This window comes from Streptomyces sp. NPDC104106 (assembly GCF_055584345.1).
This window is the reverse complement of record NZ_JBVJMF010000006.1, coordinates 56111-168960: the sequence shown is the minus strand read 5'-3', so window position 1 is coordinate 168960 and position 112850 is coordinate 56111. Positions and strand designations below refer to the sequence as shown.

Annotated in this window: 99 protein-coding genes, 1 tRNA gene and 5 pseudogenes (2 of these 105 running past the window's edge); 46 read left to right on the top strand and 59 right to left on the bottom strand. The window is 73.5% G+C overall.

Annotated features, from left to right (window positions below):
- The 3 genes from ACZ60X_RS16620 to ACZ60X_RS16610 form a co-directional block, all read right to left on the bottom strand.
- Positions 1–940 carry the start of a glycoside hydrolase family 31 protein gene (locus ACZ60X_RS16620; protein ID WP_469599224.1) on the bottom strand. The gene continues 1232 nt to the left of window position 1, outside the view, so the window shows 940 of its 2172 coding nt (coding positions 1–940); the start codon lies at positions 938–940; its stop codon lies off the left edge, out of view.
- A 604-nt stretch (positions 941–1544) separates the two neighbouring features.
- Positions 1545–1772, bottom strand: coding sequence for a tautomerase family protein (locus ACZ60X_RS16615; RefSeq protein WP_469598760.1), 228 nt, complete (start codon positions 1770–1772; stop codon positions 1545–1547).
- 50 nt (positions 1773–1822) lie between these two features.
- On the bottom strand, positions 1823–2638 hold the full coding sequence (locus ACZ60X_RS16610) for an SDR family oxidoreductase (protein ID WP_469598758.1): 816 nt from the start codon (positions 2636–2638) through the stop codon (positions 1823–1825).
- Positions 2639–2802: 164 nt separating this feature from the next.
- Between ACZ60X_RS16610 and ACZ60X_RS16605 the strand changes: the two genes are divergently transcribed.
- From ACZ60X_RS16605 to ACZ60X_RS16595, 3 genes are all read left to right on the top strand, one after another.
- Positions 2803–3657 (top strand): helix-turn-helix transcriptional regulator, encoded by an 855-nt coding sequence (locus tag ACZ60X_RS16605; protein WP_469598756.1) that lies wholly within the window; start codon positions 2803–2805, stop codon positions 3655–3657.
- A 175-nt stretch (positions 3658–3832) separates the two neighbouring features.
- Positions 3833–4996: a GNAT family N-acetyltransferase gene (locus ACZ60X_RS16600; RefSeq protein ID WP_469598753.1), complete on the top strand. Its 1164-nt coding sequence runs from the start codon at positions 3833–3835 to the stop codon at positions 4994–4996.
- Between the two features lie 107 nt (positions 4997–5103).
- Positions 5104–7743, top strand: coding sequence for a beta propeller repeat protein (locus ACZ60X_RS16595; RefSeq protein ID WP_469598751.1), 2640 nt, complete (start codon positions 5104–5106; stop codon positions 7741–7743).
- A gap of 61 nt (positions 7744–7804) precedes the next feature.
- Here the strand turns inward: ACZ60X_RS16595 and ACZ60X_RS16590 are convergent, their stop codons facing one another.
- The 5 genes from ACZ60X_RS16590 to ACZ60X_RS16570 all read right to left on the bottom strand — a co-directional run bounded on the left by ACZ60X_RS16590 (position 7805) and on the right by ACZ60X_RS16570 (position 13825).
- A complete protein-coding gene (locus ACZ60X_RS16590; RefSeq protein WP_469598749.1) occupies positions 7805–8566 on the bottom strand; it encodes an ABC transporter ATP-binding protein in 762 nt (253 codons plus the stop codon).
- Positions 8567–8570: 4 nt separating this feature from the next.
- Positions 8571–10181 carry a benzoylformate decarboxylase gene (gene mdlC / locus ACZ60X_RS16585; RefSeq protein WP_469598747.1) on the bottom strand — a complete coding sequence of 537 codons (1611 nt, stop codon included), beginning with the start codon at positions 10179–10181 and terminating at the stop codon, positions 8571–8573.
- A complete protein-coding gene (locus ACZ60X_RS16580; protein WP_469598745.1) occupies positions 10178–11758 on the bottom strand; it encodes an ABC transporter permease in 1581 nt (526 codons plus the stop codon). The genes mdlC and ACZ60X_RS16580 overlap by 4 nt, the downstream gene beginning before the upstream one ends.
- Positions 11755–12723: an ABC transporter substrate-binding protein gene (locus tag ACZ60X_RS16575; protein WP_469598743.1), complete on the bottom strand. Its 969-nt coding sequence runs from the start codon at positions 12721–12723 to the stop codon at positions 11755–11757. Before ACZ60X_RS16575 ends, ACZ60X_RS16580 begins: the two co-directional genes overlap by 4 nt.
- Before the next feature lie 94 nt (positions 12724–12817).
- Entirely contained in the window at positions 12818–13825 is a 1008-nt protein-coding gene (locus ACZ60X_RS16570; protein ID WP_469598741.1) for a Ppx/GppA family phosphatase, read from the bottom strand.
- 269 nt (positions 13826–14094) lie between these two features.
- On the opposite strand from ACZ60X_RS16570, the gene ACZ60X_RS16565 reads away from it, so the two are divergent.
- The 4 genes from ACZ60X_RS16565 to ACZ60X_RS16550 all read left to right on the top strand — a co-directional run bounded on the left by ACZ60X_RS16565 (position 14095) and on the right by ACZ60X_RS16550 (position 19508).
- Entirely contained in the window at positions 14095–15279 is a 1185-nt protein-coding gene (locus ACZ60X_RS16565; protein WP_469598738.1) for an FAD-dependent oxidoreductase, read from the top strand.
- Positions 15280–15411: 132 nt separating this feature from the next.
- Positions 15412–17205: an RICIN domain-containing protein gene (locus tag ACZ60X_RS16560; RefSeq protein WP_469598736.1), complete on the top strand. Its 1794-nt coding sequence runs from the start codon at positions 15412–15414 to the stop codon at positions 17203–17205.
- A gap of 54 nt (positions 17206–17259) precedes the next feature.
- Positions 17260–18075, top strand: a complete 816-nt coding sequence (locus ACZ60X_RS16555; RefSeq protein WP_469598734.1) for an inositol monophosphatase family protein — start codon at positions 17260–17262, stop codon at positions 18073–18075.
- 44 nt (positions 18076–18119) lie between these two features.
- Positions 18120–19508 carry an FAD-binding protein gene (locus ACZ60X_RS16550; RefSeq protein ID WP_469598732.1) on the top strand — a complete coding sequence of 463 codons (1389 nt, stop codon included), beginning with the start codon at positions 18120–18122 and terminating at the stop codon, positions 19506–19508.
- Positions 19509–19626: 118 nt separating this feature from the next.
- Here the strand turns inward: ACZ60X_RS16550 and ACZ60X_RS16545 are convergent, their stop codons facing one another.
- The 3 genes and pseudogenes from ACZ60X_RS16545 to ACZ60X_RS16535 all read right to left on the bottom strand — a co-directional run bounded on the left by ACZ60X_RS16545 (position 19627) and on the right by ACZ60X_RS16535 (position 23483).
- On the bottom strand, positions 19627–20796 hold the full coding sequence (locus ACZ60X_RS16545; RefSeq protein ID WP_469598730.1) for an acyltransferase family protein: 1170 nt from the start codon (positions 20794–20796) through the stop codon (positions 19627–19629).
- Between the two features lie 266 nt (positions 20797–21062).
- A pseudogene (locus ACZ60X_RS16540) lies at positions 21063–21732 on the bottom strand (sugar phosphate isomerase/epimerase family protein).
- Between the two features lie 110 nt (positions 21733–21842).
- A complete protein-coding gene (locus ACZ60X_RS16535; RefSeq protein ID WP_469598728.1) occupies positions 21843–23483 on the bottom strand; it encodes an aldehyde dehydrogenase family protein in 1641 nt (546 codons plus the stop codon).
- 396 nt (positions 23484–23879) lie between these two features.
- Between ACZ60X_RS16535 and ACZ60X_RS16530 the strand changes: the two genes are divergently transcribed.
- The gene (locus ACZ60X_RS16530; protein ID WP_469598725.1) at positions 23880–24317 is read left to right on the top strand and encodes a Fur family transcriptional regulator; all 438 of its coding nucleotides are present in this window, start codon (positions 23880–23882) and stop codon (positions 24315–24317) included.
- A gap of 33 nt (positions 24318–24350) precedes the next feature.
- Entirely contained in the window at positions 24351–26558 is a 2208-nt protein-coding gene (gene katG / locus ACZ60X_RS16525; RefSeq protein ID WP_469598723.1) for a catalase/peroxidase HPI, read from the top strand.
- 93 nt (positions 26559–26651) lie between these two features.
- Here katG and ACZ60X_RS16520 read toward each other — a convergent pair.
- Together ACZ60X_RS16520 and ACZ60X_RS16515 are read right to left on the bottom strand one after the other, a co-directional pair.
- Positions 26652–26892: pseudogene (locus ACZ60X_RS16520) on the bottom strand (heme-binding protein); the annotation flags it as partial.
- A 24-nt stretch (positions 26893–26916) separates the two neighbouring features.
- The gene (locus tag ACZ60X_RS16515) at positions 26917–28794 is read right to left on the bottom strand and encodes a serine hydrolase (protein WP_469598721.1); all 1878 of its coding nucleotides are present in this window, start codon (positions 28792–28794) and stop codon (positions 26917–26919) included.
- Between the two features lie 130 nt (positions 28795–28924).
- On the opposite strand from ACZ60X_RS16515, the gene bla reads away from it, so the two are divergent.
- Complete coding sequence (bla, locus tag ACZ60X_RS16510; RefSeq protein ID WP_469598719.1) at positions 28925–29872, top strand: class A beta-lactamase; 948 nt, start codon at positions 28925–28927, stop codon at positions 29870–29872.
- A gap of 347 nt (positions 29873–30219) precedes the next feature.
- On the opposite strand, the gene ACZ60X_RS16505 is transcribed toward bla, so the two are convergent.
- The 3 genes from ACZ60X_RS16505 to ACZ60X_RS16495 form a co-directional block, all read right to left on the bottom strand.
- Complete coding sequence (locus tag ACZ60X_RS16505) at positions 30220–30609, bottom strand: VOC family protein (RefSeq protein WP_469598717.1); 390 nt, start codon at positions 30607–30609, stop codon at positions 30220–30222.
- A gap of 256 nt (positions 30610–30865) precedes the next feature.
- On the bottom strand, positions 30866–32437 hold the full coding sequence (locus tag ACZ60X_RS16500) for an amidohydrolase (RefSeq protein WP_469598715.1): 1572 nt from the start codon (positions 32435–32437) through the stop codon (positions 30866–30868).
- Positions 32438–32471: 34 nt separating this feature from the next.
- Positions 32472–33944 carry an APC family permease gene (locus ACZ60X_RS16495; protein ID WP_469598713.1) on the bottom strand — a complete coding sequence of 491 codons (1473 nt, stop codon included), beginning with the start codon at positions 33942–33944 and terminating at the stop codon, positions 32472–32474.
- A 239-nt stretch (positions 33945–34183) separates the two neighbouring features.
- Between ACZ60X_RS16495 and ACZ60X_RS16490 the strand changes: the two genes are divergently transcribed.
- Together ACZ60X_RS16490 and ACZ60X_RS16485 are read left to right on the top strand one after the other, a co-directional pair.
- Positions 34184–34792 (top strand): TetR/AcrR family transcriptional regulator, encoded by a 609-nt coding sequence (locus tag ACZ60X_RS16490; protein WP_469598710.1) that lies wholly within the window; start codon positions 34184–34186, stop codon positions 34790–34792.
- Positions 34793–34901: 109 nt separating this feature from the next.
- A complete protein-coding gene (locus ACZ60X_RS16485) occupies positions 34902–35090 on the top strand; it encodes a hypothetical protein (protein WP_469598708.1) in 189 nt (62 codons plus the stop codon).
- Between the two features lie 22 nt (positions 35091–35112).
- On the opposite strand, the gene ACZ60X_RS16480 is transcribed toward ACZ60X_RS16485, so the two are convergent.
- The 7 genes from ACZ60X_RS16480 to ACZ60X_RS16450 all read right to left on the bottom strand — a co-directional run bounded on the left by ACZ60X_RS16480 (position 35113) and on the right by ACZ60X_RS16450 (position 44482).
- Positions 35113–36675 carry a N,N-dimethylformamidase beta subunit family domain-containing protein gene (locus ACZ60X_RS16480; RefSeq protein WP_469598706.1) on the bottom strand — a complete coding sequence of 521 codons (1563 nt, stop codon included), beginning with the start codon at positions 36673–36675 and terminating at the stop codon, positions 35113–35115.
- A 96-nt stretch (positions 36676–36771) separates the two neighbouring features.
- On the bottom strand, positions 36772–37785 hold the full coding sequence (locus tag ACZ60X_RS16475) for a hypothetical protein (RefSeq protein WP_469598704.1): 1014 nt from the start codon (positions 37783–37785) through the stop codon (positions 36772–36774).
- A 190-nt stretch (positions 37786–37975) separates the two neighbouring features.
- Positions 37976–38977, bottom strand: coding sequence for an aminoglycoside phosphotransferase family protein (locus ACZ60X_RS16470; protein ID WP_469599222.1), 1002 nt, complete (start codon positions 38975–38977; stop codon positions 37976–37978).
- A gap of 123 nt (positions 38978–39100) precedes the next feature.
- Complete coding sequence (locus ACZ60X_RS16465) at positions 39101–40900, bottom strand: phospholipase C (RefSeq protein WP_469598701.1); 1800 nt, start codon at positions 40898–40900, stop codon at positions 39101–39103.
- A 226-nt stretch (positions 40901–41126) separates the two neighbouring features.
- Complete coding sequence (gene efeB, locus ACZ60X_RS16460; RefSeq protein ID WP_469598699.1) at positions 41127–42350, bottom strand: iron uptake transporter deferrochelatase/peroxidase subunit; 1224 nt, start codon at positions 42348–42350, stop codon at positions 41127–41129.
- Positions 42347–43561, bottom strand: coding sequence for an EfeM/EfeO family lipoprotein (locus ACZ60X_RS16455; protein ID WP_469598697.1), 1215 nt, complete (start codon positions 43559–43561; stop codon positions 42347–42349). Before ACZ60X_RS16455 ends, efeB begins: the two co-directional genes overlap by 4 nt.
- Before the next feature lie 147 nt (positions 43562–43708).
- The gene (locus ACZ60X_RS16450; protein WP_469598695.1) at positions 43709–44482 is read right to left on the bottom strand and encodes a polysaccharide deacetylase family protein; all 774 of its coding nucleotides are present in this window, start codon (positions 44480–44482) and stop codon (positions 43709–43711) included.
- Between the two features lie 150 nt (positions 44483–44632).
- Between ACZ60X_RS16450 and ACZ60X_RS16445 the strand changes: the two are divergent.
- Positions 44633–45535, top strand: a pseudogene (locus ACZ60X_RS16445) (alpha/beta fold hydrolase); the annotation flags it as partial.
- Positions 45536–45788: 253 nt separating this feature from the next.
- Positions 45789–46415, top strand: a complete 627-nt coding sequence (locus tag ACZ60X_RS16440) for a DinB family protein (protein ID WP_469598693.1) — start codon at positions 45789–45791, stop codon at positions 46413–46415.
- Positions 46416–46437: 22 nt separating this feature from the next.
- Here the strand turns inward: ACZ60X_RS16440 and ACZ60X_RS16435 are convergent.
- Positions 46438–46806 (bottom strand): annotated as a pseudogene (locus tag ACZ60X_RS16435) (GNAT family N-acetyltransferase); the annotation flags it as partial.
- 899 nt (positions 46807–47705) lie between these two features.
- On the opposite strand from ACZ60X_RS16435, the gene ACZ60X_RS16430 reads away from it, so the two are divergent.
- Entirely contained in the window at positions 47706–50210 is a 2505-nt protein-coding gene (locus ACZ60X_RS16430) for a SpoIIE family protein phosphatase (protein WP_469598691.1), read from the top strand.
- 43 nt (positions 50211–50253) lie between these two features.
- Positions 50254–51063 carry a maleylpyruvate isomerase family mycothiol-dependent enzyme gene (locus tag ACZ60X_RS16425; protein WP_469598689.1) on the top strand — a complete coding sequence of 270 codons (810 nt, stop codon included), beginning with the start codon at positions 50254–50256 and terminating at the stop codon, positions 51061–51063.
- Positions 51064–51066: 3 nt separating this feature from the next.
- On the opposite strand, the gene ACZ60X_RS16420 is transcribed toward ACZ60X_RS16425, so the two are convergent.
- Together ACZ60X_RS16420 and ACZ60X_RS16415 are read right to left on the bottom strand one after the other, a co-directional pair.
- Entirely contained in the window at positions 51067–52161 is a 1095-nt protein-coding gene (locus ACZ60X_RS16420; RefSeq protein WP_469599220.1) for a PP2C family protein-serine/threonine phosphatase, read from the bottom strand.
- A 288-nt stretch (positions 52162–52449) separates the two neighbouring features.
- Positions 52450–55326: a lectin gene (locus ACZ60X_RS16415; RefSeq protein WP_469598686.1), complete on the bottom strand. Its 2877-nt coding sequence runs from the start codon at positions 55324–55326 to the stop codon at positions 52450–52452.
- Positions 55327–55712: 386 nt separating this feature from the next.
- Between ACZ60X_RS16415 and ACZ60X_RS16410 the strand changes: the two are divergent.
- A pseudogene (locus tag ACZ60X_RS16410) lies at positions 55713–56018 on the top strand (arabinofuranosidase catalytic domain-containing protein); the annotation flags it as partial.
- Positions 55927–56343, top strand: coding sequence for a ricin-type beta-trefoil lectin domain protein (locus tag ACZ60X_RS16405; RefSeq protein ID WP_469598684.1), 417 nt, complete (start codon positions 55927–55929; stop codon positions 56341–56343). The pseudogene ACZ60X_RS16410 and the gene ACZ60X_RS16405, both read left to right, overlap by 92 nt.
- Here the strand turns inward: ACZ60X_RS16405 and ACZ60X_RS16400 are convergent.
- The 5 genes from ACZ60X_RS16400 to ACZ60X_RS16380 form a co-directional block, all read right to left on the bottom strand.
- Positions 56237–57883, bottom strand: coding sequence for an APC family permease (locus ACZ60X_RS16400; protein ID WP_469598682.1), 1647 nt, complete (start codon positions 57881–57883; stop codon positions 56237–56239). The genes ACZ60X_RS16405 and ACZ60X_RS16400 overlap by 107 nt on opposite strands.
- Before the next feature lie 175 nt (positions 57884–58058).
- A complete protein-coding gene (locus ACZ60X_RS16395; RefSeq protein ID WP_469598680.1) occupies positions 58059–59048 on the bottom strand; it encodes a trypsin-like serine peptidase in 990 nt (329 codons plus the stop codon).
- A 157-nt stretch (positions 59049–59205) separates the two neighbouring features.
- Positions 59206–59454: a non-oxidative hydroxyarylic acid decarboxylases subunit D gene (locus tag ACZ60X_RS16390; protein ID WP_469598677.1), complete on the bottom strand. Its 249-nt coding sequence runs from the start codon at positions 59452–59454 to the stop codon at positions 59206–59208.
- Between the two features lie 24 nt (positions 59455–59478).
- Positions 59479–60903 (bottom strand): non-oxidative hydroxyarylic acid decarboxylases subunit C, encoded by a 1425-nt coding sequence (locus ACZ60X_RS16385; protein ID WP_469598675.1) that lies wholly within the window; start codon positions 60901–60903, stop codon positions 59479–59481.
- 40 nt (positions 60904–60943) lie between these two features.
- Positions 60944–61534 (bottom strand): non-oxidative hydroxyarylic acid decarboxylases subunit B, encoded by a 591-nt coding sequence (locus tag ACZ60X_RS16380; RefSeq protein WP_469598673.1) that lies wholly within the window; start codon positions 61532–61534, stop codon positions 60944–60946.
- Positions 61535–61645: 111 nt separating this feature from the next.
- On the opposite strand from ACZ60X_RS16380, the gene ACZ60X_RS16375 reads away from it, so the two are divergent.
- On the top strand, positions 61646–62611 hold the full coding sequence (locus tag ACZ60X_RS16375) for a helix-turn-helix domain-containing protein (protein WP_469598671.1): 966 nt from the start codon (positions 61646–61648) through the stop codon (positions 62609–62611).
- On the opposite strand, the gene ACZ60X_RS16370 is transcribed toward ACZ60X_RS16375, so the two are convergent.
- A complete protein-coding gene (locus tag ACZ60X_RS16370; RefSeq protein ID WP_469598669.1) occupies positions 62562–63035 on the bottom strand; it encodes a MarR family winged helix-turn-helix transcriptional regulator in 474 nt (157 codons plus the stop codon). The two genes, ACZ60X_RS16375 and ACZ60X_RS16370, sit on opposite strands and share 50 nt — an antisense overlap.
- Before the next feature lie 98 nt (positions 63036–63133).
- On the opposite strand from ACZ60X_RS16370, the gene ACZ60X_RS16365 reads away from it, so the two are divergent.
- Genes ACZ60X_RS16365 through ACZ60X_RS16350 form a run of 4 tightly spaced genes read left to right on the top strand, consistent with a single transcriptional unit; the run spans position 63134 to position 66983 of the window.
- Positions 63134–64045, top strand: coding sequence for an SDR family oxidoreductase (locus ACZ60X_RS16365; RefSeq protein ID WP_469598667.1), 912 nt, complete (start codon positions 63134–63136; stop codon positions 64043–64045).
- Between the two features lies 1 nt (position 64046).
- The gene (locus ACZ60X_RS16360) at positions 64047–64943 is read left to right on the top strand and encodes an amidohydrolase family protein (RefSeq protein ID WP_469598665.1); all 897 of its coding nucleotides are present in this window, start codon (positions 64047–64049) and stop codon (positions 64941–64943) included.
- Between the two features lie 10 nt (positions 64944–64953).
- Entirely contained in the window at positions 64954–66477 is a 1524-nt protein-coding gene (locus tag ACZ60X_RS16355) for an acyl-CoA synthetase (protein WP_469598663.1), read from the top strand.
- A 47-nt stretch (positions 66478–66524) separates the two neighbouring features.
- Positions 66525–66983: a MaoC family dehydratase gene (locus ACZ60X_RS16350; RefSeq protein WP_469598660.1), complete on the top strand. Its 459-nt coding sequence runs from the start codon at positions 66525–66527 to the stop codon at positions 66981–66983.
- Here ACZ60X_RS16350 and ACZ60X_RS16345 read toward each other — a convergent pair.
- Complete coding sequence (locus tag ACZ60X_RS16345; protein ID WP_469598658.1) at positions 66974–67564, bottom strand: TetR/AcrR family transcriptional regulator; 591 nt, start codon at positions 67562–67564, stop codon at positions 66974–66976. The genes ACZ60X_RS16350 and ACZ60X_RS16345 overlap by 10 nt on opposite strands.
- Positions 67565–67769: 205 nt before the next feature.
- Between ACZ60X_RS16345 and ACZ60X_RS16340 the strand changes: the two genes are divergently transcribed.
- The 3 genes from ACZ60X_RS16340 (at position 67770) to ACZ60X_RS16330 (ending at position 69780) form a co-directional block, all read left to right on the top strand.
- A complete protein-coding gene (locus tag ACZ60X_RS16340; RefSeq protein ID WP_469598656.1) occupies positions 67770–68792 on the top strand; it encodes an aldo/keto reductase in 1023 nt (340 codons plus the stop codon).
- Between the two features lie 26 nt (positions 68793–68818).
- Positions 68819–69694, top strand: coding sequence for an LLM class flavin-dependent oxidoreductase (locus tag ACZ60X_RS16335; RefSeq protein WP_469598654.1), 876 nt, complete (start codon positions 68819–68821; stop codon positions 69692–69694).
- A gap of 11 nt (positions 69695–69705) precedes the next feature.
- Positions 69706–69780: transfer RNA gene (locus ACZ60X_RS16330), tRNA-Leu, on the top strand.
- A gap of 22 nt (positions 69781–69802) precedes the next feature.
- On the opposite strand, the gene ACZ60X_RS16325 is transcribed toward ACZ60X_RS16330, so the two are convergent.
- A complete protein-coding gene (locus tag ACZ60X_RS16325; RefSeq protein WP_469598652.1) occupies positions 69803–71008 on the bottom strand; it encodes an NAD(P)/FAD-dependent oxidoreductase in 1206 nt (401 codons plus the stop codon).
- Between the two features lie 55 nt (positions 71009–71063).
- Here ACZ60X_RS16325 and ACZ60X_RS16320 point away from each other — a divergent pair, with 55 nt between their 5' ends.
- Genes ACZ60X_RS16320 through ACZ60X_RS16305 form a run of 4 tightly spaced genes read left to right on the top strand, consistent with a single transcriptional unit; the run spans position 71064 to position 74439 of the window.
- Positions 71064–71897: a GntR family transcriptional regulator gene (locus ACZ60X_RS16320; protein ID WP_469598649.1), complete on the top strand. Its 834-nt coding sequence runs from the start codon at positions 71064–71066 to the stop codon at positions 71895–71897.
- 1 nt (position 71898) lies between these two features.
- Positions 71899–73263 (top strand): MBL fold metallo-hydrolase, encoded by a 1365-nt coding sequence (locus tag ACZ60X_RS16315; RefSeq protein ID WP_469598647.1) that lies wholly within the window; start codon positions 71899–71901, stop codon positions 73261–73263.
- A 43-nt stretch (positions 73264–73306) separates the two neighbouring features.
- Complete coding sequence (locus ACZ60X_RS16310) at positions 73307–73696, top strand: rhodanese-like domain-containing protein (protein ID WP_469598645.1); 390 nt, start codon at positions 73307–73309, stop codon at positions 73694–73696.
- On the top strand, positions 73693–74439 hold the full coding sequence (locus ACZ60X_RS16305) for a sulfite exporter TauE/SafE family protein (protein ID WP_469598643.1): 747 nt from the start codon (positions 73693–73695) through the stop codon (positions 74437–74439). Before ACZ60X_RS16310 ends, ACZ60X_RS16305 begins: the two co-directional genes overlap by 4 nt.
- A gap of 269 nt (positions 74440–74708) precedes the next feature.
- Here ACZ60X_RS16305 and ACZ60X_RS16300 read toward each other — a convergent pair whose 3' ends face one another.
- Positions 74709–75386: a transglycosylase family protein gene (locus tag ACZ60X_RS16300; RefSeq protein WP_469598640.1), complete on the bottom strand. Its 678-nt coding sequence runs from the start codon at positions 75384–75386 to the stop codon at positions 74709–74711.
- Between the two features lie 762 nt (positions 75387–76148).
- On the opposite strand from ACZ60X_RS16300, the gene ACZ60X_RS16295 reads away from it, so the two are divergent.
- Positions 76149–77072 (top strand): GNAT family N-acetyltransferase, encoded by a 924-nt coding sequence (locus ACZ60X_RS16295; RefSeq protein WP_469598638.1) that lies wholly within the window; start codon positions 76149–76151, stop codon positions 77070–77072.
- A gap of 51 nt (positions 77073–77123) precedes the next feature.
- Here ACZ60X_RS16295 and ACZ60X_RS16290 read toward each other — a convergent pair whose 3' ends face one another.
- The 6 genes from ACZ60X_RS16290 to ACZ60X_RS16265 all read right to left on the bottom strand — a co-directional run bounded on the left by ACZ60X_RS16290 (position 77124) and on the right by ACZ60X_RS16265 (position 80765).
- Positions 77124–77321: a hypothetical protein gene (locus ACZ60X_RS16290; protein ID WP_469598636.1), complete on the bottom strand. Its 198-nt coding sequence runs from the start codon at positions 77319–77321 to the stop codon at positions 77124–77126.
- A 49-nt stretch (positions 77322–77370) separates the two neighbouring features.
- Complete coding sequence (locus tag ACZ60X_RS16285) at positions 77371–77844, bottom strand: DUF6233 domain-containing protein (protein ID WP_469598634.1); 474 nt, start codon at positions 77842–77844, stop codon at positions 77371–77373.
- Positions 77825–78031: a hypothetical protein gene (locus ACZ60X_RS16280; RefSeq protein WP_469598631.1), complete on the bottom strand. Its 207-nt coding sequence runs from the start codon at positions 78029–78031 to the stop codon at positions 77825–77827. Before ACZ60X_RS16280 ends, ACZ60X_RS16285 begins: the two co-directional genes overlap by 20 nt.
- A 131-nt stretch (positions 78032–78162) precedes the next feature.
- Positions 78163–79245 carry an alpha/beta hydrolase gene (locus ACZ60X_RS16275; RefSeq protein ID WP_469598629.1) on the bottom strand — a complete coding sequence of 361 codons (1083 nt, stop codon included), beginning with the start codon at positions 79243–79245 and terminating at the stop codon, positions 78163–78165.
- Positions 79246–79360: 115 nt separating this feature from the next.
- The gene (locus ACZ60X_RS16270; RefSeq protein ID WP_469598627.1) at positions 79361–79960 is read right to left on the bottom strand and encodes a DinB family protein; all 600 of its coding nucleotides are present in this window, start codon (positions 79958–79960) and stop codon (positions 79361–79363) included.
- A 238-nt stretch (positions 79961–80198) separates the two neighbouring features.
- Complete coding sequence (locus ACZ60X_RS16265) at positions 80199–80765, bottom strand: SMI1/KNR4 family protein (protein WP_469598625.1); 567 nt, start codon at positions 80763–80765, stop codon at positions 80199–80201.
- A gap of 121 nt (positions 80766–80886) precedes the next feature.
- Here ACZ60X_RS16265 and ACZ60X_RS16260 point away from each other — a divergent pair, with 121 nt between their 5' ends.
- A complete protein-coding gene (locus tag ACZ60X_RS16260) occupies positions 80887–81369 on the top strand; it encodes a carboxymuconolactone decarboxylase family protein (protein ID WP_469598622.1) in 483 nt (160 codons plus the stop codon).
- On the opposite strand, the gene ACZ60X_RS16255 is transcribed toward ACZ60X_RS16260, so the two are convergent.
- Positions 81335–82285, bottom strand: coding sequence for a LysR family transcriptional regulator (locus tag ACZ60X_RS16255; RefSeq protein WP_469598620.1), 951 nt, complete (start codon positions 82283–82285; stop codon positions 81335–81337). The two genes, ACZ60X_RS16260 and ACZ60X_RS16255, sit on opposite strands and share 35 nt — an antisense overlap.
- Before the next feature lie 72 nt (positions 82286–82357).
- On the opposite strand from ACZ60X_RS16255, the gene ACZ60X_RS16250 reads away from it, so the two are divergent.
- Entirely contained in the window at positions 82358–82759 is a 402-nt protein-coding gene (locus ACZ60X_RS16250) for a RidA family protein (RefSeq protein ID WP_469598618.1), read from the top strand.
- Between the two features lie 20 nt (positions 82760–82779).
- Here the strand turns inward: ACZ60X_RS16250 and ACZ60X_RS16245 are convergent, their stop codons facing one another.
- From ACZ60X_RS16245 to ACZ60X_RS16235, 3 genes are all read right to left on the bottom strand, one after another.
- Positions 82780–83331 carry a universal stress protein gene (locus ACZ60X_RS16245; RefSeq protein WP_469598616.1) on the bottom strand — a complete coding sequence of 184 codons (552 nt, stop codon included), beginning with the start codon at positions 83329–83331 and terminating at the stop codon, positions 82780–82782.
- Between the two features lie 133 nt (positions 83332–83464).
- Positions 83465–84697, bottom strand: coding sequence for a polysaccharide deacetylase family protein (locus ACZ60X_RS16240; RefSeq protein WP_469598614.1), 1233 nt, complete (start codon positions 84695–84697; stop codon positions 83465–83467).
- A gap of 627 nt (positions 84698–85324) precedes the next feature.
- Positions 85325–86146 carry an NAD(P)H-binding protein gene (locus tag ACZ60X_RS16235; protein WP_469598612.1) on the bottom strand — a complete coding sequence of 274 codons (822 nt, stop codon included), beginning with the start codon at positions 86144–86146 and terminating at the stop codon, positions 85325–85327.
- Between the two features lie 81 nt (positions 86147–86227).
- On the opposite strand from ACZ60X_RS16235, the gene ACZ60X_RS16230 reads away from it, so the two are divergent.
- Positions 86228–86836 (top strand): TetR/AcrR family transcriptional regulator, encoded by a 609-nt coding sequence (locus ACZ60X_RS16230; protein WP_469598610.1) that lies wholly within the window; start codon positions 86228–86230, stop codon positions 86834–86836.
- Positions 86837–86895: 59 nt separating this feature from the next.
- Here the strand turns inward: ACZ60X_RS16230 and ACZ60X_RS16225 are convergent, their stop codons facing one another.
- The 7 genes from ACZ60X_RS16225 to ACZ60X_RS16195 form a co-directional block, all read right to left on the bottom strand.
- On the bottom strand, positions 86896–87372 hold the full coding sequence (locus ACZ60X_RS16225; RefSeq protein WP_469598608.1) for a hypothetical protein: 477 nt from the start codon (positions 87370–87372) through the stop codon (positions 86896–86898).
- 145 nt (positions 87373–87517) lie between these two features.
- Positions 87518–88399, bottom strand: coding sequence for a DMT family transporter (locus ACZ60X_RS16220; protein WP_469599218.1), 882 nt, complete (start codon positions 88397–88399; stop codon positions 87518–87520).
- A gap of 232 nt (positions 88400–88631) precedes the next feature.
- Positions 88632–90383 (bottom strand): glycosyl hydrolase family 18 protein, encoded by a 1752-nt coding sequence (locus ACZ60X_RS16215; protein ID WP_469598606.1) that lies wholly within the window; start codon positions 90381–90383, stop codon positions 88632–88634.
- Positions 90384–90557: 174 nt separating this feature from the next.
- Positions 90558–90839 (bottom strand): hypothetical protein, encoded by a 282-nt coding sequence (locus ACZ60X_RS16210; RefSeq protein ID WP_469598604.1) that lies wholly within the window; start codon positions 90837–90839, stop codon positions 90558–90560.
- A gap of 75 nt (positions 90840–90914) precedes the next feature.
- A complete protein-coding gene (locus ACZ60X_RS16205; protein WP_469598602.1) occupies positions 90915–91580 on the bottom strand; it encodes a maleylpyruvate isomerase N-terminal domain-containing protein in 666 nt (221 codons plus the stop codon).
- A gap of 766 nt (positions 91581–92346) precedes the next feature.
- Positions 92347–93201 carry a thioesterase family protein gene (locus ACZ60X_RS16200; protein ID WP_469598600.1) on the bottom strand — a complete coding sequence of 285 codons (855 nt, stop codon included), beginning with the start codon at positions 93199–93201 and terminating at the stop codon, positions 92347–92349.
- Between the two features lie 16 nt (positions 93202–93217).
- The gene (locus ACZ60X_RS16195; RefSeq protein ID WP_469598598.1) at positions 93218–93676 is read right to left on the bottom strand and encodes an Lrp/AsnC family transcriptional regulator; all 459 of its coding nucleotides are present in this window, start codon (positions 93674–93676) and stop codon (positions 93218–93220) included.
- 62 nt (positions 93677–93738) lie between these two features.
- Here ACZ60X_RS16195 and ACZ60X_RS16190 point away from each other — a divergent pair, with 62 nt between their 5' ends.
- Both ACZ60X_RS16190 and ACZ60X_RS16185 read left to right on the top strand, forming a co-directional pair.
- Complete coding sequence (locus tag ACZ60X_RS16190; protein WP_469598596.1) at positions 93739–94491, top strand: AzlC family ABC transporter permease; 753 nt, start codon at positions 93739–93741, stop codon at positions 94489–94491.
- A complete protein-coding gene (locus ACZ60X_RS16185) occupies positions 94484–94813 on the top strand; it encodes a branched-chain amino acid transporter permease (RefSeq protein ID WP_469598594.1) in 330 nt (109 codons plus the stop codon). Before ACZ60X_RS16190 ends, ACZ60X_RS16185 begins: the two co-directional genes overlap by 8 nt.
- A gap of 57 nt (positions 94814–94870) precedes the next feature.
- On the opposite strand, the gene ACZ60X_RS16180 is transcribed toward ACZ60X_RS16185, so the two are convergent.
- Positions 94871–95521, bottom strand: coding sequence for an FMN-dependent NADH-azoreductase (locus ACZ60X_RS16180; protein WP_469598592.1), 651 nt, complete (start codon positions 95519–95521; stop codon positions 94871–94873).
- A 127-nt stretch (positions 95522–95648) separates the two neighbouring features.
- On the opposite strand from ACZ60X_RS16180, the gene ACZ60X_RS16175 reads away from it, so the two are divergent.
- Together ACZ60X_RS16175 and ACZ60X_RS16170 are read left to right on the top strand one after the other, a co-directional pair.
- Entirely contained in the window at positions 95649–96035 is a 387-nt protein-coding gene (locus ACZ60X_RS16175; RefSeq protein WP_469598590.1) for a winged helix-turn-helix transcriptional regulator, read from the top strand.
- 28 nt (positions 96036–96063) lie between these two features.
- Positions 96064–96351 (top strand): S41 family peptidase, encoded by a 288-nt coding sequence (locus tag ACZ60X_RS16170; RefSeq protein ID WP_469598588.1) that lies wholly within the window; start codon positions 96064–96066, stop codon positions 96349–96351.
- Positions 96352–96380: 29 nt separating this feature from the next.
- Here the strand turns inward: ACZ60X_RS16170 and ACZ60X_RS16165 are convergent, their stop codons facing one another.
- From ACZ60X_RS16165 to ACZ60X_RS16155, 3 genes are all read right to left on the bottom strand, one after another.
- Positions 96381–97859, bottom strand: a complete 1479-nt coding sequence (locus ACZ60X_RS16165) for a glutamate-cysteine ligase family protein (RefSeq protein ID WP_469598586.1) — start codon at positions 97857–97859, stop codon at positions 96381–96383.
- 328 nt (positions 97860–98187) lie between these two features.
- Positions 98188–98310 (bottom strand): hypothetical protein, encoded by a 123-nt coding sequence (locus ACZ60X_RS16160; RefSeq protein ID WP_469598584.1) that lies wholly within the window; start codon positions 98308–98310, stop codon positions 98188–98190.
- A gap of 672 nt (positions 98311–98982) precedes the next feature.
- Positions 98983–99783, bottom strand: coding sequence for an SAM-dependent methyltransferase (locus ACZ60X_RS16155; protein WP_469598582.1), 801 nt, complete (start codon positions 99781–99783; stop codon positions 98983–98985).
- 434 nt (positions 99784–100217) lie between these two features.
- Between ACZ60X_RS16155 and ACZ60X_RS16150 the strand changes: the two genes are divergently transcribed.
- The 4 genes from ACZ60X_RS16150 to ACZ60X_RS16135 all read left to right on the top strand — a co-directional run bounded on the left by ACZ60X_RS16150 (position 100218) and on the right by ACZ60X_RS16135 (position 105133).
- Positions 100218–100487: a hypothetical protein gene (locus ACZ60X_RS16150; protein WP_469598580.1), complete on the top strand. Its 270-nt coding sequence runs from the start codon at positions 100218–100220 to the stop codon at positions 100485–100487.
- Positions 100488–100933: 446 nt separating this feature from the next.
- The gene (locus tag ACZ60X_RS16145) at positions 100934–101920 is read left to right on the top strand and encodes an aldo/keto reductase (RefSeq protein WP_469598578.1); all 987 of its coding nucleotides are present in this window, start codon (positions 100934–100936) and stop codon (positions 101918–101920) included.
- Between the two features lie 480 nt (positions 101921–102400).
- Positions 102401–103372 (top strand): threo-3-hydroxy-L-aspartate ammonia-lyase, encoded by a 972-nt coding sequence (locus tag ACZ60X_RS16140; RefSeq protein ID WP_469598576.1) that lies wholly within the window; start codon positions 102401–102403, stop codon positions 103370–103372.
- Positions 103373–103528: 156 nt separating this feature from the next.
- The gene (locus ACZ60X_RS16135; protein WP_469598574.1) at positions 103529–105133 is read left to right on the top strand and encodes an ABC-F family ATP-binding cassette domain-containing protein; all 1605 of its coding nucleotides are present in this window, start codon (positions 103529–103531) and stop codon (positions 105131–105133) included.
- A 16-nt stretch (positions 105134–105149) separates the two neighbouring features.
- Here the strand turns inward: ACZ60X_RS16135 and ACZ60X_RS16130 are convergent, their stop codons facing one another.
- Positions 105150–105935, bottom strand: coding sequence for an SDR family NAD(P)-dependent oxidoreductase (locus tag ACZ60X_RS16130; protein ID WP_469598571.1), 786 nt, complete (start codon positions 105933–105935; stop codon positions 105150–105152).
- 167 nt (positions 105936–106102) lie between these two features.
- Here ACZ60X_RS16130 and ACZ60X_RS16125 point away from each other — a divergent pair, with 167 nt between their 5' ends.
- Both ACZ60X_RS16125 and ACZ60X_RS16120 read left to right on the top strand, forming a co-directional pair.
- Positions 106103–106774, top strand: a complete 672-nt coding sequence (locus tag ACZ60X_RS16125) for a TetR/AcrR family transcriptional regulator (protein WP_469598569.1) — start codon at positions 106103–106105, stop codon at positions 106772–106774.
- 101 nt (positions 106775–106875) lie between these two features.
- Positions 106876–108327, top strand: coding sequence for a WGR domain-containing protein (locus ACZ60X_RS16120; RefSeq protein WP_469598567.1), 1452 nt, complete (start codon positions 106876–106878; stop codon positions 108325–108327).
- Between the two features lie 200 nt (positions 108328–108527).
- Here the strand turns inward: ACZ60X_RS16120 and ACZ60X_RS16115 are convergent, their stop codons facing one another.
- Together ACZ60X_RS16115 and ACZ60X_RS16110 are read right to left on the bottom strand one after the other, a co-directional pair.
- Positions 108528–110120, bottom strand: a complete 1593-nt coding sequence (locus ACZ60X_RS16115) for a glycerol-3-phosphate dehydrogenase/oxidase (protein WP_469598565.1) — start codon at positions 110118–110120, stop codon at positions 108528–108530.
- Positions 110117–110716, bottom strand: a complete 600-nt coding sequence (locus ACZ60X_RS16110; RefSeq protein WP_469598562.1) for a TetR/AcrR family transcriptional regulator — start codon at positions 110714–110716, stop codon at positions 110117–110119. Before ACZ60X_RS16110 ends, ACZ60X_RS16115 begins: the two co-directional genes overlap by 4 nt.
- A gap of 128 nt (positions 110717–110844) precedes the next feature.
- Between ACZ60X_RS16110 and ACZ60X_RS16105 the strand changes: the two genes are divergently transcribed.
- Together ACZ60X_RS16105 and ACZ60X_RS16100 are read left to right on the top strand one after the other, a co-directional pair.
- Entirely contained in the window at positions 110845–112449 is a 1605-nt protein-coding gene (locus ACZ60X_RS16105; protein ID WP_469598560.1) for an FAD-binding oxidoreductase, read from the top strand.
- Positions 112450–112728: 279 nt separating this feature from the next.
- On the top strand, positions 112729–112850 hold the 5' end (the start) of the coding sequence (locus ACZ60X_RS16100) for a diacylglycerol kinase family protein (protein WP_469598558.1). 760 nt of this gene lie beyond the right edge of the window; 122 of the gene's 882 nt are visible here — the first part of the coding sequence; it begins with the start codon at positions 112729–112731; the stop codon falls past the right edge of the window.

Here is a 112850-nt window from a genome sequence, read left to right as displayed (position 1 = left end):
TCCACAGGCCGAGCTGGGCGTGGTGGTCCTGGAGGCCCTTCGCCGTCTGCTCCAGGTTCTCGTAGCCGCAGCCGTAGCCGTCGTTGACCAGCATCCAGCCGAGCGGCATGCGGTGCGCGGTGTAGCCGTCGGCGACCTTCAGCGCGTCCAGGGTGTGCCGCTCGCCCCGGTTGGCGTTGTGCAGATAGCAGTCGGAGTCGCCCGGCTCCAGGCCGTACACCGGAGGCATGAACGGCCTGCCGACCAACGCCGTGTACTTTCCGATCACTTGCCTCGCGTCACCGAGGAAGTAGTAGGCGTCCAGGCGCCGCTCCTGCTGGCCGGTGGTGACCGGCTGCCCGAAGGTGTAGACGCCGGGCGCGAAGGTGTTGCGGAAGGCGCCGTAGCCCGCGCTGGAGAGGTAGAACGGCTGGGAGTTGTTGTAGCCGCCCTCGTTCCAGTCGAAGCTGTTGGCCACGTACATCGTCTGTCCGCGGTGCGAGAAGCTGCCGTTCTGCTCACCGCCGCCGAAGAACTGCTCGTCCGCGCCCCGCGCCAGGCTCTGCCGCATCCCGCCGGTCGACCAGCGCAGCGGCTTGTCCTCCTGCCAGATCCGGGTGCGGTTGTCGGGCCGGTACAGGCCGAAGCGCAGCGGCTTCTTGTACACGCGCAGCACGGCCTGCGGAGAGCGCACGCCGTAGTAGTCGCCCGCGTCGAACGACGACGTGCGCCGCTCCGGGGCGGGCTCCTCGCGCACGATCGCCGTGCCGGCGGGATCGCTCAGCGATCCGGACGGATCGGCCCGGAGCCGGAGCTCTCCGCCCGCCAGGAAGTCGGCCCGCGCCGTCAGCTGCCCGGCCCGCACGGTGTAGCCGCCGTCGTCGCCCGAGAAGGACGTGAGGTCGCCGGCGTCCGTGGTCGCGGGCAGGTACGCGGTGCCCGTGAAGGAGGCGGCGTGCACGTCGTACGGCACGACCAGCACGTGGTACGTCCCCGACGCCCGCGGGATCACCGTGGCCTCGGGGTCGGCGGTGCCCGCGCTGGACGCCACCTGCTTGCCCTGGTCGTCGTAGACGTACAGGTCGAAGTCGTCGGAGGGCCGGTCCCACCGGATCGACAGCGGGACACCGCCCTCGGGGTTGTCGTCCCAGTAGCCCGCCGGCACCGAGACGGTCAGGTCGAAGCGGTCGCAGACCGTGTCGCCGGGGTCGGTGCCGGCGGCCGGGCAGCTCTCGGTGCCGCCGCCGGTGCCCTTGGCGTAGACCGGGCTCTGCCAGCTGACACTGCGGTGGGCGGGGTCGAGCACGGCGCCGGAGGCGGTGGCGGCGGCCCGGGCGGGTGCCGGGCCGCCGAGCACGGTCGCCGCCAGGGCGCCCGCCAGCCCCAGCGGCACCCAGGCCGGCCAGGGCACCCGATGGCGCGATCGTCGCGGTCTTTGCACGCGGAACAGCTCCTCTCGCAGCACTGCGGACTGACTGTTCTTGCTCGGATGCTCGTAAGCGATTGAAATGAGCTTCAATCGAGCACTTTCACGCACGAAGACTCAGGGTTGTCACAGGTTCATGTCAAGAGGTGGGCGGCCTGTCGGACGGCTCCTGCAGCATCGCCAGGGTCAGGACCCCGCCGCCGATGCCCCAGCCGCCGTCGGTCACCTCCTCCACCAGCACCAAGGTGGCGGCGCGGGCCCGCTCGCCGTAGATCTCGGCGTACAGCTCGGTGGTGCGGGTGACGATCAGCTCCTTCTGCTTGTCGTCCAGGCTTCCGGCGGGGACCTTGAAATTCGCGAACGGCATGGTTGCTCTCCTCGGGGGGTGGGATGTCGGTGGACGGTGTGTCGGGGACGTCAGACGATGCCGCCGTTGGCGCGCACCACCTGGCCGTTGATCCAGTGGCCGGCGGGCGAGGCGAGGAAGGCGACGGCCTCGGCGATGTCGACGGGCGTGCCGAGGCGCTCCAGCGGGGACTGCGCGGCGAGCCGGGCGATGCTCTCCTCGTCCTTGCCGTCCAGGAACAGGTCGGTGGCCGTGGGGCCCGGGGCGACGGTGTTCGCGGTGACGTCCCGGCCGCGCAGTTCGCGGGCCAGGACCAGGGTCAGCGCCTCCACCGCGCCCTTGCTCGCGCTGTAGCCGCCGTAGGAGGGGAAGGCCAGGCCCACCACGGAGCTGGAGAAGGCGATGAACGCCCCGCCCCGGCGCAGCCTGCGGGCCGCCTCCCGGGCGACGGTGAACGTGCCGCGGACGTTCGTGCGGTGCATCGCGTCCAACTCCGTGAGATCCGTGTCCGCTACGGGCGCGAGGTACATCCGGCCCGCCGCGTGGACCACGACGTCGATCCCGCCGAACTCCGCGGTGGCGGTCTCGAACAGCGCGGCGACCTGCTGCTCGTCGGCGACATCGGCGCGGACGGCGACCGCACGGCCGCCCGCCGCGGTGATCTCCTCGACAGCGGCCTCGGCCGGATCGCGGTTGCGCGCGTAACCGACCACCACGGCATGGCCGTCGGCGGCGAGCCGGGCCACCGTCGCCCGGCCGATGCCGCGCGAGCCCCCGGTGACGATCGCGACCCGGGGCGCCGACGGGCCGGCCGACGAGACGGCGCCCGCCGGGGCGGTGGCCGTCGGGGCGGTGGCGGTCGAGGGGGTGGTCGCTTCGGTGGGCATGGGAACTTCCCTTGCTGTGTGGTGTGACGTCCGGTGCCGCGGGGCGAGCGGCCCCGCCGGGTGGCTCCACCCTCGGCCGCCGCGGCCCGGGCAGCCACGGCTCGGCTCACCCTGGGGTCGGCAACCCCTGGATACGGGCGTGCCGAGGCGCGACCATGGACCGCGTGAACCACGCAGAGCTGGCCGCCTTCCTCAAGTCCCGGCGCGACCGGGTCCGCCCCGCCGACGCCGGCCTGCCCGCGGGACCCCGCCGCCGGGTTCCGGGCCTGCGCCGCGAGGAGGTCGCGCAACTGGCCGGACTGTCGGCCGACTACTACACGGAGCTGGAGCGCGGCCGGGGCGCCCAGCCCTCCGCCCAGGTCCTGGCCGCCCTCGCCCGCGCCCTGCGGCTGAGCGGCGACGAACGCGACCACCTCTTCCACCTCGCCGAGCGCCCGCTGCCGCCCGCCGCGAGCGGCCCCAGCACCCTCGCCCAGCCCGCCCTGCTGGGCCTGCTCGACCGGCTCGGCACGACCCCCGCCCAGGTCATCACCGATCTGCACGAGCCGCTCGCGCAGAACGCGCTCGCCGTGGCACTGCTCGGCGCGATGCCGGCCGGGCGCGGCCCCGAGCGCAGTTTCGTCCACCGCTGGTTCACCGACCCCGCCGCCCGCCGCCTCTACCCCGCCGAGGACCACCCGCACCACTCGCGCGTCTTCACCGCAGACCTCCAGGCCGTGGCCGCCCGGCGCGCGCAGGACACCGACGTGACGAGGATGGTGTCCGCGCTGCGCCGGCACAGCGCGGAGTTCGCCGAACTGTGGGAGCGGCGGGAGGTGGCCCTGCGCCGCACCGACCACAAGCGGATCGTCCATCCCACGCTCGGCGTCATCGAGTTGGACTGCCACAACCTCTTCAGCGAGGACGGCCGGCAGCGGCTGCTGTGGTTCAGCGCCCCGCCCGGCACCGCGGGAGCCGCCCAGCTGGAACTGCTCTCGGTGATCGGCACCCAGGACCTGGGCGCCGCGGTGGACTCCTGACCGATGTCCGCAGACCCATGGCGGACCCTCCGTCGCCTGAGGCACCCTTGAGGGCGTGCGTACTGTTTCGCGCCGTTTGGGCAGTCGCACACGGTGGGGACGCAGTCATCGGTACGCATGACATCGGTACGAATGGCAGGACGCGCCCGGCGCGTCATGGGGGGAGCGGTCGCGCATGCGATCCACGAGCCGTGCTTCACGATCCGACGGGAAGATCACCATCCACAGACCCGGCGAGCTGACACCCGACCTGCGTGCCGCCTGGCACAGCGCGATGGACGAGTCGCCGGAGTACGCCAATCCCTTTCTGGCGCCGGAGTTCGCCGCCGGCGTCGGGCTCTTCCGGGGCGGGGCGCGCGTGGCGGTCCTGCGCGAGCACGGGGAGCCGGTCGGCTTCCTCCCGTACGAGCGCGGGCCGTTGGGCACCGGCCGGGCCATCGGACTCGGCCTGTCCGACTGCCAGGCACTCGTGCACCGGCCCGGGGTCACCTGGGACGCGGAGGACCTGCTGCGCGCCTGCGGGCTCAGCATCTTCGAGTTCGACCATCTCGTGGCGGAGCAGCGGCCGTTCGCGCCGCACGTCACCGGCACCTTCGCTTCGCCGGTGATCGATGTGAAGCCCGGCGACGGCGGCTACCCGGAGTGGCTGCGGGCCACCTATCCGGGGCTGGCCAAGACGACCCTGAAGAAGGAGCGGCGGCTCGGCCGGGACATCGGGGAGGTGCGGTTCCGGTTCGACGAGCGCGACCCGGAGGTCCTGCGCACCCTGATGCGCTGGAAGTCCGCGCAGTACCGCAGGACCGGTCGCATGGACCGCTTCTCCCGGCCGTGGATCGTGGGCCTGGCCGACCATCTCTTCCGCGTCCGCGAGGAGCACTTCACCGGGGTGCTGTCCGTGCTCTACGCGGGCGACCGGCCGGTGGCGGCCCATTTCGGGCCCCGGTCGAGCACCGTACTGGCGGCCTGGTTCACCGCCTACGATCCCGAACTGCACTACTATTCCCCGGGGTTGATGATGCACCTGCGCACCGCCGAGGCGGCCGCGCGGGCCGGGGTCACCCTGGTCGACCTGGGCCGGGGCGACAAGGAGTACAAGGACTGGCTCAAGACCCGGGAGCTGCGGGTCGGTGAGGGCTTCGCCGCCCGGGCCCATCCGGTGGCCCTGGCCCAGCGGCTGTGGCGCAGGCCGGTGCGGGGTCTGCGCAACACGGTGCTGGCCCATCCCCGGCTGCGCGATCCGGCGGACCGGCTGCTCAGGACCGTGGGCCGGCTGCGCGCCCAGGGCGTTCAGGGCGCGGCCGTCCCGGCCGTCCGGAAGAATCGCGCCCCGGAACGGTAGGTACTGACAGGTTCTCGTCAAAATTTGGCCAAGCGGCGGACGTTTTCGCGCGCGCGTGGTCAGGTCTCCTGCGTCGGCAGTGTCGATGCCATTCAAGGAGGCCCCTGGTGTCCGTGCCAACCCGCAGAAGACGGTGGCTCACCCTCTGCGCGCTCACCGCGTCCGCCGCCCTGGTCGCGATCCCCCCGTCCGCTGCCTCCGGGCGCTCGCCGAGCCCCTTCGGAGTGCGCGTCCTCGGTCAACTGGCCAAGGAGCGCGAGCAGTCGGTGGGCGCCATGTCCCCGCATGTCGCGGGCGACGACCGCGGCGGCAACGAGGCGGGCGAGATCGCCGAAGGCGCGGACCAGTACGCCGAGGCCCGCACCTCGCCGGGCGTCGTCGCGCCCGGCGCGTACGGCGCCGCCTGGCGGGACCTCACGAACCTGCGCAGCGCGGGCGGGCATTGGCACAACATCACGAACCTGCCGTACAACTCCGACGACCCGCGCTACCGCGACGTCGACTCCAACTCCAGCGGCGGCTCGGGGAACGTGACCGGCCGCATGGCCGCGGTGGCCGCCGACGACGACGGCTTCGTCTACGCGGGCAGCGCCGGCGGCGGCGTGTGGCGTTCGCGCACCGGTGGCGGCCACTGGCAGCCCATCAGCGACCGGCTGCCCGCCCAGTCCACCGGCGCCCTCGCGCTCGACGGCCGGGGCCGGCTGTGGCTGGGCACCGGCGAGGCCACCACCAACTCCGACGCCTACCTCGGCAGCGGGGTCTACGTCCTGGACGACGCCCACCACGGCACTTTCTCGCCGCGCCGCCGGGTCGGCGGCGACGAGCTGGAGAGCACCACCATCCACGAGCTGCGCTTCGGCGGGGACACGGTCTGGGCGGCCACCAGCAAGGGCGTGTGGAGCCACTCCACGAAGCACCTGAACGGCCCCTGGCAGCTCCAGTACGCGCCCAACCCCGACTACCTGCCGGGTGGTCCGAAGGCCACGGACCCGTCCGCGCCGTACAAGAACATCGCCAACGACATCGCCATCGACCCCAGGGACCCGTCCAGGGTGGTCCTGGCCGTCGGCTGGCGCAGCGGTGACGACTACAACGGCTTCTACACCCGGGTGAACGGCACCTGGACCCGGATCACCAGCGGGCTCGGCGACCTGCCGGCCGACGCGCAGAACGTCGGCGACGTCACCTTCGCCCGCTCCGCCGACGGCTCCCGCTACTACGCCATCGACCAGTCCCCGCAAGCGCTCGCCACCAACCCGGACAGCGGCCTGGAGGGCATCTACGCCTCCACGTCCGGCTCCCCGACCGGGCCCTGGACGAAGATCGCCGACTACAAGGGCCTGGCCGCGGACAACTCCGCGCTGACGACGGCCGGCTACATGCCCGGCGTCCAGGCCTGGTACAACCAGTTCCTCGCCGTCGACCCCGCCGACCCGCAGCACGTCTACGCCGGGCTCGAAGAGGTCTACGAGACCAAGGACGGGGGCAGCACCTGGTCGACCGTCGGGCCGTACTGGAACTTCCCCTTCACCTGCTGGAGCGTCGACCCATCCCGGCAGACCGGCTCCTGTCACCAGACCACCCACTCCGACCAGCACGGCGTCGCCATCGGCAGCTACCACGGTAAGTCCTACGTCTACGTCGGCAACGACGGCGGCATCTACAAGCGCCCGGTCGACGGCACCCAGGACGCCTCCGGCCACGCCACCGACTGGACCTCGCTCAACGACGGCACCATCGACACCCTCCAGTACTACTCGGTCGGCATCGGCAAGGACCTCGACCACGGCGGGCTGTCCGTCACCGGCGGTCTGCAGGACAACGGCCAGTCCATCCTCCGCGGCGGTGACACGGTGATGGGCTCCAACTTCGGCGGCGACGGCGGCGACACGCTGACCGACCCCGCCAACGGCTGCGACATCGCGCAGGAGTACGTGTACCTCGCCGTCCAGGTCACCCAGGACTGCGCCGTGAACGACGGAAGTTGGTCCACCGACCCGACCAAGGCCACCTCGTACTCCGTCGCCCCGCCCGACAACGCGACCAGGGAGGCCCGCTTCATCGCCCCGCTCACCACGGACCTGAGGAACGGCGACACCTGGGTCGCGGGCGGACGCCACATCTGGGTCCAGACACACGGCTACGCCATCCGCAGCGGTTCCGAGTGGACCAGCGTCCACGACCTCGGCAAGGGCCGCACCGCGACCGCCGTCGCCGCGTCCGGCGGGAAGATCTACGCCGCCTGGTGCGGGCCCTGCAACAACCAGGGCTTCGCCCGCGGCATCGCCGTCGGCAACGCGGACGGCACCGGCTGGCACGACATCAGCCTGCCCGTCGACGGAACCGTGCCGAACCGCTACCTGAGCGGCTTCGCCGTCGACCCGCACGACGCCGACCACGTCTTCCTCACCGTCAGCGGCTTCTCGCGGGCCTGGACCGAGGGCCCCGGGGCGGGCGTCGGCCATGCCTTCGAGTCCACGGACGGCGGCACGACCTGGAAGGACGTCTCCGCCAACCTGCCCGACGTGCCGGCCGACTCCGCGCTGCTGACGGCCGACGGCGGCCTCGCCGTCGCCACCGACCTGGGCGTCGTCTACCGCGCCCCGGGCCGCACCACCTGGCGGCGCGTCGGCACCCTGCCGGCCGTCGCCGTCCTCCAGCTCAAGGCGAGCCCGGACGGCGGCACGCTGTACGCCGCGACGCACGGACGCGGGATCTACACGGTGCAGCTGTGCGACCTGCGCTGAGCCTTCCGGTGACGGGGAAGGGGTGACCGTCGTGCCTCCCGGGAACCTCGGGGGCCGGGGGTCACCCCTCGCGGTCGTCGCCGCGTACCGCTCGCCCCACCTCCGCGCGCAGCGCCACGAAGGCGGGCAGGCTCCGGGTGGTGATCTGGTCGCGGCAGGCGGGCAGGCCGACCGTCAGGTCCCGCACGACGCGGGAGCCGGGGCCGGCGGAGAGCACGACGACCCGGTCGCCGACGTACACGCTCTCGTCGATGTCGTGGGTGACGAACACGATCGTCGTGCCGTCGGCCCGGTGGACCTCCAGCAGCAGGTCCTCCAGATCCTCGCGGGTACGGGCGTCCAGGGAGCCGAACGGCTCGTCCATGAGCAGCAGGGAGGGCCGGCAGACCAGCGCGCGGGCGATGGCGACGCGCTGCTGCATCCCGCCCGACAGCTCCGGCGGACGGCGCCGCCCGGCCCCGGCCAGGCCGACGCGGTCCAGGATCGCCTCGGCCTCGGCCCGGCGCGCGGCCCGGCCGAGGCCCAGGCGGCGCAGCGGCAGCGCCACGTTGTCGCGGACGGTGAGCCAGGGCAGCAGCGAGCGGCCGTACTCCTGGAAGACGACCGCGAGCCGGTCGGGCACGCCGGTCACCGGTGTGCCGTCCACCGCGACCGTGCCCTCCTGGACGGGCAGCAGCCCGGCGATGGTCCGCAGCAGCGTGGACTTGCCGCAGCCGGACGGCCCGACGACGCACAGGAGCTGCCCGTCCGGCACCGTGAGGGAGATGCCGTCGAGGACGAGCTGGTCGCCGAAGCGCCGGCGCACGGAGTCGAGGCGCAGCATCCCCTCACCCGGCCCACGGCTCGTACAGGGTGCCCGCGCTGCCGGTGACCCGCAGGTGCAGCAGGAAGGGGCCCGCGTCGTCGCCCCGGCCCAGGGCGTGGTCCAGGGCGGCCGGCAGTTCACCGGGGTCCTCGGCGCGGGCCGCCGGGCAGCCGAAGGACTGCGCGAGGGCCGCGAAGTCGATCCCGCCGATGTCCGTACCGGGCACGGGGGCGACGCCGATCCGCCGGCCGAGCGCGCGGACGGCCGCGTAACCGCCGTTGTCCACCAGGACGTACGTGACCGGGGCGGCGTGCCGGGCCGCGCTCCACAGGGCCTGTACCGCGTACAGGGCCGAGCCGTCGCCCGCCACGCACACCACCCGGCGCCGGTCGGCGAGGGCGCGGCCCACCGCGAGCGGCAGGCCCCAGCCGAGCGCCCCGCTGCCCGTGGTGAGGAAGCCGCCGCTCGTATCGACGGGCACGCGCGCGTGCAGCGCGTCCCGGTGGCTCGGCGCCTCCTCGACGAGCACCCGGTCGCGCGGCAGCCGGGCGCGCAGGAGGTCGAAGAAGAACTCGGGGGTGATGTGCCCACCGGGGGCCTCGGCGGGGGCGGGGGCCGCCCGGGGCGGCGGGGGCTCCCGGTCCGAGGCCCCCACCAGCTCCGCGAGCCGGATCAGGGCGGGCCGCAGGGTGGTGACGATGCTGGTGCCGACGGGCAGCCAGGCGGCCTGGGCGGCGTCGCAGTCCAGGTGGAACAGCTCGGTGCCGGGCGCGAGCGGGGGACCGTCGTCCGGCACGTGGTAGGTGAACACCGGCGTGCCGAGGGCGACCACCACGTCGTACGGCGCGAGGCGGGCGGCCAGGTGGCGGGCGACCGGCGGCAGGAAGCCCTGGAACAGCGGATGAGACTCGGGGAACCCGGAGCGGCCGGACAGCGGGCTGATCCACACCCCGGCCCGGATCCGCTCGGCCAGCGCCCGGACCGGCTCCAGCGCGTCCTCGTCGTCCACGCCGGGGCCGACCACGAGCGCCGGACGGGCGCAGGACTCCAGCCGGGCGGCGAGCGCGGGCAGGGCGTCCGGGGCGGCCGTGAACCCCGCGTGCACGGACCGGGGCGGCACGGGCGCGGCGGGACGGTCCCAGTCGTCCTCGGGCACGGACACGAACACCGGCCCGCGCGGCGGGGTCATCGCGGTCCGGTACGCCTCGGCCAGCACGGCGGGCACGTCCTCCGCCCGCTCGGGCTGGCGGGCGGACTTCACGTACGGGCGCGGGAACAGGGCCGGTTCGTCGGCGCCGAGGAACGGCCGCAACTGGATCAGCGAGCGTGCCTGCTGGCCCGCGACGATCACCAGCGGCACCCGGTCGCGGTAGGCGTTGAACACCGCGCCCAGGGCGTGCCCCACCCCGCCGGCCGAGTGCAGGCTCACGAACGCCGCGCGCCGGGTGCCCAGCGCGTGTCCGGCCGCCATACCGACGGCGACGGACTCCTGGAGGCCGAGCACATAGGTGAAGTCGTCCGGCCAGTCGCGGAACATCCGCAGTTCCGTGGAGCCGGGATTGCCGAAGACGGTGGTCATCGCGGTGTCGCGCAGGAACCGTACGACCGCCTCGCGCACGGTGGCCGTCGTCATGCTGTCCTCCCTGGGCCGACGAGCCGTCGCTCGACCGCCAGCAGACCGGTGTTGAGGAGAAAGCCGAGCGCGCCGAGCAGCACCAGCGCCGCCCACACGGTGAGCAGGTCGGAGCGGGTCTGCGCGTCGGTGAGGGTGAAGCCGATGCCGTTGTCGCTGCCCGGCAGCAGCTCCGAGAAGACCATCAGGATCAGGGACAGCGACAGACTGAGCCGCAGCCCCGCGAAGATCCGGGGCAGCGCCGAGGGAAGGATCAGGAACCACAGGCGCTCCGGCACCGTCAGCCGCAGCACCGACGCCGTCTGGAGCCGCAGCGGATCGGTGGCACGGGCGCCCTCGGCCGCGTTGACCAGCACCGGCCACACGGCACTGAAGGCGATCGAGGCCACCTGCATCGGCGTGCCGAAGTCGAGGACCACGACGAACACCGGCACCAGCGCGGGCGGCGGCACGGCCCGCGCGAACTGCAGCACCGGGTCGCACAGGGCGTACGCCCGCCGTGACCGGCCGACCGCGATCCCGAGGGCGATCCCGACGGCGGCCGCGAGCGCGAACCCGGCCGCCATCCGGCCGAGGCTCGGCAGGATCGTGCCGGTGGCGTCCGGGGTGAGGAACAGATGCCGGGCCGGGCCGGAGAACCACAGGTCATGGACGTGCCGGACGATCCGCAGCGGGGGCGGGAAGTACACGCTGCCCCGCGCGCGGGCGGCCAGTTCCCAGCAGGCGGCGGCGACGAGGAGCACCGACCAGCGCAGCAGGAAGGGGACGGCGGCGCCGCGGGGCCGCTCCCCGGTGAACCGCCCTTCCGGGCCCCGCCGCTGCGCCGTCCAGGCGAACGACCGCCGTTCCGCGGCCACCAGTACGCCGTTGGCGACCAGCCCGAGACAGCCCGCCCACACCACCCCGGCCAGGACGTCCCGGGTGCCGTCCGGCGCGGTCTGGGCCTGGGCGATGAAGATGCCGAGGCCCTGCCCGAAGCCGGAGAGCAGCTCGCCGGCGACGGCCAGGATCAGGGCGACGGCGGCGGAGATCCGCAACCCGGCGGCGATGAACGGGGCGGTGCCCGGCAGCTCCACCCGCCACAGCACCGCGAGCCGCCCGAAGCCGAAGGCGCGCAGCGTGTCCCTGGCGACCGGGTCGGTCTCGCCGAGGCCGTAGACGGTGTTGAACAGCACCGGCCACAGCGAGGCGTACGCGATCAGTGTCACCTCGGTCCGCGTGCCCGACCCGAGCAGCAGCGACACCAGCGGGATCAACGCGACCGAGGGCAGCGGCCGCAGGAACTCGACCACCGCGCGCACGGCGGCCTCCGCCACCGGCACCGTCCCGAGCAGCAGGCCGAGCGGTACGGCGATCGCGCAGGCGAGTGCCAGGCCCAGCGCCCAGGCCCGCAGGGTCGCCCCGACGCCGTCGAGGAAGGTCCGGTCACCGGCCAGCTCCACGGCGCGGGCGAGGACGTCGGAGGCGGGCGGCAGATAGGCGCGCCGTACGATCCCGGCCCGGGAGACGGCCTCGCACGCCCCGAGGGCGAGCGCCGTGCCGAGCAGGCCGAGGGCGAGGTCCTGACGTCGCGTCATGTCGTCAGCAGCGGCGCCGGGTCGACGTCCTTCGTCAGCAGTCCCTGTGCGCGCATGAGCCGGACCAGCCGGCGCAACTGGGCCGCGTCGGCGGTCGCGGGATAGACGGGCAGCTGGATCGCCTTGGCCTCGTCCGCCGTCACCTTGGCGTACTTCGGCAGTTCCGCGCGCACCGCGCCCGGATCGCCGGCGGCGAGCTTCGAGGCCGCCTCGATCGCCCGTCGGAAGCCCGCGGCCGCCTTCGGGTGCTCGTGGACGAAGGCGCCCGTGGTGACGTAACCGCTGGCGGGCAGGCCCCGCGCCGGTCCCGAACCCCCGTCCAGCAGGACCCGCGCGCCCGTCTGGTCCCGGATCGCGGAGTCGAAGGGCTCGACCGCGTGGACGGCGTCCACCTGTCCCCTCTCCAGGGCGGGGCCCATCTGCGGGAACAGGATCTGCCGGTAGACGGGCCGCCCCGCGCCCCGGGCGTCGAGGATCGCGTTCAGGGTGAGGGACTGGATGTTGTTGAGGACGGCGACGGCGACCTTCCGGCCCGCCAGGTCCTCGGGCGACTTCAGGTGCGAGTCCCCGGGCACGAGGACGTCCATCATGTGCGGGGCGATGCGCACGCCCTCGGCGAGGATGCGCAGGTCCAGGGTGCCCTTCTCGTACGCCTGGAGGTAGGTGACGTAGTTCGCGCTCGCGATCACGTCGACCTGTCCCTTGAGCAGCGCGGGCAGCGCCTGGATGCTCTGCTGCACGGGCTGGATCCGCACGTCCAGCCCCTCCTTGGCGAACAGGCCGCGGTCCCGCGCGAGATAGAGCGCGGCCGAGTCGGTGAGCGGCAGCGCCGCCACGGTCAGCCGCTGCCGCCCGTCCGTGGCGGACGACGAGCCGCCGCCGCCGCAACCCGTCAGGAGCAGCGCGGCCGCGGCGACCAGGGCGGCGAGGCGTGTGGTGAGCGATCGTGATCGACGTAATGCCATACGGGCATGCGTACCCATGCTTTGTCATGATCGCTACACGTCGGGGCGTGTTTCGTTGCCGTCGGGTGACCCTGCCGGCGCGGGGGGCCCGCGGCTACGCCGACGGACCCGCGATGCGCAGCGTCGCCGCCGGGGACGGGCCCGCCAGGTCCGTGGCCCCGGTGACCTCCGTCCACCAGTCGGCACCGTCCTCGACATAGCGCAGCAGGACGCCCTCGCGGATCGCCCACGGCAGCACGACGACCCGGCGCAGCCCCATCAGCTTGAGCGCCGTGTGTCCCACGACCGCCCCGGCCAGGCTCTGCTCGGCGCGCGGCGCGGAGATGCCGGGCAGCCCGGCCCGCTCGGCCGCGGGCAGCGCGGCGAGCCTGCGCACCGCCGCGCCCAGGTCCCGGCAGCGCATCTCCCGCCGCTCGAACGGGCCGTGCCGCCCCGGCGCCGCCCCACACAGCCGGGCCAGCTGCTGGAACGTGCGCGAGCTGACGGCGGCCGTGCGCGGCGCCTCCCAGCGGACCCGCGCGGCCACGTCCCGCAGATCGTGGCGGATCCGGCGCCGCAGCTCCTTCAACTCGGCCGGGTCCGGCGGGTCCTGGACCGCGAGGTGTTCCCGGGTGAGCCGGGCGGCGCCCAGCGGGAGGGAGGCGGCGAAGTCCGGCAGCCTGCCCCTGCCGAAGGCCACCTCCAACGAGCCGCCGCCGATGTCGAGCAGGGCCAGGGGGCCCGCGTGCCAGCCCAGCCAGCGCCGGGCCGCCAGGAAGGTCAGCTCGGCCTCCGTCTCGCCCGGCAGGGTGCACATCCGGATCCCGGTTCCGGCCGCCACCCGCCGCAGCACCTCCTGCCGGTTGGGCGCGCCGCGCACCACCGCCGTCGCGAAGGCCAGCGGACCCGTCGCATGCCAGCGCCGGGCCGTGGCTCCCGCCGCGGCCACCGCCTGCACCAGACTCTCCACCGCCTCGTCGGCGATGGTGCCGTCCGGGCCGACGTGTTCGGACAGGCGCAGCTTCCACTTGACCGTGTGCACCGGCAGCGGAACACCTCCCTCCACATCCGCGATCACCAGTCGGACCGTGTTCGAACCCGCATCCACCACGCTCAACCGCATGGCCTGGGCGTACCCAGTTCCCCGTCGAAAACCCGTCGCCGCAGGGGGCGCACCCGAGTGCCGCCTGTGCACAGCGCCCCACCGTGTACCGCCCGGGTACGGCGCGCGGGGACGCAGGCGCGTCGTGCACACGCGGCCGCCGCGGACCTCGCGCGCCGCCCGGCGCACGCTGTCCGGATCCGGCCCGTCGGACCGCGCGGCCCCGGCCCCCTGCGGACCTCCGTTACTGTCGGGGCGACGACCACCACCGTCGGCACGGGGAGCGGCACTTGAGCGGGACGGACACGACGAAGGTACTGGTGATCGGCGGCGGCATCGCGGGGAGCGCCGCCGCGCTCGGGCTGCACAAGGCCGGGCACGACGTCACCGTGTACGAGACACACCCCGACACGGCCGCGGACATCGGGGCGTTCCTGACCCTGGCGAGCAACGGCATGCGCGCCCTGGCCCAGCTCGACGCCACGCACGCCGTCACGGCCCTCGGCTTTCCGCTCACCTCGCTCCGGCTGCTCGACAGCCAGGGCACCGAGCGGATGCACGGGCCGCTCGGCGAGGTGGGCGACCCGGCCCTGCACTACCGCTGCCTGCGCCGCGGCGAGCTGAACACGGCCCTCCAGCGCGAGGCGGCCCGGCGCGGCATCCTGGTGCGGCACGGCGCGCGCCTGACCGACCTGACCGACGGCCCGGACGGCGTCACGGCGCGCTTCGCCGACGGCGGCACCGCCCACGCCGACCTCCTCGTCGGCGCCGACGGACTCAACTCCACGGTGCGCCGGATCCTCACCCCGGCGGTGCGGCCCCGATACACGGGCCAGCGGGTCTTCTACGGCTACACCGGCACCGCTTCGGGCGGGGAGGCGAGCGGCGGCATCACCTTCGTCCGGGGCAGCGAGACCACCGTCGGCTACGCGGTGTCGCCGACGGGGCAGACGTACTGGTTCGCCCGCGTGAACACGCCTGCGCTGCCCTCGGACGGCACGGCCCACGAGGCCGCCTGGCGCGAGGAGTTGCTGCCGCTGCTGAACAAGGACACCTCGCCGGCCGCCGGTGTCGTGGCCGCCTCCGCCGGCCCCGTCCTGGCCACCAACGCCACCGAACTGCCCCTCGGCGCCGTGTGGCACACCGGACGCGTGCTGCTCATCGGGGACGCGGCGCACGCCGCGTCCCCGGCGAGCGGCCAGGGCGCCTCGATGGCCCTGGAGGACGCCGTCGTCCTCGCCAAGGCGCTGCGCGACCTGCCCGACGCGCCCACGGCGTTCGCCGCCTACGAGGCGCACCGCCGCCCGCGCGTGGAGCGCAACATCACCGTCAGCGGCGGCATCTCCCGGGCCGGACACAGTCCGGCGGCCCGACCGGGCGCCGTCATGGCCCGCCCGGCCGACCCGGACGCGGCTCTCGTCCGCCAACTCGACTGGGACACCCCGTTGCCCGCCACCGCCCCCGAGGAGCCGTAGGGGCGCACCCGAGCCGGGGTATGCGCGCCCGCTCGCGAAAGTGCAAGAGGCGGCGCACGGGAGTCCATTGCCGGGCGGAGGCCGGAGCCGGATCGTTCCGTGCAACCGGACCTTCGGCAACAAGGAGCACAGGTGCGACTCTTGAACAGAGCGGGCGGCGCCGTCGCCACGGCCGTGGCCCTGGCCCTGGTCCTGGGCGGCGGCCCGCCGTCCCCGGCAGCGGCCGCGGCCCCCGACGCCGCCGCCTACCGTGTGACCGTGGGCAGCCCGGTGCCGTTCACCCACCCCACGGACACCCCCGCCACCCCCTACCTGGACCGCGACGGCACCTTCCACTACCAGCAGTCCGCCGCGCTGTACGGCGCCAGGGACCCGCGGACCTGGGACTTCTACACCGGCAGGGACTTCGACACGGCCACCTTCGACAAGACCCTCAGCAAGGCGGTGAACCCCGCCGACCCGGCCGACCGCAACGACGACACCACATGGCGCTGCAACAACAGCCCCACCGGGCGCGAGGCGACGTACGCGCCCAGCGGCTCGGGCTACGCCCAGAGGAACTACTGCGACCTGTCCGGTGTGTGGGTCGACCCCGACACCGGCGACTGGTACGGCCTGGTGCACAACGAGTTCGCCCCGCAGCCCTTCGGCGACGGACTGCACTACGACGCCGTCGACTACGCCGTCTCCACCGACCACGGCCGCACCTGGACCATCAAGGACCACGTGATCACCTCGCCGTACAGCACCGAGCGCGGCGACACGAAGGCCTTCCCGCACCAGACGTACTCGTACGGCGACGGCGACCAGCGCCTCTTCGCCGACACCGCCTCCGGCTACTTCTACGTCTATTACGGCTCCCGGATCATCGACAAGAGCGGCGGCTGGAAGGCGTTCTACGAGCACGTCGCCCGCGCCCCGATCTCCGCCAAGATGGCACCGGGCTCCTGGCGCAAGTGGTACGACGGCTCCTGGTCCCAGCCGGGCACCGGCGGCAAGGAGAGCGACATCGTCCCCGTCGACTCCGCCCACCCCGCCGGCTACCCGCCCGCCTCCGCCGAGTACGACCCGGCCGACACCGGCACCGCCGCCCAGCAGATCGCCGCCGGGACGATGCCCCCGACCTCCGCGCTGTTCGTCATGAACATCACCTACGACGCCTACCTCGGCCTCTACCTCGGCGAACCGCAGGCCGTCGACCAGAGCGGCGGCTCACCGCAGTACCTCTACGCCACCGACGACCTGGCCACCCAGAAGTGGCGCCTCATCGGGGACACCGGCGGTTACACCAACGCCTCCTGGTACCGCTGGTTCCTCGACAGCGCCAACCGCACCAGTTCGGCGGTCGTCGGCAGGACCTTCCGCTCCTACTGCGCCTTCGGCTGCTCCCACGACGCCTCCGGCGAGTACGTGGACGTCACCGTCGACCCCGCAGGCCCCGTGGCCGCGCCCGTGGACACGAGCCGCCGCTACCGCATCGCCGGCGCCGGGGGCCGCGTCCTCGCCCAGGTGGCCGGCGGCTCCGCGACCACCTCCCTGGCCCGGCCCACCGGAACCGGCCGGGACACCTGGGTCTTCACCCCGACCGGCGACGGCGCCTTCACCGTCGCCAACACCGCGAGCGGCCGGCTGCTCGGCGTGGACTCCGCCTCCACCGCGGGCCGCGCCTGGGGCGCCCGGCCCACCGTGACCAGGGCACCGGCCGGCGGTCCTGCCGTCGGACAGCAGTGGTTCGTGATCGCCGGCGCCGACGGACGGACCTACCGTCTGGTCAACCGCTACAGCGGCCTCGTGCTGGGCCTGTCCGGCAGGGCCGGGCGACTCGCCGAGACAACGCCGGTGCGCACGTGGACGGACGGGAGCGGCAGCGCCGTCGGCGGCGGCCGCAGCGCGGCCGAACAGACCCTGAGCCTCACGGCGAGCTGACCACCGCACCCCAACGCCACCGGTCGCAAGGGCTCTTCCGGCTATCCTGCGCGCATGTCGATCATCAACGGGGAATCCGACGCCCGCCTGGCCCTGACCGCGGCCCAGGCGGGCGCCGCCGTGGTCCGGGACCTCTACGGCGGCCGGCTCGCGCGCTACGACAAGTCCGCCGGCGACTTCGCGACCGAGGCCGACCTGGCCGCCGAGCGCGCCATCGTGGACATCCTGCGCGCCGCCCGCCCCGACGACGCCGTGACCGGCGAGGAGAGCGGCCGCTCCGGCGCCGCCGACGCCCGCCGCCGCTGGCTCGTCGACCCGCTGTGCGGCACCCTCAACTACGCCGTGCGCACCATGCTCGTCGGGGTCAACGTCGCGCTGCGCGAGGGGGAGCGGGTCACGGCCGCCGCGTCCGCCGACCCGTTCAGCGGCGAGGTGTTCTGGACCGACGGCGCCGCCGCCTGGATCCGGCAGGACGGCGGGGACCAGCGGCTGACGCCCGACGCCGGCTCCGCGCTGGTGGACGTCAACCTCGACCCGCCGTTCCCCGGCGCCCCCGGCTTCCAGACGGCCCGCCTCCTGGCCGACCCGGGCTTCGCCGAGCGGTTCCGGCCACGCGTGATCTCCAGCACCCTCGCGGTCGCCTGGGTCGCCGCCGGCCGCCGGGCCGCCTACGTCACCGACGGCGACCTGCGCGACAGCGTGCACTTCGCGGCCGGTATCGCGCTGTGCCGGGCGGCCGGCTGCACGGTGACCGGCCTGCACGGCGAACCCGTGCTCACCGGCGCCGACGGGCTGATCGCGGCGGCCGACCCGCAGACCCACGCCGCACTGCTCACCCTCGTCAAGGGCCAGCTCCTCCAGGGCAGTTGACGGCAACCTCGACGCCCACCGGCCGCGTCTGGTGTGATTCCCGCATGACGCAGGTCCCTGATCTCGCCGCCCGCTTCGGCCCGGCCCTGGACACCCGCCCCGAGGCATTGCGTACCTGCGCCGAGGACTTCGGCCGCATCGTGCGTGAGACACCGCTCGGCGTGCTGCGCCCGGGGTCCGCGGCCGAGATCGCGGACCTGCTGCGGTTCGCCGGCCCCCGGAGCCTGCCGGTGAGCGTGCGCGGCGGCGGCCACTCGATGTACGGCCAAGGGCAGGCGGCCGGCGGGATCGTGCTCGACCTGCGCTCCATGAACGGGATCGGCCCGGCGGCGGGAGGCCGGATCACCGTGGGAGCGGGAGCGTCGTGGCGGGAGGTGCTGGCCGCCACCCTGCCGCACGGGCTCACGCCCCCGGTCCTCACGGACTATCTGGGCGCGAGCGTCGGCGGGGTGCTCTCGGCGGGCGGACTCGGCGGCGCCAGCCACCGGCACGGCCTGGTCGCGGACCAGGTCCTGGAACTGGAGGTGGTGACCGGCGCCGGGCAGCACCGCGTCTGCTCACCGGACCGGGACCCGGCGCTCTTCCACGCCGTGCTCGCGGGCCTCGGCCAGTGCGCCGTCATCGTCACCGCCACCCTGCGCCTGGTCCCCGCGCCCGCCCGGGTGCGCCGCTACTGCCTGTACTACACCGACCTCACCCGCTACCTCGCCGACCAGCGCCACCTCGCCGGGGAACGGCGCTTCGGCTATCTGGAGGGCCAGGCACACCCGGCCGAGGAGGGGTGGCGGTACATGATCGAGGCGGTGGCCCCGCACCGGGACGGCCGCGCGCCGGACGACGGCGCCCTGCTCGGCGGCCTCGCCCACGACGCCGGCACGGTCGAGGCGACCGACCTCGGCTACGCCGAGTTCGCCCACCGCGTGGACACGGACGAGGCGGTCCTCACGGAGACCGGGGAGTGGCTGCATCCGCACCCGTGGCTGAATCTGCTGCTCCCGCACGAGCGGGCCGAGTCCGTCGTACGCACCGTCCTCGCCGACCCGGCCTTCCACGACCTGCGCGGCACCGGCCTCGTCCTGCTCTACCCGCTGCTCTCCGGCCCGCTGCGCGCACCCCTCTTCCGCCGTCCGCCCGGTGAACCGCTGCATCTGTTCGCCCTGTTGCGCACGGGGCCGCCCGGCAGCCCGGAGGCGGTCGCGACGATGGTGGCCGCCAACCGCACCGCCTACCACCTCGCCCGCTCCGCGGGCGCGGTCGCCTATCCCGTCAACGCGCTGCCCCTGTCGGACACCGACTGGCGGGACCACTACGGCAGCCGCTGGCAGGCCTTCGCGCAGGCCAAGCGGCGCCACGACCCGCACCTGGTGCTGGCACGCGGACACGGTCTGCGGTTCCGACCCGGCCGCCCGGGCCGCGCAGGCGTCCTTGCGTGAGGTCCGGCGACGTCGTCCAGATCCCGGTCGACGAGGACGTCAACGTGTGCGGAAAACAGCATGGTGCGCCGGCTCCGCCGAAGCGGGAGCCGGCGCACCATGCTGTCGCGGCGAGGCCTCAGTCCCGCGTCGCCGGTTCGGGCTCGCGGTTGACCGGCACCGGGGCCGGGAAGCGGCGCCGGCGCAGCAGCAGACGTCGGGCCGGTACCTCCACCGCCTCGTACAGCAGCCAGGACAGGCCGAGCGAGAGCGCGAACACGGTGGCGGTGACGGCGATCCCCGCGAGCGCGCCGAAGTGCGGCTTGACGCCCAGCAGGTGGGTCCCCGCCCGGAGAACCAGCAGATGCACCATGTAGAAGGCGAAGGACAGTTCCCCCAGCCGGACCATCCGCCGGCTGCGCCACATCGAGGGCAGCCCCTTCAGGTCCGCGTTCGCCGCCGCCGGGATCAGCAGGGTGAAGCCGATGATCGTGCACATGGTCGCGGAGTAGCCGAGCGGGGCCTGCGGGACCAGGAAGTACCCGATGATGGCCAGGGCGAGCGAGGCCTCCAGACCGGGGCCGCGCCAGCGGCCGAGCAGGACCAGCCGCGCGGTGACCGCGCCGAGGACGAACTCGGGCAGCCGGGCGGCCGGGAACGAGTACAGCGCGTACGACCACCAGTGCTGGGAATCAGCCCGTGAGATCACCACGATCGCCACCAGCGACAGTCCGCCCAGCGCGACCGATCCGCGCACGCCGAGCCGGCGCAGCAGCAGGATCAGCAACGGGAAGGAGGCGTAGAAGAAGGCCTCGCAGGCGAGCGACCAGCTCACCGGGTTGAGCGTCTGCCACCAGGGCCGCCACCAGGAGTGCAGCAGGAGCACATTGGCGACCGCCTGCTTCGGCGTCGGCTGCGCGCCGCGCTCCAGCGTGAGCGCCAGTACGAACGCGAGGCCGACGGTGACCAGGTGCACCGGATAGATCCTGGCGATGCGGCGCCGCCAGAAGCCGAGTACCCGGTCGTGGGGTCTGGCCGACCAGGTCAGCACGAACCCGGACAGCACGAAGAAGAACGACACTCCGGTGGCACCGGAGCTGAAGCCCCAGTACATGAGCCGGCCACCGGTGTCGCCGAAATATCCGAAGTTGTTCACGTGCAGTCCGAACACGAGCAGCGCCGCCATCCATCGCAGTCCCGTCAGGGACGGCAACGAGGGATTGGCGGCGCGCGGGGAGTCCCTGGCGGCCGTCTCGCCGTCAGAGGAGGGCGGCGTCGTCCGGGGCGCCCGGGTCGTCGCCGTGGTCATCGAATCACCTGCCGCAGAGGATTGGCGTGGAGCATGAAGGGGAACGTTGCCCATTCATCTCAGATCATTGCGCCAAATGGCAAACATCACACTGCTGCCGAACGATGCACCCTTCTGTATGCCACGGACAGGCGGACCGGTGCACCCTTTCGAGTGACGACACGCCGTCTGATCTTGATCAGCCTTCGTCCGTGCTCGGACGAATCGGTAGATACCGTCCCCTGTCGGCGCGTGGGCCGCCCCGTACGCACCGTGTGCCCGGATACCTACGCGGCGAGTTCCTTGGTGATCCGTTCCAGCATGAACGCCGAGGACTCGCGGGCGCGCTCCTCCCAGGCGAAGACACAGGCCGTGGCCACGCCGTCGAACCTCAGCTCACGCAGTGTGCCGAAGAACACGTCCCAGTCCACCTCGCCCTGCCCGATGTCCAGGTGCTGCTGGATACGGGCCGGGGTGCCGGGCGGGTTGAGGATGTACCGCAGGCCGGAGGACCCCTTCGCCGGGTCCGCGCCCGGCAGGTGGAAGGAGTGCGGGGCGCAGTACAGGTAGTTCACCCAGGGCATGTTGATCGCGCGGACGAGGTCGACCGCGGGGGTGTTCTCCTCGCAGAAGTCGTCCGGGTGCGCCTCCAGGTTCAGCGCGATGCCCTCCCGCTCGAACAGCGGCAGCAACTCCATAAGCGAGCGCCAGAACGCCGCCTCGCTCTGCGCGGCCCGCTCGGGACGGCCGTTGAACTCCGAGTTCATCAGCGGGCACTCCAGGTCGGCGGTGATCTCGATCATCCGCTTCCAGTAGCGGACCCCGCTCGGTCTCGTCCGGCGAGGACCACGTGTACAGCGGCAGCACGGAGGAGAGCTCGACCCCGTGGTCGCGCAGCGACTTCTTCAGCTCCGCGATCCGCGCGTCGTCCGCCCGCGGGTGCAGGAAGAACGGCATGAAGTCGTCCCGCGGCAACAGCTCGATGTACTCGTAGCCGAGTTCGGCCACTGTGCGCACCATGTCGTCGATCGCCAGGGCGCGGAACATGTACGGGTCGATGGCGATCTTCACGCGGCACCTCCGTAGAAGGCGGGGGGCTTGAGGTCCGTGGCGACGACGCGGCCCGACCGGAGGGCCTCGACGGTCGCGGCGGTGATGACGGTGGCGGCGTAGCCGTCCCACGCCGAGGGGCCGGTGGGCTCCTCGCCGGCGGCCGTGCCCGCGACCCACTCGCGGAACTCGGTGTCGAAGGCGTCCCGGAACCGGCCCACCCGGTCCGTCAGCACCTCGGTGCTGTGCGCCGCGGCGGTGCGCACGCCGACGGCGGCCGGGTCGGGCAGCCGCACCAGGCCCTCCTCGCCGACGGTCTCGCACTGGATGTCGTAGCCGTACTGGCAGTTCACGAAGACCTCCGGATCGATACGGACGCCCTTCGCGGTCTCGAACAGCATGATCTGCGGGTCCCTGAGGTGCGCGAAGGGCAGGGCACCGTTGATGACACCGGTGTCGTAGCCGAACAGCAGCCCGCCGAAGGTGGCGATGACCGTGATCAGCCGCAGCGCGGTGCCGTTGCCGTAGGGGTTGGCGTTGATGACGTCGATGGCTTCGTCGAGGGTGTCGACACGGACGACGGCGAGGACGGGGCCGAAGAGTTCCTCCTGGTACGCGGCCATGTCGGTGGTGACGTGGTCGAGGAGGGAGGGCCCGGTGAAGAAGCCGTTCTCGTGGCCGTCGATCTTCAGGCCGCGGCCGTCGACGATGACGGTGGCACCTTGGGCGTGGGCGGTGGCGACGGCGTTCTCGACGCGTTCCTGGGCGGCCTTGGTGACCAGCCGGCCCATCTCGGTGCCGGGCCGGTCTCCGGGGCCGACCTTGATCTCGCGGGCCTTGCGTGCCAGCACGTGAACGAGGCCGGCGGCGGCCTCGCCCACGGCGACGGCGACGGCGAGGGCCATGCAACGCTCACCCGCAGAGCCGTAGGCACCCGCCGGGATGTGGTTGGCGGCGAATCCGAGGTCGGCGTCGGGCAGGACGACGGCGTGGTTCCTGGCGCCGCCGAGGGCCTGGACGCGCTTGCCCGCCGAAGGCGCCTGCGCGTGCACGTACTTGGCGCTCGGCGTGGAACCGACGAAGGACACCGCTTCGATGCCCGGGTGGGTGAGGACGGCGCCGACGGCGTCCCTGCCGCCGTGGACGCCGTTGAAGACGCCGTCGGGCAGGCCGGCCTTCTGGTAGAGCTCGGCGACGATGTTCGCGGCGGAGGGGCCGCGTTCGCTGGGCTTGAGGATGAAGGTGTTGCCGGCGGCGACGGCGATGGGGTGCGTCCACAGGGGGACCACCGCGGGGAAGTTGAAGGGGGTGATGCCGGCGACGACGCCGAGGGGCTGACGGAAGTCGTGGACGTCGACGCCGCGGGAGACCTGGTCGGAGAAGGAGACCTTGAGGACGTCGCCGAGGCCGCAGGCGAACTCGACGACCTCGCGGCCGCGGACGATCTCGCCGCGGGCGTCGTCGACGGTCTTGCCGTGTTCGGCGGAGAGACCCGGCCCAGCTCGCCCCCGCCCCGCGCCGCCCGCGCGAGCCGCGGCACGATCTCGACATGGCCGGCCACGCCCCCGCCAAGGCCATCGAGGACCGCCCGGACGATCCCGGCGCCGGCTGGTACCGGGAGCCGGAGGGGGAGACCTCGCACCCCGGCTCCGCGTCACCGGTGCGCGGCGGCAGGCCGTGGCTGACCTGTCACCGCGAACGCGCCCGGCCACCCGCCGGCCCCGCGCACGGCCGTCCGCGCGTGGCGCCGCCCGTGGCTCACCCGTTCGGGCGATGTCCCGGCTTGCCGCGCGGCCGGGGGGCGAGCCGGGGCCGGAAGATGCGGACATGCCCTCGACCGGCCCCCGGACCGCCCCCGCCCGCCGCGGCGACGCGAGGCGATGCGAAGGCAAACACGAGGGCATGAAGACCGCAAGGCGAGACTGGGCCGCGCAGGGGCGCGGGCGCGGGTGCGGCGGCCGTCGCGCGGGTGGACGGCGGGCGTCGGCGGACGGCCAAAATTGCATCCCTCGTTTTCTTGAACCACTCGTGTTTTTGAGGGTAGGTTCGGCCCCATGACCGCCTCCCCGACCCCGACCACCGCCGAGGAGCTGCGCGGTGCCGGCCTGCGCGTGACGGCGGCCCGCGTCGCGCTGCTGGAGACCGTCCGGGACGGCGACCACCTCGGCGTCGAGGCGATCGCCTCCGGGGTCCGTGCCCGCGTGGGCCACATCTCCCTGCAAGCCGTCTACGAGGCCCTTCACGCCCTGACCGCGGCGGGTCTGGTCCGCCGTATCGAGCCGGCCGGCCACCCGGCCCGGTTCGAGGGACGCGTGGGGGACAACCACCACCACATCGTGTGCCGGTCATGCGGTGCCGTCGTCGACGTCGACTGCGCCGTCGGCGAGGCGCCCTGCCTGACCGCGTCCGACGACCGCGGCTTCTCCATCGACGAGGCCGAGGTCGTCTACTGGGGCCTGTGCCCCGACTGTTCCACCGGCCGCAGTTCCTGAGCACCGAGTTCCGCACAGTTCGGAAGGATTGCCATGACTGAGAACCACGACGCGATCGTCGCAGACGCGAAGACGGAGGGCTGCCCCGTCGCCCACGGCCGCGCTCCGCACCCGACCCAGGGCGGCGGCAACCGCCAGTGGTGGCCGGAGCGGCTCAACCTGAAGATCCTTGCCAAGAACCCGGCCGTGGCCAACCCGCTCGGCGAGGACTTCGACTACCGTGAGGCGTTCAACTCCCTGGACCTCGCGGCCGTGAAGCGTGACATCGCCGAGGTGCTCACCACCTCGCAGGACTGGTGGCCCGCCGACTTCGGCAACTACGGCCCGCTCATGATCCGTATGGCCTGGCACAGCGCGGGCACGTACCGCATCAGCGACGGCCGCGGCGGCGCGGGCGGCGGCCAGCAGCGCTTCGCCCCGCTCAACAGCTGGCCGGACAACGCGAGCCTGGACAAGGCCCGCCGTCTGCTGTGGCCGGTCAAGAAGAAGTACGGAAAGTCCATCTCCTGGGCCGACCTGTTCGTCCTCACGGGCAATGTGGCGCTGGAGACGATGGGCTTCAAGACCTTCGGCTTCGCCGGCGGCCGCGTCGACGAGTGGGAGCCCGACGAGGACGTCTACTGGGGCCCCGAGACCGAGTGGCTGGGCGACGCCCGCTACACCGGTGACCGCGAGCTGGAGAACCCGCTCGCCGCCGTTCAGATGGGCCTCATCTACGTCAACCCCGAGGGCCCGAACGGGAACCCGGACCCGGTCGCCGCGGCCCGTGACATCCGCGAGACCTTCCGCCGTATGGCGATGAACGACGAGGAGACCGTCGCCCTCATCGCCGGCGGGCACACCTTCGGCAAGACCCACGGCGCCGGCCCGGCCGACAACGTCGGTCCGGACCCCGAGGCCGCCCCGCTGGAGCAGATGGGCCTCGGCTGGAAGAGCACCCACGGCACGGGCGTCGGCAAGGACGCCATCACCTCCGGCCTCGAGGTCACCTGGACCGAGACGCCGACCCAGTGGAGCAACAACTTCTTCAAGAACCTCTTCGAGTACGAGTACGAGCTGACGAAGAGCCCGGCCGGGGCCCACCAGTGGGTCGCCAAGGACGCCCCGGCGATCATCCCGGACGCGTTCGACCCGGAGAAGAAGCACCGCCCGACGATGCTCACCACCGACCTGTCGCTGCGCTTCGACCCGATCTACGAGCCGATCTCGCGCCGCTTCCACGAGCACCCCGAGGAGTTCGCGGACGCCTTCGCCCGCGCCTGGTTCAAGCTGACGCACCGCGACATGGGCCCGGTCGTCCGCTACCTCGGCCCGGAGGTCCCCGCCGAGGAGCTGGTGTGGCAGGACCCGCTGCCGCAGCGCACCGGTGAGCTGATCGACGCCGCGGACATCGCCTCCCTCAAGGAGCGGATCCTCGGCTCCGGCCTCACGGTCTCGCAGCTGGTCTCCACCGCCTGGGCCGCGGCCTCCTCCTACCGCAACAGCGACAAGCGCGGCGGCGCCAACGGCGGCCGTATCCGGCTGGAGCCGCAGCGCAACTGGGAGGTCAACAACCCGGACGAGCTGGCCCACGTGCTGCGCGTCCTGGAGGGCATCCAGGAGTCGTTCAACGCCGAGGGCGCCAAGCAGGTCTCGCTGGCCGACCTGGTCGTGCTCGCGGGCTCCGCGGCCGTCGAGAAGGCGGCCGAGGACGGCGGCGTCCAGATCGAGGTGCCCTTCGCCGCGGGGCGGGTCGACGCCTCGCAGGAGCAGACGGACGTCGAGTCGTTCGCCGCGATGGAGCCGGTCGCCGACGGCTTCCGCAACTACGTCGGCAAGGGCAACCGCCTGCCGGCCGAGTACCTGCTGCTCGACAAGGCGAACCTGCTCAACCTGAGCGCGCCCGAGACGACCGTCCTCGTCGGCGGTCTGCGCGTCCTCGGCGCCAACCACAACGGCTCCAAGCACGGCGTCTTCACCGACCGGCCGGGCACGCTGACGAACGACTTCTTCGTCAACCTGCTCGACCTGGACACGCAGTGGAAGTCGACCTCCTCCGCACAGGACGAGTTCGAGGGCCGCGACGCCTCCGGCGCCGTCAAGTGGACCGGCACCCGTGCCGACCTGGTCTTCGGCGCGAACTCCGAGCTGCGGGCCGTCGCCGAGGTGTACGCCAGTGACGACGCCAAGGAGAAGTTCGTGAAGGACTTCGTCGCCGCCTGGGTCAAGGTCATGAACGCGGACCGGTTCGACCTGATCTGATCAGGCCCGGCCTGAGGCGTCGGCGATCCGCTGAGACAGGACGTCCGGGTCCGCCCAGCAGGGCGGGCCCGGACGTCCGCGTCTCCGGGGCCGTCAGCGGCCGAGGACCGCCGCACCCGCCTGCGCGCAGCGCTCGTCCGGATCGCCGGACGGTGCGCCCGCCGGTGGCGATGGCCTGCCCGGTGAACGTAGCCCCGGTGCCCGCGAGAAGGAGCGTGTCCAAGATCTCCTTCAGAGCCGGCGCCTGCTCCAGCCGCCCGGCCGGTTCCGAGGCGGGCGCGTTCCAGGACGCGGCGGTGAAGGCCTTGCGCTCGGCGGACTCGTACGACTGGGGGCGCCGGCGCGGACGCCGGTCGCGCTAGCGCCGCAATGCCTCGAAGGCGTCCCTCCCCGCGAGTCCGATGGCCAGATCGACATCCGCGGCGACCCCCGCCCGCCGCCCCGTTCGGGACAGTGCCGCGATGGCCACCCGGTCGCCGGACTCCGCCTCGACCACCCCGATCTCGTGCCGCAGGTGCAGAAACGTCCCGGTCTTCCCGCTCCACCGCAGGGTGTCCGCCCGCAGCTCGCTCGCCAGTCGCTGGGTGAAGACCTGCGCCCCCATCAGCCGGCGCAGCTCCGCCGTCGCCGGGGGAGTGGAGATCTCGTCGCACCACACCCGCCGCAGCAGTTCGACGAGCGCCGTCGCCGAGCCTGCGTTGGCGCGGGCCGGGTCCAGGGTCTCGATGGTGTGCCGGTCCGTGCCCTCGTCGCGGATCGCCAGGTCCAGAGCCAGGGAGAAGTCGTTGCCCGCCGCGCCCGCCGCACACTCGTACATGTGGTTCATCCGGTGCCGCATCCGCAGTTCCCCGCACCCCCACGCGCGCAACCGCGCGTCCACGTCCGCCACCGGCACCAGATCGAGCAGGGCGTCCGCGGCGGCGTTGTCGCTCACCGAGAGCATCGACAGGAGCAGATCGCCGACGGCGACGGTGGCCGGGTGACGGAACGCCGCGAGCCCGGTGGGGCCGACGCTGGCACGTGCCGGGTCGAGGGTCACCGGCTGGGCGGGGTCGAGGTCCCCGGCCGCGATCCGGTCCAGTACGACGAGCGCGAGCGGGACCTTCACCACGGACGCGAGCGGCGTCACCTCCTCGGGGTCGAATCCGAGGCGCGCACCCGTGTCGAGATTCCGGGCGAGGAAGGAACCGCGTACCCCGAGCGCCGCCCAGTCCGCCGCGATCGCCTCGGCGACGTCCAGGAGGGCGCCGTCGTCCCCGACGTACACCGGTGCCGCGCTCATCCGCGGGCCGCCAGTCGCGCCGCGAGGTCCTCGGCCGCCGCCCCGGGCCTCGGCAGGGCCGCCCCGTCGCCGGCGGCGCCCACGGCCGCCGCCAGCGGCCCGGTCAGCCAGCCCGGCACCTCCGCGGTACCGGACCGGGCGGGAGCGGCGCTCACCTCGTAACCCCGGTGCAGCGACCGGTCGCCCAGCGGAGCCCAGCGCGCCCCGTGCTGCCGGGCGAACGGCTCGGCGCACAGCAGCAGCGCCCGTCCCGCCAGGGTCTCGGCGAGCGCGGTGGCCGCGGGTCCGGCGGGCCGGAACCGGCCCGGTGGCAGCCCCGCCCGCGCGACGGCGCGCTCCAGCCGGTCCGTGTGGTACGGCACCTGGTCCTCCGGCAACGTCAGCACCGGCGGTGCGGCGGCGGCGCGGCCGCAGCTCCTCCAGATGGACGGCCCGCCGGGACACGCCGAAGGGAAGGTCCACCGCGTCGGGGGCCGAGGCCAGTCCCAGCGGCACGCGCAGCGCCCCCTGTTCCGGCGGCAGGCGCACCAGCGCGTAGGCGAGCGAGCCGTCGGCCAGTCCCGACATCCGCTCCTGGGGCGGGAGTTCCCGCACGCCGAGGGTGACGCCGTGCTCGGTGCCGGCCCGGATCGCGTGGGCCAGGGCCGCCGGCGCACAGTGCGCGGGCACTGCGACCGTGCGCGTCCGGCCCCGCTCGGCGGTCTCCGCGACCTGCCGCAGCCGCTGGGCCCGGTCCAGTACGTCGCGCGCGTAGGGCAGCAGCAGCACGCCCAGCTCGGTCGTGGTGATCTGGCGCCGGGAGCGGTCGAAGAGCAGGCCGCCGAAATGGTCCTCCAGTGTCTTGACGCGGCGGCTGAGCAGTGGCTGGGCGATGCCCAGCCGGTCGGCCGCGCGGGAGAAGCTCTCCTCGTCGGCCGTCGTGACGTACGCGTCGAGGTGTGCCAGGAGATCCATCCCGCACTCATATCAATAATGCATGGAGTGTTCAAAGTTCACTCTTGGACATGAGTGGCGCCGGACTGTTTGGCTGTCCTCGTCGAAGATCCAGGAAGCCGGCGACGGCTCGACCGGGAGGACCCTGCCCATGACCAGCCCAGACCACCTCGACCACCTCGAGCGGCCCAACTCCCTCGGCCGACGGGGCCTGTTCAAGGCGGGCCTCGCTCTCGCCGGCGTCACCGCGACGGCCGGCGCGCTCTCCGCGCCCGCCGCGTCGGCGGCGCCGCTCGGCCAAGAAAGCGCCGCCGAAGCCGAGTTGAGCGAACTTGAGCGGCGGCACGGTGCCCGGCTCGGAGTGTTCGCGCGCAATCTCCGCACGGGTCGGACCGTGGTCCACCGGGTGGGGGAGCGGTTCGCGATGTGTTCGACGTTCAAGGCGTTCGCCGCCGCCGCCGTGCTGCGCGACCATGGCGACTGCGCACCGCTGGACAAGGTGATCCACTACCCGCCGCACGACATCCTCTCCAACTCCCCGCGCACGGCGGAGCATGTCGACACCGGCATGACGGTCGAGGACCTGTGCGCGGCGGCGATCCAGTACAGCGACAACGCGGCGGGCAACCTGCTGCTGCGCCAGATCGGCGGCCCGGCGGGGCTCACCCGCTTCTTCCGCTCGCTCGGCGACGAGGTGAGCCGTCTCGACCGGTGGGAGACGGACCTGGGCAGCGCGATCCCCGGCGACCCGCGCGACACCACGACCCCCGAGGCCGTCGGCGGCACCTTCGAGCGGCTGACCCTGGGCCGGGCGCTGGCCGGTGCCGACCGGGAACGCCTCGTCGGCTGGCTGAAGGGCAACACCACCAGCGCCAAGCGGTTCGGCGCCGGGCTGCCGCGGGGATGGGTGCTCGCCGACAAGACCGGCACCGGTGACTACGGCACCGCCAACGACATCGGCGTGGCCTGGACGACCCGTGGTACGCCGCTGCTGCTGACGGTGCTCTCCACCAAGGGCGCCCAGGACGCGCCGGCGGACGACACGCTCGTCGCCGAGGCGGCGCGGATCCTGGCCCGCACGCTCGCCCCCGCCGAGTAACCCCTGCCCCACCGGCGCCGGCCCCGTCCTCCCCGAACGGACCCGTTCCGGGCGGCCGGCCACCCGGGCCCGCTTCCGTGCGCCTGCCGGCCCCGCCCCCAACGTCGCTGCGCCTGCCGCACCGCCGCCCCCCTGCCACATCCGCACGGGGATGGCAGTCCGGTTCGGGGTTCGAGGCGCCGGGTGCCCGTTCCGCCGGGCACCGGGAGGTACGGCCACCTCGTCGTGACCTTCGGCGGCAAGGTCGTCACGCCGTAACCGGGCCACGGCCCCGCGCACGACGCTCCGACCGCGGGACGCCGCTCCAGGGCGGCGTCCCGCTCCGTGTGCTCCGCCGTCATGGTCGGTTACGCGGGCCAGCCCCCGTAGGGGACGGTGATCAGCTCCATGGCGTGACCGACCGGGTCCATGAAGTACACGCCGCGACCGCCGTCGTTGTGGTTGATCTCGTTCGGCTGCTTGCGGTGCGGATCGGCGTAGTGCTCGATGCCGCGCTCCTTGATCTTGGTGTACGCGGCGTCGAACTCCTCCTCCGAGACCAGGAACGCGTAGTGCTGTGTGGCGATCCGGTCCTCGGGGACGCTGGCGAAGTCCAGCGTGACTCCGTTGCTCAGGGCGACCGCGACGAACGGGCCCCACTCTCCGGCGATCTCCAGGCCGAGCAGCTCGGCGAAGAACTCGGCGGACTCCCGGTTGTCCCGGGCGTGGACGATGGTGTGGTTCAGCTCAACCGACAAGGAATGCCTCCGGGGCATCTCCTGGCACCTCCATGCCTCACCCGGTCGGTGACCGGCACGCGATGCCACAGCCGATCTTAGGAGGGGCATCGCGGCATGTCGACACGGACCGGGCGGATCACGCCGACAGCACCCATGGCCGGGGCGAGCGCGCCGGCGCGGACACGCGGGCGTCCGGATGCCGCCGTACGGGGCCGGGTGCACCCCTCGGGACGCCGTCCGTCCGACCGGTGTGCCGCTTCGCCGCCGAACCCCGTCACACCCCCCGGTGCACCACGTGTCCGCCGGTCACCGTCAACGCCACGGGCGCAGCGGCCAGTTCGTCGCCCGGTGCCGCCACCGGGTCCACGGTCAGCGCGGTGAGGTCGGCGCGGCAGCCGGGTGCGACGCGGCCGGCGACGGCGGACTCCCCGGCCGCCGCTGCCGCATGGCTGGTGCACCCCTCCAGGGCCTGCAGCGGTGTCAGGCCCGGCCGGTGCGCCGCGGCGCCCTTCGGCCGGCGGGCCGTCGCGAGCACGGCCCGGACGTCGTAGGGCGCGATGGGCCAGTCCGAGCCGAGCGCGAGCGTGGCGCCCGCCTCCCGCAGGTCGCGCAGCCGCCAGGCACGCGCGGCCCGGTCGCCGCCCAGCCGGCGGGACCACTCGTCGCCGCCGTCGTCGCGCGTGTACCCCGTGTGCGGCGGCTGGAGCGAGGCCGCGACACCCAACTGGGCGAAACGGGGCAGGAGTACGTCGGGTGCCGTCTCGATGTGCTCGATCCGGTGGGCGCCGTGCCCGCTCGGCCCGAGGGAGGCGACGGTGTCCAGGACGTGCCGTACGGCCGCGTCCCCGATGGCGTGCGTGGCCGTACGCACACCGGCCGCGTGCAGAGTGCGGACGGCCTCGGTGTAGGCGCGCGGGTCCGGCCAGAACGCCGCGGTGCCCTGCCCGTGGCAGTCGGGGTGCTCCAGCCACGCCGTACCGCCCTCCACGGTGCCGTCCATGAAGAACTTGACCCCGCCGACCAGCCAGTGCCGCCCGCCCCGGCCCTGGAGCCGCACCAGCTCCCGCAGCTCCTCGGCGCCGGCGCCCGGCATGCACCAGGGCGCGAACCGCAGCCGCAGCGGCAGCACCGTCTCCCGGGCCACCGCCGCCACCAGCTCGAGGTCGCCGCCGTCCATCACATGGGCGCCGGTGAGCCCGGTCGCCGCCATGGCCGACAGCAACTCCAGCAGCCGGGCCCGCCGCTGCCGGTACGACGGCCGGGGCGCGATGTCCGCCACCAGGTCCATCGCGGCGTGCTCGACCAGGTGGCCGGTGGGCCGGCCCGCCGCGTCGCACACCACCCGCGCGTGCTGGGCGAAGGTGCGCGGACCGCTCACCCCGGCGGCGGCCAGCGCGGCGGCACTGGCGAGGGCGGAGTGGCCGTCGTAGAGCCGCAGGAAGGCCGGAGCGCCGTCGAGGACGTCGGCGATCAGGTCCTGGTGCACGGGCCGGCCCTGGAACGCGTTGTGGTCCAGGCCGTAGCCGAGGACCCAGCCCTCGATCCGCTCGGCCCGCGCGAGCGCCGCGCGCAGGCCGGTCAGATCGGTCACGCCCGACAGGTCCGTGCCCGTCGCCATGTCCAGTCCCCACACCGGATGGCTGTGGGCGTCGACCAGCCCCGGCACGAGGTGCGCGCCGCGCAGGTCGATCACGTCGGTGCCGGGTCCGCGCCAATCGTGCACCTCGGCGGCCTCACCGACCGCGGTGATCACGCCGCTTCGGACGGCGACGGCCGACGCGGTGGGACGGGCGGGGTCGAGGGTGCGGACCCGGGCGCCGGTGAGGACGAGGTCGGCAGGGGGCATGACGGCAACTCCGGTGGGGACGACGGGTGTCGGATCAGTCGGCGGGTTCGGTGGCGAACCGGGCGTAGACGTCGGGGCGGGAGCGGCGCAGCCACCAGGCCAGCGGCAGGCCGAGCGCGAAGACGGCCGGGGCCACGGCGACGAGGAGGGTGTTCACGGCCGGGGACGCGCCGGTGAACAGGCCGATGTGCGTCACCACCAGCGCGATCGCCGTCGTCAGCAAGGCGGCGGCGAGCACCGGGGCCACCACGGTGCGCACCCTGCCCTCCGCGTGGCGCACCCGGCGGAAATAGCACGGCACCGCCACCGCCGCGAGCAGCTGGAGCAGCAACAGCCCGATCATTCCGGGGGTGTTCACCCACAGCAGAAGCTGCTGGTAGGGATCGGCGTGCGCGGCCCGGAACGCGAGGACGACCACCGCGCCGAGCGCGGTCTGGGCGAGGCCGGCGAGGTAGGGGGAGCGGTGCCGGGGGTGGATCCGGCCGAGCCCGCGCGGCAGGACGCCCTCCTCGGCCAGGGCGAGGGCGTAGCGGTTGATGGCGTTGTGGAAGGCGAGGAGCGAGGCGATGACACTGGTGACGATGAAGACGTGCATCAGGTCGGCGGCCCAGCCGCCCACGTACGTGGTGATCGCGGTGAAGAACAGCCCGGCGGGATCCTTGCCGGCGGCCCCCACGACCTGGTCGGCGCCGAACGCCTGGACGGCGATCCAGACGACGAAGGCGTAGAACAGGCCGAGGAATCCGACGGCGAGGTACGTGGCGCGCGGGACGGTGCGCTCGGGGTCGCGGGCCTCGCGGCGGTAGATGACGGTCGACTCGAAACCGGTGAACGCGGCGAAGGCGAAGGCGAGCACGGCCGCCATCCCGGGCACCAGCACGTGCGACGGCGCCAGCGAGGCCAGGGACAGCCCGTGCGCGCCGCCCTTGACCAGCACCCCGCCCGCGAGCAGGAGGAGTATCCCGGTCTCGGCGACGAGCAGCACGCCGAGCACCTTCGCCCCGAAGTCGATCGAGCGGTAGCCGCCGTAGCCGATCAGCAGCAGCCCGGCCAGCGAGATCGGCAGCCAGGGCACGTCGGTGCCGGCGAGGGTGCGCAGGGTGTCGCGGGCGGTGGTGGCGAGCAGGCCGTAGACGCCGATCTCCATGCCGTTGTAGCCGACGAGGGCCAGCAGGGCGGCGCCGATGCCGACCGGCCGGCCGAGGCCCCGGGTGATGTAGGCGTAGAAGGCGCCGCCGCTGGTCACATGGCGGCTCATGGTGGTGAAGCCGACGGCGAAGACGGCGAGGGTCAGCCCGGCGAGCAGATAGCCGACGGGCGCGCCGATGCCGCCGAGCAGGATCGCGAGGGGTGCGACTCCGGCCATCACGGTGAGCGGTGCGGCGGCGGAGACGACGAAGAAGGCGATGTCCGCGGTGCCGAGCGAGCCGGACCGCAGGCCGGGCGCGCCGGACGGCGCCCGCTCGCCGGGGAGGTCCCCGGGGAGTTCGGAGGTGGACACGGACATGCGGGGAGCCCTTCTGGCGGGGGAGGGGAGGGGGTCCCGGTAGTGAGGCGGCCGGGTTCGCGGGCCGGCGGCCGGGCGGGGATGAGTCGGGCAGGCCGGCGTCCTCCGGGCACCGGGAGGGATGGCGGGGGCCGGAGGCGTAAACCTAAAGGATTTCGGTTTTCGCAATGTAACCTGCCGGTGGGCATCCGGGAAGACCCCGGGCGGACCTCGGGCAGACTCAGGGAGACACGACGACCATGGGACGGCCGCGCACACCGCTCCTCGACCGCGAGCGCATCACCACGACCGCGCTGCAACTGATCGACGAGACCGGTGACTTCAGCGTCCCGCAGATCGCCCGCCGACTGGGCGCGCAGACCGGCTCCGTGTACCACCATGTGGACGGCCGTGACGGCATAGTGGAACTGCTGCGTGAGCGCGTCGCCTCGGCGATCGACCCCGCCGCCCTGGAGCTGACCCCGTGGGACACGGCCCTGGAGGCCTGGGCGCGCTCCTACCGCGCGGCCTTCGCCGCGCACCCCCGGGCCATCCCGCTGCTGATGACCTCACCCGTGCGCGCGCCCCGGGTGCTGGAGCAGTACGAGCGCGCCGTGAGCCTGCTGCTCGGCGCCGGCTTCGGCCGCGCCGAGGTCATGCCGCTGCTCATCGCCCTGGAGAACCTGGTGCTGGGCTCCGCCCTGGACCTCACCGCGCCGGAGGCCATGTGGGAGCTGACGGACCGCGCGCCGACCCCGCGTCTGGCCGAGGTGCTTGCCGCCGTCGGCGAGGGTCGCGCCGACCGCGCCTTCGAGGTGGGGCTGACGGCGTTCATGGCCCACGCCCGGGCGCTGCGCGGGCACGGCTGAGCACGGGTTTCCCAGTACCGCCAGTAACATGATCATCTTGTCTCTGGGTATACCAGTCAGTCAACTTGACGCCGTCCCGGTGACGGCGCCCTGCCCGGAGATGTTCCAGATGTCCATGTCTTCTCCCAGCGAAGCGCTGGAAAACGCGCGCCTCACCTACGAGCAGCACGTGCGGACCTGCCGCCAGTGCCGTGCCGACGGCGCGGCCTGCGCCGTGGCCAAGCATCTCCTGCGGGCCTACAACAACGCCCGCAGGGACCACATGCGGTCGCAGGGCCGGGGGAACGCGACGACCTGACCCCCCCGGCGGTGACGTACCGTCAACTGCGGTATATCTCCCGCGCATTGGGGCGCGGCGGCGGCGCGTGCCGGGCGGCCGGGCCGCGCGCGAACGTCCGCAGGAGGTTCTCGGTGGTGCGGGTCACGAAGGCCCGGGTACGGCCGTCCATGCCGTGGTCGCGGCCCAGCTCGCCCGTCCCGGCCACCAGGCCCTCCACCCAGCGCATGGTCCCGGTGGCGAACACACCCGCCCCCGCGGGGGTCGTGTAGTACGCCGAGTCGCTGTGGCTGGGCCGCCCGGCGCACACCAGCGGCGAGTGCGCGGTGATCTCCAGCGCGGCGGGCGTGGGGGCACCGGGCGTCACCCGGTCGTACTCCACGCCGACCAGGTGCGCGAAACCGTCGCCGGAGCGCACGCCGGTGCCCTCGTACAGCCAGTGATCGGCGGCCCGGACCACATAGGGCGCGTCCACCGGATAGCCCTCGTAGAGCACACCCGTCAGGGAGGACTCGGGATCGGGCGCGGGCGGCAGCCGGTAGTCGGTGGTGACCAGCGCGGGCCGTGAGCCGTACAGGGGGTCGGCGCGGCAGTCCGACTTGTAGCAGACCACCGTACGGTCGTCCGCGCCCTCCCCGGCCTCCAGCCGGACCCGCCGAAAGCACGTGTTGGCCCCGAGGAAGGCGAGGTTCGTCCCCGCGTCCCGGGCCGCGGTCACATGGGCCCGCTGCTGGGGCGTCCAGTACTCGTCGTGGCCCAGGCAGACGATCGCGTGCGCACGCCGCAGCACGGCCGGATCCCGGTGCACGTCGACACCCGTCGTGTAGGCGAGCGGGATGCCCAGCCGCTCGGCCAGCACCACCAGTGCCCGCTCGTAGACCAGGAACTTCTCCGCGCCCTCCGCGTCGTAGGGCCGGTCGAAGCTCACCGCGAGGGAGCGGGTGGCGTACGCGCCCGACGCACCGGAGTACAGACTGCTGCCGCCCCAGCGGTTGTACGCCTGCCAGGTCGCCGGTGCGTGCAGCAGCACGGTACGGCCGGCGCCCTCGACGGAGCGGACGATCAGCGGCACGTACCGCTGGTGGCCGGTGTCCGCCTCCAGCCGCAGCAGATACGCGCCCTCCGGCCAGCCGCCGGTGTCGACGGTCAGCGTCGCCGGCCAGTCCGCGCGGACGGTGCGGGTGGCGCCGAGGACGCGCGGGGCCGGCCGGGCGCGGCCGGGTACACGCTCCGACGCCCAGATCCGGCGGGCCTGCCGGCCGCCGTACCAGCCGACCCGGAACGCCGACACCCGGAACGACGCCGCGGTGGTCGACACATGCAGTGCGAACCTCTCGCCGGGGACCACGCTGACCCGGTCCGCGTACCCGGCGACCGCGTCCGGCGGGCCCGCGGAGCCCAGGCGCCAGTCCGCCGTGCCCGGCGCGTCCCGCTCCGACTCCGGTCGTAGCCGTCCGGCCGAGGCGGGGGCCGAGCGCGTGCGCGGCGGCGGGCCCGTGCAGGCGGCGGCCGCGCCGAGGCCCACCCCGGCGCATACGGTGAGAAAACGCCGGCGGCCGGGGCCGGAGCCGTCGTGCGACGGCGTGGGATCGTGTGCCGTGGCCACTGCACCTCCCGGTTGGGTCCGTCCTCCAGCGTTCCGACGCTCACCCGCCCGGCGCAACCGGACACGGCCGTGCGGGTGACGGCGAAGGCGGTGTGCTCAGATGCGGAAGCCGAGGTGCACGTGGTCGTGGTGGGTGGCGTCGCTGAAGAACTGCCCGGCGCCGCCGCCCGGCAGCGGGACCGGACCGCCCACGTTGTACGACCCGGCGGCGGCCGCGTCCCGCATGAACCGCTCGATCAGGCCGCGCGGGGTCGCCGGGTCGACGACCGCGTGGCCGTCGATCCGCCACACGTCGAAGGCGCGGCCGCGTGGATGGTCGCTGGGCCTGCTGGTGCCGAACACGTCCAGCGGGTGCCCGGAGCGGACGACGCTCACCTCCAGCCGGTACGTCCGCGCCAGCGCGAGCATGGCCCGCGCCACGCCGGCGTGCACCTGCCCGCTGCGCAGGTCCGCCGCGGCGGCGGGCGGCAGGACGATCCGGTCGTCGGCCAGCGCCGCACGTACGTCGGACGCCAGTGACGTCGCGGCCGGGCCCGGCCGCGCGGGATGCAGGGCGTCGACCGTCCAGTCCCCGCCCGGTTCGGTCAGCCGCACGTCGACCGTCGTCCCGCCGGCCGTGACCGTGCCGCCCCGCCGGGTCCACTGCCGGCAGACCACCAGCACACTGGCCGACCGCGACAGGATCCCGCCGTACTGCGCGTCCACGACCTGGAGCGCCGCCTGGTCGGCCGTCGGCAGCAGGGGCCCGGCCTGCGCGACGAGATCCGACGGCAGCCCAAGGGCCGCGACCCGTGCCCGCGCCGCCGCCGCTCCGCCCTGCCCCGCGCCCCACGCGCCGATCGCCTCGACCAGCCGCACGGCCCGCAGTTTGGCCGCCGGCTGCACCTCGGCGGAGGTCGGACGCCAGAAGGTGGTGTGCGGCAGACCGGAGGAGGACGGCGTGATCCCGGATCCCGACGGGGCCGGTGTGTCCGGCCGGCCGGCCGTGCGCGCCGCGGGATGCACCGGGCGGCCCGAGCAGCCCGCCGCGCCGAGCGCGATCCCGGCCAGGGACACGAGCACGGCCCGGCGGCCGGGCGGGGGAGCCGCGGGCGCGGAGGTGCGGTTCATACGGTCAGTGTCCGCCGCGGGACACCCGGCGGGCGAGTGAAGGCCGGCGGCCGCTGCCGGAACCTCCCGCACCGTCCCGCGCCGCGCTCGCGTGCGACCGGCGGGCGAGGCCGAGGACGGCGCCGTGAGCCCGGCTGCCGGGACGCCGGGAAAGCAGGGGTGCGCCGGGACCAGCTCCTGCTCGACGCCCTCAGAACGGCGGTGCGTTGAGCAGCCCCAGCAGCGATCCGGCGCTCTGTGCGGCGACCGGGCTCGTGCCCGACGGGTCGGGGAAGACCCGGCCCCAGGCCGCGGCACGGCTCAACGCGGCCAGCCGCCAGGCGTGTCGGGCTCCGCGCCGCAGGTCCGCCAGGGTCCGGCCGGCCCCCGTCCACGGCTCCAGATAGGCGTCGAGCAGCCGCGGCAGGACCGTGGGACCGTACCGCTCGAGCGCCTTGTCGGCGGGAACGCGCAGGCTGCAGAAGGGGTGCGAGACGGCGGCGTCGCCCCAGTCGAAGAAGGTGAACCGGTCCGGCGCGGCACGGAACAGCTGGCCGTCGTGCAGGTCCGCGTGGTCGAGGGTGTCCTCGATGCCGAGGGAGGCGAGTTCGGCACACGCGTCCGCGAGGCGGGGCCGCAACCGCTCCAGCCGGGTGCGGTCCTCGGCCCCCAGCGCGGTGGCCGCGCCCAGCAGCGTGTCGAAGAACCCGGGCAGGCCGAGGGTCCGGGCGCAGGGCACCCCCAGCCGCGCGATCTCGGGTGTGTACGGGACCAGCGCACGCTGCATCCGCGCGTACTGCCCCAGCAGCGCCTCCCAGGTGCGCGCGGCGACCGGCTCCCGGGAGAGCGCCGTCCGGAACAGCTCGCCCCCGTCGGGCAGCAGCACCCAGGCGCGCCCGGCGTCGACCGCCAGCGGCCGCAGCACGTGCTCCGGCACCCAGCGGGCCAGCGCGGCGGTCAGCGGGCCCTCGAACCCGCTGCCCGGCGGATTGGCCTTGAACCAGACCGCGCCCCCACCGTCGACGGGCACCCGCACCAGCACGGACCACGGCCGCAGCCGCGCCGTGGGATCACCGCTCACCCGCAGGCCGGCCTCGGCGAGCCGCTTCTGCACCCAGCCGAGCGCCGAGGCCCGCCACGACTCCTGCTCCCACGGGGTCACCGCGTCCTGGTAGGCACCCCGGTCCACGCTGATCGAACATTGTCGCCACATCCGCATCGCGCCATCCCACCAGCACGAACGCCTGCGCGGCCAGCCGACTTCCGTTCCCGCCCGGCCGTGCACGCGACGCGCCCCCGGTCGACGACCGGGGGCGCGTCGCGGTGCGGTGGTGGATCAGGCGCGCTGCTTGCGGCGCAGCGTCAGGTACGTGCCGGTCGCGCCCGCGGCCAGCAGGGCGCCGACGCCGAGGCCGACCGGGAGGGCCGGGAAGCCGGAGGTGCCGGTCGTGTCGGCCGCGTTCTGCATCGCCGGGCCCGGGGTGATGCTCGTGCCCACCGGGGCGACGTACGTGATCGGGCCGACGTGCTTGACGGAACCGTCGGAGTTCAGCAGCACCTGCTTGCCGTTCGGGTGCCGGAAGTCGAACATGCCGGACAGCGAGCCCGCCGTGGCGTCGAAGGAGTGGTCACCGATGCGGCCGGTGTGCCAGTTGTCCTCGATGAACCGGGTGATGGACGCCTGGTCCGTCAGCGTGTGGTCGACCTTGTTCACCTTGCTGTACGGCGAGACGACGAGCAGCGGCTGCCGGGTGCCGGGGCCGCAGCGGTCGGCGTAACCGCCCGCCGCCTTCGGGCCCTTCTGGCAGGCGGGGCTGTCGATGGTCTTGCCGTTGGAGCCGACGGAGGTGTCCGTGGAGCCGTTCCTCGGAGTGACGTAGGCGTGGTCGTACCAGCCGTCGGAGTCGTCGTAGGCGACCACGATCGCGGTGGACTTCCACTGCGGCGAGCTCTGGATCGCGTTGATCTCGTCGACCAGGAAGTGCTGCTCGTCGATCGGGTCCGAGTAGCCGGCGTGGCCGTCCTGGTAGGCACCGGCCTTGAGGAAGCTGACGGCCGGGAGCTTGCCCGCCTTGAGCGCGGCGGAGAAGTCGGTCAGGTCGTAGTTGTGGTTCGCCTGCCCGTTGTGGCCGATCTCGTTCACGGACTTCGGCGCCAGGTGGTGCGGGTTCGCCGTCGACTCGTAGTACGAGAACGGGTTGTGGTGCGGGCTGTAGTCGACCACGGAGGCGCCGCCCACGTTGGTGTGCGTGGTGTCGCACTTGGCGTAGGAGCCGGACTGGCCGTTCCACGCGGTCGTCGGACGGAAGCCGCCCTGGAACCAGCCCCAGGTCACCTTCTTGGCGTTGAGCAGGTCACCGATGTTCCGCCCCCGCAGCGACGCCAGCGCGTTGCTGCTGGTGTGGTCCTTGCCGGAGCAGTCGTCCCAGGCCGGGTCGGGGTCGTTGACGACCGTGCCGACACCCTTGGCGTCCGGGGACTGCACCGCGTACGAGTCCGGCTTGGCGGTCTGCCTGCCGGTCCTGGGGTCGACGGAGACGGCGCCGTGCGTGTTGCCGGAGATCAGGTTCAGCGCGCCGGGCGTGGACGGACCGTAGTTCGAGCTGTAGGCGCGGTCGCTCAGCGTGTAGTGCTGGGCGTAGTTCCACAGCGCGGTGACGGTGTTGCCGTCGTAGTAGTCCATCGCCAGGCCCGGCTCGCCGAACAGGCCGCCGCTGCACTTGTCGACCTCGGTGTTCTGCACGAACTGGTCGGCCTTGCCGCCGTTGTACGCGTACTGCTCGGGCCCGTAGGAGTGGTTCTGGTCGCAGGTCATGGCCTGGGACGGGGAGAGCCGCTTGGGCGCGTACTGGTTCGGGTTGTGCTTCAGCAGGCCGGCGCGGGCGAGGGTGTCGATGTCCTTGGGGGTGTTCTTCGACGCCGTGAACGCGGTGCCGTCGGTGTTCGCGGCCTTCGGGTAGGTCGCGAAGTAGTGGTCGAACGAGATGTTCTCGTCGAACAGCACGACCACGTGCTTGATCGGCGTGGCGGTCGAGGAATGACCGCCGTGCCCCTCGGGTGCCGCGGCCCAGCCGGGCGCGTTGCTGCCGAGCACGGTGAGCGCGGCGGCGCCCGCGAGCGCCCCCAGGCTCCGCATAGCGGCTCGTCTTCCTCTGCTGGCCATGATGGTCAACCCCTCCGGACAGAACGTCTGTGCGTCGTACGAGCACGGATGCTGTGCCCGTCGCGCGGCGCGACGGCGGAGCCATGATGGCCTGTGAGTGAACACCGAGTCATGGATGTTGGGGCAAAACTTGACTGTGTGTTGACCCGGGAGCCGCCAAGTTGTCCGGACAGGTTCGGTCCGGCGGAGCGCGGCGGGCTCAGCTGAGCAGGGCCCGCCCGTACCAGTCGGAGGCGTCCCGTACACCGGGCAGCACATAGAAGTAGCCTCCGCCGAACGGCTTGATGTAGTCCGTCAGCGGCTCGCCCGCCAGCCGGTGCTGCACGGTCTCGAACTGCCGCTTCAGGTCCTGCTGGTAGCAGCAGAACAGCAGACCCATGTCGAGGTTGCCGTTGGCGTCCATGCCCCGGTCGTAGTTGTAGGCGCGGCGCAGCAGGCGCTGGCCGGCGGTCTCGGGCGTGCGCGGATTGGCGAGGCGTATGTGCGCGTCCAGCGGGATGACGTCCCCCTTGGGATCGTCTGCGTACTTCGGTGTGTCGTGCTCATGGTCACCGTCCAGCGGGGCCCCGGATGCCCGGGAGCGGCCGAACATCCGCTCCTGCTCGCCGAGCGAGACCCGGTCCCAGAACTCCACCAGCATCCGGATCAGCCGCACCACCTGGTAGCTGCCGCCGACCGCCCAGTCCGGCTCGCCGGCGCCGGCGCCGACCCAGATCAGGCGGTCCATCTCCCGGGCGCTCGTGGCGTCCGGGTTGGCGGTGCCGTCCTTGAAGCCCAGCAGATTGCGCGGGGTGCCCGAGGGGCGCGGCGGGCTGGTGAAACCGTCCATCCGCCAGCGCACCTGGAGAGCGCCCCGGGTGTGCCGGGCGATGTCGCGCAGCGCGTGCAGCGTGGTGTCCGGATCGTCGGCGTGCAGATGCAGGCTGAGGTCGCCGTGGCACCACTGCGCCCGCAGGTCGTCGTCCGGGAAGGCGGGCATCGCGGTCAGCCGCCGGGGCCTTCGCGCCGCCAGTCCGTACCGGTCGTCGAAGAGCGAGGCGCCTACGCCCACCGTGACGGCCAGCCGCCCGCCGGGCACCTGGTCGCCGAGGACGCCCGAGTCGGCGGGCGGGCCGGTGATGCCGACCGGGGACGGGGTGCCGCCGGAGGTGAGGAAACGGGCCCGGTCGGTCAATGTGCGCAGGACGTCGGCGAGTTCGGCCCGCGACTCGGCCGTCACGTCGAGCGCGGCGAAGACGCTGGTGCGGCGCGGGGCGGCGATCGCCGAGGCCTGGTGGACGCCGTGGAACGGCGCGACCGCCGGGGCGTCGCCGGCCGGTACGGCAGGGGCGGCGGCGCTCGTGGCGAGGCCGGCACCGGCCAGGGCGGCACCCCGCAGGAAGCCGCGCCTGCCCAGGCCGTCGGGTCGTCCGTCGCCGCTCACACGGTCCTCCGCGGGTCGCACAGGGTGGCCACCGAGGCCAGCCGCTCCACCAGGTCACCGAGCACGGAGTCGGCCTGCTCGCGCTGGGCGCGGCTCAGCCCGTCGAGCGCGGTCCAGCGGCCGTCGCCCGTGCGGAAGCCGTCGAGGGTGCGCTGGGCGCGGTCCAACTCCTTGTCCAGACCCGGCAGATCGGCGTACCGGGTGGTGAGCAGCGGGCGCAGCCGGGACAGCACCTCGCGGGTGCCGTCGAGGTTGGCTCGGACGGTGGCGAGATTGCTGCCGCTGCCGTAGTCGGTGCGGCCGGTCAGCTCGAACTGCACGGTGTTCTCCAGGATCTCGTGCGCGCGCAGGCCCAGCTGGGCCGGGTCCATCCGGGCCTGCGACCAGCTGTCGCGCAGCCCGGTCACCGCCTTGACCAGCGCCGCCGCCGGGGCGCGCAGCCCGGCGGCCGACTCGCCGTGCCACAGCCCGTACTCGATGCGGTGGAACCCGGCGAAGTCCTTGTCGCGCACCCCGTCGGCCAGGCCCGCGTCCGTGCCGTTGATCCGCGCGTCCGCGTCCCCGAACGCGTCGTACGCCGCCCCCAGCCGCTCGTACTGCAGGTGCGCGGGCAGCCAGTCCGAGCGGGCGGTGGCGAGGTCGCCGCCGTCGATGTCCCGCTGGAGCCGCGTCGTCAGCCGTACGACGTCGTCGAGTCCGCCGCCGACCCACTTCTGGTAGGCGAGGGCGGCCGGGATCAGGTCGTGCTGGGTGACCGGGGCCGCGCCCGGACCGCGCTGCCCACCGGTGATGCGCACGGTCGGCCCGGTGACCGCGTCGGCGTCGTCCGGCACGCACTTGAAGGCGTACGCCCCCTTGCCCAGCCGCACGGTCAACTGCCGTGTCGTACCGGGACCGATGCCCTCCACCTCGCCGTAGACCGCCTGGGTGCCGGGATCTTCGAGATAGACCTCGGCGGCGCCGCCGGAGGAGTTGTGCAGATCGAAGGTGCGCACCCCGGGCGCGGGCCGGGTCCAGCCCTGGCCGCAGTGGCTCTGGGACACGTCGATCACGGTGTGCCCGGACGTCTTGCCACCGGCCCGGCCGCCGCCGTGCCCGCCCCCGGGCGTCAGCGCCAGGGCCGCGCCCGCGAGGACCGCGGACAGGGCGACGAACACGGCGGGCGCCGTCCGGAGACGAACGGACCGCGTGCCGAGGCGAGGCAACGGCATGGCGAGCCTTTCCGGGACGACGTGTGCAGTGGCCTCATGGTAGGCACCGCCTTGGACCCGAACAGCCGTACCCGGAAATCGGTGGCCAAGATTTCGCCCGGGGTTCACCAGGCCGTTTCCGTGGCGGCCCGGTCGCACGGCTCGGGGTCAGCGGACCGGGAAGCCGAACGAGTAGCCCTGCTGCTTCAGCTCCGGCAGCAGGACGCGCAGCGCGGCCACCGTCTGCGAGCGGTCGCCGCCCGCGTCGTGGAAGAGGATCGTCGGCCCGTTGGACAGCTCGCGCCGGACGGTGGCCACGATGGCCTGGGTGCCCGGCCGCTCGAAGTCCTTGGAGTCGACGTTCCAGCCCAGCGGCCGCATCCCGTGCGAGGCCGCGAGGTTGCGGCTGTACGGGGTGAAGGCGCCGCCCGGGGCCCGGTAGTACATCGGCCGTACCCCGCCGGACGCCTCGGTGATCTGCCGCTCGGCGCCCAGGATCTGCTGCGACTGGTAGCTCTCGGACTTCTTGTCCATCGTGGTGTCGTGCGACACCGTGTGGTCGCACAGCCGGTGCCCGGCGGCCACCACCTTGCGGACCAGATCAGGGTGCGCCTGCGCCTGCGGGCCGATCATGCAGAACGTCGCCTTCACGCCGTTCTCGCGCAGTACGTCGAGCACCTGCGGGGTCCACACCGGGTCCGGGCCGTCGTCGATGGTGATGTTTACCGCGTGCGCCCCGCCGTCCGACGCGTGGGCGATCTCGGGGGACACGGTGACCGCCTTCGGGGCGGTGTGCCGCGCCGCGGCACCGGGCGCCGCCGCGGGGCCACTGGACTGGCCCGCCTGCGCGGTCCACACCGAGGCGGCGGCGGCGACCGCGGTCACGCCGACCGCCGCCGCGATCATCCGGCCGTACCAACCCCGCCCGCTGTGCCGCGCCATGTCCGCCCCTTTTCTGTTTCCGTGTCACGCCGTGGAGATTCTGTGCACCTGTCAGGACGGGCCGGGTTGATCACGGGATCCCTCTGTTACCGATCACGGACAATTCCGGGGCGTTCCCGCGACAGAGCCCACCGAGGGTAACTCCCGGGCACCTGCGGCAATCCCGAGGGCAAGCCCGCCGTGGTGCTGCACGGCGGGCCGGGCTCCGGCTGCACCCCCTACCACCGGCGGCTGTTCGACCCGGCCGCGTACCGGATCGTCCTGCTCGAGCAGCGCGGCAGTGGCCGCTCCACCCCGCACGCGAGTCGTCACGACACCGACATGAGCGTCAACACGACGCCCCATCTCATCACCGACCTGGAGGACCTACGCCGTCACCTCGGCATCGACCGCTGGCTGGTGCGGGGTGTCTCCTTCGGCTCGGTGCTCGCCCTGCGCTACGCCCAGACACACCGGTGCCGTCTCGGAGCTGGTCCTGACCGGCGTCGCCACCGGGTCGGACGCCGAGGTGGAACTCCTCACGCGGGGGCTCGGCAGGATCTTCCCGGAGGCCTTCGAGCGGTTCCTGTCTCAGCTGCCCGCCGAGGAGCGCGACGGCAATCTCCCCGCCGCCTACTCCCGGTTGCTCGAATCCCCCGACCCCGCGGTGCGGGAGCGGGCCGCACGGGCCTGGACCGGCTGGGAGACGGCCATGGTCCCCGCCCCGCCGCGCTCGGTCGCCCGCTACGAGGACCCCGTGTTCCGCATGGGCTTCGCCCGCACCGTCACGCACTACTGGGCAACGGCCACTTCCTCGGTGAGGGCGAGGGTGAGGGCGAGGGCCGCGGCGACGGTGTGGTCCTGCGTGACGCGCACCTGCTCCGGGGCATCCCCGGCACCCTCGTCCAGGGCGGCCTCGACTTCGGCAACCTCCTCGGCATCGTCTGGCGGCTCCATCACGCCTGGCCCGGCGGCGAGTTGGTGATCGTGGACGACACAGGGCACAACGCCGGGGCGCCGGGGACGGCGGAGGCGCTGGTGGCGGCCACCGACCGGTACGCCCGGCGGCGCTGAGCGCTGCGCCGGCAGTGCCGTGGGATGCCGTCGGCGGGCTGCGGGTGCGCCGCGGCAGGTCGCGCGGTTCCCCCAGCCCTTCGGGGCGCTGCCGAACCGCACCGGACTCCGCCGAAGCCGCTGAGTCCGGACTCGGCGGGGGCCGGCCCCGGAAATCCGGGCGCGCGGGGGGAGCCGGGTGTGCCAGGGTGGCCGGTCGCGGCACCCCGCCGGACCCGGCCGTCCCCGGCCCGCTCTCCGAGGAACCCTGCCCATGACGACGCCACCGCCCCGACTACGGCCGCTGCTCGACCAGTTCGACTTCGCCCGCGAGCGGCTCCTGCGCAGACTGACCGGGCCCGTCATGGACAGCGGCGACGGCACGGACACCACGGTCGAGCCCCTCACCGACGACGAGTACTTCTGGGAACCCGTCCCCGGCTGCCGGACCGTCAGACGGCGCGCGGACGGACCCGGACCCCGCGCGACCCTGCTGGCGGGCGGCGGCCCATGGGGCCGGGACACCGCGCCGTACCCGCACCCCTGGCCGCCGCCCGTCACTACCCTCGCCTGGCGCCTGAGCCACCTCACCGAGATGCTGGTCCTGCGCGCCGACCACACCACCGGAAGCCGTTCGGCGACCCGCGAGCAGCACCCCGTCAGCGGGGACGCCGCCGGCGCCGTGGCGGCCTTCGCGGCCGGCGCCGCCGCCTGGCGCCAGGTGCTGCTGACCGCGGACGACGCGGCCCTGGACACGGTGGGGTACTGCGCGTACCCCTACGGCAGCGACGCGGACGAGCCGTTCGCCGGCATCGTGTGGTGGGTCAATCAGGAGGTGCTGCACCACGGCGCCGAGATCGCGCTCCTGCGCGACCTGTACCGGTCCGGCCGGCAGCCCTGACGCGGTCCGCCGGCCCCCGGGATCACGCGTCCAGCGAGACGTACAGCCGTGTGCCGCCCGGCCGGAAGCCGACCCGCTCGTACACGCGGCGCGAGCCCTCGCCGGAGTACTCCAGCCACACCGACCGTGCGCCCCGGCCGAGTTGGGCCGCGGCCAGGGCGTGGGTGACGGCGGCGGCGACGCCGCGGCCCCGGTGGGCGGGGACGGTCCCGACGCCCGCCAGTTCCGCGGTGCCCTCGGCGGGCGCCGTGCACAGGGCCCCGCCGGCGCAGCCGCCGCCGGGGGCACGGACGAACCGGACGGCACCGCCGCCCTCCTCGGTGCGCCGCAGCCGGGCCGCGCCCTGCGGCGACGGCGGGAACTCACCGCCGAAGGCCTCGGCCAGCGCGGAAGGCGGCCGCGGACCGGAGGAGGCCGGGCGCGGCCGGACATACGGGACGGACTTCCCCGCGGGAGGCGGGGCGGCGTGCGGGCACACCGCGTCGTCGGGCCGCCGCGAGGAGAGACGAGAGGTACCGCAGAACGCCGCCGCTGTGCGGGCGTCTCAGTACCGTCGGCGGCCGCTGCGGGACGCCGGAACCATGGACCTCAGTCCTTACGTGATGAGGAGGGGCAGGTGCTGCAGATCCCGCCCATCCTATGCGTCAACCGCCCTCCACGGCAGGCGGGAGTTCCGCCTGCCGACCGAACTGACGCCAGCGGCACGGAAGTTCCTCGCTGTCCCGTACGACGCCGTACGGGAGCAGGCGCCGGCGAACATGCGGCAAGGTGGCGCGACGGCCGGCTCCGGGTGCTCAGCCGGGTCCACAACGGCCAGATCGTCTTCGACGGACCGCGGGAGCGGCGGTCCCTGATCCAGCGGGCGGCGGCCGGCACGCCATCGGCCGGGACGGCACAGGGCCGGGTGTGCGCGCGGCACCACCACCTGCCGCCGGTCGAGGCCGACTCGCTGCTCGGCGCCCTCTGGGACGACGCGGCGCACCGGCTCCCGGCCGGGCGCGGCTCTCCGGCGCGCCGGCCGGGCGAGGGCGGGACCGCGAGGGGCACAGTGCGCTGCTGGTTCACGTCGGCCCCGCCGTCGCCGCGACCGAGGCGCACTTCGCGGCGGTCCTGCGGCCCACCGGGGCGCTGACGCCGGGCCGCAGCCCCACGGCCGCGCCCGGCTGCGAGCGCCGGTGCGCCCCCTCGTGAGCAGGACCGCGGCCGTTACACGCACAGGTCTCCTGCTGTCCACCGGATGCCTGCACACTGGCGGACAAACAGGCTCATAGTGGTGTAAGGGTGTAACTGATGGAACCAGGGCGAAAGGCCAGCGCCGCCTCCCCGGACGTGGGACCGGGCGATCTCCTCGACGCGTCCACCGACGCGGCCGCGGTCATCTCGGAACACGGCGTCGTGGTCGGCTGGACCCGGTGCGCCGGGGCACTGCTCGGCTACCGGGAGCACGAGGTCCTCGGCCGCCCCGCCGCGCGTTTCCTGGCCATGCCCGAGGACCCCGCCCGGCTCGCCGGCATCGTCGACCGGTGCCGCACCGGCAAGGGCTGGAGCGGGCGGATCTCCGTACGCCACCGCGACGGCCGCGCCCTCGACGCCGAACTGCGCGTCTCCGCCGCCTTCCGCGTCGGCACGGACGCGTGCTTCCTGGTCTCCGCGCGGGAACGGCACCAGCAGTGGGCCATGGGCCGCTCCGTCCTCGACGGCTTCCTCACCCGCGCGCCGCTCGGCATGGCCGTCATGGACCGGGAGCTGCGCTACGTCTGGCTGAACGAGACCCTCGAACACCTCGGCGGAGTGCCCCGTGAGGAGCGGCTCGGCCGGCGTCTGAGCGAGCTGCTGCCGGGCATCCAGGCGGAGGTCCTGGAGGGGCTGATGCGCAAGGTGTTCGCCACGGGACTGCCGGTGAGCGACTACGAGTACGAGGGCTGGAGCTGGGCCGACCCGCATCGCCGGCACGCCTACTCGACCTCGTTCTTCCCCCTCGTGGACGCCGACGGCACCATCACCGGCGTCTGCTACATGGTCCAGGACGTCACCGAGCGCTGGCACGCCCGCCAGCTGCTGACCCTGGTCAACGAGGCCGGCACCAGCATCGGCCGCACCCTCGACGTGGTGCGCACCGCCCAGGAACTCGCCGACTTCGCCGTGCCCCGCTTCGCCGACTTCGTCGTGGTCGACCTGCTGGAACCCGTGCTCAGCACCGAGGGCCACGGCGCCTGGCTGCCCGACGCCGGCCCCGCGCCCGCCCGGCCGGTGATGTGCCGCGCCGCGATGCGCTCGGTGCGCGAGGGCTGCCCCGAGGCCGTCGCCCAGGTCGGCGAACCGGTCGACTTCGTCCCGCCGCCGCACGACGCGAACCTGCTGATCGACGGCGAGCCCCTGCTCATCCCCGTCCTCGACCCCGCCGACGAGAGCTGGGCCACCCAGGAGCCCCGGCGGACCGAGCGGATCCGGAAGTACGGCGCGCACTCGCTCATCGCCGCGCCGATGCGCGCCCGGAACACCGTCCTCGGCCTCACCACCTTCGTCCGGACGCTGAACCCGGTCTCCTTCGGCCCCGACGACGCCCTGGTCGCCCGGGAGCTGGTCGCCCGCGCGGCGGTGTGTGTCGACAACGCCCGGCGCTACACCCGGGAGCACACCGCGGCCGTCACGCTCCAGCGCAGCCTGCTGCCGCCAGCGCTGACCGGCGGCACCGCCCTGGACGTGGCCTCCTCCTACCTCCCGGCGGACCCGAGCGGCGGCGTCGGCGGCGACTGGTTCGACGTCATCCCGCTCTCCGGCGCGCGCGTCGGCCTCGTCGTCGGCGACGTGGTGGGCCACGGCATCACGGCAGCGGCCAGCATGGGGCGGCTGCGCACGGCGGTCCAGACCCTCGCCGAGATGGAGATGCCCCCCGACGAACTGCTCGCCCATCTCGACGACCTGGTGCTCCGGCTGAGCGACGAGGAGAGCGCAGCCGGCACGGCGTCCCGCTCCGCGGCCACCTTCATCGGCGCGACCTGCCTGTACGCCGTCTACGACCCGGCCACCCGGCGCTGCGCGATGGCCCGGGCCGGGCACCCGCCGCCCGTCGTCGTCACGCCGGACGGCACGGCCTACTTCCCGGGGATCCCCGCCGGACCCCCGCTCGGACTGGGCGGCATGTCGTTCGAGGCCACCGAGATCGAACTGGCCGAGAACAGCCTGCTCGGCCTCTACACCGACGGCCTGATCGAGGGCCCCGACCACGACGTGGAGCGGGGCATGGACCTGCTCGGCCAGGTCCTCGCCCACGCCGAGGAGGACCTGGACGCGCTGTGCACGTCCGCCGTGCAGCAGCTTGTGCCCGTACCCCAGCCCGACGACATCGCCCTCCTGCTCACCCGCACCCGCGCCCTCGGCCCCGGCCAGGTCGTCTCCTGGGAGGTACCCCCCGACCCGGCCGCCGTCGGCGACCTGCGCGCCCGGGCCACCCGCCAGATGCTGGACTGGGGCCTGGAGGAGCTGGTCATGACGACCGAACTCGTGGTGAGCGAACTCGTCACCAACGCCATCCGCTACGCCGCGCCCCCCATCCGCCTCCGGCTCCTGCGCGATGCCCGCCTCACCTGCGAGGTCTCCGACGCCAGCAGCACCGCGCCCCGGCTGCGGCACGCCCGCAGCACCGACGAGGGCGGCCGCGGACTCTTCCTCGTCGCCCAGCTCGCCCTGCGCTGGGGCGCCCGGCACACGGACCAGGGCAAGGTCATCTGGGCGGAGCAGGAGATCCCGCCGGGCGCCGATTTGCCTTCGAGCGGACTCCAGCCGCCAGACTGACGCCGACCGATCATCCGCACCGAACACAGAACGGCGGCAGCCGATGGCAGCGACCAACGGGCAGGGACACCCCCTGCCGTACGACACCTACCGCGAGGCCATCGCCCGCGAGACCCTCCGCTTCGCCGCGTCGGTCGGGAAGGCCGACCCCGCGGGGCCCGTGCCCGCCTGCCCCGGCTGGACCCTCGCCGACCTCACCCGGCACGTGGGCGCGCTGCAGCGCTGGTTCGCCTCGCTGCTGACCCAGCGGGTGCAGGAGCCACCGCGCAGCCGCGATCTCGAACTGGGACTGCCGCAGGACCAGCGGGACTGGCCCGGCTGGGTGGCGGCCGGAGAACCCGCTGTCGCCGCCGTCCTGCGGGACACCGACCCCGAGGCGGCGATGTGGGCCTGGGGCGCGGACCAGCACGCCCGGTTCTGGGCCCGCCGGATGCTCTTCGAGACGCTGGTGCACCGGGTGGACGCGGAGCACGCCCTCGCGGTGGCGACGGACACCGAGCCGGTTCCCGTGCCGGACATCGAGCCGGCCCTCGCGGCGGACGGCGTGGACGAGTTCCTCGTCAACCTGCCCTACGCCGGCGTCTTCGCCCCCGGCGTGACCGAGCTGCGCGGCACGGGCGAGACCCTCGCCTTCGCGAGCACCGGCACCGGTGAGGAGTGGCGGGTGCGCCTGGACCCGGACGGCTTCCGGCTGGTGCCGCGCGGCGACGACGAGGCGACGGCGGCCGTGCGCGCTTCGGCGACGGACCTGCTGCTGCTCCTCTACGGGCGGCGCTCGTACCAGGAGTCCGGCTACGCGGTCTCGGGCCGGACCGCGGTCCTCGACGACTGGTTCGCGCACACGGGCTTCTGACCCCTACCCGGCAGGCGGCGGCGCGGACGGCTCGTCGGGCAGCCGGCACACCGCGAGCGCCGCGGTGTCGTCCTGCAGGCCGTGCGGGCTGAACGCGAGCAGGTCGTCATGCAGGCGGGCGAGCAGCTCACCCGGCGGCAGCGGACCCCAGGAGCGGACGCGCTCGGCCAGGGGGTAGAAGGCGCCGGACGCGTCCCGCATCTCCGTGACGCCGTCCGTGTACAGCAGCAGCTGGTCACCGGGCCGGAACGGATGGACGTCGACGTGGTACGGGTCCGGGACCAGCATGCCCAGGTTGAGCGGCGGAGCCGACCGCCCGCTGTCCAGCTCGCGCACCTCGCCGGCGCGCAGGCACAGCGGCGGCGGATGGCCGCAGTTGACGATGCGGACCAGCCCGCAGCCGGCCGGCACCTCGGCGAAGACCGCCGTGACGAACCGCTCGCCCGTCTCGCTGCCGCCCAGCTGGGCCGCCCGGCGGCTCATGCTCGTCTCCAGCCGGGTGGCGAGCGTGGCCAGATCGGGCTCCTCGTACGCCGCCTCACGGAACGCGCCGAGCAGGGCGGCGGCGGTCTCCACCGCGAGCAGGCCCTTGCCGCGCACGTCGCCGATGAGCAGCCGGACCCCGAACGCGGTGGGCATGGCCTCGAAGAGGTCCCCGCCGATCCGGGCCTCCGCGGCGGCGGAGAGATACAGGCTCTGCAACTGGAGGTGCCCGATCCGGTGCGGCACCGGCCGCAGCAGGACCCGCTGCGCGATCTCGGCCACGAACCGCACGTCGGCGAGCGTGCGCTCGCGCCGGATGCGATGGGCGGCCAGGATCGTGCCGAGGGCGCCCACCAGGGCCGTACAGATATAGGACGCGACGTAGTGCCGCTCCCACAGGTAGCCCGTGGCGCGGCCCGCGCAGCACGGGGTGCCGGCCAGGATCCCCTCGAAGAGCACGGCGAACACCGTGGACGCGGCGACGACGGCGGGCCCGTGGGCGAAGGCGGCCACCAGCGGCACCGCGATCAGCACGAAGCTCACCGGCCACTGCACCGGGGTGAGCGGCTCCAGCACCAGGACGGCCGCGACGTACAGGACCGGCAGCCAGCGCAGCCACGCCGGGGGAGCCGGAAGGGCCGTGCGCGGGCCGGCGGTGTCCTCCGGCCCCTGTCCACCGCGGCGCCGGCTCACCCGTCGCCCCCGGGCACGGACGCCGGCGCGCCGGTCCCGCACCCGTGGTGTGCCGCCCCTGCGGCGGGACGGCACACCGGACGGTTCGGCCTACGTGGTCTTCGCACCCCGGACTCCTGTCACACGACCTCGACAGCCGTCCAGCCTGGCGGGCCGGCCCCGCTGATCCCGGGGATTGCTCCACTCAGCGGCATGTTCCGTGAACGGCCGTCAGCCGCCGGTGCCGAAGCCGATCGCGAACACGTGCAGGCCGCCGGAGGCGACGTCGGACGGCAGGCGCACGCCGCTGACCGTCTTGCCCGGCGCCAGCGGCACCGGCTTGGTGGCGAACACGTACGTCGTGGTGCTGTCGGACGACGTGCCGGCCTGGTTGCGGTACGGCGTGGTCACCGCGACGGTGTTGTCCGCGAGCGGCGAGGCGCTGCCCGCGCCGAGCGTCCAGTCGGAGAAGGCGAGGGGTACCGACTGGGTGGTGCCGTCCGTGTAGGTGACGGTCGCGGTGCCGGAGGCCGGGCCGTTGTTGGCCGCGCCCAGGAACGAGATGCCGCCGGACCCGGAGACCCGCACCGTCTGCCCGTTCGCCACGTAGTTGTCCGCCGCGCCGGCCGCCGCCTTCGGCCAGGTGAACGACACTCCGTTCGCGGTCACGCTCGCCCCCGGGGTGACGCCCTGGGCGGCCAGGGCCCGCGCCGAGTAGCTGAAGCCCGCGCCGTCGAAGTTCGCGGAGCCGGCGGCCGTGTCGGCGGACGTCCCCACGTCGGTGTAGGCGGGCGAGCCCGGGTAGGAGCGCGGGGCCGCGGCGGCGTCCGACGCCCAGGAGGTGTCGGCGGAGGTGCCGAGCACATAGGTGAGGGTGCCGCCGGAGGTGAGGGCGCCGTCGGGCGCGTGCGCCGTGTCCCACGCCGTGCCGTTCCACGTCGCCGACTGCACGTACGGGGCGTCGTCCGCGGCGCCGTCGCCGTTGACCGTGAGGGTGTGGCCGGACGGCAGGGTGATCACCGCCTGGGTGAACAGCGGGCTGCCGAGCGCCAGATCGGCGGTGCCCGGGGTCTCCGGGTACATGCCCAGCGCGGACCACACGTACCACGAGCTCATCTCGCCGAGGTCGTCGTTGCCGGCCAGCCCGGACGGACTGTCGGTCCAGATCTGGTCCTGGATCTTGCGGACGACCGCCTGGGTCTTGTACGGCCGGCCGATGTAGTCGTACTCCCAGGGGATGTTGAGGCTGGGCTCGTTGCCCAGGTTGGTGTAGCCGCCCGCGCCGGTCAGCGAGGACAGGTCCTGGTCCAGGAAGTTCGCCAGGGCCGTGTCACCGCCCATGGCCGTGGCCAGCCCGTGCACGTTGAAGGGCACCATCGGCGTGTACTGCCAGGAGTCGCCCTCGACGAAGTTCTTGCCCGAGGTCGGCGAGAAACCCGAGGTCCAGGTGCCCGAGGCGTCGCGCGGCTGGATGAAGCCGCTGCCGTAACGGAACAGGTTCTGCCAGTCCTGGGCCCGGTCGGCGAACCGGCGCTGGTCGGCGGTGTGGCCGAGGGCGCCGGCGAAGGCGGACAGCGCGAAGTCCGCCGAGTCGTACTCCAGCGTGGTCGAGGCCGGCCCGTAGAAGTTGCAGCAGCCGTACCTGCCGTTGGTGGGCAGTCGGCCGATCTGTTCGAGGTAGGTGAGGCCGGGACGGTTGTTGTTGGCGACGGTGGCCTCGGCGATCAGGCCCTTGAGCGCGGTGGCGGTGTCGAAGTTCCTGGCGCCGAAGGCGTAGTAGTCGGCGATGATCTCGTCGGCGGGGTCGCCGACCATCACATACGTCTCGCCGTTGTTCTCCGACCACTTGGGGAACAGCCCGGTCTGGCGGTAGTCGTCGACCATGGACTGGGCTGTGTCGGAGGCGGCCTTCGGGGCGATCAGCGCTTCGAGCTGGGCCTGTGAGCGGTAGATGTCCCAGCCCGAGTAGTTGGCGTAGGCGGCGGCGTGCCCCTTGCCGACGGTGTGCGGCTTGCCGTCGAAGCCGGGGTAGCGGCGGTCGGTGTCGCTGATGATGTTCGGGTGCAGCAGCGCGTGGTACAGCGCCGTGTAGAAAACGGCCTGCTGGGCTGCCGTTCCGCCCGCGATCCGGACCCGGCCGAGGAGCGACTTCCAGGAGTCGTGCGCCGCGCCGCGCACCGCGGCGAAGTTCCAGCCGGGGTTCTCCGCCGTACGGTTGCCCACCGCGCCGGCGGCCGACACGTACGAGATGCCGACCTTGGCCTGGACGGTGCGCCGGCCGGTGGTGTCGAACGTGACGTAGCCGTCGGATCCGCTGCCCCTGGCGGTCGCGGAGGGGCGGGCCGCACCAGGTACGGCACCGTGCAGCACGGGCTTGTTCGGCGCCTCGGGGGTGCTGGGGGAGACGTCGGTCCGCGGGGTGGTGGGGGTGGCGGCGGTGAGCGCGGTGCCGCTGTGCTTGAAGGGCTGGTCGAAGACCATGTCGAAGTAGACGGTGTAGGAGTTGCCCTCGCCGCAGAAGTTGCCGCTGGTGACGCTGCCGCGCACCTCCGTGCTGTTGACCACGTGGAACTGGGCCGCGCTGTCGCCGTTCTGGCTGTTCGTCAGTTTGAACAGGAGGTTGGCCTGGCGGGTGGCCGGGAAGGTGAAGCGGGCCATGCCGCTGCGGGCGGTCGCGGTCAGCTCGGTCGTGACGCCGTTGTCCAGCGACACCGTGTACGCGCCCGGGGAGGCGGACTCGTGGGCGTGCGAGAAGCTGTCCGTGGCGCGTGTGTCCACCGTGCCGAGCGTGGGCAGGACCGGGATGTCGCCGCCGGCCCGGCAGCCCGGTCCGGCGATGTGGGTCAGGCCGAAGCCGGTGATGGCCGAGTCGTTGTACTCGTAGCCGCCGCCGTCCGGCTTGTGCGGGGTGTCGGGGCTCCACTGGACCATCCCGAACGGGGTGTCGGCGCCGGGGAAGTCGTCCGCGGCGTTCGACGTCCCGATGAAGGGATTCACGAGGGAGGTGGGGTCGGCGACCAGCCGGGCCGTTCCGGTGGCGGCGTGGGCCGGGGCGGAGGCGACGCCCACCACCAGGGCGCAGACGGCCAGTGCGGACGGGAGTCGCAACGGCGGCAGAACCCGGGCCGGGAACAGGCGGGTTCTGCCGCGTCCTCTGAGTCGTGTGGATCGTGTCATCGTGACCGGTGTCCCTTCGACAACGTTGTCCCGAAAGCTGGCCCCTCCCGCCCCTGCTGTCAAGGACGTGCGAGGGAGAACCAGCCGTACACCCGCCGATACCGGCCAAACCGGCCCGACGGGACGTCACATGACGTGCCGGGAACACAGGTTGGCCCAAGGCCGGACCCTTTTCCAAGGCGAAAGGCAACAATTGTTGACGCCGTCGAGGAGCGACCGTACTTTCCGCAGCGGGCCTCCGAGGGCGCCGACATCGGCCTGCTGTCGCCGGTGGTTACGCCGACGCGGTACAGCAGGACAGGCTCTGCGCCGGCACCACGTGCCCCATCACGACGATCTACGACCACACCTCACGTCACGACGACCTCACCCCGGGCCCGGTGGGCGCCTCCGGGACGGGCGCGGACCGGGGCCCGGACGCCGCCGGGATCGCCGTCACCGCCGGCGGACACAAGGGGTACGGCGTAGGGATCTCGCCACGCCGAGCGCACCCCGGCCGACACCGGCAACGGCAGCACCTTCGTCACCGGAGTGCTGAAGAACGACGGGCGAACCCGGTACCCGCTCAAGGGCCGGCGACGCGCAGTCGGGTCCGCTGTCGACCTGGTGGGGCGGCGCCCTGAGGTACCCAACGCCCCGCAGGGCACGATCACCGGCCTACTTTGCGATGGTGTGGGCGGTCAGGCGTGGGTGCGGCAGGGGGACGGGTCGTTGGTGAATCCTCGGTCGGGGCGGTGTCCGGACGCGCCGAGCGGGGCCACGGCGAAGGGGAGGCGCTTGCGGATCTGGGACTGCAACGGCTCGGCGGCGCAGAAGTTCCGGGCGGGGCGACCCGTGGCGGTCAGAGGACCTCTTCCTCCTCCGGGACCACGACCTTGTCGATCATTGTCTGGATCTGCGGGGCGGGCAGGGCCACCGCCATCGCCCAGTAGTAGATGGCGAGACTGAAGGCGGCGGTGACGCCCATGTCCCACCACAGCGGGAACCAGGGGTGCTTGAGCGGCCCGAAGTCGCTGAGGTAGACGATGAGGCCCATGCCGACCAGGTAGGCCGGCAGCCACTGGGCGGCGCGCAGGTCCAGCTGGGGCGTGATGGGGTTCATCCTGAACACGCGGTTGGCGACAAGGATGACGTAGCCGAGGAGGATGGCGGCACCCAGCTTCCAGTCGGTGGCCCAGCCCGACCACAGGATCAGCAGGTTGGCGACGATGAAGGCGAGCGGCGACATCCACCCGCCGCCGGGCAGCCGGTAGGGCCGGTGGGCCTCCGGCAGCCGGCTGCGGAACACCCCGAAGGACAGCGGCGCACCGGCGTACATGAGCACGCTCGCGCTGGTGATGAGCCCGACGAGGGAGCGCCAGCTGGGGAACGGCAGGAAGCAGACGCAGCCGATCGCGAACGCGGTGATCAGGCCGACCCAGGGGACACCGCGCCGCGTGGTGGCCTCGAAGGCCGACGGCACGTAGCCGTTGCGGCTCAGCCCGTAGGAGACCCGCGAGGAGCCGGTGATGTAGATCAGGCCGGTGCCGGCGGGGGAGATCACGGCGTCCAGATACAGGACCGTGGCCAGCCACGCGAGGCTGATGAGCGTGGCGACCTGGGCGAAGGGCCCGCTCAGCGCGGTGAACGCGGAGGTCGCCCAGTGGCTGCCGATCTGGGAGGCGGGCAGCGCGGCGAGGAAGACGACCTGGAGCAGGATGTAGATGAGGATGCCGAGGACCATCGACCCGATCACCGCGCGCGGGATGTCCCGCTTGGGGTTGGCGCTCTCGCCGGCGAGCTGGTCGGCCTGCTCGAAGCCCAGCAGCGCGAAGATGATGCCGCTGCTGGAGACGGCGGACAGGATGCCCTTGGCGCCGTACGGGTCGAAGCCGTCGGCAGCCGTGAAGTTGGCGGTGTGGAACTGGACCACGGCGAACACCAGGATCGTCAGCAGCGGGATGCCGACCTTCCACCAGGTCGCCGCGCTGTTGGTGCGGGCCAGCAGCCGGATGCTGAGGAAGTTGATCGCCGTGATGACGGCCATCAGCCCCACTGCGACGGCGATACCGGGCGAGGTCAGCACGTGCTGGCCGCCCTCGACCTTCTCCCAGCCGCTCGCCCAGGAGTAGTGCTGGGCGTACGTGATCATCGCCAGCACCTCGATCGGCGCCACCGTGGCCGCCTGCAGCCAGGAGAACCAGCCGAAGGAGGCACCGGCGGCGCCGCCGAACGCGTAGTGGGGGAAGCGGGCGGTGCCCCCCGACACCGGGTACATACCGCCCAGCTCCGCGTGGACCAGTGCCAGGATCAGGATCGCGACGCCGCCGATGGCCCAGGAGATGATCGCCGCCGGCCCGGCCGCGGCCAGCGCTCCCTGGGCGCCGAACAGCCATCCCGATCCGATGATCGACCCCTCCGAGGCCCAGATCAGCCCGACGAAACCGATTTCGCGCCGCAGTCCGGGTCTGTGGGTCGTCGGACCGGATGTCGCCTCTGGCACGGCCATGATGCACACACCCCCGTTGACAGGGTGACGTTCATCACTATCGTGCCACGATGGCCGATTTATGGCGGTATTCGGGTGAGCGCCGTTTCCCGGGGCGTCGGTTGCCGTACACCCCGTGTCCCGGGGAAGGCCCGGCGAGCCGACGGCCCGGTCAGTCGGCCAGTCCGCCAGTCGGTCAGCCGGTCGCGGGACGAGGTCCGGCCGGCGTCCCGCCGCTGACCGCCGCGTCGTACAGGGCCCGGGTGGCGGTCCCGAAGTAGGCGCTGTAGGAGACCTGGGGGGTGTTGCCGCCCGTGTGGTAGCCACCGATCACGCCGACGACGGCCCAGCCGCCCGGCCACGGCACGAGCAGGGGGCCGCCGCTGGTGCCGCCCACGAAGCCGGCGCAGGCGATGCGGGGGAACGTGCCCGGGTCGGCCGGGTCGTCGCTCTCCCACCGGGTGGTCCAGCTCAGGCACTCCAGCGGCTTCTCCGCCCCCGCCGGGTAGCCGATCATGCGTACCGGGGCGTGGTAGTAGCCGGTGCCGGTGAGCAGCCGTACCCCGCCGACCGCGTCCTGCAGCGGGGTCCCGTCCTCGTTGGGCCCGGTGAGCGCGAAGGCGAAGTCGTACTCCGCGCCCGCGTCTTCGCCCAGGTCGTAGTACTCCTGGGACACGTAGACACCGCTGGTCCGCACCGGGAAGATCCCGAAGGGCTTCTGGCCGTCGTGGTACTGCGGGACGAAGGCCAGGTGCCGCTTCGGGGAGGTGCCGGCGTACCCCTTCAGACAGTGGCCGGCGCTCAGCACGAGGTCGTGCCCGGGACTGCGGACGACGGAGCCGCTGCAGGTGCGGCCGGTCCCGGTGGCGTCGGTCCAGAAGAAGGTGCCGGCCTGTGGGATGCCGTCGAAGCTCCGGCTCGGCGGGATGTACTCGCCCGGCCGGGGCCCGTCGACCGCGGGGGACACGGCGGGTGCCGCCGTGCCGTCCTCGGCGCCCTTGAGGACGTCGGCGGGCAGGGCGGCGGCCATGCGTGCCGGGGTCCAGTAGGCGTCGAGCTGTTCGGCGACCGGGTCGGGGTCGGTCGCGGGGCTGTCGGCGGATGCCGTGGTGGTGAGTCCGGCGCTGAGCAGAAGGGCTGCCGCGCAACCGGCGGCGTGACGGACGAATCTGGTCCCGAGCAACATCGATCCCCCTCAGGGCGGCCGCAGGTGACGGCTCACCATAAGCCCGCGGCCCCGCCCGTCACAGCGTCCACGGCCGAATCCGGCTGGGCGGGGTGTCGGGCGGCCGACGGTCCGTCAACTTCCGCCCGGCCGCCGGGTGTACGGACCGTGAACCCGTTCAGGCCGCGCCGCGCAGCGGGGGTACGGCCGGGACCTCGTCGGCGCGCGCGAGATCCTCCTCGGTCAGCCGGAAGCCCTCGGGATAGGCCTCGCGCCGACTGCGCCGTGCGGGTTCGCTGGTGCGCCACATGTACAGGCACCGGGCGCACCGCAGCACCTCCCAGACACCGGGGACGGGCGAGGAGTGGACGTGCGCGAGCCGCTCGCAGGCGCAGCGCGGGCAGAGCGGGCCGGTGGGTTCGGACATGGTGGTTCTCCTTGCGGGCTTCGGTCAGCGGCGGGCGGCGAGGGCCCGGAGGCGGGTGAGCCATTCGGCGGTCTCCGGCAGGTCCCGTACCGGGGTGCCGTAGGTGCCGCGGCGATCCGGTGCGACGGGCGTCGTCGCGTCGATGACCAGCTTGTCCACGATGCCGGGGGTGCGGGCCTGGGGCGCGAGTTCCACGACCGGCAGGTTGGGGATGGTGATCAGGTCGTCGGCGGGATTCATCTTGGTCGACAGCGCCCACATCACCTGCGGCAGGTCGAACGGGTCGACGTCCTCGTCCACCACGATGACCGTGGTCGCGTAGCCGAGCCCGTGCGGTGTGGTCAGCACCCGCAGTCCCACCGCCTTGGCGAAGCCGCCGTAGCGCTTCTTCGTCGAGACGATGACGACCAGCCCGTGCGTGTAGGAGGCGTTGACGGCCCGCACCTCCGGGAAGTCCGCCTTCAGTTGCTTGAAGAGGGGGACCGCCGTGTTCGCGGCGATCAGGTAGTCGCACTCGGTCCACGGCATTCCGAGGTAGAGGTGCTCGAAGACCGGATCGGTGCGGTACGAGATACGGTCGACACGGATGACCGGCATGCTCCGGCCGCCCGAGTAGTGGCCCGTGAACTCGCCGAACGGCCCCTCGATCTCCCGGGTGCGGCCCTCGATGACGCCCTCGATCACCACCTCGCTGCCCCAGGGCACGGGCAGACCGGTCAGCGGTGCCTTCGCGATCGGTGCGGGCGCCTGGCGCAGGGCGCCGGCGAGGTCGTACTCGTTCTCCTCGTACTTCATCGGGGTGGACGCGGCGATGGTGATCACCGGGTCGTTGCCGAGCGTGATCGCGACGGGCAGGTCCTCGCCGCGCTCCTCGGCCGTGCGCAGGTGCAGCGCGATGTCGTGCATCGGTACCGGCTGGATGGCGAGCCGGCGCGGGCCCTTGACCTCGATGCGGTAGACGCCGAGGTTCTGCTTGCCGCTGTGCCCGGGGTCGTCCGGGTCCTTGGAGACGACCGCGGCCTTGTCGAGGTAGAAACCGCCGTCCCCGTCGTTGAGCCGGATCAGCGGCAGCACCCGGAACACATCGGCGTCCTCGCCCTCCAGGGTGTTCCGCGCCCACGGCGGGTCCTCGCGCCACTCGGGCTCGACCGGGAACGCCTCCCAGCGGCGGGCGAACTCCGCGACCTGCTCCTTGGCGCCGGTCTGCCTGGGCAGACCGAGCGCGAGGGCGTGGTTGGCCCACGAGCCGTGCACGTTCATGGCGATCCGCGCGTTCGTGAAGCCCCTCACGTTGTCGAAGAACAGCGCCGGGGCCGCACCGCCGAGACGGGGAGCGGCGTTCGCCGCGGCGGCGATGTCGGGCTCCGGCAGCACTTCGTCGGTGACGCGGAGCAGTTGCCCCTGCGCCTCGAGCGCGTCGAGGAAGCCGCGCAGGTCGTCGTAGGGCATGGGGGAGGTCCTTTCCTGTGGATGGCGGGTGGCGCGGGGCTCAGCCGGTGGCGCGCAGGGCGCGGGCGGCTCGCATGCCCTCCCACCGCTTCGCCGCGGCGGCGGGCAGGTCGAACTGGTCGAGGACGCGCGTGACGACGTGGTCGACGATGTCGTCCACCGAGCGGGGGTGGTTGTAGAACGCCGGCATCGGGGGCACCAACCGCACGCCCTTGCGGGAGAGTTCGAGCATGTTCTCCAGATGGATCTCACTCAGCGGTGTCTCACGCGGCACCAGCACCAGCTGTCGGCGCTCCTTGAGCACCACGTCCGCGGCCCGGCCGACCAGCCCGTCGGCGTAACCCGCGCGGATGCCGGCCAGGGTCTTCATCGAGCAGGGCACCACGACCATGCCGTCCGTCCGGAACGAGCCCGACGAGATCGCCGCACCCTGGTCCTGCGGCGCGTACGCGACATCGGCCAGCGCCGTGACGTCGCTGACGGCCAGCCCGGTCTCCAGCTCGATCGTGGCCCGCGCCCAGCGGCTGAGCACCAGATGGGTCTCCACCTCCGGCAGCGCGGCCAGCTGCTGCAGCAGCCGGACGCCGAACACGGCACCCGTCGCTCCCGTCATCCCCACGATCAGTCGCACCGGACCGGTCTCCTTCCGTTCGTCCCCGAGCGGCACACCACTCTTTCGGTCACCGCCCCATCGACGCTAAGCGCGGCGCACCAGACCGCGGGCGTACGCTGAGGACAGATCATGGACAAAAACGGACAGCCACGCCCGACCGACCGGACCGGTATCACCCCCGCCCCCTACCGCGCCGCCGCCGGCGCCCCGCCCGGCGCCGAGGTGTTCGACCTGTCCGCGCTGCCCCGCCGCGCCCACGGCCACGGCCTCGACCCCTACGCGGCCAAGCGCCCCGCCTTCCACGAGCTGATCGCCCTGCGCGGCGGCAGCCTGCGCTGCTCGCTCGACTTCGGCGCGTGCGAGATGGCCGCGGGCGACTGGCTGTGGGTACGGCCCGGCCAGGTCCATCAGTACGACTCCGACCTCGCCGCCGCCGACGGGGTCGTGGTGCTGTTCACCCCCGGCTTCCTCGCCCCCGCCACGATCGAGGCGGCGCGCGTCGACCAGCCCGTCTGGCGTGGCCCGCTGACCCCGGCGGACGCGGACGCGACCGCGCTGGACGCCGTGCTGCGGCTGCTGTGCGACGAGTACCGGCGGCTGGCCGAGCTGCCGCTGGAGGTCCAGATCGACGTCGTACGGCACCTGCTGTCGGTGCTGGTGCTCCGGCTGTCCCACGCGCGGGGGCGCTCGGAGTCGGCGGGGAGCGGCAGCGAGGCGTTCCGGCGCTTCCAGCGCGCCGTCGAGCGCGACTACGCCCGCACCCACCGTGTGGAGGACTACGCGCACGCCCTCGGCTACAGCGTCCGCACCCTGACCCGGGCCACCCGCTCGGCCGTCGGCAGCGGAGCCAAGGCCTTCATCGACGACCGGGTACTGCTGGAGGCGCGGCGGCTGCTGTGGCACACCGACCTGTCCGCCACCGCCGTCGGCGACCGCCTCGGCTTTCCCGACGCGACCGTGTTCACCCGCTTCTTCCGGCGGCGTACCGGTGAGACGCCGGCGGCGTTCCGGGCGCGGGCGCGGGGAAACGCGCAGGAGGGACCGGTCACGACAACGAGCGGTGCGCGGTCTTCAACGCGTTCCGGAAACCGGTGACCTCGTCCGGGGTCAGGTCCCGCACCATGCGCTGTTCGAGCAGGCGGGCCGGTTCGGCGTGGTCGGCCAGGAGGCGGCGGCCCGCGTCGGTCAGGAGGATGACCTTCTCGCGGCGGTTGTGCGGGTTCGGCTCGCGGCGGATCAGGTCGCGGGCCTCCAGGGCGCGGACCATGTCGGCCATGGACTGGGCCGTGACGAAGGAGTCCCGGGCCAACTGGGCGGCGGAGATGCCGTCGTGGCGTTCCAGCACCGTGAGGGCGGTGTACTGCAGGGCCGTGATGCCGGCCGGCCTGAGCAGTTCCTCCAGCCGGGCGCGCACCACGAGTTCGGTGCGTTTGAGCAGGTAGAGCAGGGACGGGCCCGCCTCCGAGGCATCCGCGTCCCCCGTGCGCCCCGCCGTCGCGGGCTCCGTCCGTCGTGTCATGCGGTCAGCCTAAGCCATTGACAGGATTCCTGTCGGAAGAGAACACTGGCGCAACCGACAGGATTCCTGTCGATCTGGACCCGGAAAGAGGTGCACTCATGGATCTGCACGCAAAGGCCGCCGTCGTCACCGGCAGCGGCCGCGGGCTCGGCCTGGCGTACGCCCGCGCCCTCGCCGCGGCCGGAGCCCGTGTCGTGGTCAACGACGTCGACGCCGACGCGGTCGACGCGGCGGTGGACGGCATCCGCGCGGCCGGCGGCAGCGCGGTCGGCGTCGTGGCCGCCGTGGGGGACAGTGAGGCCGCCGACCGGCTGGTCTCGGCCGCCGTGACGGAGTTCGGGCGGCTCGACGTCCTGGTCACCAACGCGGGCATCCTCCGGGACCGGGTGCTGTGGAAGATGACGGACGACGACTTCGACGCCGTCGTCAAGGTGCACCTGCGCGGCACCTTCACCTGCGCCCGTGCCGCCGCCGTACGGATGCGCGAGCAGGGCACCGGCGGCCGTATCGTGCTCATCTCCTCGCCCGCCGGGCAGCGCGGCAACTTCGGCCAGACCAACTACGCCGCCGCCAAGGCCGGGATCGTGGCCATGGCACGGACCTGGGCCATGGAACTGGCCAGGGCCGGTATCACCGTCAACGCCGTCGTCCCGGTCGCGGCCACCGAGATGACCAAGACGATCCCCGTCTTCGCGCCGCTCATCGCGGAGTCCGAACGCACCGGCGCCCCCCTGCCCGACTGGCTGCGGCGCGACGAGGGACTCGGCACCGTCGAGGACGTCGCGGGCCTGATCACCTTCCTCGCCTCGGACGCCGCCAAGGACATCACCGGACAGGCCATCGGCATCGGCGGCGACCGGCTCGCCCTGTGGGCACACCCGAAGGAGAAGGCCGTCGCGTTCGCCGCGGGCGGCTGGAGCGCCGACGCCATCGCCGAGCGGTGGCACACCGGCGTCGGCGCCGAGCCCGAGACGTACGGCATCCCCGCTCCCCAGGCACCGGAGGCATGACATGGCCGACAGGGCAGCGCCGGCGATCGACGTCGGCGCGCTGACCGCCATCGACGTCCACACCCACGCCGAGGTCGCCAGGGACGGGCACACCTCGCTGAGCCCCGAACTCCTCGGCGCCTCCGCCGACTACTTCAAGGCGCACGGCCACCGGCAGCCCACCATCGACGAGATGGCCGCCTACTACCGTGAACGCCGCATGGCAGCCGTGGTGTTCACCGTCGACGCCGAGCACGCCACCGGCCACCCCCGCATCGCCAACGAGGAGGTCGCCGAGAGCTGCGCCGCCCACGCCGACGTCCTCATCCCGTTCGCGAGCGTCGACCCGCACAAGGGCCGGGCCGGCGTACGGCAGGCGCGGCGCCTGGTGACGGAGTACGGGGTGCGGGGCTTCAAGTTCCACCCCAGCCTGCAGGGCTTCGCGCCCGACGACCGCATGGCCTACCCCCTGTACGAGGCCATCGAGGAACTCGGCGTCCCCGCGCTGTTCCACACCGGCCAGACCGGCATCGGCGCCGGCGTCCCCGGTGGCGGCGGCATCCGGCTGAAGTACTCCCACCCCATGCTGATCGACGACGTGGCCGTGGACTTCCCCGAACTGCGCATCATCCTCGCGCACCCGTCGTTCCCCTGGCAGGACGAGGCCCTGGCCGTCGCCACCCACAAACCCCACGTCCACATCGACCTGTCGGGCTGGTCGCCGAAGTACTTCCCGCCGCAACTGGTGCGCTATGCCAACACCCTGCTGAAGGACAAGGTGCTCTTCGGCTCCGACTACCCGGTCATCACGCCCGACCGCTGGCTCGCCGACTTCGCCGCCCTCGACATCAAACCCGAGGTACGGCCCAGGATCCTCAAGGAGAACGCCACCCGCCTGCTCGGCCTGGTCAAGGACTGAGGGAGACGCCGTGTTGAACCAAGGCATCGGCTCCTGGCCCGCGCGCCGGGCCCGCAAGACCCCGGACCGGATCGCCGTCGTCCACGAGGACGACGAGACCAGCTACCGGACGCTGCACCAGCGGGTCCTGCGCCTGGCCCACGCCCTGCGCGACCTGGGGATCGCACGCGGCGACCGCGTCGCCTACCTGGGCCCCAACCACCCCGCCCTGCTGGAGTCCCTGTTCGCGGCCGGCGCGCTCGGCGCCGTCTTCGTGCCCCTCAACTCCCGCCTCACACCTGCCGAGTTGGCGTACAACCTGGCCGACTCCGGGAGCACCGTGCTGATCCACGGTCCCGAGCACGGCGACTCGGCCGCCGCCGCGGCCGCGGGTACCGGGGTGCGCCACCGCGTCGCCCTCGGCCCGGCCGGGCCCGGCTGCCTCGGCTACGACGACCTGCTCGCCGGCGCCACGACCGGCCCGCTGGACGAGCCCGTGACCCCGGACGACCCCTGCATGATCATGTACACCTCCGGGACCACGGGCCGGCCCAAGGGCGCCGTCCTGACCCACGCCAACATCACCTGGAACAGCGTCAACGTCCTCGTCGACAGCGACCTGGCCGGTGACGAGGTCACCCTGGTCGCCGCCCCGCTGTTCCACACCGCCGCCCTCAACATGACCTGCCTGCCCACGCTCCTCAAGGGCGGCCGCGTGGTCCTGCTCGGCGCCTTCGACGCCGAGCGGGTGCTGGAGGTCATCGAGCGCCGGCGCGTGACGTACATGTTCGGGGTGCCCACGATGTACGACGCCCTCGCCGCGCGCCCCCGGTGGCAGACGACGGACCTGTCCAGCCTGCGCACCCTGACCTGTGGCGGCGCGCCGGTGCCCGCCCGCACCATCGACACGTATCTCGCCCGCGGGCTGGCCTTCAGCCAGGGCTACGGGATGACCGAGGCGTCCCCCGGCGTGCTCTTCCTGGACCGGGAGCAGACCTCGGCGAAGGCGGGCTCCGCGGGAGTGCCGCACTTCTTCACCGACGTGCGCGTGGTGCTCCCCGACGGCCGTGCGGCGGCGCCGGGGGAGCCGGGGGAGATCGTCGTCAACGGCCCGAACGTCATGGCCGGTTACTGGAACCAGCCCGAGGACACCGCGGCCGCGCTCACCGACGACGGCTGGCTGCGCACCGGTGACGTCGCGCGGACGGACGACGACGGCTATGCGTACATCGTCGACCGGGTCAAGGACATGTTCGTCTCGGGCGGCGAGAACGTGTACCCGGCCGAGGTCGAGGCCGCTCTGCTGACCCATCCCGCCGTCCGGGAGTGCGCCGTGATCGGCGTGCCGCACGAGGTCTGGGGCGAGGTCGGGCACGCGGTCCTCGTCCTGGAGCCCGGGGCCCGTGCCGACGCCGACGAGATCCTCGCCCACGTCCGGACCCTGCTGGCCAAGTACAAGATCCCGCGCACGCTGACCTTCGCCGACAGCCTGCCCCGTACGGCCTCGGGAAAGATCGTCAAGGCCGCCGTACGCGCCTCCTACGCCCGCCCCTAGCCCCTCACGACCCAGGACCACCCGTCCCGCAGGAAAGGCGGTACCCCATGCCCATCGAAGCCCACGGCCTCGCGGAACTCCTCGCCCTGTCCGGCCGAGACCTCGGCCGCACCGACTGGCTGGAGATCACCCAGGAGCGCGTCGACACCTTCGCCGACGCCACCGGCGACCACCAGTGGATCCACACCGACCCGCAGCGGGCGAAGGAGGGGCCCTTCGGCGGCACCATCGCCCACGGCTATCTCACCCTCTCGCTGATCATCCCGCTCTTCGGCGACCTGCTGCGCATCACCGGCGTCTCGATGAGCGTCAACTACGGCCTGGAGAAGGTCCGTTTCCCCGCTCCCGTGCCGGTCGGCGCGAAGATCCGGCTGCACGGTGTCGTCGAGTCGGTGGCCGAGGTCGCCGGCGACGGCGTCCAGATGCGGCTGACGTTCACCGTGGAGGCCGAGGGCAACGCCAAGCCGGTGTGCGTGGCGCAGGCCGTGTACCGGCACTACGCCTGACGCGCGGCGTCGGCGCGCAGGCCCGCGACCAGCAGCCCGACCAGCCGCCGGGCGTCGTAGCGGGTGTCGCTCTCCGCGCCGATGCAGAGGTTGCCGACGCCGCGCATGAGTGCGTAGGCCGTCAGGTCCGGGCGGATCTCGCCGGCCGCGGCCGCCGCGTCGAGCAGTTCGGTGCAGACGGGCACGAGCCGGTCGAGGAAGTAGGTGTGCAGGGCCGCGAAGCCGGTGTCGTCGGACTGGAGCACGGCGGCGAGGCCGTGCTTGGTCACCAGGAAGTCCACGAACAGGTCGATCCAGCGGGCGAGCGCCACGTGCGGACTCGGCCAGGCGGCCAGTAGCTCGGGACCGGCCGCGGCGAGGCTCTCGACCTGGTGCCGGTAGACGGCGACGATGAGGTCGGCGCGGGTCGGGAAGTGGCGGTAGATCGTCCCGAGCCCGACCCCCGCCCTGGCCGCGATGTCACGCACCGGCGCCTCCACCCCCGATTCCACGAACACCTCCGCCGCCGCGTCGAGCAACGTCTCCTTGTTGCGCCGGGCGTCCCTGCGCTGAGTCTCCCTGCGCTCGCCGCTGTCCTTCACCGCACCGCTCCTTCCACCGCGTGCCGCGCCAGGGCATGCGGTGCTTCCGCATGCCTGCCCGGGCGCCGCACGCCTTGCTAAACGGAACCATGTTCCGTATCGTCCTTACCGGAACATGGTTCCGCTTACTCATGGTGGCAGAGCGGCGGCCGACAGCCAAGGCGTGCCCGCCGCCCCGCGCCCTCCCGTATTGAGGAGAACGGTCATGCAGTACCGCACCCTGGGCCGCACCGGCGTCCAGGTCAGCACCCTCGCGCTCGGCGCGATGAACTTCGGCGCGATCGGGCGCACCACGCAGGACGAGGCCACCGCCCTCGTGGATGCCGCCCTCGACGCCGGGATCAACGTCATCGACACCGCCGACATGTACGGCGCGGGCGAGTCGGAGGAGATGGTCGGCAAGGCCGTCGCCGGACGCCGCGACGACATCGTGCTCGCCACGAAGGCGGCCATGCCGATGGGCGACGAGCGCAATCACCAGGGCGGTTCGCGCCGCTGGCTGGTGACGGAGCTGGACAACAGCCTGCGCCGGCTCGGCGTCGACCACGTCGACCTCTACCAGATCCACCGCTGGGACCCCAGGAGCAGCGACGAGGAGACGCTGTCGGCCCTGACCGACCTCCAACGCGCCGGGAAGATCCGCTACTTCGGCTCCTCGACCTTCCCCGCGTACCGCATCGTGCAGGCCCAATGGGCCGCCCGCGCACACCACCTGGGCCGCTACGTCACCGAACAGCCCAGCTATTCCCTCCTGCAGCGCGGCATCGAAGCCGATGTGCTGCCGGTGGCCGAGGAGTACGGGCTCGGCGTGCTGGTGTGGAGCCCGCTGGCCTCGGGCTGGCTGTCGGGTGCTGTCCGGGCGGGCCGGGACATCACCACCCACCGCGCGAGGTTCATGCCGCAGCGCTTCGACACCGCCCTTCCCGCCAACCGGGCCAGGCTCGACGCCGTGGAGAAACTGGCGAAGGTGGCCGACGAGGCGGGTCTGACGCTGATCCAGCTCGCGCTCGGCTTCGTGACCGCGCATCCCGGCGTGACCAGCGCACTCCTCGGCCCGCGCACCCTGGACCACCTGCGCTCCCAACTCGCCGCCGCCGACACCGTGTTGACCGACGACGTGCTCGACGCCGTCGACGCGATCGTCACCCCCGGCGTCGACCTCGCCCCGCACGAGAAGTTCGACACCCCGCCCGCGCTGCTCGACCCGGCCCTGCGCCGGCGCCGCTGACCGGCCGACGACCGAAGAGGCACCCCATGGCACCCACGTCCCGACCCCGTTTCGGGATCATGACCGCGCCGATGCAGGTCACGTACGACGACGTCCTGCGCGTCTGGCGCGAGGCGGACGCGATCCCCGAGATCGAACACGCCTGGCTGTTCGACCACCTCATGCCGATCGCCGGCGACCCGGACGGGCCGGTCCTCGAAGGCTGGACGCTGCTCGCTGCCCTGGCCGCGCAGACGCGCCGGCTGCGCCTCGGCCTGCTGGTGACCAGCAACCGCTTCCGGCCGCCCGCACTGCTCGCCAAGATCGCCACGACGGTGGACGTGGTCTCCGGCGGACGGCTCGACCTCGGCATCGGCGTCGGCTCACGGCCGCACCCGCCCGAGGCCCGGCGCGAGTACCCGGCCCACGGCCTGCCCTTCCAGGACACCGCGGCCGCCGTCGACAGCCTCGCCGAGTCCTGCGCGCTGATCCGCCGCCTGTGGACGGAGCCCGAGCCCTTCGACTTCCACGGCACCCACCACCGGCTCACCGGAGCCTTCGCCAACCCCAAACCGGTGCAGCGCCCCCACCCGCCGATCCTCGTCGGCGGCCGCTCCGCCGCGACCCTGCGGGTCGCGGCCGAGCACGCGGACGCCTGGAACATCCCCGGCGGGGACATCGCCGACGCGGCCCGCCGCAGCGCCCTGCTGGACCGCTACTGCGCCGAGATCGGCCGCGACCCCGCCACGATCACCCGCTCCATCCACCTGGCCGTCTCCTACGACCGGCCCGAGACCACCCGCGACGCGATCGCCGAGGCGCTGGACGCCGGCTTCCGGCACATCGTCCTCGGCCTCCCGGCGCCGTACCCGGCCGGCGTCGCCCGCTGGGTCACGGACGAACTCGTCCGCCCGGGTACATGATCACCGCCAAGGCGGGGTCGTAGCACAGAGGTAGTGCGCCGCGACAGCATCTCGGAGGACGTCGGTTCGAATCCGGCCGCCCCGCCCCCTCTCACCCTCCCCCGGCTGTCAGGCGAGACCGCGCAGCATGAGGTTCCAGTAGAGGAACGGCAGTCCGTACCGCTTGAGGTACCACATGTCCCGGCGCTCATGGGTGGTGTCGATGAGCGGGAAGGTGGGGCGGGGTCGCAGGGTGTAGTCGAACTCGGCCAGCAGCATGCGGTGCCGCGACGTGGTGATGGGACAGGAGGAGTACCCGTCGTACGACGCGGGCAGCGGCCCGGCGCCCGCCAGGCTCGCGGCGATGTTGCGCGCGACCACCGGTGCCTGTTTGCGGATCGCGGCCCCCGTCTTGGAGTTGGGGGTGGAGCCGGCGTCGCCGAGGGCGAAGATCTCCGGGTGGCGCACATGGCGCAGGGTGTGCCTGTCGACGTCCACGTAGCCCGCGGGGTCGGCCGGGCCGGCCAGCGCGGTCGCCTTGAGCCAGTCGGGCGCCGACTGGGGCGGGACGACGTGCATCATGTCGAAGCGCAGGGTGTCCTCGGCACCCGAGGCGTGGTCGACGACGACGGCGTCCCGGCCGTCCGGGTCCACCTCGACCAGTTCGCTGTTCGTGCGTACCTCGATGCCGTAGCGCGCCGCGACCCGCTCCAGTTCCGCGGCGAACACCGGAACCCCGAACATGCCCGGCGTCGGCAGCACGAGCACCACCCGTATGTCCCGCAGCACGCCCCGCTCGCGCCAGTGGTCGGCCGCGAGGTAAGCGATCTTCTGCGGCGCCCCGCCGCACTTGATCGGGCCCGCCGGCATGGTGAAGACGGCCGTGCCCGAGCGCATGGAGCGGATCAACTCCCAGGTCTTCGGCGCCAGTTCGTAGGAGTAGTTGCTGGAGGTGTGCGGCGCGGCGACGGCCTCGGCCATGCCGGGAACTAGGTCCCAGTCCAGCTGGATGCCGGGGCAGACGACGAGCCTGTCGTAGCCGACGGTCCTGCCGCCGGCGGTGGCGACCGTCCGCTCCCCGGGGTCCACGCTCGCCACGTGGTCGCGGATCCAGCGGACCCCCTTCGGCAGGACCGAGCGCTGGGGCCGTGCGCTCGACCGGGCGCCGGCCCGGCCGCCGCCGACCAGCGTCCACAGCGGCTGGTAGTAGTGCGTGGCCGACGGTTCGACGATCCCGACGTCGCGGACGCCGGCGCGCAGCAGCCGCGCCGCGACACTGACGCCCGCGCTCCCCGCACCCACGATCAGGACCCTGTGGTGAGCGTCGATGGTCATGTCCGCCTTCCCCCTCGCGTCCGTGTTCGCTAATGTACGCACATTAGCTATGTAAATGTACGTACACAAGGCAGGGATCATGGGCGAGGGCAGGACTCCGCTGTGGCGGCACGTGCGCGACGACCTCAGAGGCCGCCTGGCCGAGGGTGAGTTCGGCGACTCCTTCCCCGGTGAGAACGAACTGGCCGCGCGCTACGGCGTCAGCCGGCACACCATTCGCGCGGCGTTGCGCGAACTGCGGGAGGAGGGACTGGTCACCGCGGCGCGCGGACGGCGCCAGCGCCCCCTGGGCGAGGCCGTCATAGAGCAGCCCGTCGGCGCCCTGTACAGCCTGTTCGCCTCCGTCGAGGCGGCCGGGCTCGAACAGCGCAGCATCGTGCGCACGCTCGACATCCGCGCCGACGCGCACGTGGCCGTGCGGCTCGGCATGGAGGAGTCCACGCCCCTGCTGTACCTGGAACGCATCCGCCTCGCCGGCGGGGAGCCGCTGGCCCACGACAAGGTGTGGCTGCCGGCCTCGGACGCCCGCCCGCTCCTCGACGCCGACTTCAGCCACACGGCCCTGTACGACGAACTCGCCGAGCGCTGCGGCATCCGCCTGGTCGGCGGGGAGGAACGCATCCACGCGGTCACGCCGACCCCCGCCGAGCGGCGGCTGCTCGGCCTTCCGGAGGGGGTGGCCGCGTTCTCCATCCAGCGGCTCGGCCGCGCGCACGGCCGCACCGTCGAGTGGCGCACCACGCTCATCCGCGGCGACCGGTTCAGCGTCCTGGCGCAGTTCGACGCCCGGGCCGGCTACCGCCTCGATCCGGCGGGATCCCGGTTCACGCGCCCGGCCCGCGGCGCACGGCGGCTCGATCCGGTGTGTCCGAGTGGAGGGAGTGTCTGAGATGTTCTTCGTCGACACGATCGAGGTGACCGGCCTCGGCAACCGCGGCTATCTGGCGGGCGGTGCGCGCACGGCCGTGGCCGTCGACCCGCCGCGCGACGCCGACCGGGTACTCGCGGCCGCGGCACGCAGAGGCGTACGGATCTCCCATGTCGTCGAGACCCACATCCACAACGACTACGTCACCGGCGGCCTGGAACTGGCCCGGCTCACCGGCGCCGCCTACCTCGTGCCCGCCGGGGCCGCCGTGTCCTTCGCGCGCACACCCGTGCACGACGGCGACCGCACGGACCTCGACGCCGACCTCACGCTGCGGGCCCTCGCGACACCCGGGCACACCCCGCACCACACCGCCTACGTCCTGGAGGAGCGGGGCACGGCGGTCGCGGTGTTCACCGGAGGCTCGCTGCTGATCGGCACCGTCGGCCGCACCGACCTGGTCGAGCCCCGCCTGACCGAGCGCCTGGCCCGGGCCCAGCACGCGTCCGCGCACCGCCTCGCCGCCGAACTGCCCGACGACGCGACCGTGCTGCCCACGCACGGATTCGGCAGCTTCTGCTCCGCCGGCCGGGCCGAGGGCGACACGACCACCATCGGCAAGGAGAAGGCGTCCAACGACGCGCTGACCCAGGACGTCGACACCTTCATCGCCCGCATGCTCGCGGGGCTCGACGACGTCCCCGCGTACTACGCGCACATGGGGCCGGCCAACTCGGCCGGCCCGGCACCCGTCGACCTCACCGCGCCCGCCGTCGCCGACGCCGAGCAGATCGCGGCACGGCTCGCCGCCGGGGAGTGGGTGGTCGACCTGCGCAACCGGATCGCGTTCGCCGAAGGGCATGTCGCCGGCACCTACAACTTCGAGGCCGACGGCCAACTCGCCACATATCTGGCCTGGTTGATCCCCTGGGGCAGGCCGGTGACGCTGCTGGCCGAGTCGGCCGCCCAACTGGCCCGCGCGCAGCGCGAGCTGGTGCGCGTCGGCATCGACCGCCCGGCCGCCGCGGCCACCGGCGAACCGTCCGCCTGGACCACCGACGGCGCGCCCCTGGCCTCCTTCCGCCGCGCCGGCTTCGCGGAGCTCGCCGCTCGGCACCCGGCCGAGCACATGGTCGTCCTGGACGTGCGGCGTGCCTCCGAGCGGGCCGCCGACGGATTCGTCGAGGGCTCGGTCCACATCCCGCTGCACACCCTGCACCGCCGCCTCGACGAGGTGCCGCCGGGCGAGGTGTGGGTGCACTGCGCGGCCGGTGCGCGCGCCGCCATCGCCGCCTCGCTGCTGGATGCGGTGGGCCGTGCCGTCGTCGCGGTGGACGACTCCTTCGCCGCGGCGGGAACGGCCGGACTCGCCGTGCGCACCGCCTGAATCCGCCCGACGTCCCGATCCGCACGAGAGGCGAGGAGAGCCCATGGAGACATCACCTTCCGGCATAGCCCGGATCACCGTGGCGGAAGCGGCCGAACGCACCGGCCACACCGTGCGGGCCGCGGCGCCCGCCGACGACGGCCCATGCGTCCTGCTCGACGTCCGCGAGCCGGACGAATGGAGCGCCGGTCACGCGCCCGGGGCCGTGCACCTCTCCCTCACCGCCCTCTACGAGGGCACGCCCCTGCCCGCCGGGGCCCAGGGGCGCCGCCTGGTCGTCATCTGCCGCTCGGGCCACCGCTCCCGGCGCGCCGCCGAACTGCTGCACAGGCACGGCGCCGAGGCGGTCGACGTCATCGGCGGCATGCGGGAGTGGGCGCGGGCCGGCCTTCCTGTGGTGGACGCGCGTGGCCTGCGCGGTACGGTCGCGTGAGTGCGCTGATCCTCGCCCTGGTGGCCGGTGCCGTGATCGGGCTGTCCCTGGGCGCGCTCGGCGGCGGGGGCAGCGTCCTGACCGTTCCCGCACTGATCTACCTGCTGGGCTTCACCCCGGTGGCGGCCACCACCGCCGGACTGGTGATCGTGGCCCTCACCTCGGTCACCGCACTGACCGCGCACGCCCGGGACGGCCATGTCCGCTGGGCGATGGGCCTGCTCTTCGCGGCGGCGGGCATCGGCCCGGCGATGCTGGGCTCCGCGCTCGCCGCGCACCTCCCGGCGGCCGCCCTGTCGGCGGGCTTCGCGCTGGTCGCGGCCGCCGCGGCGGTGCGCATGCTGCGGCCCGGAGCGGCGCAGGGCGCCGTACACGAGGTCAGGCCCGGGCGTGCGGCCGCGGCCGGTGCCGGACTGGGCACGGTCACCGGTGTCCTCGGGGTCGGCGGCGGCTTCCTCGCCGTTCCGGCGCTCGTGGGCGTCCTCGGCCTGCGCATGCGGGAGGCGGTGGGCACCAGCCTGCTGGTGATCACCGTCAACTCCCTGGCGGCGCTCGGCCTGCGCGGCGGCACCATGGACCACCTCGACTGGGCGGTCGTCGGCCCCTTCGCCGGTGCCGCGATCCTCGGGGCCTGGGACGGCAGGCGACTGGGGGCGAGAGTGAGGGGCGCGACCCTGCGGCGGATCTTCGCCGTCGTGCTGCTGGCCGTGGCCGCCTTCATGTTCGCCGACGCCGTGGTCTGACGTCGTTGCCGGGCCGCGACCCGGCCTGACCCCGGCCCCGCGCGGCGCACTGCCGCGCGGGGCCGTTTTCCTTTGTTGCGACGTCCTGCCCTCACCGCACCCACGGCGAGCACGGCCGAGCCGGCTTCCAGACGACGCCGGACACCCCGGCCGGCCCAGCCGGGCGAGGTGCGCGGCGCCTCGCCCGACGCTACGGCGGTCTCCGCCGGCAGAGCCGGCCCGGCGGTGGCCGGCGAAGGCGCCTCGACGGGCCGGACCCGCGGCAGGCGCTAGCCGGCGGAGGGCAGGGTGAGCCGCTGGCCCGGCCGGATCACGTCCGGGTCCGGGCCGACGACGCCGCGGTTGGTCTCGTACAGCCGCCGCCAGCCGCCGGGGACGGCGGCCCACTGCGCGACGCCGGACAGGGTGTCGCCGTCGCGCACGGTGTAGGACGCGCCGGGGCGCGGGCGGGTCCCGGTGTGGGAGCCGGGCCCGGTCGCGTCGTGCGGGGCGGTGGTGCGGCGTTCGGCGCGGGCGGCGCCCCGCTGTCCGGTCCGGACGGCGAGCGGCTCGCTGCCCCCGCCGTTCCGCGTGAGGCGCGCCCGCACCGAGCAGACCGGCCACGCCTCCGGCCCCTGCCGGGCGAGCACCGCTTCCGCCACGGTGATCTGCTCCGACCGGCTCGCCAGATCGGCTCGCGGCGCGTACGCGGTCCCGCCGTACGCAGCCCAGGTCGGCTGGTTGAACTGCAGCCCGCCGTAGTAGCCGTTGCCGGTGTTGGTCCGCCAGTCGCCGCCGCTCTCGCAGCCGGCGACCCGGTCCCATGTGGTGCCGGAGGCCGCGTGCGCCGCGGTCGGCGCGAGGAGCGGCAGGACGATGCCGACGCTGCCGAGGGTCAGGGCGGTGCGGAGCGTCGGCAGGAGCCGTAGGGGCGCGGTGCGGCGGGGCCGTACCGGTCGTGCGGTCATAGGACCTTCCTCTCCACTGCGGTTCCCGCCCGCCGGTCGTCCCGGCGGGCTGTAGGCAGTACGTCAGCGACGCCCGGGTGCTCACAAGGCGCGCACAGTTCACGGCACCCTGTGCGCCGCCGTCTGCCACCGTGCGATTATCTGACGATCCATCAGTTCGTCGTGGGGGTGGGCGCGCAAGAGGGCACGGGGGCACGGACGTCGAGGTTCCGGACGCGGGTCGGCGCCGTTCCGACCCGGCGGGGGCCGTGGGGTGGCGCACGCCTACGGCGGACGGGGGAGCGCCCCGCCGGGACGCGGCGCACGGGATGCGGCCGCCGCAGTACCAGGCACTGCGGCGAACGGGCCAGGAGGCGCACACGCTCTCCGGCCGCGCGAAGAGACGCAGTTTGGACAACGCCAAGGGACCGGTCCGGTGCTCGCCAGGGGCAGGCGGTGAGCGGCGGGCTCTCCCCGTTTCCGGTACGAGGTCTCAACTTCCGCCAGAGGCACGGTGGTTGTCCAGCCGAGCCGGGACGCATCGGCAGCGGCGCCGTGCGCAGGTGAGGGTGACGGCGAGGGCGAGTGCGGTGACCACGCTCAACGCGCACCGGGGCCGGCCAGGCGGACGGTGGCCGCGCCCAGGGCGGCGCCGGCGACCAGTGTGAGAACGCTGACGGGCCAGGAGCGCGGTGGACGTTCGCCTTCATGGGCAACCGCAACCACCGTGCGGACACCAAAATTGACCACACAGACTCACGGAGGCGTGGTTAATGTGCTCAAGTGACAGAATTCAACATCCTCGGTGACCGCGCGCAACGTTCCCTGTGGCAGGAGGACTTCGCGCGGCGGCTCCGCGCCTCGTACACGTCCGCCGGGCTCACCGCGGCCGCGGCCGAGCGCATGCTGGAGGACACGGGCGCCAAGGCCGGTGACTGCGCCGTCGCCGAGATCACGGACGCCGGGACCCGAGTGGGTCACGTCGCCGTGGCGGTGGCCGACCGCGGCGGCACGCTCGCCGGCGAGATCAGGGACCTGTACGTCGACGCGCGTCACCGCGGCCGGGGGCATGAGCAGGCCGCTCGGAGCTGGGCCGAGGGGTGGTGCGCGCGGCACGGTGCCCGCCGGCTGGACGTCCGGCTCACCGCACCCGCCGCCGACCTGTTCGACGCGTACCGCGTCCGCGGCCAGCTGCGGGTGAAGCGCCTCGGTTCCCCGTCGCGGCAGCTCGACGGCTTCACCGCACGCCCGATGGCGGAGGCCGAGTACCCCGAGTGGGCCGCCGCCGAGAAGGCGTCCTACGTCGGCGACATCGTCCGTTCGGGGAGCCTGAGCCACGAGGAGGCCGTACGCAAGTCCGACCGGGACTTCGCGGAGCTGCTCCCCGAGGGCCTGGCGACGCCCGACACCACGCTGCTGGTGTTCGAGGCGGCGGGCGAGCGCGTCGGCACCGGCTGGCTGCGCCACGGGCACCTGCCGGGAGCGACGTACGGCTACTCGCTGCACGTCCAGGAACAGCACCGGGGCAAGGGCTACGGGCGGGCCGCGATGGTGGCCGGCGAACAGGCTGTGCTCGCGGCCGGCGACTCCTCGCTGATGTTCACCGTGTGGGGCGGCAACGAGGTGGCGATGAACCTGTACACCAACGTGGGCTATCGCGTCCTGGTGGAACACCGCTCCCGTGACCTCCCGCACTCCGGGGCCTGACACCCCCCCATGACGGGGGAGGGGGACCCTGCCTGCGGGCGACCGCCGCCCTCAGCCGGCGGAACCGGTGGCGCCGGCGGCCTCGGCCGCTCGGCAGGCGGGACAGATGATCCGGGCGGCGCGGCCGTACCGCCGGGTCAGCCCCTGGCAGCGCGGGCAGTAACCGACCTCGTCCGGCAGACAGCCGAGGACGCGCGCCGCGGCGGTCCGGTCCGTCGACGGGGCGATGCGCTGCGGCATCTGGTCCATGTGCCGAAGGTACGTCCGCTCACCCGGCCGGGCAGCTCGGCCGGGGCCGCTACGCCAGGTCGACGCCCAGCTCGGTGTCGGGCCGGCAGCAGGCGCACGGCTCGACGGTCGGGTCGGTGAGCGCGGCCCGCGCCTCGTCGGCCCTGATCCGGTGGGGCGTGCCGTCGATCGCGGTGCAGCCGGCCAGGTGGACCAAGGCGGGCTCGGGACCGTGCGCGGTCCGCTTGGGCTGCACGACGTAGCCGGTGTCCGGGGCCTGCGGACTGAATCCGGGCACGGAGCGGCTGCCCTTCGTCCGGCTCGTCCGGCCTGTCCCGGGTGTCCGGCTCGTGCGGTGCGCCGGTGGCCGCTCCCCGGCCCCCTGCGCGGAGCGGGTGAGTGCCTCGTGTACCGCGGCGCGCTGGATCCTGAGGTAGGTGGCGAGCGTGTCGTTCTCGGCGATCTGCTCGTCGAGGTACGCGAGGATGACCCGAAGCCGGCGGGGGTCGGGCGGCAGCGGCCGATCAGGAGGCAGCTCGGCCATGGCGTGCACCGTGCAGTGCCGCCCAGGCCGACGACTGCCGGCCCTGCCAGTACGGATGGCTCAGCACCTGCGACGACAGACGGATCAGTCGTCGCCGCGGAGCTGTCCCCGGCCGTACGGCGAGCTGCCGGTAGGCGGCGTGCCACTCCTCGTGTGCCTGGGCCAGATCGGCGGGAATCGGACTCATGGCTGGATTCAATCACGTGTTCGATTTCCTGGGCCACTCCGTAGGGCGCGTGCGGCGGTCGTCGCCGCACGGGAAGACGGGTCTCGTCAGTCCCCCGCCGCTCAGCCGCAGGGACAGGACACGGCCCGGGATCACCGGCGGGTGGCCCAGCCGGCGAAGGCCTCGACGGCGTCGGCGACCGCGTGGAAGCGGAGCGAGTGGAAGAAGTCGAAGTTGTGCTGGGTACCGGGCAGTTCGGCGAAGGCGACCGGTGCGCGGGAGGCGCCGGCGAGTTCGTCCGCGAAGCGGCGGGCGTCCTCGACCAGTACCAGGGTGTCCAGGGCGCCGTGCACGATCAGGAACGGTGGCGCATCGGCGTGGAGACAGGCGTGCGGGGTGGCCGGGGCGCCCGACGCGTCCGCGGCGGTCGGCCCGTAGTAGCCGTACAGCCCGATCGCCCCCGAGGCCGAGTCGTCGGTCAGGGCGACGGTCGCGGCCGGGTGGGCCCCGGCCGATCCGCCGGCGACGACCAGACGTGACGGATCCGCGCCGAGTTCGTCGGCGTGGTCGCGCAGCCACGCGAGCGCCTGTCGCGCGTCCGCGAGCGAGTCGGCGTGGGCGGTCCGCAGCCGGTAGTTCGCGCTCGCGCAGACCCAGCCGCGTCCGGCCAGGCGGTAGAGCAACGGCCGTGCGCCGAGGAGCTTGCTGCCCATCACGAACCCCCCGCCGTGCAGATAGAGCAGGACGGGGGCCCGGTGGGGCCGGCCGCGGGAGACGTAGACGTCGAGGCGCTGGGTCCGGGCGTCGCCGTACCGGCGGTTGCGGAGCCGGCGGACGCCGGGCCGCCATGACACCAAGGGCAGCAGCAGCACCCGGAACAGGGGCAGGCGGTGATGGGGTACCCGGACGCCGGGTCCGGCCGCCAGAGCCGTCTCCGGGACGCCGCGCGCCGAGCGGGTCCGGACCGCGAGCGCGGCCAGGCCGCAGGCCGGGGCCGCGGTCAGTGCGACCGCGAGCCACCGCACCGGCTCACCGACCCGAGTCGTCAGGGTCGGACAGGCGCCGAGGACCAGCAGGGCCAGGCCGAGGAACGGCTGCTCGTTGAGGAGGTGCCCGAGCCAGAACCACAGGTTCGACGGGCTCGAATGCCGAGGCATGGGGGGCCGGAGGGCGGCGAACGTGCACAGCGCCATCAGGGCGACGGAGGTGAGGAAGCCGATCGGCACGTCGATCACATCCCGTCCGGCGCAGCGGGGCGGGACGTCTCGCGCCGATGTGCGGGCAGGCGGACCGCCGTCCCCCGGGCGCTCCGCCGCGCCGAGGCCGTGACACCGGAGGCGGTCAACACGTTCACCGTGAGCCTGGCCGGCGGCGACCAGCCGCACTGGCGGCCCGCTCGATCTGGGCGCACCGTGTTTCCCAGTAGGCGCCGTCGTGCCCGTGCGACGCCTCGCTGTCCGGCGCTGTCCCGACCGTGCCGTCGAGCTGCTCGCGCAGGATGTCGGCGTGGCCGGCGTGCCTAGTGGTCTCGTTGAGCGAGTGGACCATGACGTTGAAGAGCTTCACCCGCGGGCGCGGCCACCAGGGCACGAAGCCGGGCGCGTCCACGGCCAGCGCCTCGATCGTCGCGTCCGCGTGCGCGCACACGCGCTGGTAGAGACCGACGATCTCGTCACGTGTCTCGTGCTCGGTGACCCAGTGTTCGTCCGTCCACGCGGCCTCGTCGTCCCAGCGGGGCACGGTGTCGGGAAAGGGCCGGTCGAAGACCTCGCCGAAGTACCTGGCGTCGGAGTACGCCAGATGTTTCACCAGGCCCAGGAGGTTGGTCCCGGTGGCGGTCAGGGGACGGCGCATGTCGTAGGCGGAGAGTCCTTCCAGTTTCCAGACCAACGCGTCACGTATCTGCCGCAGTTCCTCGTGAAGGTACTCTTTCGCGAAGTCATCGATCACGGACCGTCAGCCTGCCATGGATGCGTCGGCGGGCTCAATGCACGGGGCCCGGGCGGCTGTCTCCTGCCCGGCCCGGAGACGTCGCCGACGTCCGCTTCCGGCGTGCGGTCGCGGTCGGTGGCCCCGAGCGGATGCCGTACACCGATGAATCGCGGAAGCCGCCAGCGGAAGCCGCTGAAACCGCCCGGTCGTCCGTGTCGCAGCGCCGGTGTGGTCGGCCGGCAGGCGGTCGGCGGGGTCAGGGGCCGGACTCTCCCAGCGTCTCGTCGGCCGTCGCGAAGTGGTGCCGCGCCGGCCGCAGCACTTCGTGGAGGTGGCCGAAGTATTCGGTGCGCGCCGTCCCCGTGAGCACCGCCAGCAGGAACGCGAGGCATCCGGTGTCGTGGTGTTCCCACAGCGGGCCGCGGCCCTCGTTGTAGAGCACCGTCCACGCGTCGGGGCGCCGGCCGGGGCGCACCAGCCAGTACAGGAACGCCCCCGTGCCCTCCTCGAACGCCCACGGCAGGACCCGCGCGCCCGGCTCCAGCAGCTCGGCGGGCCGTTCCTCGCCCGCTGCCCACAACTCGCCCAGGATCTCGGCCCGTTCGGCTGCCTGCGTCTGAAGGTCGCAGTCGTCGTAGGCGGAGTCCGGGACGAGCAGCCAAATCGTCTCGTCGAAGAGTCCGTCGCCGTACCGTTCGACCAGTCGCTTGTAGTCACCGGGCAGAGCCGTACCGAGGGCGTGTTCGGCCTCCGCCCAGTCCACGGAGGGCGGTGGGTCCACCGGCGGCGGGCAGAGGCGGACGAGATCGTCGAGGGTGCTCACGGGAGGGACGCTACGGGAGGCCCGGCCGCCGCGGGCGAGCGGGGCAGGGCCCGGTTCACGCGCGGGCCCGGACCATGATAGTTGTTTTATTCAACAATATTCGTCTCGTGAGGAGTCCGGGTTGACCAGTCCCGCACCGGCCGGTAGCACCCGGCGGATCTTCATCGACAAGCAGAGCCCCAAGCCGTACCACGCCCTGGTGCAGACCTCGGAGGCGGTGCGGGCGAGCGCCGCCGACGCCGGGCTCGATCGCACCCTGGTGGAGCTGGTCAACCTCCGTGTCTCGCAGATCAACGGCTGCGCCTACTGCCTGGACGTGCACACCCGCGCCGCGCTGCGGGCGGGCGACACCCCCGAACGTCTCGGTGTGCTCGCGGCCTGGCGGCAGACCGAGCTGTTCACGCCCGCCGAACGGGCCGCGCTGGCGCTCGCCGAGGCCACCACCGCCGCCGCGGACACCGGTGGGCAGGACGCGGCCTACGCGCAGGCGCGGGAGGTGCTCACCGAGGACCAGACGGCGGCGGTGATCTGGGTGGCCGTCACCATCAACGCGTTCAACCGGGTCTCGATCATGAGCGGGCATCCGGTACGGGCGCAGCGGTGACCTGGTGCGCGAAGGGGCCCGGTCCGCGCTGATCCATCGTCGCGAGGAACCGCGCGACCAGGGGGTCGCCGTCGCCCTCGCGCCAGGCGACGGCCACCCGGGTGCGGGCCGAGCGCGGCTCGATCCGGCGGAAGGCGACGCCGCGCAGCCGGATGCGCCGGATGCTCGCCGGGGCCACGGACACCCCCAGCCCTGTCTCCACCAGGGCGCACACGGTCTGCCACTCCACCGCGTGCTGTGCGGTGCGGGGGGTGAAGCCCGCAGCCTCGCACAGGCCGGTGATCCGGTCGTACAGCAGCGGGCCCACCGCGCGCGGCAGGAGGACGAACGGCTCTCCCGCCAACTCGCCGAGGGGCACCGTCCGTTGTGCTGCCAGCGGGTGCGTGGCCGGCAGGACGGCGACGAACGGCTCGCTGAGCACGGTCCGCACCCCCAGCTCCGGCCGGTCCGCCGGGGGTTCGCGCAGCAGCCCGATGTCGATCGTCCGGTCGCGCAGCGCGTCCAGTTGGGGTGCCGTCGTCATCTCCTGGATGTCGAGGAGCACCTGCGGGAACCGCTGCCGGTAGTCGCGCAGCAGGCCCGGCACAACGGTGAGGGCCAGGGAGGCGGCGAAACCGATCCGCAGCCGCCCGGCCCGGCCGCCGCCGGCGGCACGCGCCGAGGCCAGCCCGTCGGCGAGCCCCGACAGCGCCTGCCGGGCGGCCGGCAGCAGGGCACGGCCCGCCGGGGTGAGCGCGACGCCTCCCGGGCCGCGGTCGAACAGCGGATGACCGACCTTCTCCTCCAGCCGGCGGATCTGCTGGCTCAGCGGGGGCTGGGCGATGCCCAGGCGGGTGGCGGCACGGCCGAAGTGCAACTCCTCGGCGAGCACGACGAACGCGTGCAGCTGGGGCAGGGAAGGTTCGAGACGGTCCATATCCTTTGTGATATCAGTCCATGCCGTCGGCCGTATTAGACGTATCACGGCAGGTCACCTAGCGTTCGGCGCATGACAGAGCGACGTGCGATCCTCAGCGGCTCGACCTTCGAGGAGCAGATCGGTTACGCCCGTGCCGTGGTCGACGGCGACTGGGTGCATGTGTCCGGGACCACCGGATTCGACTACACGACGATGACGATCCAGGACGACGTGGTGGCACAGGCCGAGCAGTGCCTGCGCAACATCGAGGCGGCGCTCGCCGAGGCGGAGTGCACCTTCGCCGACGTGGTGCGGGTGCGCTATCTGCTGCCCGACCGCGCGGACTTCGAGCCCTGCTGGCCGGTGCTGCGGCGCTGCTTCGGCGACATCCGGCCGGCCGCCACCATGCTGGAGTGCGGCCTGGCCGATCCCCGGATGAGGATCGAGATCGAGGTGTACGCCCGCCGCGCCGACCGCCGGACCGCCGGCTGACCCCTGCGCGCCGGGGCCGGTCAGCATCCGGCGGGCGAGCGGCGGCGCCGTTCCGCGAGTTCGCCGCGCCGGATGATCCGTGACTCGTGCCGGAGCAGCCGGGGCCCGGCCACCACCAGCAGCTCCGACCCGGCCTGCGCCAGCACGTACCGGTGCACCGGCCTGCGGTGCAGCAGCCGGGACACCGGGCCTCGCGGCCGGGCCACCCCGATGACGAGGAGGTCGTCCGGGCGGGACGCGATCGCGCACAGCACCTGCCCGGTCGGCCCCCGCACCACTCGCCGCACGATCCGCAGGTCCGCCGGCGGTCCGCCGACCGCCAGTTCGAAGGCCCGGTCCAGCCGTTGCCGTGCCTCGTCGGCCCACAGCCGGGCCCAGCTCGGCTCGGGCCGGCGCCGGTACACAGCCTCGCCCTCCGGGGGTTCCCAGGCCCGGACTGCCACCAGTGTGCGGCCGCTACGGCGGGCCTCCGCGATGCCCCGGCGCAGCGCGGCCAGTCCGGCGAGCGAGTCGCTCACCCCGACGACGACCCCTCCGCCGCGCTCGCCGTCCGTCGATCCGTGTGCTGCCATGCCGTCACGCTAGGAAGGCCAATCCCGGTCCGGCAAAGGCCAATCGGAGAAAAGTGGCCTTGCTCGCGGGCGGTTACTCCCCGGCCCGATGTCCCTGAGCGTGGTCACCGGCCCGTGCCTCAACGGGAGGCGGTCACGCTGCCGTGTCCCGGGAGCGCTCGACGGGGCGCAGGAACGCGGACCAGCCGCCGTCGGGCCTCTCGCCGACCTGGAGGCCGCGCAGCTTCGCGAGCACCGCGGGGTCCTGGGCGTCGAGCCAGTCGACGAACTGCCGGAAGGAGACCAGGCGGACGCCCTCCCGGCCGGCGATCTGCTTGAGGGCCTCCTCGGCCGCGTCCATGTAGATGCCGCCGTTCCACTGCTCGAAGTGGTTGCCGATGAACAGCGGCGCACGGTTGGTCTCGTACGCCCGCTGGAACCCCGCCAGGTACGACTGGGTCGCCTGGGCGCGCCAGTAGGGGTAGTTGTACGAGGGCGCCCGCGTCGCGTTCCGGGACTGGTTCGCGAGCATGTTGTAGTCCATCGACAGCACCTCGAAGGTGTGGCCGGGGAAGGGGATGCCCTGCAGCGGCAGGTCCCAGACGCCCTTCCGTTTCCTCGGCCAGCGCTGCAGCCCGCCCGGTGAGGACGCGTCGTAGCGCCAGCCCAGCTCCCGTGCCACCGGCAGCAGGTTCGCCTGCCCGAGCAGGCAGGGGGTACGGCCGCCCACCACCTCCTTGTCGTAGTCGAAGGGGAGCGGCGGCTCGTCGTGCCATCCGGTGTGCGTACGCCAGCACCTGACGAAGGACCGGGCCTGGTCGATCTCCGAACGCCATTGCTCCGGAGTCCAGTCGGCCACCGTACCGGGGCCGGCGCAGAAGTGGCCGTTGAAGTGCGTGCCGATCTCGTGGCCGTCGAGCCAGGCCTGGCGTACGTACGTCAGGGTCTGCCTGAGGTGCTCGTCGGTGAGGTAGCCGATGTCGGAGGCGCCGACCGGGTTGTTCGGCGGCCGGTACAGCCGCTTCTTGTCCTCGGGCAGCAGGTAGAGCCCCGAGAGGAAGAAGGTCATGTGCGCGTCGTGGTCCCGGGCGAGCCGCAGGAAGCGCGGGAACAGGCCGGTGCCCAGTTCGCCGGCGCCGTCCCAGGAGAACACCACGAACTGCGGCGGGGTCTCGCCGGGTTCGAGGGGTGTGGGCGCGGGCGGCTGGCGGGGCTGCGGACCGGTGTACGACGTCGAGCCGTCCCCGATCAGCCGGGCCGCCGCGCCCGGACCTTCGTGCCCGTCGCGTCTGCCCTGGCCGCCGCACCCGGCCAGCGTGGCCGCGGCCATGCCGATCCCGGCACCGAGGCCGAGCCGCGCCACGCTGCGGCGGCTGATTCCACTCATCGCCCATCCCAACCCGCGCCCTGACCCGGCGCGTTGTGCGCCCCCTCGACCCAGAATCCGAACATCTCGCACCATAGAACTGATAAACAGATAAATGGCATTATTGGGGTCGGTGTGGCGCGTAAAGCGGACGCCAACGGGCGGCGGGACGAGGGGCCGGACGAGGGGCGTACGCCACCTGGGCGGCCCCGCGCCGACGCCAGGAGCGGGTGCCGCCACGTCGGACGGGCCGGACCTCGCCCGGCCTGACTCGCAACCGCTCGGCCGTGGCCCGCCTGCACCGGCGGCGACCAGTGCCCGCTGGCACGTGGATCGCTGCGCTGAGCATTCTTCCGGTCGTGGCTGGTGCCGGCGCTGGGTCGTGGCTTGCGCCAGCTGAGCCATGGCTCGCACCTGCTCGGTCATGGCCTGTGCTCGCTCGCACGTGGCCCCGCATGCCCTGGGCTCGCGGCTGGCTCGTGCCCGCACGCCTGGGGCGTGGCCCGCGCCCGTTCGGCCGGAGCTGGTGCCCGCTGGGTCGTGGCTCGCCGCCGCTCGACGTCCGTAACCCCCCCCGGCCGGGGCGGGGGGTGGATGGTCGGCGGATCGGAGCGTCGTCACCGGACGTCGCTTCGCCGGCCGGTTCCGTCAGCGGAACGCCTGCGCGTGGCGCGCCGCCCAGGCGGTGAACGGTGCCGCCGGGCGGCCGAGCAGGCGGCGTACGTCCTCGGTGGCCGTCCGCTCCGGCGGCGTGGGTGTGCCGAGGACGGCGAGGGTGCCGTCGACAGCGGCGGGCGGCATGAACCGGAGCATCTGCGCGCGGGCTTCCTCGGGGCTCTGTTCCGTGAAGGCCACCGGTTCTCCGAGTGCCTCGGCGATGGCGGCCGCGCGCTGTCGCGGTGTCGTGGGCTCCGGGCCGGTCAGGGTATAGGTCGCGCCGGCGTGTCCGTCCTCGCGCAGGACGGTCGCCGCCACCGCGGCGACGTCGGCCGGGTCGACGAACGGCAGCGCCACGTCGGCGAAGGGCGCCGCCGCCGTGCGGTGCCGGCGGACGGACTCGGCCCAGGCGAACGCGTTGGAGGCCAGGCCGCCCGGGCGCAGGACGGTGAAGGGCAGTCCGGACCCGGCCACGGCCGCCTCGAAGGCCGCCGCGTGCGCGTAGGCCCCGGGCCGGGTGCCCGCGCCCTGCGAGGACAGCAGTACGACCTTCGCGACCCCGGTCGCGGCGGCCCGCCGCAGGATGCCCTCCGGGTCCTCGCCCGCCACCAGCAGGAACAGTGACTTCGCACCCTCCAGGGCGGGTTCGAGGGTTTCCGGCGCGCCGAGATCGGCGGCTATGACCGCCGCCTCCCGCGGTACGTCCTCGGGCCCGATGTGCCGCGCCACGCCCGTCACCTTCTCCCCGGCCCCGACCAGTTCGGCGACCAGCGCCCGGCCGACGTTCCCCGTGGCCCCAGTGACAACGATCACGACTGTCTCCCCCACTTAGTTAGTTGACTGACTAAGTCGAGACATTAGCGTGCCGCCCCTTCGCTGTCTATCCTCAGTCAGGTGACTGACTCAGAGATCGCCGCCCCGGGACGGGCCGCGCGGCCGGGCCGGGGCGGCAAACGTGAACGCCTCGTGCGGGCGGCCGTCCGGGTGTTCCACGAGCAGGGCGTGGAGAAGACCACCCTCGGTGACATCGCCCGTGTCGCCGAGGTGCCGCTCGGCAACGTCTACTACTACTTCAAGAGCAAGGACCTCCTGGTCGAGGCCGCGGTGGACGCCCACTGCGCGCAACTGGACACGCTCACCGCCCGGTTGGACGCCCTGGCCGACCCGGCCGACCGGCTCAGGGCGCTGGTCGCCGGCTGGGTCGACCAACGCGAGACGGCCGCCCGCTTCGGCTGCCCCTTCGGTACCCTCGCCACCGAGCTGGACAAGCGGGAGGACGGCCTGGACCGGGCGGCCGCGAAGGTGATGCGGGCGCTGCTCGACTGGGTCGAGTCCCAGTTCGCCCAGCTCGGCCGGGCCGACGCCGCCGCGCTCGCCGTCGAACTGGTCGCGGCCTACCAGGGCATCTCTGTGCTCACCAACACCCTGCGCGACCCCGGTCTGATGGCCGCGCAGGGGGAGCGCCTGCTGTCCTGGATCGACGGGATCGCGGCGGCGCGGTAGCGGCCGGGCGCGGTCAGGCGTGCGCCGCGGTCAGGTGTGCGCCGAGGTCCTCCCCATCGTCAGATTCCCATCGAGGCCATCTCGATCTGCGAGCGGTAGTTGTTGGCGGCCGTGACGACACAGGCGCGGTAGGTGCGGTTGTCCTTCACGACGAGGAAGTAGTCGCGCAGGTTCTTCCAGTAGTTCAGCAGATAGCCGATCCCGGGCAGGAAACCGGGCGGGCGCGGGACGAGCGAGAAGGCCTCGCTGCACTTGAGGATCTCGCCGGTGGCGGTCGACAGGACGTCGGCCACGTCGGTGTTCATGTTCCAGCCCGCGGCCAGCTCCGGCGTCCAGATCGAACCGGCCACCTCTCTGAGGTGCTCCTGCTCCTGGGGGGTGGGGTCGTCGAGTACGCCGGCCGGTGCCGCCGCCGGGGCGCGGGTCGCGGGGCCGCTCGCCGCGACCGCGCAGGGCCCGGCCGCGACCGCCGCCAGCATCACGGTGGTCACCGTCACCGCCGTGCGCAGCCGTGCGCGTCTGCCGTCTGACGCCATCACGCGTCTCCTTCCGGGAGGCCTGCCCCACCGCTCGGCGGGGCAGGCCGAACGTGTCATGAGCGGACCAACCGGGTCAACGGCGACATCCGGCCAGCCGGATGCGCGGCGCTCGCCGGCCACCACCCGTCGTCGGGGTGCCGGGTCAGGCCGCCGCCCGCCGCTGCTCGGCCGGGACCGGCACGGTGGTGAGGTGCTGGACGGACCGGCTGAGGACCAGCACGCCCACGACGATCAGCAGGGCGCCGCACGCCTCCGGCAGGAGCCACCAGCCGGTGCGGACACGCTCGCCGAACAGGGTCATGCCGAGCGTCAGGCTCACGACGGCGTCGCCGATGGTGAGCGCGGGCTGTGCGGCGACCAGTGGGCCGGCCTGGAGCGCGTTCTCCAGCAGGACCACGGCGGCGACTCCGGCGAGCGCGAAGCCGTACGTCTGCCAGGACCGCAGGAAGGCCGTGAAGCCGTGGTCGGCGAAGGTGCCGGTGGCCGACTTCAGCAGGGCGGCGGTCAGGGCGTTGCCGGTCGCGGAGGCGGCCGCGAGCAGCGCGGCGCTCCGGGCCGGCGCGTGACCCCGGCGGGACAGCAGGACGGCCACCGCCATCCCGCTGACGCACACGGACAGGGCCGGGATCCAGCGGGTGAGCGGGGCGTGGTCGGTGGCGCCGTGCGGGGCGGCCGCGATCAGCAGGAGCGCGAGGCCCGCGACACAGCTGCCCACGCCCCACCACCCCGCACGCGGCATCCGCTTGTGCATCAGCGGGGCGGCGACGAGCAGCGCGAACGGCAGCTCCAGGATGAACAGGGGCTGGACCAGCGCGAGCGGGCCGTTGACCAGGGCCAGGCTCTGGAACAGGGCGGCGCACAATACGCCGGCCATGCCGATGAGCCACAAGGGCCGGCGCGCCAGCTCCGCGACCAGCCGGACCCCGCTGCTGCGGGCCGTGGACGCCACCTTGCGCTGGAAGGCGGTACCCACCGCATTGCTCGCCGCTCCCGCGACGGCGAACACGGCGGCCAGTTCGATCACGACCGTCTCCTGCCTGCGGGACACATCACGTCTCCTGCCGGCGGGGCGCCTGCTGGAGTCGCCCAGGGCGTCCAGGAGCTTTCCCGGGCAGTCCCGGGTCTCTCCAGACTACGGAAGGCGCCGCCCGAGCGCCGGGTCGGCCGCGGGACGGGACCACCGCCCCCGTCGCCACGGCGCATGAACCGGCCCCGCCCGGCGCGCCGAGCGGGGCCGTGGCCGGGGAAGCGGCGGGTCAGCTGACGCTCAGGTCGTCGGCGTAGACCGCGCCCTGCCCGTACCAGCCGTGGACGTACACCGTGACGGTGCCCGAGGAGCCGGTGGTGAACGGCACCGTCAGCTTCGACCACGACGAGGAGGAGGTCCAGGAGCTGGCGGTGGCGCTCCCGCTGACGCCGAGGTACGCGTACGGCCCCTGCACCCAGCCGCTCAGCGTGTAGGACGTGTCGGGCTTCAGGGTGAGCGTCTGCGCGCACTGGCCGGTCTGCGAGGCCGACGGCGCGGTCTTCAGCGCGTGGGAGCCGCCGTGCACGGGCGAGGTGACCACGCTCGCGCCGCTGTCGCAGCTCCAGGGGGTGAGCGAGCCGGTCTCGAAGTCGCCGTCGGCCAGTGCGGACGTGCCGCCGCCGGATCCGTTCACGGTCAGGGTGAGGGCGGAGCCGTGCCGGACCGGGCCGGCCGTGCCGGTGACGGTGAGGGTGTACGTACCGGGCGCCGCCGAGGCGCTCGCCCGCACGGAGAGCCTGGCGGTGCCGCCCGCGGTGACGGAGGTGGGGCTGAGGGAGGCGGTCACCCCGCTCGGCGCGCCGCTCACGGACAGGCCCACGCTCTGGGCGCTGCCTGAGGTCACCGACGTCTTCACGGTCGCCGTCGTCGCGCCGCCGGGGGCGACCGAGGCGGCGGCGGGGGAGAGGGTGACGGCGAAGTCGTCGGCGGGCGGTGTGGTCGTGCCGCCGGTGAAGGGCGCGAAGGTGTGGCTGAAGTACCAGGTGTCCTGGGCGATGCCGGAGCAGCTGTCGGACCCGCCGGTGCCGGGGCAGCCGCCGTTGTCGCGCTGGAGGGCCCAGAAGGACAGGGTGTTGATGCCCTTGCCGACCGCCCAGTCGTACACGCTGGTCGCGTCGGCGGTGGTGAAGGTCTCGGCGGCGCCGTAGTCGTCGATGCCGGGCATCTCCGTGACGCCGATCGAGCCCCACAGCTGACTGTCCGACAGGTTCGGGTACAGCGAGGCGAGTTGGTCGTGCAGACCGCTCGCCGCGGTCTGGGTGTCGGTCGCCATGTGGTGGGTGGCGCCGTCGTAGTAGTCGAACGTCATGAGGTTGACGACGTCCACCCTGGCGCCCGCGTTCTTCGCGCTGCGCAGCACCGCGAGCCCGCTGTCGGCCAGCCCGGACGTGGTGGTCGGCAGGGTGTACGAGAACTGCACCGAGCGCCCGTTCGCGGCGGCCCAGTCCTCGACCTTCTTGATGGCCTGGTTGCGGCGGTCGATGCCCGCGGTGTCGGTGAGGGAGTTGTCCTCGACGTCCATGTCGAGCCGCGAGACGCCGTAGGTGGTGATGATCTTCTCGTAGGCGGCGGCGACGGAGTCCACGTTCGTGCAGCTGTCCGCGATCTCGGTGCCGCCGTTGTCGGCCGCGTAGCCGCCGAGGGACGGGATCACGTCGCCGCCGTTCGAGCGGATCGTGGCGATGTCGGACCCGAAGACGGAGGTGTCGACGGGCTTGCCGGTGTCGCCGTTCCAGTACGGGGTGCAGGAGCCCTTCTTGTCGGCCTGGAGGAACGCCATGGTCAGGTACTTGGCGCCGGAGGCCTGGGACAGCGCGGCGGGGCTGTCACCGTTGTAGGCCTCGAAATAGGGTGCGAAGACGTGCATGGGCAGCGGAGTCGCCGCCTGGGCGGTGCCGGGGACCCCCAGGGCGAGCCCCGCCGACGCGGCCAGGGTGGCCGCGCCGGCGAGCAGGGCGCGTACGGATCTCGGACGTGTCATCAGGTACTCCCGGAGAACGAGCGACGGCCGGGCTATTGGTCTAGGCCATGATTGGTCTGGACCAAACCGAGGTCAAGGTGCGGGAGCCGCCTTTTGTGTGTTCATGAAGGAAACAAACCACGCCGGGCGGGCGTGGTGGTGACGCAACGTCAGGTGCCGTCGTGCGCACGGCTTTCAGCGGGCCCGGGTGCCGCCGCCGCGCCGGATGCGGCCGAGCAGATCCCGGTGGTAGGCGGCGAGTTGGCCGGTGGGAACGGGTGCCGGGCTGCCGGTGAGGGTGTACCAGGTGTCGGCACCGAGGGGTTGCACGGCGACGCGCGCGCTGTGGCCGTCGGACAGAAGGATGGTCGCGACGGTCAGCTCGCCGGTGAGGACGCCGGCCTCGTCGGTCAGCGCTCCGCCGGGGCCGGCCGTGACGCGGTCGACGTAACTGTTGATGCTGGGCGGGTTGTTCATGGCTCGCAGGTTTCCATCAACCCGCCCCCGCATGCGCCGTCCCCGGGGTGTGTCGGCCGTGGCGGGTGCCCGGTCTCAGCCGAACAGCGGGAAGCGGTCCGCCGCCGGACCCAGAGCGGCGCGCTCGGCCTCCGTGAGCGAGGCCCGGCCGGTGCCCACGCGCGCATAGTGCGTGTCGCTCCACTCGGACGGCCCTGGCCGGCCGAGCAGTGCGTCCAGCGTGGCACGCACCGCCGCCAGCCCCTCGGGCGCCGGTGCCGGCGCGTGCGGCAGGCCGACGGTCAGGTCCAGGTGATGGACGGTGGCCTCCACGGCGAGGGTGGTCAGCAGGTCCCCGGCGGTCAGCACATGGCCCTGCGTGGCGACGGGCAGGGCGGGGTCGGTCGCCTCGGCCGCGTGCACGGCCGCGGTCAGCGTCTGCCGATACAGGCCCCGCAGCTGCCCCCAGTCCAGGAACATGCTCGCGTTCACCCGTGCCCAGCGGCGGCCGTTCGCCGCCCCGACCGGGTTCGGCCCCCAGTCCTGCCAGTACGTCACCGCGTCCCGGTCCACCGGTTCCGGCGACGGTGTGTGCAGGGCGACCAGCCCGCGCTGGGCATCCCCCAGACAGTGGAAGACGAGATCGCGGACCGCCCAGCCCGTACAGCCGCTCGGCAGCCACGACTCCTCGTCCCCGAGGTCCCCGACGACAGCCACCGCGGCCTCGTACGCCGCGCGCAACACCTGTGCCTCTGTGCTCATGGGACCCCCCGTTCGTCGCCGTCCAGGGTGGCACACCGGCTCGACGCCGCGATGTGCTCGTTGTCTTGGGACAAGGAGTTCGGTGGGATGCGGGGCCCGGACCGCGGCGCCCCTCGTGGCCGGCGCCGGGCTGATGCGGGCGGTCCGTCGCAGGAGCGGCCACGGTACGGCACGCGGGCCACTTCGTGGAGCCGGCCGACCGTCGCCCGCAGGTTCCCGCCGAGGCGCGACAGGCGGCGCGGCAGCCCGATGCCGGGCCGGCCGTCGGCCAGTACGTCCTCGCGGACGGCGGCGTGCACGACCCGGCCGAACCACCGTCGAGTCGCCGAGACGCGGGGGCAGTGCGGTGTGCGCTCCCGGGCGACCGGCGACGGCGCCACGCGCGGCGGCCGTACCCGCAGCGAGGGCTCCCGCTCGATGCCCACCGCGGCGAACTCACCCTGGCCGCAAAGGAATTCGGTCGCCGTCGCGTTGATCTCGGTCAGTGGCGGCTCGGGGCGAGGTCGACCACGAACTCCCTGATGTCCTCGACGTTCCGCAGCGAGTCCTCGCGGCGGCGCGGGCGTCGAGACCCAGGCGAGGGGCCGGGGTACGACGACGGACGTGAGCAGACGGTAGAACGCCCCGGCCCGCGGTGGGCCGGCCGTCGCGGACCGCAGGGCGAACAGGGTGCTGTGGTCGGTGGGTTGAGCCTGAAGCAGCCGTCGGACCCGTCCCGCTGGAGCACGTTCGCCCCTGCGAACCGCGATGCGCACGCCGCCGGAGGTCAGGTGCCCGGCAGCGGGCGTACGGTGAGGGTCTGCTGGGCCTGGCCGACCGGGCCGTCCAGGTCGTGCAGCACGGAACTGGTCAGCCCCTGGCCGGTCGGGCCGAAGACGACCGTCGTGTCCAGGCCGACCCAGTGCCCACGGGGTTGACGGTGGAGGTGGATCGTCAGGTCGACGTTGGGGAACATCCACTCGGCCGGCGAGCGGCGGACGGCGATGCCGTTGGCGGTGTCGATGAGGGCCACGTACGACGCGAGGGCACTGCTCGGCTCGCCGGCGACGAGGTCGAGACGCGTGGAGATCCAGGCCGTGGCACGGCCCGGCTCGGGAGGTGTGAGCGGCCGGAAGTCGACGGACGCGCAGTGGCCGCCGGGCCAGACCGAGCCCAGCGAGCGGGAGGCGATCGCGTCCGGCTGCGGGCTGAGGGGGGCGTCCGCGCCGCCGGCCACCGCGGTCGTGTCCCCCGCGGCCAGCAGCCAGGCGCGGGCCCGAACGGCCGTCCGTCCCGCGATGTCCACGACCGCTTCGAGGAGTTCGATGGTCCGGCCGGGCCGGACCGACTCCACCCGGATCCCGCACTCGTCCAGGGCGAGCCGCCCGAGGACGTCGAAGCTGATCCGGGACATCAGCAGCCCGCTCTGCGGCCGTTCGGCGAGATACCCGTCGATCGCGTGCACGACGAGTCCGGCGAGCGGGCTGAAGTGCATCTCGTCGGTGTCCCACGCGCCGCTCGCGTGGGCGGTGGGCTTGTAGTGGTGCGGGTCGATGCGTTCGAAGTAGCTCGCGGACAACGGGCGACTCTCCTCACGGGTGTCCCTGATCACGGGCGTCGAGCAGATAGGTGCACCGTACATCCTGCGCGGGGCGGCCTCACGGGCCGGACTTGACCGTCTTCATGGTCAGATGGGAGTCGATGCGCAGCACACACGGCAGCCCGCTGAGCTTCTCCACCAGGAAGGACTCGTACGCGGCGTGGTCGGCGACGGCGACGCGGACGAAGTAGTCCGGGCGGCCGTACATGCGGCGGCACTCGATGACCTCGTCGTAACCGGCCACGATCTCCTCGAACTCCAGGAAGGTCGCGCGGTCGTTGGCGCTCACCTCGATGTCGATGAGCACCTCCAGTCCCCGGCCGAGGGCCACGGGATCCACCACCGCGCGGTACCCGGTGATGACACCGGCCTCCTCCAGTCGCTTGACCCGGCGCAGACACGGTGGCGGGGTCAGACCCACCCGCTGGGCCAGCTCGACGTTGGTCAGCCGCCCGTCCCGAAGGAGGTGAAACAGAATGTCCCGGTCGATGGCATCGAGGTTCACTTCATTGCGCATAGAGCCATCGTACGGACATTATTGGCAACCATATGCCGCGTGATTCTTCCTAAAATGTCGCCATGCACATATCTCCCGTCGTCGCCGGTGGTACGCCACCGTCCGCGTCCGCGGCGCCGCCGCCGGGGCACCGCTCCGAGGCGCGGGCCGCCCTGCGGGACTCGGCCTCCGTGGGCCTGGGCTTCGTTCCGCTCGGCATCGCGCTCGGCGTACTCGTCACACACTCCGGCATCCCGTGGTGGTGGGCGCCGCTGTCCAGCGCGCTGGTCTACGGCGGCTCCTTCGAGTTCCTGCTGATCGGCCTGGTCACCGCCGCCGTACCACTGGCCTCGATCGCCGTCTCCGCGTTCCTGGTCAACGTCCGGCACGTCTTCTACGCGCTGTCCTTCCCGCTGGACCGGATCACGGGTCGGCTCGGCAAGGCGTACGGCACGTTCGCGCTGTGCGACGAGGCCTACGCCCTGACCGCAGGGGAGCGGGCCCAGGCCTGGTCCGGGCGCCGGATCAGCTGGCTCCAGGCCTTCCTGCACCTGTACTGGGCCGGAGGGGCCGCGGCGGGCGCACTGCTCGGCTCCCTCGTCCCCGAGGGAGTCAAGGGCCTGGACTTCGCGCTCACCGCGCTGTTCACGGTGCTGGCGATCGACGCCGTGCGCGACCGGCGGGGCGATCTGCCGACACCGGCACTCGCCCTGCTGAGCGCGCTGGTCGCCCGGCTGCTGTTCCCGGGCAGCCTGCTGCTCGCCGCCTTCGGCCTGTTCACCGCCGGGCTCCTCGCCCGCCACCTGCTCACCAAGGGGCATGCGCGCCATGTCTGACACGCCGTACCTCGTCGCCGCGGTCCTCGTCTCCGCCGCCGTCACCTGGGGCCTGCGCGCCCTGCCCTTCGCCGTGCTGGGCCCGCTGCGCGCGAGCAGGACCGTGCGGTACCTGCAGTCCCGGATGCCCGCCGGGATCATGGTGATCCTGGTCGTCTACTGCCTGCGCGACCTGCCGGTCACGCACGCCGCCGTGGTGGCTCCACTGGCGGCGCTGGCCGTCACGGTCGGCATCCATCTCTGGCGCCGCAACGCCGCGTTGAGCATCCTGGCGGGCACCGCGGTGTACGTCGCGCTGGTGAGCACGGTGTTCGCGCGCTGACGCGCCCCGACCCGGGCGCCGTGCTCTGTCGCGGGCCCGGGCCGGAGTGCAGGGCGCTCAGGCCGCCATGCGCTCCACGAGCTGCTCGGCCCTGGCGACGGCCTGGTCCAGGGCGCGGTCGCGGGAGGCCTCGTACAGCGGGACGAGCTCGGCCATCGCCGGGTTGTGCGGGGCCATCGTCAGCTCCGGGACGATGAACTCGACGTCCAGTCCGAGGCCCTCACCGAGGACGGCGCCGAGGTAGTTGCGCACGTACTCGAAGCCCTCGCGCGGGGTGCCCGGCTCGTACGAGCCGCCCCGGCTCGCGACGACGGTCACCGGGGTGCCCTTCGCGGACTGGGCGGGGCCCGCGGTGCGGCCGATCAGGATCACGCTGTCCAGCCAGGTCTTGAGGGTCGAGGGCACCGTGTAGTTGTACATCGGGGCGCCGATCAGCACCGCGTCCGCCTGCTCCAGCTCCTCGATCAGCCGGACGCGCTCGGCGAAGGCGGCGGCCTGCTCGGGAGTGTGGTCGGCCGGGTCCATGAAGCCGGCGGTGTGCGCGGCGGCGGTGATGTGCGCGACGGGCTGCGCGTTCAGGTCACGGTAGACGACCGTGCCCTCGGGGTGCTGCTCCTCCCAGCGCTTGCGGAAGGCCGCGGTGACGGCGCGCGAGGCCGAGGCCTCGGCCGGGAACAGGGACGAGTCGAGGTGCAGGAGGGTGGCCATGGGAACTCCAGGAGACGGAAACAAGCGGCCGGGCGCGATGCCCGTCCTAAGGATTCGTGCATGACTATGGATAACACAGGGGCTTACTTTTTTTCACCCCCCTACGGTGGGGTAGTACCCTGCTCGCATGGCGGCGGACCGGAATCACGACAGCGTGACCTGCAAGCGGGTGGACGAGGGCATCACCCGTGTCTTCCAGCTGCTGGGAAAGCGCTGGAGCGGCCCGATCGTGGCGGTCCTGGTGGCACAGCCCACGCACTTCGCCGACCTGCGCCGGGCCGTGCCCGGCATCAGCGAACGCATGCTGGCCGACCGGCTCGCCGAACTCGGCGCGGCCGGGCTGGTCGTGCGCGAGGTCGACGAGGGGCCGCCCCTGCGCGTGTCGTACCGGCTCACCGAGGCCGGGGCCGCCCTGGAGCCCGCGCTGCGGGAGCTGGCGGAATGGGCGAAGGTTCATCTGCCGGACGCCTCGGGGTGCCCCGGGACGGACCGGGAGCGAGCGGCATCGGCGTAGGCGCCGACCGGGACGGAGGGGGACGCACGTGACCGGCGGCTCCACGGTCAGCGCGGGCGAGACCCTCACCCAGGCGCTCCTGGGCCGGCCCGGGCGGACCGTGCGCCTCGGACAGCCCACGCAGGGCGTCTTCTCGGACGTGACGGTGCGCCCCCTGCCCGACGGCCCGGCCTTCGGCCTGCCCGACGAGGAGTACCTGACCCGCACCGGACCACCTTCGACGGCACGGGCGTCCCGCCCCGAAACCGTCTTCACCCGGCAGGAGTTCGCCGAGCACCGCGCCTCGGCGCCTTCGCCCGGGCGGTGCGCCTTCTGAGCGGCCCCGCCGGGCGGGGCTGAGCCCGATCAGTCCACCGGCCACGTGTGCACCGGGGCATTGAGGTGCATGTAGTCGATGTACAGCTGGGTCATCCGGCGCAGTGTCTCGTGGCGGCCGGCGCGCGTGGTGGCGTCGAGGCGATGGACCGTCTCCTTCTGCCACACCGCGCCGTTGCGCGCCGTCACACACCGCTGCTCGATGATGCCGAGCAGCGGCTCGCGCCAGGCCTCGTCCATGCCGGAGGCCGCGAGCCCGCGGTGCGCCAGCGGAAGCAGCCTCCGCAACACCAGTTCCGGGACCGGGACCTCGCCCATGCCGGGCCAGTACAGCAGGGCGTCGATGCCGTGCCGGGCGGCGGTGTGCAGATTGTCCTCGGCGGCGGCGAACGACATCCGCGACCACACCGGCCGGTCCTCCTCGACCAGGGCCCGGGTGAGCCCGTAGTAGAAGGCGCCGTTGGCGAGCGTGTCCGCGACGGTGGGACCGGCGGGCAGCACCCGGTTCTCCACCCGGATGTGCGGCACGTCGTGGGAGACCGCGTACACGGGACGGTTCCAGCGGTAGATCGTGCCGTTGTGCAGGGTGAGTTCGCCCAGTTCCGGCACGTCGCCGCGGTCCAGTGTCTCGGCCGGGTCCTGCTCGTCGCACAGCGGGAGGAGGGCCGGGAAGTACCGCAGGTTCTCCTCGAACAGGTCGAAGACACTGTTGATCCACCGCTCCCCGAACCACACCCGGGGCCGTACGCCCTGCACCTTGATCTCCTCAGGGCGGGTGTCGGTGGCCTGCTCGAACAACGGCACACGGGTCTCGTGCCACAGCTCCTTGCCGAACAGGAACGGCGAGTTCGCCGCCAGGGCCACCTGGACGCCCGCGACCGCCTGCGCCGCGTTCCAGTAGCCGGCGAACTCCTCGGGGGACACCTGGAGATGGAACTGGGTGCTGGTGCACGCGGCCTCGGGGGTGATGGTGTCCGCGTAGGTCCGCAACCGGTCGACGCCGTCCACCTCGATGCGCAGGTCCTCGCCCCGGGCCGCGAAGATCTGGTCGTTGAGCAGCCGGTAGCGGGGGTTCTCCGACAGGGCGGCCTCGCCGATGTCCTCCTGGCGCAGCGTGGGCAGGATCCCGATCATGATCAGCCGGGCGCCGACCGACCGGGCCCGCTCGTCGGCGTGGTTGAGCGCGGCGCGGATCTCGTGTTCCCACGCGTCGGGACCGCCTGCCGTCAGCCGCCGGGGCGGGACGTTGACCTCCAGGTTGAACCGGCCCAGCTCGGTCGACCAGGCGGGGTCGCAGACCGCCTCCAGCACATCGCTGTTGCACATCGCGGGTTCGGCGTCGTCGCCGACCAGGTTCAGCTCTATCTCCAGTCCCACCTGCGGCCGCTCGGACTCGAACCGCTGCTCGCGCAGCATCTGCGCCAGCGCGTCGAGGCACGCGTGCATCTTGATCCGGTACCGGCGGCGGTCCTCGCGGGTGAAGACGAGCGCCGGGACGTCACGCCCCATCGGCCCTCCGAAAGACCCTGGTCGGACAACTCTCCACCCAGCGTCGCACCATCCCCCGGCCCCTACCAGGCGGGCCACCGCAGGCCCGTACCGGCGAGCGTCTCTCGGACGCGGCCGAGGCCGGGAGCGAGGTGGGCGCGCCCCGCGTCCCGCGTCCCCGGGCGCGGCGAGACCGAGATCCGTGCCGGCCGCCGTGCACAGCGCGTGATCACGGCGGACGCGTCGGTCAGCAGGGCGTCGGGGCGGGCAGGACGAGGCAGGCGCTGCCGCCGGTGTGGCCGGTGGGTGCGCGGTGAGCAGTACGGGCCGTAGTGGAAGGGTCCGGCCCTCACCGCATCCGGACCCCCGTCGCCTCGTCCAGGACGCGCTCGGGGCGCCGGCCGCGCAGGAGGGCCGCGCAGGTCTCCGCGCCGAGCAGCCGACGGCCCCGGCGCACGCCGCTGGTGCGCACGGCCTCGGCGGCGGCCGCCTCGCCGAAGGGACCGCCACGCGGGCGCCGGGGCAGCGAGGGCAGGGGGGGCGAGCGAGGGCACCTGGACCAGGCGGACGCCGGGCGAGCCGCCAAGCACGGCGTTCAGCCCGAGCTGCTCGGTGGTCGCGGGGCGCGGGAAGCCCGCGAAGGTGACGCCGCCGTGCCGGGACAGGATCTCCGCGAGTCGGAGGTGACCGGCGTGACCGGGACGGTCCGTCCGCCGCCCGGGGCCCGGTCGGGGGCGGCGCGCGTGGCGCAGAGCAGCCCGAGCAGGGCATCCCAGCCCCGGTCGAAGGCACCGCCCGCGGCGCGGTGCGGCTCCCCGGGCGGCGTACGACGATGGCGTCCCGGCCGCCTCCGGCGAACTCCGGCAGATGGTCCCGCACTCGGTCGTACGGGCTGGGCGCCCCCGGCTCTCAGAGGCGGGTGAAGGTGAGGGCCGTCGGCGGCGCGGATGCCGAGATGCACGGGGCGACCGGGCGGCTGTGGGCGCGGCCGCCCGGGGCGATGCCTCGTCGTGTGCGAGGTCGGGGCCGTCTGGCTGTGCAGCCGGGCCGGCACCTGTACGCCCGCCCGCGTCCGGCCCTGATGGCTTCCTCGGCGACGGTCCGGGCATCTCGCAGGGCTCGCGCCTGCGCCGGAGGCGGCGGATCAGACGGTCTTCCGGGCCACCGCGCCGTAGAAGCCGATCGTCTCGGAGCCGGCCGGCGGGGTGGCGTCCGGACGCCAGAACGGCACCTGGGTCAGGCCGGGTTCGATCAGTTCGAAGCCTTCGAAGAACCGCTCGACCCGGTCACGGGAGCGCAGGTTCATCGTGGCGGTCGCGTTGTTGTAGACGGCCTCGGCCTCGCTGCGGTCGTCGGCGAAGTCGCCCGTGGCGTGCGAGAGGATCAGGAAGCTGCCGGCCGGGAGCGCGTCCCGCAGGGTGGCCACGATCCGCTCCGGTTCGTCCGCGTCGCGGATGAAGTGGAGGATGGCGACGAGGCACAGCGCGACGGGCTGTCCGAAGTCGATGATCCGGCGGACCTCCGGGTGCTCGACGATGGCCCGCGGATCGCGGAGATCGGCCAGCACGATGCCGGTCGTGCCGCCCCGGCTCAGCAACGCGTCGGCGTGCGCCTTCACGATCGGATCGTTGTCGACGTAGGCGACGCGCACGTCCGCAGCCAGCTCCTGGGCGACCTCGTGCACGTTCGGCGAGGTGGGCAGCCCGGTGCCGATGTCGAGGATCTGGCGGACGCCGCTGTCGACGACGTGCCGCACCGCGCGGTGCAGAAAGGCCCGGTTGGCCCGGACGGAGATCCACACCTCGGGCGCCGCCGCGGCCAGCTGGTCGGCCGCCCGCTGGTCCACCTCGTAGTTGTCCTTGCCGCCCAGGAGGTAGTCGTAGATCCGCGCGGGATGCGGCTTGCTGGTGTCGATGTGCACGGCCTGGCCGCCGTCCTGAGTCACGCTGGCTCCTCTCCCCGACCGTCACGGCCTCGTTCCCGTAAACGGTTGGCCAAAGCTTCCCATATCAACTACCGCGCGTGTGACCGAGGTTCCGGGGACGCCGGTTCGGGATCGCGGTGGGGGACAGGAGCCGGCCGCGACGGAAGGCGGCGAATGCGCCGACGGCCGGCCGGTCAGGCCGCGGCGGGGTGGAGGGGCGGGGAACTACCCGAGCGCATGGATTCACCGTTCCCCGCCCCCGGTGGTCGGCCCGCCTCGTCACGTCGTCACGGACACGGAGGGGCGACTCGGCGACCGGTCGGACGAAGCATCGACTCACCGATCTTGTTCCGACCCTCCGCCGCCGGCCGCGCGAGGGCCAGCCGAGGCGGGCCGGCCGGGTGACGCGGCCCGGCGCGGAGCGGGCGGCTCAGGCGCGGCTCAGCGTGAGACCGGTGGCTCCGGCGCGGCTCCATGCGGGGCGGGCGTATCCGGGCGCGGACATGACCGCGGCCGTGCACGCCCCCACCTCCACCCCGCACGACGTCGCCGCCCTTGCCCTCGACGGCGTCGAGACCGGCGCGTACGAGGTCCTGGCCGACGACATCAGCCGGAACGTCAAGGCGGGGCTCTCCGGCGATCCGGCCGCGCCGTACCCGCGACTGGCCGCCTGCCGGAAGCGCGCCGACGGGCCGGCGGTACGCCGCTCCGCCCACGGTGGATAGCTCCCTGCGCCACGGCGGAACGCTCCCGTCCCGGGGCGGAACGGCGCCCGCCCCACGGGGGAGACCCGGGCCGGCCGGCGGATGAACGGCGGTCGGCCCTACCCCCGTCCCCGGCCGCACCGCGCAGGTCACGCGACCTGTTCGAGGCGTGTCCCGCGCGGGTCACGCGACCTGCTCGGCCGGCACCCCCGTGTCCGAACCGCGCCGCGCGGCGGGGGCCGGAGCGTACGGGAGGCCGATCGCGCGTCACTGCCCGGCGCACGGCCGTCGTCGTCACCCACCGGCTGGGCGGGCGGCCCCGGGGGCGCGGTCGTACGCCGCCTTCGTGCCGACGGCGGCAGGAATGTCGATACGATCATGGTCGTACTGATGGAGCAGGCCCGCCCCGTCCTCGGACACGTGCCGCGGCGCGTCGGCGGGACCATGCCGACGAGGGGACGGGAACCATGGAGTACGTCAAGCTCGGCACGAGCGGCCTGGAGGTCTCGCGGCTGGCGCTGGGTTGTATGAGCTACGGCGTTCCCGACCGGGGTCCGCACCCGTGGACCCTGTCCGAGGAGGACGCCCGACCGTTCATCCGGCAGGCCCTCGACGCCGGGATCACCTTCTTCGACACCGCCAACAGCTACTCGGCCGGGACCAGCGAGGAGATCATCGGCAGGGCGCTGGGGGAGATGGCCCGGCGTGAGGACATCGTGATCGCCACCAAGGTGTTCTTCTCGGTGGAGGACGGTGCGGCGCGCAGCGAGCGGCCCAACCGTTCGGGGCTGTCCCGCAAGGCGATCATGACCGAGATCGACCACAGCCTGCGCCGCCTCGGCACCGACTACGTCGACCTCTACCAGATCCACCGCTTCGACCCCCGCACCCCGGTCGAGGAGACGATGGAAGCGCTGCACGACGTGGTCCGGGCGGGCAAGGCCCGCTACATCGGGGCGAGTTCGATGTACGCCTGGCAGTTCGCCAAGCTCCAGCACACCGCCGAGCGGCACGGCTGGACGAAGTTCGTCAGCATGCAGAACCACTACAACCTCCTCTACCGCGAGGAGGAGCGCGAGATGCTGCCGCTCTGCGCCGACCAGGGCGTCGGTGTGATCCCGTGGAGCCCGCTCGCCCGCGGCCGCCTCACCCGTGACTGGGACGCCGCCAGTTCGCGCAGCACGACCGACGCCGTCCTGCGCAACCTCTACCAGCCCGACGACAAGCACATCGTCGAGACCGTCGCGGCGATCGCCGAGCGCCGCGGCGTCCCGCGCGCCCAGGTGGCCCTGGCCTGGGTCGCCTCCCGGCCGGGTGTCACCGCGCCCATCGTCGGCGCCACCAAGCCCCACCACCTCGACGACGCCCTCGCCGCGCTCGACCTCCGGCTGACGGACGAAGAGGTGCGGCAACTGGAGGAGCCGTACACGCCGCGCGGCATCAGCGGCCACTGAGTCCGGACGCACGTCCCTGCGACGCGCTCTGCGTACCGCCCGCCCGCACGTCCGTCCGTCCAACTCCCTGGACGGACGGACGTCACCGTTCCTAGACTCCTCGTACAAGCCCGGAAGGCCTCCCACGGAGTGGGGGCTCGCCCGCATCGCCGACCCGCGGCCCCCCGTCCTGTCACCCTGACGCTCGCCCTGTCGGAACCTGGTCGCCACGGACGCCGCGCACGGTCACCGGCCGCTGGGGGCCCTGCGGGACCGCACGGCCCGCGAACCGCGCCGGACGGTGGAGGCGCTGTCCGCCCGGCGTGACGCCACGCCCCGGGCACTGAGCCGGGAGGACAAGAAGGCGCTCGTACGACAGCTGTTACGGAAACGGCTGGTTCGACTCGCGCGACGCCGTGCGGACCATCGCGGATCCGCCGGGCGTCCGCCGGGCCACCGTCCACCCCTACGCGAAACGAAGCCCCGGGAGAGGATCTCGCCATGACCGCCGCTTCACCCGTCACGTTCGACGACGTCCGTGCCGCCGCCGCACGCCTCGAAGGCGTCGCCCGCCGCACCCCCGTCGTCACCTCGCGCACGCTGAACTCCCTCGTCGGCGCTGAGGTGTTCATCAAGTGCGAGAACTTCCAGCGGGCCGGCGCCTTCAAGTTCCGTGGCGCCTACAACGCCGCCGCCCAACTCACCCCGGAACAACTGGCCAAGGGCATCGCCGCCTACTCCTCCGGCAACCACGCCCAGGCCACCGCCCTCGCCGCCCGCGAACTCGGCACCGGCGCCGTCGTCCTGATGCCCGAGGACGCCCCCCGCGCCAAACGCGAGGCCACCGCCGGATACGGGGCCGAGATCGTCACCTACGACCGCTACACCCAGGACCGCACCGCGCTCGGCCGTGCCCTCGCCGAAGACCGCGGCCTGGTCCTCATCCCGCCCTACGACCACCCCCATGTCATCGCCGGCCAGGGCACGGCGGCTCTCGAACTCCTTGACGAGACCGGCCCGTTGGACGCGATCGTCGTGCCGGTCGGCGGCGGCGGACTCATCGCCGGCAGCGCCACCGCCGCCAAGGCGCTGCACCCCGGCATCCGGGTCATCGGCGTGGAACCCGAGGCCGGCGACGACACCAAGCGTTCCCTGGAGAGCGGCACCCGCGTCACGCTCCCCGTGCCCCGCACCATCGCCGACGGCCAGGCCCTGCCCACGCCCGGCGAGATCACGTTGCCGATCAACCAGCGCCTCGTCGACGGCGTCTGCCTCGTCAGCGACGCGGAGATCGTCACCGCCATGCGGTTCGCCTTCGAGCGCCTGAAGATCGTCCTGGAACCCAGCGGCGCCACCGGACTGGCCGCACTGCTGGCGGGCCGTCCCGCCCCTCTCCCGTCCCGCATCGGCGTCATCGCCTCCGGCGGCAACATCGACACCGAGCGGTTCATCGAGATCCTCGGCGCCGCCTGACGGCGCGCCGGGTGACGGTCGCGCCGGGTGGAAAAGGACATGCGCCGGCCGGCGTACCCCGGTTACCGTGACCGCATGTCCACGCCCCGAATCTCCTAGCTGAGGACCCGCTTCCACGCCAGAAGTGTGTCCTCTTGCTATTTCGGAGCGTTACCCATGATCACCGTACGCGATGTCGAGCTGCGCGCCGGCGCCCGCCTGCTGCTCTCCGCGGTCTCCTTCACCGTCTCCCCCGGAGACCGGATCGGCCTGGTCGGCCGCAACGGCACGGGCAAGACCACCCTGATGACCGCGCTCGCCGGCCAGGCGCGGCCCGCCGCCGGCACGATCACGCACACCGGGACGGTCGGCTTCCTCGCCCAGGACTCCCGGGCCGCCGATCCCGCCATGACGGTCACCGACCGGATCCTGTCCGCCCGCGGACTCGACACCGCGCTGCGCGAACTGCGCCTGGCCGAGGCGGCGATGGCCGACACCGCCCGTCCCGCGGCCCTGGAGCGGGCCATGAACGCCTACACCCGCGCCGACGCCGCCTTCCAGGCCGGCGGCGGGTACGCGGCCGAAGCCGAGGCCGCCCGGGTGGCGGCAGGACTGGGCCTGCCCGAACGGCTGTTGGGCGTACCGGTGGGCTCGCTGTCCGGCGGCCAGAAGCGGCGCGTGGAACTGGCCCGCATCCTGTTCGGCGGCGCGGACGGCACCCTGCTGCTGGACGAGCCGACCAACCACCTCGACGCCGACTCGCTCGCCTGGCTGCGCGCGTTCCTCCAGGGACACCAGGGCGGACTCGTGGTCATCAGCCATGACACCGCCCTGCTCACCGACGTCGTCAACCGCGTCTTCCACCTCGACCCCACGCGCGCGACGATCGACATCCACAACACCGGCTGGAGTACGTACACGACCCGGCGGGAGACGGACGAGCGGCGCCGCACCCGGGAGCGGGCCAGCGCCGAACGCAAGGCGGCCGCCCTGCACGAGCAGGCCGACCGGATGAAGGCCCGCTCCGCCACCGCCACCCTGGCCCGGAGCATGGCCCGCCGCGCGGACCGGATGCTGGCCGAACTGGAACCGGTCCGGCGCACCGAGAAGACCGCGCGGATCCGGCTGCCCGAACCCGCGCCCTGCGGCCGGACCCCGCTCGGCGCGATCAGCCTCGCCAAGTCCTACGGCGGCCACCGGGTCCTCGACGGGGTCGACCTGGCCGTCGACCGCGGTAGCCGACTGGTCGTGCTCGGACTCAACGGCGCGGGCAAGACCACCCTGCTGCGCCTCCTCGCCGGAGCCGAACGGCCGGATGCTGGACGGGTGGTGCGCGGACCCGGGCTGCGCCTCGGCTACTTCGCCCAGGAACACGACACGCTCGACGCCGGGCGCACGGTCCTGCAGAACCTGACCGCTGCCGCGCCGCACTTGGACACGGGCGAGGCGCGACGGGTGCTGGGCGCGTTCCTGTTCACCGGAGACGACGCCGACAAACCCGCCGGTGTGCTCTCCGGCGGGGAGCGGACCCGGCTGGCGCTGGCCGGGCTCGTCCACTCCGGGGCCAACGTCCTGCTGCTGGACGAGCCGACCAACCACCTCGACCCGGCTTCCCGCGCGGAGGTGCTGGCCGCCGTCGGGTCGTATCCCGGCGCGATCGTGATGGTCACCCACGACGAAGGTGCCCTCGACGCCCTGCGCCCGGACCGTGTCCTGCTCCTGCCGGACGCGGCCGAGGACCTGTGGGGCGAGGACTACCGCGACCTGGTCGCCCTCGCCTGACGCCTGCGGGCGGCGCTCAGAAGTGGGTGCCGCCGTCGACGCGGATCTCGGTGCCGGTGACGAACCTGCCGTCCTCGCAGGCCAGCATCGCCACGACCGAGGCCACCGTCTCGGGACCGGCGAAGCCCTGTCCGATCGCGGGCGACAGCTTCGCGAACAGGGTCATGTCGGCGTCCGCGGGCAGCCCCGGACCGGCGCTCTGTCCGCCGGCGCCACTGCCGTCGGTCATGCCCGAGGAGATGGAGCCGGGCTGGACGGCGGTGAAGCGGATGCCCCGGCGCGCGTACTCGGCGGCGAGGGCGTGGGTCATGGCCTGGATCCCGCCCTTGCTCGCCGCGTACGCCGCCATGTACGGGTGCGCGAACGCGGCCGAGGTGGAGCTGAAGTTGACGACCGCCGCGTCCCGGCCCGCCAGCAGCGCCGGTATCGCCTCGCGGGTGACGAGGAAGGTGCCGACGAGGTTGACCTGGAGGATGCGGGTGAAGTCCGCGAGGCTCGTCTCGTGGGTGTGCGAGGAGCGCAGGATCCCTGCCGCGTTGACCAGCACGTCCAGGCCGCCGAGGGCGCGGACCGCGGCGGCGACGCCCGCGCGCACGGAGGCCTCGTCGGCGATGTCGACGACGAGTGTGGTGAGGCGGTCCGCGTGCGCCCCCGCCTTCGCCGCGGTGTCCCGCAGGCCCCGCTCGCTCACATCGGCGGCCACGACGGTGGCGCCCTCGGCGAGGAGGCGCAGGACGGTGGCCTGGCCGATGCCGGAGCCGCCGCCGGTGATCAGGGCGCGGCGGCCTTCGTAGCGGTTCATCTCGTGTCTTCTCCTGCCCGCCCCGCCCGGTGCGCGGCGGGGCCCCTCGCGACGCCGGATCTCTTGCCCGCCGACGTCCTCACGCGCTTCACGTTACGCCTAGGTGGCACGTTTTGCCACTGCGCCAATACATGCCATAGAGCGGTGCCGGGCCGTACTCTTCTGGGGTGAGCACCAAGCCGACCGGGGCGAGCGCCACGCCGTCCGCGTCCCTGAACGAGCGCCGCAAGGCGGCCACCCAGCTGGAGATCGCGCACGCGGCGGCCGACCTCTTCGCCGCGCGGGGCCCGCACGCGACGACCGCCGAGGAGATCGCCCGGCACGCGGGGGTCGCGCTGCGGACCTTCTACCGCTACTTCCGCTCCAAGCAGGACGCGGTCAGCCCGCTCCTCGCCGCCGGAGCCGACCGCTGGCGGGCACTGCTGGAGGCGGCAGAGCCGGGCACCGGCGTGTCCCAGGCACTGGAGACCGCGGTGGAGCAGTCCCTGGCGGCGCCCGACGAGGAGGCCGCGCGGGCGCTGCTGCGCACCCGGGGCCTGCTGCGGGCGGCCGCCGACGATCCCGCGCTGCGCGCGGTCTGGTACCGCGTCAACCAGGAGTCCGAGGAACGCCTTGTGCCCGTCGTCGCCCGCCTCGCGGACGGGCCGGACGGGCCGGACGGGCAGGTGGACGAGGTGCGGGTGCGCCTGATCGCCGCCGCCGCCACGGACGCCATCCGCATCGCCCTGGAGACCTGGGCCGGCACGGAGGCCGGAGTCACCGGCGAGGGCTCCCCGGCCGCCCTCGCACTGCACTGCCTGCGCCAGCTCATGGGCGGGATGGGCCCGGCCGGCCGATGACGGACCGTACCGCACCGGCCCGTTGTCAGTGGCCGCCTCTACGGTGTGATCAGTGAGGACCTGCTGGAACGGCCGCGGGTCCGTCCTGGGAGGGGTCTGCCATGTCCACGGCGTCCGCGGTGTCGACGACGTATCTGGAGCTGTCGCAGGAGGGCGGCGGTGCGCACAAGTTCTATGAGGTGACCGTCGACGGCCTGGTGGTGACGGTGCGGTACGGCAGGATCGGCGCGGCCGGGCAGATCCAGACCACGACGTTCCCGACCGCCGACAAGGCCAGGGCGGCCGCCGCGAAGAAGGTGGGGGAGAAGGTCCGCAAGGGATACGCCCCCGCCGTCCAGGGACAGCGCGCCCCGCGCGCGGTGACCCGCCGTCAGGTCAGCTCCGCGCCGTCGACCGCCCGCGCGGTGGCTCCCGTGCTGTGGCGCTTCCGCACCGGCTCGTCCGCCTTCGGCATCCACGTCGACGACGACCGCTGCTGGGTGGGCAACCAGGCGGGCGACGTCTACACCCTGGACCACGAGGGCGCCGTCCTGGCCCGGTTCGGCCTGCCGGACGGGGTGAAGTGCCTGGTCGCCGACGACTTCTGGATCTACGCGGGCTGCGACGACGGCAAGGTCTACGACCTGTCCTCCAAGCTGCCGTTCGCCGCGTACGACATCGCCGCCGACGTCGACATCTTCTGGCTGGACATCCACGAGGGCGTCCTGAACGTCTCCGACCGCGCGGGCCGGCTCACCGTCATCGACCACGAGGACGAACACCAGTGGTCCCGCCGCAGCCAGGGCGAACACGCCTGGATGGTCCGCGCCGACGACCGGGCCGTCTACCACGGCCACCACCGGGGCGTCACCGCCTACGCGCCCGACGGCGGCGGCGAGTTGTGGCACACCGAGACCCGGGGGAGCGTGCTGTTCGGCTGGCAGGAGGACGACGCCGTCTACGCGGGCACCGGGCACCGCGTGGTCCAGCGCCTGTCCAAGGCGACCGGCGGGATCGAGGCGACGTACGCCTGCGACGGCGCGGTCTACTCGTGCGCCACCTCGCCGGGCGGCCGGTTCGTCTTCGCCGGGGACGCCTCCTCCTCGGTCTACTGCTTCGACCGGCACGGCACCCGCCTGTGGAAGCTCGGCACGGGCGGGGGCTCGGCACTGTCGATGCAGTACCGCGACGAGCGGCTGTACCTGGTGACCACCGACGGTTCCCTGGTGTGCGTCGACGCGAGCGAGGCGGCCATCGCCGCGGCCCAGCAGGGCACGGTGCCGGTGGCACGGGACATCAAGCTCGCCGCTGCCCTGCCGACCTACCAGCCCGCCACCGCGGTGGCCGCGGTCTCCACCGTCGACCGGGCTCCCGCCGGATCCGTCGTCGTCGAGTGCGTCCAGGAGGGCGGCCGGATGCGGGTGCACGTGGTGTCCGAGGGCTACGACACTTCCTGGAACGTCCAGTTCCCGCGCGCGATACGGCAGCCGGGCGCCCGCTACGTCGTGGACGCCCTGCACCCGGCGGCCGGCGGTTTCTACCGCGTCCGCGGTGACATCCGCCGCCTGCTGTGACCCCCCGACGGCCTGCCGGCGAGCGGCGGTTCAGGGCCGTACGCCACCCTGTCCGCTCCGGCCGGGGGTTCGCGTCCCGCGCGGGGCGGCCCGCGCCGCCCGGGCCGCCGTGAGCAGGCCGGTGCTCTCGTCCGTGCGGCGCGTCCCGGCGTCCCGTCCGTGCGGCGCCCCCTGCCCGGTGCGGGGCTCCGGCCGGTAGCTCAGGAGTGTACGGCCTCCTCCCGCGCCAGCGACTCCCGCGCCGCACCGAGCGCTTCGGCGCGGTCCTCGGGGACCAGGCCGATGCGGGTGCGGCGGTCCAGCAGGTCGGACTCGTCCAGGGCGCACTCGTGCCGGACCGCCCACAGCAGTTCGGCGCGGGTGACCGGATGGCCGGGCAGCACGGGCTCGGCCAGCGCCGGGTCCTGTGCCGCGAGGGCGTGCACGGCCTCGGCCTCGGTGCCGTAGCGGCGGACCAGCCGGGGTGGCGCGGCCAGGGCACGGAGCCGGGCCGGTGGCGCGGCACCGATCAGGGGCAGTCCGGCGGTGCGGGAGGGGGCGGCCGGGAGGCGCCGGGCGGCGATCGCGGCGTCCACGGCGTCCTGCGCCATCCGCCGGTAGGTGGTGAGCTTGCCGCCGACGACCGTCGTGATCCCGTCGGGGGACGTCAGCACCGCGTGCCGGCGGGAGATGTCGGAGGTGCGGGCCGGCACGCCGTCCTGGCCGTCCTGGCCGTCCTGGCCGGACGTGTCCAGCAGGGGACGGAGCCCGGCGAACGCGCCGACGACCTCGTCCCGGGTGACCGGTGCGGCCAGGGCCGAGCCGAGGACGTCCAGGAGGAAGCCGATGTCCGTCTCGGGTACCTCCGGGACGTCCGGGACGTCGCCCTCGACCGGCTCGTCGGTGAGCCCGACGTACACCCGGCCGTCCCCCTGGGGCAGGACCAGCACGAAACGGTTGGTCTCGCCGGGGATCGGGATGTGCAGGCCGGCCGGCAGCGCGCCGAGCCGCTCCGAGCGCAGGACGAGGTGGGTACCGCGGGACGGCCGGATCCGGACGCCCTCGACGAGGTCGCCCGACCACACGCCGCTCGCGTTGATGACGGCGCGGGCCCTGATCTCGCCCTCGTCTCCGGTGAGTTCGTCGCGGATCCGGGCCCCCGTCCCGGTCAGTTCCAGGGCCCGGACCCGGGTCAGCACCCGTGCCCCGTGCGCGGCGGCCGTCCGCGCCAGGGCGGTGACCAGCCGGGCGTCGTCGGTCACCTTGCCGTCCCAGGACAGCAGTCCGCCGCGCAGCCCGGCCGGGCGGACCGAGGGCGCGAGGTGCCGGGCCTCCGTCGCGGTGAGCCGGCGCGGTGCGGGCAGGACCCGCCGCGGGGTGCGGGCGGCCAGCCGCAGCACGTCCCCCGCGCGCAGCCCGGCCCACGCCAACGATGCCTGCGCGTGGGAGACGAGCGGGGTCAGCGGCAGGACGAACGGCTGGGCGGTGACCAGATGCGGCGCCGTGCGCGTCATCAGCACGCCGCGCTCGACGGCGCTCTCGTGTGCGACATCGAACTGCGCGGAGGCCAGGTAGCGCAGCCCGCCGTGGATGAGCTTCGAACTCCAGCGGGACGTGCCGAAGGCGAGGTCGTGGGCGTCCACGGCGACCACGTCCAGCCCCCGCGCCGCCGCGTCCAGCGCGACTCCGGCACCGGTGGCACCGAGCCCGACGACCAGGACGTCCACCACCCTGCCGTCCGCGGCCTCGGCCCGTTCCCGGGCGCGCCGCTGTGCGCTGAGCGACGAGCCGATGCCGGTCCTGGTGTGGCTCATGGCGTGAGGGTCCTCTCCAGGAGGGTGCGCAACTCGCCGAGGAACGCTGCGGAGTCCAGCTCCGGATCGTCCTCCTCGGTCATCGTGCGCAGGGACAGGGTGAAGGACTGCACCGTCAACAGCAGCGCACGGGCCTGCCGTTGGACATGGCCGGGGCGCACCGAGCCGTCCGTGTGGCCCTCGCGCAGGGCGTCGGCCAGCAGCGCCAGCAGCGCCTCCTGGCTCGCTCCGCGCCGGTCGAGGACATACGGCAGCAGCAGTTCCGGATCGACGTCGACGATCTTGCGGAAGAGCGGATGCGCCCGGAACGCCTCGACGCCCGCCACCAGTCCGGCCACGATCCGGGTGCGCGTGTCGGTGCCGCCGGTCGTCTCGGGGATGGCCCGGGTGGCCACGTCGATCCATTCGCGGGTCATCAGGTCGCCGACCAGCGTCCGCAGATCGGGCCAGCGCCGGTAGAGCGTCATCCGCGAGACGCCGGCGCGGCGGGCCACGTCGGCGAGGGTGGTGCGGCGCACCCCGACGGCCAGCACGCAGTCGCGCACCGCGTCGAGCACATGATCATTGTCCGAACCGTTGTGACGAATAGGCGTCATGTGTCACAGTGTAACGCCCTGGGGGTCCGGCAGCGGAAGCCCTGTCGGCAACGGCGACCGTGCCGCCGCGCGAACCGAGCACATCGAGCACCGAACCGAGCACGACGACCTGTGAGGACGACCGTTCAATGGACATGCTGTGGAACGGCTGGGGCGACCCGGCCAAGGCGGCACCCCTGCCCGACTCGGTGACCGGCCTGCTGCGCGACCTGCTCGGGGTCAAGCCCCGCACCACACCCGCGCCGGCCCTGGACGACCTCCGCGTGCCCGCCGGCACGGCCTCACCGGCCGCGCTCACCGCGCTCGCCGAGGCCGTCGGAGGGGAGGAACACGTCCGCACCGACGGCGAGAGCCGCATCCGGCACACCCGCGGCAAGTCCACCCCTGACCTGCTGCGCATCCGCGCCGGAGACGTCACGGACGTCCCGCAGGCCGTCGTGCTCCCCGGCTCCCACGACGAGGTCCTCGCCGTCCTGCGCGCCTGCGCCGCGCACGGCCTCGCCGTCGTGCCCTTCGGTGGCGGCACCTCGGTCGTCGGCGGACTCGCCCCGCAGCGCAGCGCGTTCATCGCCCTGGACCTGCGCCGGATGAACGGTCTGCTCGACCTCGACCCCGTCTCGCGCACCGCCGTCCTCCAGCCCGGCCTGCGCGCCCCCGAGGCCGAGGCGCTGCTCGCCGGGCACGGCTTCACACTCGGGCACTTCCCGCAGTCCTTCGAGTGGGCCACCATCGGCGGCTTCGCCGCGGCCCGCTCCAGCGGCCAGGCGTCCGCCGGGTACGGCCGCTTCGACGAGATGGTCCTCGGCCTGACCCTCGCCACGCCCGAGGGCACCATCGAGACCGGCCGCGCCCCGCGCTCCGCCGCCGGACCCGACCTGCGCCAGCTGATCCTCGGCTCCGAGGGCGCCTTCGGCGTCATCACCTCCGTCACCGTCCGGATCCGCCCGCTGCCCGAGGCGCGCCTCTACGAGGGCTGGCGGTTCGCCTCCTTCGAGGAGGGCGCCGTAGCCCTGCGCAGGCTCGCCCAGGACGGGCCCCGGCCGACCGTCCTGCGCCTGTCCGACGAGACCGAGACCCTCATCGGCCTCGCCCAACCCGACGCCATCGGCGGAGACCTGAGCCAGAGCGCGGCCGGCTGCCTCGCCATCACCGGCTACGAGGGGACCGCCGAGGACACCGCGCGGCGGCGGGAGCGGGCGGCCGCTGTCCTGACCGCCTGCGGCGGCACCCTCGTCGGCGCGGAACCGGGCGAGCGCTGGGCACACGGACGTTTCTCCGCGCCGTATCTGCGCGACGCGCTGCTCGACGTCGGCGCCTTCGCGGAGACCCTGGAGACCGCGGCCTTCTGGTCCCGTGTCCCCGGCCTCTACGCCGCGGTCCGCACCGCGCTCACCGACACCCTCACCGAGGCCGGCACCCCGCCCCTGGTGATGTGCCACATCTCCCATGTGTACGAGAACGGCGCCTCGCTGTACTTCACGGTGGTCAGCGCCCAGGGCGAGGACCCGGTGGCCCACTGGGAGCCCGCCAAGCGCGCGGCCAACGAGGCCGTCCTCGCCGCGGGCGGCACGATCTCCCACCATCACGGCGTCGGCACCGACCACCGCGACTGGTACGTCCGTGAGGCCGGTCCCCTCGGCGTCTCCGCCCTGCGCGCCGTCAAGCGACGACTCGACCCCGAGGGCCTGCTCAACCCCGGTGTCCTGCTGCCCAACCACGGCCTGACGGAGTGACGGAGTGCGCAGCGGCCGAGTAACCAGCTGGCGACCTGACCGGCTGACCGGCTGACCGGCTGACCGGTCGGCCGATGGGCGGGGCCGCTCCGTCGGCCGCATCTGCCCCCTGACGCCTCGCCTCACCAGTCGGGCCTGCCCCCCCAGGTCTGATGCACTCTCCGGACGGACCCAGCCCCGCCGGATGCGTCCAAGCCGCTGCCCAGTTCACCACCTGCCCGACCCCCCCGCCCCCCCAGCGCGATCCGCCGCTGCCCTCACCGCCCCGGAGGCACACCGATGCGACAGTTCACCGCCGTCGTCAACCCCGCCGCGGGAGGCTCCACCAGGGCGGCGGCCCTGCTCCGCCTGGCCCGGCTGCTGCGTGAGGGCGGGGCAGAGCTGGAGACGGAGTACAGCCA

Excerpts from the sequence above, each read along its gene's own strand:
- ACZ60X_RS16285 (WP_469598634.1), bottom strand. The coding sequence starts at position 77,844 with ATGGCCGAGCTGCCTCCTGATCGGCCGCTGCCGCCCGACCCCCGCCGG.
- ACZ60X_RS16615 (WP_469598760.1), bottom strand. The coding sequence starts at position 1,772 with ATGCCGTTCGCGAATTTCAAGGTCCCCGCCGGAAGCCTGGACGACAAG.
- ACZ60X_RS16530 (WP_469598725.1), top strand. The coding sequence starts at position 23,880 with ATGACCGCCTCCCCGACCCCGACCACCGCCGAGGAGCTGCGCGGTGCC.
- ACZ60X_RS16545 (WP_469598730.1), bottom strand. The coding sequence starts at position 20,796 with ATGACCACGGCGACGACCCGGGCGCCCCGGACGACGCCGCCCTCCTCT.
- ACZ60X_RS16425 (WP_469598689.1), top strand. The coding sequence starts at position 50,254 with ATGGCAGCGACCAACGGGCAGGGACACCCCCTGCCGTACGACACCTAC.
- ACZ60X_RS16115 (WP_469598565.1), bottom strand. The coding sequence starts at position 110,120 with ATGAGCCACACCAGGACCGGCATCGGCTCGTCGCTCAGCGCACAGCGG.
- katG (WP_469598723.1), top strand. The coding sequence starts at position 24,351 with ATGACTGAGAACCACGACGCGATCGTCGCAGACGCGAAGACGGAGGGC.
- ACZ60X_RS16550 (WP_469598732.1), top strand. The coding sequence starts at position 18,120 with ATGACGCAGGTCCCTGATCTCGCCGCCCGCTTCGGCCCGGCCCTGGAC.
- ACZ60X_RS16110 (WP_469598562.1), bottom strand. The coding sequence starts at position 110,716 with ATGACGCCTATTCGTCACAACGGTTCGGACAATGATCATGTGCTCGAC.
- ACZ60X_RS16245 (WP_469598616.1), bottom strand. The coding sequence starts at position 83,331 with ATGGCAGCACACGGATCGACGGACGGCGAGCGCGGCGGAGGGGTCGTC.
- ACZ60X_RS16205 (WP_469598602.1), bottom strand. The coding sequence starts at position 91,580 with ATGAGCACAGAGGCACAGGTGTTGCGCGCGGCGTACGAGGCCGCGGTG.
- ACZ60X_RS16600 (WP_469598753.1), top strand. The coding sequence starts at position 3,833 with ATGCGATCCACGAGCCGTGCTTCACGATCCGACGGGAAGATCACCATC.
- ACZ60X_RS16465 (WP_469598701.1), bottom strand. The coding sequence starts at position 40,900 with ATGCGGAGCCTGGGGGCGCTCGCGGGCGCCGCCGCGCTCACCGTGCTC.
- ACZ60X_RS16180 (WP_469598592.1), bottom strand. The coding sequence starts at position 95,521 with ATGGCCACCCTCCTGCACCTCGACTCGTCCCTGTTCCCGGCCGAGGCC.
- ACZ60X_RS16105 (WP_469598560.1), top strand. The coding sequence starts at position 110,845 with ATGGACATGCTGTGGAACGGCTGGGGCGACCCGGCCAAGGCGGCACCC.
- ACZ60X_RS16455 (WP_469598697.1), bottom strand. The coding sequence starts at position 43,561 with ATGCCGTTGCCTCGCCTCGGCACGCGGTCCGTTCGTCTCCGGACGGCG.
- ACZ60X_RS16370 (WP_469598669.1), bottom strand. The coding sequence starts at position 63,035 with ATGACACGACGGACGGAGCCCGCGACGGCGGGGCGCACGGGGGACGCG.
- ACZ60X_RS16240 (WP_469598614.1), bottom strand. The coding sequence starts at position 84,697 with ATGAGTGGAATCAGCCGCCGCAGCGTGGCGCGGCTCGGCCTCGGTGCC.
- ACZ60X_RS16575 (WP_469598743.1), bottom strand. The coding sequence starts at position 12,723 with ATGGCATTACGTCGATCACGATCGCTCACCACACGCCTCGCCGCCCTG.
- ACZ60X_RS16290 (WP_469598636.1), bottom strand. The coding sequence starts at position 77,321 with ATGGACCAGATGCCGCAGCGCATCGCCCCGTCGACGGACCGGACCGCC.
- ACZ60X_RS16360 (WP_469598665.1), top strand. The coding sequence starts at position 64,047 with ATGGCCGACAGGGCAGCGCCGGCGATCGACGTCGGCGCGCTGACCGCC.
- ACZ60X_RS16440 (WP_469598693.1), top strand. The coding sequence starts at position 45,789 with ATGACGACGCCACCGCCCCGACTACGGCCGCTGCTCGACCAGTTCGAC.
- ACZ60X_RS16225 (WP_469598608.1), bottom strand. The coding sequence starts at position 87,372 with ATGGCGTCAGACGGCAGACGCGCACGGCTGCGCACGGCGGTGACGGTG.
- bla (WP_469598719.1), top strand. The coding sequence starts at position 28,925 with ATGACCAGCCCAGACCACCTCGACCACCTCGAGCGGCCCAACTCCCTC.
- ACZ60X_RS16490 (WP_469598710.1), top strand. The coding sequence starts at position 34,184 with ATGGGACGGCCGCGCACACCGCTCCTCGACCGCGAGCGCATCACCACG.
- ACZ60X_RS16495 (WP_469598713.1), bottom strand. The coding sequence starts at position 33,944 with ATGTCCGTGTCCACCTCCGAACTCCCCGGGGACCTCCCCGGCGAGCGG.
- ACZ60X_RS16325 (WP_469598652.1), bottom strand. The coding sequence starts at position 71,008 with ATGACCATCGACGCTCACCACAGGGTCCTGATCGTGGGTGCGGGGAGC.
- ACZ60X_RS16375 (WP_469598671.1), top strand. The coding sequence starts at position 61,646 with ATGGACAAAAACGGACAGCCACGCCCGACCGACCGGACCGGTATCACC.
- ACZ60X_RS16485 (WP_469598708.1), top strand. The coding sequence starts at position 34,902 with ATGTCCATGTCTTCTCCCAGCGAAGCGCTGGAAAACGCGCGCCTCACC.
- ACZ60X_RS16190 (WP_469598596.1), top strand. The coding sequence starts at position 93,739 with ATGCACATATCTCCCGTCGTCGCCGGTGGTACGCCACCGTCCGCGTCC.
- ACZ60X_RS16570 (WP_469598741.1), bottom strand. The coding sequence starts at position 13,825 with ATGCGGTTGAGCGTGGTGGATGCGGGTTCGAACACGGTCCGACTGGTG.
- ACZ60X_RS16175 (WP_469598590.1), top strand. The coding sequence starts at position 95,649 with ATGGCGGCGGACCGGAATCACGACAGCGTGACCTGCAAGCGGGTGGAC.
- ACZ60X_RS16200 (WP_469598600.1), bottom strand. The coding sequence starts at position 93,201 with ATGTACGGTGCACCTATCTGCTCGACGCCCGTGATCAGGGACACCCGT.
- ACZ60X_RS16430 (WP_469598691.1), top strand. The coding sequence starts at position 47,706 with ATGGAACCAGGGCGAAAGGCCAGCGCCGCCTCCCCGGACGTGGGACCG.
- ACZ60X_RS16145 (WP_469598578.1), top strand. The coding sequence starts at position 100,934 with ATGGAGTACGTCAAGCTCGGCACGAGCGGCCTGGAGGTCTCGCGGCTG.
- ACZ60X_RS16310 (WP_469598645.1), top strand. The coding sequence starts at position 73,307 with ATGGAGACATCACCTTCCGGCATAGCCCGGATCACCGTGGCGGAAGCG.
- ACZ60X_RS16610 (WP_469598758.1), bottom strand. The coding sequence starts at position 2,638 with ATGCCCACCGAAGCGACCACCCCCTCGACCGCCACCGCCCCGACGGCC.
- ACZ60X_RS16135 (WP_469598574.1), top strand. The coding sequence starts at position 103,529 with ATGATCACCGTACGCGATGTCGAGCTGCGCGCCGGCGCCCGCCTGCTG.
- ACZ60X_RS16470 (WP_469599222.1), bottom strand. The coding sequence starts at position 38,977 with ATGTGGCGACAATGTTCGATCAGCGTGGACCGGGGTGCCTACCAGGAC.
- ACZ60X_RS16250 (WP_469598618.1), top strand. The coding sequence starts at position 82,358 with ATGACAGAGCGACGTGCGATCCTCAGCGGCTCGACCTTCGAGGAGCAG.
- ACZ60X_RS16350 (WP_469598660.1), top strand. The coding sequence starts at position 66,525 with ATGCCCATCGAAGCCCACGGCCTCGCGGAACTCCTCGCCCTGTCCGGC.
- ACZ60X_RS16315 (WP_469598647.1), top strand. The coding sequence starts at position 71,899 with ATGTTCTTCGTCGACACGATCGAGGTGACCGGCCTCGGCAACCGCGGC.
- ACZ60X_RS16210 (WP_469598604.1), bottom strand. The coding sequence starts at position 90,839 with ATGAACAACCCGCCCAGCATCAACAGTTACGTCGACCGCGTCACGGCC.
- ACZ60X_RS16195 (WP_469598598.1), bottom strand. The coding sequence starts at position 93,676 with ATGCGCAATGAAGTGAACCTCGATGCCATCGACCGGGACATTCTGTTT.
- ACZ60X_RS16120 (WP_469598567.1), top strand. The coding sequence starts at position 106,876 with ATGTCCACGGCGTCCGCGGTGTCGACGACGTATCTGGAGCTGTCGCAG.
- ACZ60X_RS16390 (WP_469598677.1), bottom strand. The coding sequence starts at position 59,454 with ATGTCCGAACCCACCGGCCCGCTCTGCCCGCGCTGCGCCTGCGAGCGG.
- ACZ60X_RS16515 (WP_469598721.1), bottom strand. The coding sequence starts at position 28,794 with ATGGATCTCCTGGCACACCTCGACGCGTACGTCACGACGGCCGACGAG.
- ACZ60X_RS16555 (WP_469598734.1), top strand. The coding sequence starts at position 17,260 with ATGTCGATCATCAACGGGGAATCCGACGCCCGCCTGGCCCTGACCGCG.
- ACZ60X_RS16130 (WP_469598571.1), bottom strand. The coding sequence starts at position 105,935 with ATGAACCGCTACGAAGGCCGCCGCGCCCTGATCACCGGCGGCGGCTCC.
- ACZ60X_RS16590 (WP_469598749.1), bottom strand. The coding sequence starts at position 8,566 with ATGCTGCGCCTCGACTCCGTGCGCCGGCGCTTCGGCGACCAGCTCGTC.
- ACZ60X_RS16340 (WP_469598656.1), top strand. The coding sequence starts at position 67,770 with ATGCAGTACCGCACCCTGGGCCGCACCGGCGTCCAGGTCAGCACCCTC.
- ACZ60X_RS16450 (WP_469598695.1), bottom strand. The coding sequence starts at position 44,482 with ATGGCGCGGCACAGCGGGCGGGGTTGGTACGGCCGGATGATCGCGGCG.
- ACZ60X_RS16335 (WP_469598654.1), top strand. The coding sequence starts at position 68,819 with ATGGCACCCACGTCCCGACCCCGTTTCGGGATCATGACCGCGCCGATG.
- ACZ60X_RS16475 (WP_469598704.1), bottom strand. The coding sequence starts at position 37,785 with ATGAACCGCACCTCCGCGCCCGCGGCTCCCCCGCCCGGCCGCCGGGCC.
- ACZ60X_RS16500 (WP_469598715.1), bottom strand. The coding sequence starts at position 32,437 with ATGCCCCCTGCCGACCTCGTCCTCACCGGCGCCCGGGTCCGCACCCTC.
- ACZ60X_RS16255 (WP_469598620.1), bottom strand. The coding sequence starts at position 82,285 with ATGGACCGTCTCGAACCTTCCCTGCCCCAGCTGCACGCGTTCGTCGTG.
- ACZ60X_RS16580 (WP_469598745.1), bottom strand. The coding sequence starts at position 11,758 with ATGACGCGACGTCAGGACCTCGCCCTCGGCCTGCTCGGCACGGCGCTC.
- ACZ60X_RS16385 (WP_469598675.1), bottom strand. The coding sequence starts at position 60,903 with ATGCCCTACGACGACCTGCGCGGCTTCCTCGACGCGCTCGAGGCGCAG.
- ACZ60X_RS16165 (WP_469598586.1), bottom strand. The coding sequence starts at position 97,859 with ATGGGGCGTGACGTCCCGGCGCTCGTCTTCACCCGCGAGGACCGCCGC.
- ACZ60X_RS16140 (WP_469598576.1), top strand. The coding sequence starts at position 102,401 with ATGACCGCCGCTTCACCCGTCACGTTCGACGACGTCCGTGCCGCCGCC.
- ACZ60X_RS16215 (WP_469598606.1), bottom strand. The coding sequence starts at position 90,383 with ATGACACGTCCGAGATCCGTACGCGCCCTGCTCGCCGGCGCGGCCACC.
- ACZ60X_RS16300 (WP_469598640.1), bottom strand. The coding sequence starts at position 75,386 with ATGACCGCACGACCGGTACGGCCCCGCCGCACCGCGCCCCTACGGCTC.
- ACZ60X_RS16365 (WP_469598667.1), top strand. The coding sequence starts at position 63,134 with ATGGATCTGCACGCAAAGGCCGCCGTCGTCACCGGCAGCGGCCGCGGG.
- ACZ60X_RS16185 (WP_469598594.1), top strand. The coding sequence starts at position 94,484 with ATGTCTGACACGCCGTACCTCGTCGCCGCGGTCCTCGTCTCCGCCGCC.
- ACZ60X_RS16320 (WP_469598649.1), top strand. The coding sequence starts at position 71,064 with ATGTACGTACACAAGGCAGGGATCATGGGCGAGGGCAGGACTCCGCTG.
- mdlC (WP_469598747.1), bottom strand. The coding sequence starts at position 10,181 with ATGACGACGGCCACCGTGCGCGAGGCGGTCGTACGGTTCCTGCGCGAC.
- ACZ60X_RS16395 (WP_469598680.1), bottom strand. The coding sequence starts at position 59,048 with ATGTTGCTCGGGACCAGATTCGTCCGTCACGCCGCCGGTTGCGCGGCA.
- ACZ60X_RS16400 (WP_469598682.1), bottom strand. The coding sequence starts at position 57,883 with ATGGCCGTGCCAGAGGCGACATCCGGTCCGACGACCCACAGACCCGGA.
- ACZ60X_RS16280 (WP_469598631.1), bottom strand. The coding sequence starts at position 78,031 with ATGAGTCCGATTCCCGCCGATCTGGCCCAGGCACACGAGGAGTGGCAC.